The 98990-nt window shown below is 60.8% G+C and carries 93 protein-coding genes and 4 tRNA genes (1 of these 97 only partly in view); 70 read left to right on the forward strand and 27 right to left on the reverse strand.

What is annotated here, in order from left to right:
* The 12 genes from rffC to ACOWVD_RS19930 form a co-directional block, all read left to right on the forward strand.
* Positions 1 to 446: the 3' portion of a dTDP-4-amino-4,6-dideoxy-D-galactose acyltransferase gene (gene rffC, locus ACOWVD_RS19875; protein WP_049242630.1), read on the forward strand. It extends 286 nt beyond the left edge of the window; only the last 446 of its 732 coding nucleotides appear in the window; its start codon lies beyond the left edge, outside the window; it ends in the stop codon at positions 444 to 446.
* A complete protein-coding gene (gene rffA / locus ACOWVD_RS19880) occupies positions 433 to 1563 on the forward strand; it encodes a dTDP-4-amino-4,6-dideoxygalactose transaminase (RefSeq protein WP_049242612.1) in 1131 nt (376 codons plus the stop codon). The genes rffC and rffA overlap by 14 nt, the downstream gene beginning before the upstream one ends.
* Position 1564: 1 nt before the next feature.
* Positions 1565 to 2815, forward strand: a complete 1251-nt coding sequence (gene wzxE / locus ACOWVD_RS19885) for a lipid III flippase WzxE (protein ID WP_049242614.1) — start codon at positions 1565 to 1567, stop codon at positions 2813 to 2815.
* A complete protein-coding gene (locus tag ACOWVD_RS19890; RefSeq protein ID WP_049242618.1) occupies positions 2812 to 3897 on the forward strand; it encodes a TDP-N-acetylfucosamine:lipid II N-acetylfucosaminyltransferase in 1086 nt (361 codons plus the stop codon). The genes wzxE and ACOWVD_RS19890 overlap by 4 nt, the downstream gene beginning before the upstream one ends.
* Complete coding sequence (gene wzyE / locus ACOWVD_RS19895; RefSeq protein ID WP_049242620.1) at positions 3894 to 5261, forward strand: ECA oligosaccharide polymerase; 1368 nt, start codon at positions 3894 to 3896, stop codon at positions 5259 to 5261. Before ACOWVD_RS19890 ends, wzyE begins: the two co-directional genes overlap by 4 nt.
* Before the next feature lie 14 nt (positions 5262 to 5275).
* Positions 5276 to 6016 (forward strand): lipopolysaccharide N-acetylmannosaminouronosyltransferase, encoded by a 741-nt coding sequence (gene wecG, locus ACOWVD_RS19900; protein WP_004934224.1) that lies wholly within the window; start codon positions 5276 to 5278, stop codon positions 6014 to 6016.
* Between the two features lie 365 nt (positions 6017 to 6381).
* Positions 6382 to 7785: a bifunctional threonine/serine APC transporter ThrP gene (gene thrP / locus ACOWVD_RS19905; RefSeq protein WP_004934226.1), complete on the forward strand. Its 1404-nt coding sequence runs from the start codon at positions 6382 to 6384 to the stop codon at positions 7783 to 7785.
* 135 nt (positions 7786 to 7920) lie between these two features.
* Positions 7921 to 7997, forward strand: a tRNA-Arg gene (locus tag ACOWVD_RS19910).
* 63 nt (positions 7998 to 8060) lie between these two features.
* Positions 8061 to 8136 (forward strand) — tRNA-His (locus tag ACOWVD_RS19915).
* Between the two features lie 41 nt (positions 8137 to 8177).
* Positions 8178 to 8264, forward strand: a tRNA-Leu gene (locus ACOWVD_RS19920).
* A gap of 74 nt (positions 8265 to 8338) precedes the next feature.
* A tRNA-Pro gene (locus tag ACOWVD_RS19925) sits at positions 8339 to 8415 on the forward strand.
* Positions 8416 to 8470: 55 nt separating this feature from the next.
* Positions 8471 to 8707 carry a hypothetical protein gene (locus ACOWVD_RS19930; RefSeq protein ID WP_421079873.1) on the forward strand — a complete coding sequence of 79 codons (237 nt, stop codon included), beginning with the start codon at positions 8471 to 8473 and terminating at the stop codon, positions 8705 to 8707.
* 429 nt (positions 8708 to 9136) lie between these two features.
* On the opposite strand, the gene hemY is transcribed toward ACOWVD_RS19930, so the two are convergent.
* From hemY to hemC, 4 genes are read right to left on the reverse strand one after another with little or no spacing between them, the layout of a single operon-like run.
* The gene (gene hemY, locus ACOWVD_RS19935) at positions 9137 to 10333 is read right to left on the reverse strand and encodes a protoheme IX biogenesis protein HemY (RefSeq protein WP_004934228.1); all 1197 of its coding nucleotides are present in this window, start codon (positions 10331 to 10333) and stop codon (positions 9137 to 9139) included.
* Positions 10334 to 10336: 3 nt separating this feature from the next.
* Positions 10337 to 11461, reverse strand: a complete 1125-nt coding sequence (gene hemX / locus ACOWVD_RS19940; protein ID WP_049241577.1) for a uroporphyrinogen-III C-methyltransferase — start codon at positions 11459 to 11461, stop codon at positions 10337 to 10339.
* Between the two features lie 22 nt (positions 11462 to 11483).
* Complete coding sequence (gene hemD, locus ACOWVD_RS19945) at positions 11484 to 12224, reverse strand: uroporphyrinogen-III synthase (RefSeq protein WP_049241578.1); 741 nt, start codon at positions 12222 to 12224, stop codon at positions 11484 to 11486.
* Positions 12221 to 13162: a hydroxymethylbilane synthase gene (gene hemC / locus ACOWVD_RS19950; protein WP_004934233.1), complete on the reverse strand. Its 942-nt coding sequence runs from the start codon at positions 13160 to 13162 to the stop codon at positions 12221 to 12223. The genes hemD and hemC overlap by 4 nt, the downstream gene beginning before the upstream one ends.
* A gap of 316 nt (positions 13163 to 13478) precedes the next feature.
* Between hemC and ACOWVD_RS19955 the strand changes: the two genes are divergently transcribed.
* Positions 13479 to 16031: a class I adenylate cyclase gene (locus ACOWVD_RS19955; RefSeq protein ID WP_004934235.1), complete on the forward strand. Its 2553-nt coding sequence runs from the start codon at positions 13479 to 13481 to the stop codon at positions 16029 to 16031.
* A gap of 36 nt (positions 16032 to 16067) precedes the next feature.
* Here ACOWVD_RS19955 and cyaY read toward each other — a convergent pair whose 3' ends face one another.
* Positions 16068 to 16388: an iron donor protein CyaY gene (gene cyaY / locus ACOWVD_RS19960; RefSeq protein ID WP_015376263.1), complete on the reverse strand. Its 321-nt coding sequence runs from the start codon at positions 16386 to 16388 to the stop codon at positions 16068 to 16070.
* A 78-nt stretch (positions 16389 to 16466) separates the two neighbouring features.
* On the opposite strand from cyaY, the gene lptM reads away from it, so the two are divergent.
* The 6 genes from lptM (at position 16467) to uvrD (ending at position 22144) form a co-directional block, all read left to right on the forward strand.
* Positions 16467 to 16673 carry an LPS translocon maturation chaperone LptM gene (gene lptM / locus ACOWVD_RS19965; protein ID WP_004934241.1) on the forward strand — a complete coding sequence of 69 codons (207 nt, stop codon included), beginning with the start codon at positions 16467 to 16469 and terminating at the stop codon, positions 16671 to 16673.
* Between the two features lie 71 nt (positions 16674 to 16744).
* The gene (dapF, locus tag ACOWVD_RS19970) at positions 16745 to 17569 is read left to right on the forward strand and encodes a diaminopimelate epimerase (RefSeq protein WP_015376265.1); all 825 of its coding nucleotides are present in this window, start codon (positions 16745 to 16747) and stop codon (positions 17567 to 17569) included.
* Entirely contained in the window at positions 17566 to 18279 is a 714-nt protein-coding gene (locus ACOWVD_RS19975; protein ID WP_004934247.1) for a DUF484 domain-containing protein, read from the forward strand. Before dapF ends, ACOWVD_RS19975 begins: the two co-directional genes overlap by 4 nt.
* On the forward strand, positions 18276 to 19187 hold the full coding sequence (xerC, locus tag ACOWVD_RS19980; RefSeq protein ID WP_033654013.1) for a tyrosine recombinase XerC: 912 nt from the start codon (positions 18276 to 18278) through the stop codon (positions 19185 to 19187). The genes ACOWVD_RS19975 and xerC overlap by 4 nt, the downstream gene beginning before the upstream one ends.
* Positions 19187 to 19903 (forward strand): 5-amino-6-(5-phospho-D-ribitylamino)uracil phosphatase YigB, encoded by a 717-nt coding sequence (gene yigB / locus ACOWVD_RS19985; RefSeq protein WP_015376267.1) that lies wholly within the window; start codon positions 19187 to 19189, stop codon positions 19901 to 19903. The genes xerC and yigB overlap by 1 nt, the downstream gene beginning before the upstream one ends.
* A gap of 78 nt (positions 19904 to 19981) precedes the next feature.
* Complete coding sequence (gene uvrD, locus ACOWVD_RS19990; protein WP_015376268.1) at positions 19982 to 22144, forward strand: DNA helicase II; 2163 nt, start codon at positions 19982 to 19984, stop codon at positions 22142 to 22144.
* A gap of 43 nt (positions 22145 to 22187) precedes the next feature.
* On the opposite strand, the gene ACOWVD_RS19995 is transcribed toward uvrD, so the two are convergent.
* Positions 22188 to 22661: a WbuC family cupin fold metalloprotein gene (locus ACOWVD_RS19995; protein WP_016929492.1), complete on the reverse strand. Its 474-nt coding sequence runs from the start codon at positions 22659 to 22661 to the stop codon at positions 22188 to 22190.
* Between the two features lie 444 nt (positions 22662 to 23105).
* Here ACOWVD_RS19995 and corA point away from each other — a divergent pair, with 444 nt between their 5' ends.
* Complete coding sequence (gene corA, locus ACOWVD_RS20000; RefSeq protein ID WP_004934262.1) at positions 23106 to 24056, forward strand: magnesium/cobalt transporter CorA; 951 nt, start codon at positions 23106 to 23108, stop codon at positions 24054 to 24056.
* 16 nt (positions 24057 to 24072) lie between these two features.
* Here the strand turns inward: corA and rarD are convergent, their stop codons facing one another.
* A complete protein-coding gene (gene rarD, locus ACOWVD_RS20005) occupies positions 24073 to 24960 on the reverse strand; it encodes an EamA family transporter RarD (protein WP_004934265.1) in 888 nt (295 codons plus the stop codon).
* Positions 24961 to 25026: 66 nt separating this feature from the next.
* The gene (locus tag ACOWVD_RS20010; protein ID WP_421105748.1) at positions 25027 to 25497 is read right to left on the reverse strand and encodes a thioesterase family protein; all 471 of its coding nucleotides are present in this window, start codon (positions 25495 to 25497) and stop codon (positions 25027 to 25029) included.
* Between the two features lie 203 nt (positions 25498 to 25700).
* On the opposite strand from ACOWVD_RS20010, the gene pldA reads away from it, so the two are divergent.
* From pldA to rhtC, 3 genes are read left to right on the forward strand one after another with little or no spacing between them, the layout of a single operon-like run.
* Positions 25701 to 26579 (forward strand): phospholipase A, encoded by an 879-nt coding sequence (pldA, locus tag ACOWVD_RS20015; protein ID WP_004934270.1) that lies wholly within the window; start codon positions 25701 to 25703, stop codon positions 26577 to 26579.
* A gap of 43 nt (positions 26580 to 26622) precedes the next feature.
* Positions 26623 to 28455, forward strand: coding sequence for an ATP-dependent DNA helicase RecQ (gene recQ / locus ACOWVD_RS20020; RefSeq protein WP_028127631.1), 1833 nt, complete (start codon positions 26623 to 26625; stop codon positions 28453 to 28455).
* A 12-nt stretch (positions 28456 to 28467) separates the two neighbouring features.
* Positions 28468 to 29088 carry a threonine export protein RhtC gene (gene rhtC / locus ACOWVD_RS20025; RefSeq protein ID WP_004934276.1) on the forward strand — a complete coding sequence of 207 codons (621 nt, stop codon included), beginning with the start codon at positions 28468 to 28470 and terminating at the stop codon, positions 29086 to 29088.
* Between the two features lie 48 nt (positions 29089 to 29136).
* Here the strand turns inward: rhtC and rhtB are convergent, their stop codons facing one another.
* Positions 29137 to 29757: a homoserine/homoserine lactone efflux protein gene (gene rhtB / locus ACOWVD_RS20030; RefSeq protein ID WP_004934282.1), complete on the reverse strand. Its 621-nt coding sequence runs from the start codon at positions 29755 to 29757 to the stop codon at positions 29137 to 29139.
* Between the two features lie 147 nt (positions 29758 to 29904).
* On the opposite strand from rhtB, the gene pldB reads away from it, so the two are divergent.
* Both pldB and yigL read left to right on the forward strand, forming a co-directional pair.
* Positions 29905 to 30948, forward strand: a complete 1044-nt coding sequence (gene pldB / locus ACOWVD_RS20035; protein WP_049241583.1) for a lysophospholipase L2 — start codon at positions 29905 to 29907, stop codon at positions 30946 to 30948.
* Positions 30949 to 30952: 4 nt separating this feature from the next.
* Positions 30953 to 31750: a sugar/pyridoxal phosphate phosphatase YigL gene (gene yigL, locus ACOWVD_RS20040; RefSeq protein WP_004934290.1), complete on the forward strand. Its 798-nt coding sequence runs from the start codon at positions 30953 to 30955 to the stop codon at positions 31748 to 31750.
* Between the two features lie 43 nt (positions 31751 to 31793).
* Here yigL and glpQ read toward each other — a convergent pair whose 3' ends face one another.
* Positions 31794 to 32873 (reverse strand): glycerophosphodiester phosphodiesterase, encoded by a 1080-nt coding sequence (gene glpQ / locus ACOWVD_RS20045; RefSeq protein WP_342135048.1) that lies wholly within the window; start codon positions 32871 to 32873, stop codon positions 31794 to 31796.
* A gap of 81 nt (positions 32874 to 32954) precedes the next feature.
* The gene (gene glpT / locus ACOWVD_RS20050; RefSeq protein WP_049241587.1) at positions 32955 to 34307 is read right to left on the reverse strand and encodes a glycerol-3-phosphate transporter; all 1353 of its coding nucleotides are present in this window, start codon (positions 34305 to 34307) and stop codon (positions 32955 to 32957) included.
* 364 nt (positions 34308 to 34671) lie between these two features.
* Between glpT and glpA the strand changes: the two genes are divergently transcribed.
* The 3 genes from glpA to glpC are packed head-to-tail and all read left to right on the forward strand — an operon-like array spanning position 34672 to position 38775.
* On the forward strand, positions 34672 to 36321 hold the full coding sequence (gene glpA, locus ACOWVD_RS20055; protein ID WP_021504814.1) for an anaerobic glycerol-3-phosphate dehydrogenase subunit A: 1650 nt from the start codon (positions 34672 to 34674) through the stop codon (positions 36319 to 36321).
* On the forward strand, positions 36311 to 37579 hold the full coding sequence (glpB, locus tag ACOWVD_RS20060) for a glycerol-3-phosphate dehydrogenase subunit GlpB (protein WP_049241589.1): 1269 nt from the start codon (positions 36311 to 36313) through the stop codon (positions 37577 to 37579). Before glpA ends, glpB begins: the two co-directional genes overlap by 11 nt.
* Positions 37576 to 38775, forward strand: coding sequence for an anaerobic glycerol-3-phosphate dehydrogenase subunit GlpC (gene glpC, locus ACOWVD_RS20065; RefSeq protein ID WP_421105749.1), 1200 nt, complete (start codon positions 37576 to 37578; stop codon positions 38773 to 38775). Before glpB ends, glpC begins: the two co-directional genes overlap by 4 nt.
* A gap of 34 nt (positions 38776 to 38809) precedes the next feature.
* Here the strand turns inward: glpC and ACOWVD_RS20070 are convergent, their stop codons facing one another.
* The 3 genes from ACOWVD_RS20070 to ACOWVD_RS20080 form a co-directional block, all read right to left on the reverse strand.
* A complete protein-coding gene (locus tag ACOWVD_RS20070; protein ID WP_015376277.1) occupies positions 38810 to 39373 on the reverse strand; it encodes a DcrB family lipoprotein in 564 nt (187 codons plus the stop codon).
* An 80-nt stretch (positions 39374 to 39453) separates the two neighbouring features.
* On the reverse strand, positions 39454 to 39888 hold the full coding sequence (locus ACOWVD_RS20075) for a GNAT family N-acetyltransferase (RefSeq protein ID WP_197763965.1): 435 nt from the start codon (positions 39886 to 39888) through the stop codon (positions 39454 to 39456).
* A gap of 41 nt (positions 39889 to 39929) precedes the next feature.
* Positions 39930 to 40589, reverse strand: coding sequence for a 7-cyano-7-deazaguanine/7-aminomethyl-7-deazaguanine transporter (locus tag ACOWVD_RS20080; RefSeq protein WP_004934310.1), 660 nt, complete (start codon positions 40587 to 40589; stop codon positions 39930 to 39932).
* A 220-nt stretch (positions 40590 to 40809) separates the two neighbouring features.
* On the opposite strand from ACOWVD_RS20080, the gene tusA reads away from it, so the two are divergent.
* A complete protein-coding gene (tusA, locus tag ACOWVD_RS20085) occupies positions 40810 to 41055 on the forward strand; it encodes a sulfurtransferase TusA (RefSeq protein WP_025304890.1) in 246 nt (81 codons plus the stop codon).
* An 80-nt stretch (positions 41056 to 41135) separates the two neighbouring features.
* Here the strand turns inward: tusA and ACOWVD_RS20090 are convergent, their stop codons facing one another.
* Positions 41136 to 43454, reverse strand: coding sequence for a zinc/cadmium/mercury/lead-transporting ATPase (locus ACOWVD_RS20090; RefSeq protein WP_421105750.1), 2319 nt, complete (start codon positions 43452 to 43454; stop codon positions 41136 to 41138).
* A 684-nt stretch (positions 43455 to 44138) separates the two neighbouring features.
* On the opposite strand from ACOWVD_RS20090, the gene ACOWVD_RS20095 reads away from it, so the two are divergent.
* Both ACOWVD_RS20095 and ACOWVD_RS20100 read left to right on the forward strand, forming a co-directional pair.
* Positions 44139 to 45602 carry a serralysin family metalloprotease gene (locus ACOWVD_RS20095; protein ID WP_021504810.1) on the forward strand — a complete coding sequence of 488 codons (1464 nt, stop codon included), beginning with the start codon at positions 44139 to 44141 and terminating at the stop codon, positions 45600 to 45602.
* 55 nt (positions 45603 to 45657) lie between these two features.
* Complete coding sequence (locus ACOWVD_RS20100) at positions 45658 to 46035, forward strand: AprI/Inh family metalloprotease inhibitor (protein WP_004934320.1); 378 nt, start codon at positions 45658 to 45660, stop codon at positions 46033 to 46035.
* 40 nt (positions 46036 to 46075) lie between these two features.
* On the opposite strand, the gene ACOWVD_RS20105 is transcribed toward ACOWVD_RS20100, so the two are convergent.
* Positions 46076 to 46702 (reverse strand): lysoplasmalogenase, encoded by a 627-nt coding sequence (locus ACOWVD_RS20105; protein ID WP_015376282.1) that lies wholly within the window; start codon positions 46700 to 46702, stop codon positions 46076 to 46078.
* Positions 46703 to 46862: 160 nt separating this feature from the next.
* Here ACOWVD_RS20105 and ACOWVD_RS20110 point away from each other — a divergent pair, with 160 nt between their 5' ends.
* The gene (locus ACOWVD_RS20110; protein WP_015376283.1) at positions 46863 to 47219 is read left to right on the forward strand and encodes a DUF2500 domain-containing protein; all 357 of its coding nucleotides are present in this window, start codon (positions 46863 to 46865) and stop codon (positions 47217 to 47219) included.
* Positions 47220 to 47222: 3 nt separating this feature from the next.
* Here the strand turns inward: ACOWVD_RS20110 and ACOWVD_RS20115 are convergent, their stop codons facing one another.
* On the reverse strand, positions 47223 to 47495 hold the full coding sequence (locus tag ACOWVD_RS20115; RefSeq protein ID WP_004934327.1) for a DUF1145 family protein: 273 nt from the start codon (positions 47493 to 47495) through the stop codon (positions 47223 to 47225).
* Positions 47485 to 48105: a 16S rRNA (guanine(966)-N(2))-methyltransferase gene (rsmD, locus tag ACOWVD_RS20120; protein WP_015376284.1), complete on the reverse strand. Its 621-nt coding sequence runs from the start codon at positions 48103 to 48105 to the stop codon at positions 47485 to 47487. Before rsmD ends, ACOWVD_RS20115 begins: the two co-directional genes overlap by 11 nt.
* 242 nt (positions 48106 to 48347) lie before the next feature.
* On the opposite strand from rsmD, the gene ftsY reads away from it, so the two are divergent.
* From ftsY to rpoH, 4 genes are all read left to right on the forward strand, one after another.
* The gene (ftsY, locus tag ACOWVD_RS20125; protein WP_421105751.1) at positions 48348 to 49997 is read left to right on the forward strand and encodes a signal recognition particle-docking protein FtsY; all 1650 of its coding nucleotides are present in this window, start codon (positions 48348 to 48350) and stop codon (positions 49995 to 49997) included.
* A 5-nt stretch (positions 49998 to 50002) separates the two neighbouring features.
* A complete protein-coding gene (gene ftsE / locus ACOWVD_RS20130) occupies positions 50003 to 50674 on the forward strand; it encodes a cell division ATP-binding protein FtsE (protein ID WP_004934337.1) in 672 nt (223 codons plus the stop codon).
* Positions 50664 to 51617, forward strand: coding sequence for a permease-like cell division protein FtsX (ftsX, locus tag ACOWVD_RS20135; RefSeq protein ID WP_004934340.1), 954 nt, complete (start codon positions 50664 to 50666; stop codon positions 51615 to 51617). Before ftsE ends, ftsX begins: the two co-directional genes overlap by 11 nt.
* 317 nt (positions 51618 to 51934) lie before the next feature.
* Entirely contained in the window at positions 51935 to 52792 is an 858-nt protein-coding gene (gene rpoH / locus ACOWVD_RS20140) for an RNA polymerase sigma factor RpoH (RefSeq protein ID WP_004934345.1), read from the forward strand.
* Between the two features lie 64 nt (positions 52793 to 52856).
* Here the strand turns inward: rpoH and ACOWVD_RS20145 are convergent, their stop codons facing one another.
* Genes ACOWVD_RS20145 through panM form a run of 3 tightly spaced genes read right to left on the reverse strand, consistent with a single transcriptional unit; the run spans position 52857 to position 56525 of the window.
* Complete coding sequence (locus ACOWVD_RS20145) at positions 52857 to 54875, reverse strand: hypothetical protein (protein WP_197763975.1); 2019 nt, start codon at positions 54873 to 54875, stop codon at positions 52857 to 52859.
* A gap of 43 nt (positions 54876 to 54918) precedes the next feature.
* Positions 54919 to 56136 carry a DUF3142 domain-containing protein gene (locus ACOWVD_RS20150; protein WP_197843138.1) on the reverse strand — a complete coding sequence of 406 codons (1218 nt, stop codon included), beginning with the start codon at positions 56134 to 56136 and terminating at the stop codon, positions 54919 to 54921.
* Positions 56133 to 56525: an aspartate 1-decarboxylase autocleavage activator PanM gene (gene panM / locus ACOWVD_RS20155; RefSeq protein ID WP_015376288.1), complete on the reverse strand. Its 393-nt coding sequence runs from the start codon at positions 56523 to 56525 to the stop codon at positions 56133 to 56135. Before panM ends, ACOWVD_RS20150 begins: the two co-directional genes overlap by 4 nt.
* A 405-nt stretch (positions 56526 to 56930) precedes the next feature.
* On the opposite strand from panM, the gene ACOWVD_RS20160 reads away from it, so the two are divergent.
* From ACOWVD_RS20160 to ACOWVD_RS20215, 12 genes are all read left to right on the forward strand, one after another.
* Complete coding sequence (locus ACOWVD_RS20160) at positions 56931 to 58046, forward strand: branched-chain amino acid ABC transporter substrate-binding protein (protein WP_004934358.1); 1116 nt, start codon at positions 56931 to 56933, stop codon at positions 58044 to 58046.
* A gap of 117 nt (positions 58047 to 58163) precedes the next feature.
* Positions 58164 to 59090, forward strand: coding sequence for a high-affinity branched-chain amino acid ABC transporter permease LivH (gene livH, locus ACOWVD_RS20165; RefSeq protein ID WP_015376290.1), 927 nt, complete (start codon positions 58164 to 58166; stop codon positions 59088 to 59090).
* The gene (locus tag ACOWVD_RS20170; RefSeq protein WP_164095915.1) at positions 59087 to 60370 is read left to right on the forward strand and encodes a high-affinity branched-chain amino acid ABC transporter permease LivM; all 1284 of its coding nucleotides are present in this window, start codon (positions 59087 to 59089) and stop codon (positions 60368 to 60370) included. Before livH ends, ACOWVD_RS20170 begins: the two co-directional genes overlap by 4 nt.
* Entirely contained in the window at positions 60367 to 61137 is a 771-nt protein-coding gene (gene livG, locus ACOWVD_RS20175; RefSeq protein ID WP_164095916.1) for a high-affinity branched-chain amino acid ABC transporter ATP-binding protein LivG, read from the forward strand. Before ACOWVD_RS20170 ends, livG begins: the two co-directional genes overlap by 4 nt.
* Before the next feature lies 1 nt (position 61138).
* A complete protein-coding gene (livF, locus tag ACOWVD_RS20180) occupies positions 61139 to 61840 on the forward strand; it encodes a high-affinity branched-chain amino acid ABC transporter ATP-binding protein LivF (protein ID WP_004934391.1) in 702 nt (233 codons plus the stop codon).
* Between the two features lie 44 nt (positions 61841 to 61884).
* Positions 61885 to 63072, forward strand: a complete 1188-nt coding sequence (locus ACOWVD_RS20185) for a PLP-dependent aminotransferase family protein (RefSeq protein ID WP_004934394.1) — start codon at positions 61885 to 61887, stop codon at positions 63070 to 63072.
* 187 nt (positions 63073 to 63259) lie between these two features.
* Positions 63260 to 64579, forward strand: coding sequence for a sn-glycerol-3-phosphate ABC transporter substrate-binding protein UgpB (ugpB, locus tag ACOWVD_RS20190; protein WP_004934396.1), 1320 nt, complete (start codon positions 63260 to 63262; stop codon positions 64577 to 64579).
* 78 nt (positions 64580 to 64657) lie between these two features.
* Complete coding sequence (ugpA, locus tag ACOWVD_RS20195) at positions 64658 to 65545, forward strand: sn-glycerol-3-phosphate ABC transporter permease UgpA (protein ID WP_015376293.1); 888 nt, start codon at positions 64658 to 64660, stop codon at positions 65543 to 65545.
* The gene (gene ugpE / locus ACOWVD_RS20200; protein ID WP_004934403.1) at positions 65542 to 66387 is read left to right on the forward strand and encodes a sn-glycerol-3-phosphate ABC transporter permease UgpE; all 846 of its coding nucleotides are present in this window, start codon (positions 65542 to 65544) and stop codon (positions 66385 to 66387) included. Before ugpA ends, ugpE begins: the two co-directional genes overlap by 4 nt.
* A gap of 5 nt (positions 66388 to 66392) precedes the next feature.
* Entirely contained in the window at positions 66393 to 67463 is a 1071-nt protein-coding gene (locus ACOWVD_RS20205) for a sn-glycerol-3-phosphate import ATP-binding protein UgpC (RefSeq protein ID WP_015376294.1), read from the forward strand.
* Positions 67463 to 68200 (forward strand): glycerophosphodiester phosphodiesterase, encoded by a 738-nt coding sequence (gene ugpQ / locus ACOWVD_RS20210; protein ID WP_015376295.1) that lies wholly within the window; start codon positions 67463 to 67465, stop codon positions 68198 to 68200. The genes ACOWVD_RS20205 and ugpQ overlap by 1 nt, the downstream gene beginning before the upstream one ends.
* A 60-nt stretch (positions 68201 to 68260) precedes the next feature.
* Complete coding sequence (locus ACOWVD_RS20215) at positions 68261 to 69217, forward strand: AEC family transporter (protein ID WP_049241604.1); 957 nt, start codon at positions 68261 to 68263, stop codon at positions 69215 to 69217.
* Here ACOWVD_RS20215 and ACOWVD_RS20220 read toward each other — a convergent pair.
* The gene (locus ACOWVD_RS20220) at positions 69198 to 69527 is read right to left on the reverse strand and encodes a hypothetical protein (protein WP_016929457.1); all 330 of its coding nucleotides are present in this window, start codon (positions 69525 to 69527) and stop codon (positions 69198 to 69200) included. The two genes, ACOWVD_RS20215 and ACOWVD_RS20220, sit on opposite strands and share 20 nt — an antisense overlap.
* Before the next feature lie 151 nt (positions 69528 to 69678).
* On the opposite strand from ACOWVD_RS20220, the gene ACOWVD_RS20225 reads away from it, so the two are divergent.
* A complete protein-coding gene (locus ACOWVD_RS20225) occupies positions 69679 to 70539 on the forward strand; it encodes a carboxylate/amino acid/amine transporter (RefSeq protein WP_004934420.1) in 861 nt (286 codons plus the stop codon).
* Positions 70540 to 70555: 16 nt separating this feature from the next.
* On the opposite strand, the gene metR is transcribed toward ACOWVD_RS20225, so the two are convergent.
* On the reverse strand, positions 70556 to 71500 hold the full coding sequence (metR, locus tag ACOWVD_RS20230; protein ID WP_015376299.1) for an HTH-type transcriptional regulator MetR: 945 nt from the start codon (positions 71498 to 71500) through the stop codon (positions 70556 to 70558).
* A 90-nt stretch (positions 71501 to 71590) separates the two neighbouring features.
* Between metR and metE the strand changes: the two genes are divergently transcribed.
* Positions 71591 to 73879 (forward strand): 5-methyltetrahydropteroyltriglutamate--homocysteine S-methyltransferase, encoded by a 2289-nt coding sequence (gene metE / locus ACOWVD_RS20235; protein ID WP_197799051.1) that lies wholly within the window; start codon positions 71591 to 71593, stop codon positions 73877 to 73879.
* An 86-nt stretch (positions 73880 to 73965) separates the two neighbouring features.
* On the opposite strand, the gene ACOWVD_RS20240 is transcribed toward metE, so the two are convergent.
* Positions 73966 to 74793, reverse strand: a complete 828-nt coding sequence (locus ACOWVD_RS20240) for a dienelactone hydrolase family protein (protein ID WP_004934429.1) — start codon at positions 74791 to 74793, stop codon at positions 73966 to 73968.
* A 493-nt stretch (positions 74794 to 75286) separates the two neighbouring features.
* Here ACOWVD_RS20240 and udp point away from each other — a divergent pair, with 493 nt between their 5' ends.
* The 12 genes from udp (at position 75287) to hemB (ending at position 85906) form a co-directional block, all read left to right on the forward strand.
* Positions 75287 to 76048: a uridine phosphorylase gene (udp, locus tag ACOWVD_RS20245; RefSeq protein ID WP_004934432.1), complete on the forward strand. Its 762-nt coding sequence runs from the start codon at positions 75287 to 75289 to the stop codon at positions 76046 to 76048.
* A gap of 129 nt (positions 76049 to 76177) precedes the next feature.
* Complete coding sequence (locus tag ACOWVD_RS20250; RefSeq protein WP_015376302.1) at positions 76178 to 76960, forward strand: tyrosine-protein phosphatase; 783 nt, start codon at positions 76178 to 76180, stop codon at positions 76958 to 76960.
* 79 nt (positions 76961 to 77039) lie between these two features.
* The gene (locus tag ACOWVD_RS20255) at positions 77040 to 77570 is read left to right on the forward strand and encodes a DedA family protein (protein ID WP_004934438.1); all 531 of its coding nucleotides are present in this window, start codon (positions 77040 to 77042) and stop codon (positions 77568 to 77570) included.
* Positions 77571 to 77710: 140 nt separating this feature from the next.
* Positions 77711 to 79258: a DNA recombination protein RmuC gene (gene rmuC, locus ACOWVD_RS20260; RefSeq protein WP_049241614.1), complete on the forward strand. Its 1548-nt coding sequence runs from the start codon at positions 77711 to 77713 to the stop codon at positions 79256 to 79258.
* Between the two features lie 78 nt (positions 79259 to 79336).
* The gene (ubiE, locus tag ACOWVD_RS20265) at positions 79337 to 80092 is read left to right on the forward strand and encodes a bifunctional demethylmenaquinone methyltransferase/2-methoxy-6-polyprenyl-1,4-benzoquinol methylase UbiE (RefSeq protein WP_004934443.1); all 756 of its coding nucleotides are present in this window, start codon (positions 79337 to 79339) and stop codon (positions 80090 to 80092) included.
* A 13-nt stretch (positions 80093 to 80105) separates the two neighbouring features.
* Positions 80106 to 80714, forward strand: a complete 609-nt coding sequence (ubiJ, locus tag ACOWVD_RS20270; RefSeq protein ID WP_015376304.1) for a ubiquinone biosynthesis protein UbiJ — start codon at positions 80106 to 80108, stop codon at positions 80712 to 80714.
* Positions 80711 to 82342 (forward strand): ubiquinone biosynthesis regulatory protein kinase UbiB, encoded by a 1632-nt coding sequence (gene ubiB, locus ACOWVD_RS20275; protein ID WP_004934451.1) that lies wholly within the window; start codon positions 80711 to 80713, stop codon positions 82340 to 82342. The genes ubiJ and ubiB overlap by 4 nt, the downstream gene beginning before the upstream one ends.
* Before the next feature lie 80 nt (positions 82343 to 82422).
* On the forward strand, positions 82423 to 82686 hold the full coding sequence (gene tatA / locus ACOWVD_RS20280) for a Sec-independent protein translocase subunit TatA (RefSeq protein ID WP_004934452.1): 264 nt from the start codon (positions 82423 to 82425) through the stop codon (positions 82684 to 82686).
* A gap of 3 nt (positions 82687 to 82689) precedes the next feature.
* Positions 82690 to 83259, forward strand: a complete 570-nt coding sequence (gene tatB, locus ACOWVD_RS20285; RefSeq protein ID WP_049241616.1) for a Sec-independent protein translocase protein TatB — start codon at positions 82690 to 82692, stop codon at positions 83257 to 83259.
* 3 nt (positions 83260 to 83262) lie between these two features.
* On the forward strand, positions 83263 to 84033 hold the full coding sequence (gene tatC, locus ACOWVD_RS20290) for a Sec-independent protein translocase subunit TatC (RefSeq protein WP_004934456.1): 771 nt from the start codon (positions 83263 to 83265) through the stop codon (positions 84031 to 84033).
* Between the two features lie 53 nt (positions 84034 to 84086).
* Complete coding sequence (gene tatD, locus ACOWVD_RS20295) at positions 84087 to 84869, forward strand: 3'-5' ssDNA/RNA exonuclease TatD (protein WP_421105752.1); 783 nt, start codon at positions 84087 to 84089, stop codon at positions 84867 to 84869.
* A gap of 14 nt (positions 84870 to 84883) precedes the next feature.
* The gene (hemB, locus tag ACOWVD_RS20300; protein ID WP_004934463.1) at positions 84884 to 85906 is read left to right on the forward strand and encodes a porphobilinogen synthase; all 1023 of its coding nucleotides are present in this window, start codon (positions 84884 to 84886) and stop codon (positions 85904 to 85906) included.
* A 45-nt stretch (positions 85907 to 85951) separates the two neighbouring features.
* Here hemB and rfaH read toward each other — a convergent pair whose 3' ends face one another.
* A complete protein-coding gene (gene rfaH / locus ACOWVD_RS20305; RefSeq protein WP_004934466.1) occupies positions 85952 to 86440 on the reverse strand; it encodes a transcription/translation regulatory transformer protein RfaH in 489 nt (162 codons plus the stop codon).
* Between the two features lie 244 nt (positions 86441 to 86684).
* Between rfaH and pepE the strand changes: the two genes are divergently transcribed.
* The 3 genes from pepE to fre all read left to right on the forward strand — a co-directional run bounded on the left by pepE (position 86685) and on the right by fre (position 89745).
* Positions 86685 to 87410 (forward strand): dipeptidase PepE, encoded by a 726-nt coding sequence (pepE, locus tag ACOWVD_RS20310; RefSeq protein ID WP_033631520.1) that lies wholly within the window; start codon positions 86685 to 86687, stop codon positions 87408 to 87410.
* A 62-nt stretch (positions 87411 to 87472) separates the two neighbouring features.
* Complete coding sequence (gene ubiD, locus ACOWVD_RS20315) at positions 87473 to 88993, forward strand: 4-hydroxy-3-polyprenylbenzoate decarboxylase (protein ID WP_015376309.1); 1521 nt, start codon at positions 87473 to 87475, stop codon at positions 88991 to 88993.
* Between the two features lie 50 nt (positions 88994 to 89043).
* On the forward strand, positions 89044 to 89745 hold the full coding sequence (gene fre, locus ACOWVD_RS20320) for an NAD(P)H-flavin reductase (RefSeq protein WP_004934474.1): 702 nt from the start codon (positions 89044 to 89046) through the stop codon (positions 89743 to 89745).
* Positions 89746 to 89917: 172 nt separating this feature from the next.
* Here fre and fadA read toward each other — a convergent pair whose 3' ends face one another.
* Both fadA and fadB read right to left on the reverse strand, forming a co-directional pair.
* Positions 89918 to 91081: an acetyl-CoA C-acyltransferase FadA gene (fadA, locus tag ACOWVD_RS20325; protein WP_049241621.1), complete on the reverse strand. Its 1164-nt coding sequence runs from the start codon at positions 91079 to 91081 to the stop codon at positions 89918 to 89920.
* A 10-nt stretch (positions 91082 to 91091) separates the two neighbouring features.
* Positions 91092 to 93281 carry a fatty acid oxidation complex subunit alpha FadB gene (gene fadB / locus ACOWVD_RS20330; protein WP_075685260.1) on the reverse strand — a complete coding sequence of 730 codons (2190 nt, stop codon included), beginning with the start codon at positions 93279 to 93281 and terminating at the stop codon, positions 91092 to 91094.
* 233 nt (positions 93282 to 93514) lie between these two features.
* Here fadB and ACOWVD_RS20335 point away from each other — a divergent pair, with 233 nt between their 5' ends.
* From ACOWVD_RS20335 to hemG, 5 genes are all read left to right on the forward strand, one after another.
* Complete coding sequence (locus tag ACOWVD_RS20335; RefSeq protein ID WP_197763973.1) at positions 93515 to 94711, forward strand: MFS transporter; 1197 nt, start codon at positions 93515 to 93517, stop codon at positions 94709 to 94711.
* A gap of 112 nt (positions 94712 to 94823) precedes the next feature.
* The gene (gene pepQ, locus ACOWVD_RS20340; protein WP_004934485.1) at positions 94824 to 96155 is read left to right on the forward strand and encodes a Xaa-Pro dipeptidase; all 1332 of its coding nucleotides are present in this window, start codon (positions 94824 to 94826) and stop codon (positions 96153 to 96155) included.
* On the forward strand, positions 96155 to 96769 hold the full coding sequence (locus ACOWVD_RS20345) for an IMPACT family protein (protein WP_004934489.1): 615 nt from the start codon (positions 96155 to 96157) through the stop codon (positions 96767 to 96769). The genes pepQ and ACOWVD_RS20345 overlap by 1 nt, the downstream gene beginning before the upstream one ends.
* A 35-nt stretch (positions 96770 to 96804) precedes the next feature.
* A complete protein-coding gene (trkH, locus tag ACOWVD_RS20350) occupies positions 96805 to 98256 on the forward strand; it encodes a Trk system potassium transporter TrkH (protein WP_004934492.1) in 1452 nt (483 codons plus the stop codon).
* A 21-nt stretch (positions 98257 to 98277) separates the two neighbouring features.
* Positions 98278 to 98811 carry a menaquinone-dependent protoporphyrinogen IX dehydrogenase gene (gene hemG, locus ACOWVD_RS20355; RefSeq protein WP_004934493.1) on the forward strand — a complete coding sequence of 178 codons (534 nt, stop codon included), beginning with the start codon at positions 98278 to 98280 and terminating at the stop codon, positions 98809 to 98811.
* Positions 98812 to 98990 lie beyond the last annotated feature (179 nt).

The raw sequence follows: 98990 nt of genomic DNA on the forward strand, positions 1-98990 counted from the left end.
CCGCGGCCGATATTCCGGCATTGCGCGCCGCAGCGGCGCAAGTTTTCAGCGCCAGCCGATTTCGCGCGCCCTGGTATCAACCTGACGACAGCGGCCGGTTTTATGCCCTGTGGATCGAAAAAGCCGTCTTAGGCACTTTCGACCGCCAGTGTCTATTAGCGCTGGATAGTCAGGGACGCCCTGAAGGCTTCGTCAGCTTGCGCGACATTGGCGAGAGCGAAGCGCGCATCGGCCTGTTGGCGGCGTTTCCCGGCGAGATGGGCAAGGGCACAGGTTCGCGCTTGATGAACGCCGCCAAAGAGGCCTGCCGGCACCAGGGTGTGCAGCGCCTGCGGGTCGCGACCCAGACAGGCAATATCGCCGCATTACGACTCTATCAACGACAGGGTGCCGTGATTGAAAGCACCGCGTACTGGCTATACAGAGGTAGACATGATTCCATTTAACGCTCCACCGGTTGTTGGCACTGAACTGGAATATATGCAGGCTGCCATGGGCAGCGGCAAATTGTGCGGCGACGGCGGTTTCACCCGTCGCTGCCAGCAGTGGATGGAACAGCGTTTCGGCTGCGCGAAAGTGCTGTTGACGCCTTCCTGCACCGCGTCGTTGGAAATGGCCGCCATCCTGCTGGATATCCAGCCGGGTGACGAAGTGATCATGCCGAGCTTTACCTTCGTTTCCACCGCCAACGCCTTTGTGCTGCGCGGTGCCAAAGTGGTGTTCGTCGACCTGCGTCCGGACACCATGAACATCGACGAAACCAAAATCGAAGCGGCGATCACCGATAAAACCCGCGCGATTGTGCCAGTGCACTATGCCGGCGTTGCCTGCGAGATGGATACCATCATGGCGCTGGCGAAGAAATATAACCTGTTCGTAGTGGAAGACGCCGCGCAGGGCGTGATGTCGACCTACAAAGGCAAGGCACTGGGCACCATCGGCCATATCGGCTGCTTCAGCTTCCATGAAACCAAAAACTACACCGCCGGCGGCGAAGGCGGCGCGACGCTGGTGAACGATCCGGCCCTGATCGATCGGGCGGAAGTCATCCGTGAAAAAGGCACCAACCGCAGCCAGTTCTTCCGTGGCCAGGTCGATAAATATACCTGGCGCGACATCGGTTCCAGCTATCTGATGTCTGACCTGCAGGCCGCCTACCTGTGGGGCCAGTTGGAAGTGGCGGAGCGCATCAACCAGCGCCGTTTGGCACAGTGGCAGAAGTACTACGACAGTTTCCTGCCGTTGGCGAAGGCCGGACGCATCGAGCTGCCGAGCTTACCGGCAGATTGTGTGCACAATGCGCACATGTTCTATATCAAGCTGCGCGATATTGACGATCGCACGGCTTTCATCAGTTATCTGAAGGAAGCCGAGATCATGGCGGTGTTCCACTATATCCCGCTGCATGACTGCCCGGCCGGTGAACGCTTTGGCCGCTTTGCCGGTGAAGATCGTTACACCACGCAGGAAAGTGCGCGCCTGGTGCGCTTGCCGCTGTTCTACAATATGTCTGATGTCAATCAGCGTACGGTAATCAATACCATCCTGAGCTTCTTTGCCTGATATGTCGTTGGCAAAAGCATCGATATGGACCGCCGGCTCCACGCTGATCAAAATTGGCGTGGGGCTGTTGGTGGTGAAACTGCTGGCGGTGGCGTTTGGCCCCAGCGGCGTAGGGCAGGCGGGTAACTTTCGCCAGTTGATCACCGTGCTGGGCGTGCTGTCCGGCGCGGGCATTTTTAACGGTATAACCAAATACGTGGCGGAGTACCATCAGGATCCGCAGCGTTTGCGCCTGGCGGTCGGTACCGCATCGAGCATCGTGCTGGGTTTTTCGACCTTGCTGGCGCTAGTGTTTCTGTTCGCCGCCGAACCGATCAGCATCGGGCTGTTCGGGCATGCCGAGTACGTCGGCGTGGTGCGCGCCGTCGCTTTCATTCAGATGGGCATCGCCTACGCCAACCTGTTCATGGCGGTGCTTAAAGGCTATCGCGATGCGATGGGCAATGCGCTGGCGGTGATCGGCGGCAGCCTGATCGGCGTGGTGGCTTATTACCTGTGTTTCAAGCTGGGCGGCTATGAAGGCGCGCTGGCGGGGCTGGCGCTGGTGCCGGCGTTGGTGGTGGTGCCGGCCGGGCTGATGCTGTGGCGGCGCAAAACGTTGCCGCTGCGCTACCTGGCTCCGCGCTGGGACAAAGGGGTGGCCGGCAACCTCGGCAAATTCACCCTCATGGCGTTGATCACCTCGGTGACGCTACCGGTGGCCTACGTGATGATGCGTAACCTGTTGGCCGCGCATTACGGTTGGGATGAAGTGGGGATTTGGCAGGGCGTCAGCAGCATTTCCGATGCTTATCTGCAGTTTATCACCGCCTCGTTTACCGTCTATCTGCTGCCGACGCTGTCGCGGTTGACGGACAAGGGCGCCATCTCGCGGGAGATCGTGCGCTCGCTGAAATTCGTGCTGCCGGCGGTAGCGGCGGCGAGCTTTACGGTGTGGTTGCTGCGTGATTTCGCCATCTGGCTGCTGTTCTCGGACAAATTCGTCGCTATGCGCGATCTGTTTGCCTGGCAGCTGGTGGGCGACGTGCTGAAAGTCGGGGCTTATGTGTTCGGCTATCTGGTGATCGCCAAAGCGTCGCTGCGCTTCTATATCCTGACGGAAGTCAGCCAGTTTCTGCTGCTGACGCTGTTCTCGCACTGGCTGATCCCGCTGCATGGCGCGCTGGGAGCTGCTCAGGCCTATATGGCAACCTACATCGTGTATTTCGCGCTCTGTAGCTGCGTGTTTCTTATTTATCGTAGACGAGTATGACCACACTGATTCACGTTCTGGGATCCGATATCCCGCATCATAACCAGACGGTGCTGCGCTTCTTCAACGACGTGCTGGCGCCGCGTCTGCCGGTTGAGCAGACGCGGCATTTTATGGTGGCGGCCAAGGATGTGGCGGCACTGGGGGATTTCCCCGCCCTGGACATAAAGCCCTACGCGGACAAGAAGAGCCTGGCGGCGGCGGTGATCGCCCGCGCCCAGGCCGATCGCGAGACGCGCTTCTTCCTGCACGGCCAGTTCAATCCGGGGCTGTGGCTGGCGTTGCTGAGCGGCAAGATCAAGGCGCGTCAGGTCAGTTGGCATATTTGGGGCGCCGATTTGTATGAAGACGCCACCAGCTGGAAATTCCGGCTGTTCTATCTGCTGCGCCGCATTGCGCAGGGGCGGGTGGGGAATGTGTTTGCTACTCGCGGCGACGTGATTCACTACCAGCAGCGCCATGCGCGGGTGCCGGCCTCGCTGCTGTACTTCCCGACCCGCATGGATCCGGCGCTGACCGACGTTCACGTCGAGAAAAATCTGGCCGGGCCGATGACGGTTCTGGTGGGCAACTCCGGCGATCGCAGCAATCGGCATATCGAAGCGCTGCAGGCGATTCATCAGCAGTTCGGCGCCAACGTGCGCGTGATCCTGCCGATGGGCTATCCGGCCAATAACGACGCCTACATCGAGCAAGTGCGCGTCGCCGGGTTGCCGCTGTTCGGCGAGAAAAACCTGCAGCTGCTCACGCAGCAGGTGGCGTTTGAGGACTATCTCAATATTTTACGCGCCTGCGATCTGGGCTATTTCATTTTCAATCGCCAGCAGGGGATTGGCACCCTGTGCCTGCTGATTCAGTTCGGCGTGCCTTTTGTGCTCAGCCGGCAAAACCCGTTCTGGCAGGATCTGGCGGAACAGCACCTGCCGGTGCTGTTCTACGGCGATTCGCTGGACGAGGCGGTGGTGCGCGAAGCGCAGCGTCAGCTGGCGGCGGTGGATAAACAGGCGATCGCCTTCTTCAATCCGAACTATGTCGACGGTTGGCAGCAAGCCTTGGCGTTGGCGGCGGGAGAGCACTCATGACGTTGGCGCAATTCGGCGGCTTATTCGTCGTCTATCTGGTCAGCCTGACGTTTATCCTGACGCTGACCTATCAGGAGTTTCGGCGCGTGCGCTTTAACTTCAACGTCTTATTCTCGTTGTTGTATTTGCTGACGTTTTATTTCGGCTTCCCGTTGACCTGTCTGCTGGTGTTTCAGTTTGACGTCGAGGTGGTGCCGGTGGAGTTTCTGTTGTACGCCCTGCTGTCGGCGACGGCGTTTTACGCCATCTATTACGTCACTTACAAGACTCGGCTGCGCAAGCGCCGCACTCAGCCGCGCGCGGCGCTGTTCACCATGAACCGGGTAGAGACTCATATGACCTGGGTGCTGCTGGCGCTGGTGGCGATCGGCACCGTTGGGATCTTCTTCATGCAGAACGGCTTCCTGCTGTTCAAGCTCAATTCCTACAGCCAGATCTTCTCCAGCGATGTGTCCGGCGTGGCGCTCAAGCGTTTCTTCTACTTCTTCATTCCGGCGATGCTGGTGGTCTATTTCCTGCGGCAGGATCTGCGCGCCTGGTTTTTGTTCCTGGTGGCGACGGTGGCGTTCGGTATTCTGACCTACGTGATCGTCGGCGGCACCCGTGCCAATATCATCATCGCTTTCGCGCTGTTCCTGTTTATCGGCATCGTGCGCGGCTGGATCACGCTGTGGATGCTGGCGGCGGCGGGCATATTCGGCGTGGTCGGCATGTTCTGGCTGGCGTTGAAGCGCTATAGCCTGGACGTCAGCGGCGCGGAAGCGTTTTATACCTTCCTCTACCTGACCCGCGATACCTTCTCGCCGTGGGAAAACCTGGCGCTGCTGCTGCAAAATTACGACAAGATCGATTTCCAGGGCCTGGCGCCGATCTTGCGTGATTTCTACGTCTTTATCCCAACCTGGCTATGGCCGGGCCGGCCGGACGTGGTGCTGAACTCGGCCAACTATTTCACCTGGGAAGTGCTGAACAACCACTCCGGGCTGGCGATTTCGCCGACGCTGATCGGTTCGCTGGTGGTGATGGGCGGCGCGCTGTTTATCCCGCTCGGCGCGATTCTGGTGGGCATGATCATCAAGTGGTTCGACTGGCTGTATGAGCTGGGCAAAACAGAGCCGAACCGCTATAAGGCGGCCATTCTGCAGGGGTTCTGCTTCGGCGCGGTGTTCAACATGATCGTGTTGGCGCGTGAAGGGGTGGACTCATTCGTGTCGCGCGTGGTGTTCTTCTGCATTATTTTCGGCGCCTGTCTGGTGCTGGCGAAGTTGCTGTATTGGCTGTTCGATACCGCCGGGCTGATCAAGGCCAGAGTGACGCGTGCCCGCGCGCTGGCGTCTCCGCCTCGGGCCAACGGTCTTTTGTAAGGGTAATGAGAACGATGGAAACAAAGATTTCGGTGCCGCAGTATGAGCTGCGCGGTTTCAGCCTGTGGGGCTTTCGCGATATGGCGCATTGCATGGACTTTCTGTTCGACGGCGGCCGGGTCAAACAGGGCACGCTGGTGGCGATGAATGCGGAAAAGATCCTGAAGGCGGAAGAGGACCCGGCGCTGCATGCGTTGCTGGATGAAGCGGAGTACAAGTACGCCGACGGCATCAGTATGGTGCGCTCAATTCGCCGCAAATACCCGGCGGCGGATGTGTCGCGCGTCGCGGGCGCCGATCTGTGGGAAGCGTTGATGCAGCGCGCCGGCCGCGAAGGCACGCCGGTCTTCTTGGTCGGCGGCAAGCCGGAAGTCTTGGCGGAAACCGAGCAGAAGCTGCGCAGCCAGTGGAATGTCAACCTGGTGGGCAGCCAGGACGGCTATTTCAAACCGGATCAGCGAGAAGCGCTGTTCGAGCGTATTCGTGCCAGCGGCGCCGCTATCGTGACGGTGGCGATGGGATCGCCGAAGCAGGAGATCCTGATGCGCGACTGCCGCAAGGTGCATCCGCAGGCGCTGTATATGGGCGTGGGCGGCACCTACGACGTTTTTACCGGGCATGTGAAGCGTGCGCCCAAGGTGTGGCAGAACCTTGGTCTGGAATGGCTCTACCGCCTGCTCAGCCAACCCAGCCGCATCGGCCGTCAGTTGAAGCTGTTGAAGTTTGTCGGCTACTACTACAGCGGCAAGATGTAACCCCTCATCCGGGGTGGAAAGTGCTGTTCCGCTCCGGACTGCTGTACCAATAATCTGCTTTTGTGCGTTTCTCCCGCATATCTATAACCCTCGGCCCTAAACGCCGCCGCATTTATTCCATAAAGTTTTAAATTGCGGTTTGCTTATAGCGGCGAAATGCGAAACGATACCGCCCGGAAATTATCCCTGGCCGCTGAAGCCTGATGCGACAGCGCTGAACGATGTCCTTCTCACGGTAACTTCGCTCCGACTACCCGTTGATGCCAGTCCGATCGGCAGGGGATGATTTATTCTTTTAATAATGACAATAACGACCGGCAGCGGCCGGCAGGCAAACACAACCCGAGAAAAATTATTGAGGATTTATGGCACACAAAGAGAAACCGCAAGGGCTACACCGGGGTCTTGAGGCCCGGCACATCGAGCTTATCGCTCTGGGGGGCACCATCGGCGTCGGCCTGTTTATGGGCTCGGCCAGTACGCTGAAGTGGGCGGGGCCATCGGTGCTGCTGGCTTACATCATCGCCGGGCTGTTCGTATTCTTCATTATGCGTTCGATGGGAGAAATGCTGTTCCTTGAGCCGGTCGCCGGGTCGTTTGCCGTTTACGCGCATAAGTACATGAATCCCTACTTCGGTTATCTGACCGCCTGGGGCTACTGGTTTATGTGGATTGCCGTCGGCATTTCTGAGATCACCGCCATCGGGGTGTATGTGCAGTTCTGGTTCCCGGAAATACCGCAGTGGGTGCCGGCGCTGATTGCCGTGGCGATGGTGGCGCTGGCCAACCTGGCGGCGGTGCGCCTGTATGGGGAGCTGGAGTTCTGGTTCGCCATGATCAAGGTCACCACTATCATCGTGATGATTCTGGTGGGGCTGGGGGTGATCTTCTTCGGCTTCGGCAACGGCGGTGAACCTATCGGTTTCGCCAATTTGACGGCGCACGGCGGTTTCTTTGCCGGCGGCTGGAAAGGCTTCCTGTTTGCGCTGTGCATCGTGGTGGCGTCCTATCAGGGGGTTGAGCTGGTGGGCATCACCGCCGGGGAAGCCAAGAACCCGCAGGTGACACTGAAACGCGCGATCAACAATATCCTGTGGCGCATCCTGATCTTCTATGTCGGCGCGATCTTCGTCATCGTGACCATCTTCCCGTGGAACGGCATCGGCACCACCGGCAGCCCGTTCGTGCTGACCTTCGCCAAGATCGGCATCGTCGCCGCCGCCGGCATCATCAACTTCGTGGTACTGACCGCCGCGCTTTCCGGCTGCAACAGCGGCATGTACAGCGGCGGCCGCATGCTGTACGCCCTGGCCAAGAATCGCCAACTGCCGGCGGCGCTGACCAAGCTTTCCGCCAGCGGCGTGCCGGTCAACTGCATCGCCGTCACCATTGGCTGCCTGTTGGTGGGCTCCGCGCTGAACTACATCATCCCTAATCCGGAGCAGGTGTTCGTCTATGTCTACAGCGCCAGCGTGTTGCCGGGCATGGTGCCGTGGTTCGTGGTGCTGATCAGCCAGCTCTATTTCCGCCGCGCCCATAAGGAAGCGATCAAAAACCACAGCTTTAAGTCGATCATGTTCCCGTATGTGAACTATCTGACCATCGCTTTTCTGGTTTGCGTACTGGTCGGCATGGGAATCAACCCGGATACGCGAATTTCCCTGCTGGTCGGGGCGATTTTCTTAGCGGGCGTCAGCCTGTGCTACTTCGCTTTCGGCATGCATAAGAAACATCATCCGGCTGAAAATCGGGTAGAAACACGGCAATAAACGGTGAAAAGGGGCTACGGAGTGCGCTTTCCTGCGCAGGAGTGAGCAAAGCGTAATCAAACGCAACATTTCTGCGAAAAAGCACTAGACAGGATTGGCGTAAATCCGTAGTATCCCCTCCCGCAACGGCGCTACGCGCCCGTAGCTCAGCTGGATAGAGCGCTGCCCTCCGGAGGCAGAGGTCTCAGGTTCGAATCCTGTCGGGCGCGCCATTAAGTTTGTGCGCAGGAGCTGCGGTGGTAATATTACCGCGTGAGTAAGAAGAAGTAGTAATGGTGGCTATAGCTCAGTTGGTAGAGCCCTGGATTGTGATTCCAGTTGTCGTGGGTTCGAGTCCCATTAGCCACCCCACTTCCTGATGAAGTGAAGATTTAGCAGTATTTTGTGACAGTGCGAAGGTGGCGGAATTGGTAGACGCGCTAGCTTCAGGTGTTAGTGTTCTTACGGACGTGAGGGTTCAAGTCCCTCTCTTCGCACCACGCAAAATATCTGATAAATATAAGATTTATATGGACAACGGTCTGATAAATCGGGTAGTATGAGCAACACAAATCGGCGAGTAGCGCAGCTTGGTAGCGCAACTGGTTTGGGACCAGTGGGTCGGAGGTTCGAATCCTCTCTCGCCGACCACATTCGAAAAACCTGCTTTTTAAAGCAGGTTTTTTTTCGTCTGCAGTTTATGAGGATGAGTACCTCCGCAGGAGGAGCCTCGCGAAGCGAGACGAGAAGGCAGGCCCGCGCAGCAATGTGCGGGCTTTTTGCATCCATGAGGGCTGGCATCTTGTGCCTGCCTGTGAGCATGTTGGTTTTCAGCGACATGACCATCCAGCGCTGTCGTCAGGTTGAGACAAATAATTTATTGATTTTAAAAGATAAAAATGGATTTGACTTAAGCCGTCGTTTTGAAGCGACATTCTTATAACGGCCGCTGGCATGGAATGCCAGGGAGAGGTATCAGGCAGGAAGGGTGGGGAGGAAGTATAAATTATTTATATTTCAATGCATTGAATTAAATTTCCTATTGGAAATGGGCTCAATCTAAAAGTTGGCACGTCAAATGCATTATCTATAGCGTAGATGCTCATTCCACCTCTTATGTTCGCCTTAGGCTTCATAAACCCTGGGAATGACGCAGAGCCGATTTAGGGTGCCTATCGCCCACGAGAACGATGACTAACCCGTCATCACGCTCAGGGCAAAACGTTGAGTGAGGCACCGCCCCTGTTGTCCTAGACCTGATTGCTTCTTTATACACTTGCCATACGGCAAGTGTTTTTTTTTGCGCCACAGAAAACCCTGGGCAAAAAAAAGCGCGGCATCGGAGCCGCGCTTTTCTCACTTTGGCAGGGCGTTATTCGCCGCCGTTCTGTTTCAGCGTCAACATCAGTCCCTCACGTCGCATCTGCGCCGCTTCATCCGAACGATGCAGTTTTTCCAGCGTATCGGCCAACCAGGCGTAGTCGTAAGCATCCGGGCGCTGTTTCAACGCTTCGCGGAAAGCGTCGGCCGCTTGCTGCCACTCGCCGTGCTTCATCAGCAGTTGCCCCAGCGTGCTGTTCAGCAGCGGCGTCGCGCCGTGTTGCTTCATCTGCTGACGCAGCGCTTTTTCCAACTGCTCGGGGTTGCCGGACTTCAGCCGCGGCAGCAACAGCACCAGGCGCTCGTCATATTGGCGCTTCAGGCTGTCGAGCACAATCTCCTGCGCCAGTTCGTGGTCGTTGCATTCGATCAGGTGCTCCACCATCGCGATTTGCAGCGGCACTTCGTGACGCGTCTTGCGGCTCTGATCTTTCCACCAGCGCTTCAGGCCTTCGCTGCCTTCGTCCGCCATCGCCTGATTCATCAGCCCGATATAAGCCTGTTGCTGCAATGCCTGCAGCTGCTCTTCACTGTGCAGCTCGATTTTACGCATCGACGGCAGCACTTCCAGCAGCGACGCGTAGGCGCCGGTGCGCAGATAGGCTTGTTCCGCCAGGCGCAACACTTCCGGATGGCGCGGCGCCTGGTTCAGCAGGCGATCGACGCCGTGGCGCGCGGCATGGTTCTCGCCCTGCGCCAGCTGGATGCGAACCCGGGTGATATCCACCGGCAGCTGATCGGTATCGGCGGCTTCAGCGGCGCGCTCCAGATATTGGTTGGTACGGAAGTCATCGCCGCGTTGTTGTGCGGCCTCGGCGGCCAGCAGGTAGTTCACCACCGGTTGCTCAGCGTGATCGGCGTTGCGCGTCATCAGCTTTTCAACCTGCTTGTAGTCGCCTTCCGCCAGTTTGATCAGCGCGGCTTTGGTTTGCTGGCGCGCGCGGGTGCGCTTGCGGCCGATAAACCAGCCGCGCGTGCGGGCGCCGGTACGGAAGATACGGCGCAGGATCCATTCGATCGCCAGCAGCACCACGAACAGCAGCACCAGCATGATCACCAGGCCGGTGACGCTGGTTTCAATATTGTAATTATCGGTCTGGATCAGCACATAGCCCTGATGCCCGGCTAACATCGGCCCGAGCACCACGCTGGCGATCACCACCAGGAACAGAAATAGCACGCGTAACATGGCTTAACCCTCCTGGTGAGCGGCAGGGGACTGGGTCATCAGGTTGCGCACCCGGGTCTGCATCACTTTTTCCAGCAGCGGCTGGCTCTTCAGCTGATCCGGCACATCCATCGAGATCGACTGTTGGCTCAGGTTATCCAGCTCTTCAAGGAAGGCCTTGGTCGCCGGGTCGGTGGTGTCGAAATAGGCGCGCACCCAGGTAGAGACGGTTTCCAGCGACTGCTTGTAGGTCTCGTTCTGATGGCGCGGGATGGCCTGTGCGGCCACCAGCAGGCGCGAACGAATGTTCTCGCGCAGGTAGATGTCCTGGTTCGGCGCCAGCAGCGGTTCGGCGCTGGTGTCGCGGCGGCGGATGGTGATGAAGTCGGTCATGAAATTGCGCCAGCTCTTGGCCAGGTTCTGCCGCCATTCGCCGATCGAGCCGGAGAGCTCGCTGCTGTTTTGATCCATCGGCGCTTCGTCGGTGTCGTTGTCCGCCAGGCGCAGGTTATCCACCTGATTGGACAGCTGATTGACCTTGAGGATGATGCCGTCGTAATCGACCTGGGTCAGCGTGGAAAGCGTGCTGATGTCTTCGGTAATGGCGCGGCGCACGTCGAGTAGGCTCGGATCGTTCATATCCGCCAGGCTGGCGTCGGCGCTTTTCAGCAGCGCGGCGGCGCTGGTCACATCCTGATCGCTCCACAGCTTGCGGCCGGCCATTTTCACCAGGAAATCGGCCTGCGCCAGCAGCCAGGTTTTGGCGTCGCTGCCGGAGATGGTCGCCACTTTTTCCTGCAGCTCGCTCAGTTGGCGCGCCAGATTCGCCTGCTCGCGATCGGCGGCGTCCAGGGTTTTACCCTGCTGCTGCAGCAGGCCTTCCAGCGCATTTCTTTCCTGCTGTTGGCTCTGCTTTACGCCTTCAAGCTGCTGTTGCAGCGCCTGATTGGCGGCGATCAGCTGTTGCGCCTGCTTGTGCGTGTGGTAATAGCCGCCCGCGCCGAGGGCGATGACCAGCACGATAGCGATCGCGCCGAGCACCGGGCCGGTGTTCTTGCCTTTGCGGCTGGCAGCGGCTGGCTGCTGGGAGCTCTCAACCGCGGTGGTTGGCTCTTCAACCGGGGCGGATGGGGTATTTTGTTCCGTCATAGTGGCACATCCCATAGTCAGATTATTGTAGCGCGCGGATCAGCGCGTCATTATCGGCGTTGTCAGCTACCCGAATCGTACGCCAGCCCAAGTCCCGGGCGAGGGTAGCCAGGCGTTCGCTCACTACTACCAGGCGGCAACGCAGCAGCCATGAAGAACGATAGTAATCAGGAACTAAAGTATAGAGCTGTTGTAACATTTCACCGCTGGTCACCACCAGCGTATCCACACCGGCGCGCTGCCAGTGGGCGCTTTGCTCGCTGCCGTCATAGTGCACCGGGCTGCGTTGATAGCATTCATAATAGCTGACGTCGGCGCCGCGCTCGCTCAGCGTCGACCCCAACAGTTCGCGGCCGCCGTTGCCGCGCAAAATCAGCGCGCGTTTGCCCGCCAGCTTTTGCAGCGCCGGCAGCAGCAGCAGCGTTTCGCTGATCTCGCGTTCGCGCGGGTACTCCACCGGCAAACTGCTGATGCGGTGCAGCGCCAGCCCGGTGGTGCGGCCGATGGCGTAATAAGCCAGGTGAGCGGGCCAGCTCAGCCCGGCGCGGCCGATAACCGAATCGGCATAACTCACCGAATGCTGCGACAGCACGAACACCAGATCGCCGGCGCTAAGCTGCTGCAACGCCTGCGGCAGCTTCGGCAGATCGCCGCCGGGGGCGAAGTCGATCAGCGGTGCATGATAGGCAACCCGGCCGAGTGCGCGTAGCCGGCTCACTAACAGCTCCCCCGAAGGCGATGGGCGGGTTACCAGGATCGTCATGCCGGCGGATTTCCCTGATAAACCTCGCGCAGGATCTCGCGCGCGCCGCGCGCCAGCAGCTCTTCCGCCAGCTCAACGCCCATCCGTTCGGCTTCGGCGGCCGGGCCGCGGCGTTCGCCGCGCACCATCTGGCTGCCGTCCGGCGCGCCGACCAGGGCGCGCAGCCACAGGCTGTCGCCATCCAGTTCGGCATAACTGCCGATCGGCACCTGGCAGCCGCCTTCCAGGCGGGTATTCATCGCCCGCTCGGCGCGTACGCGGGTTTCGGTGGCCGCATGGTTCAGCGGCGCCAGCAGCGCGCGGGTGACGCTGTCGTCGAGACGGCATTCAATGCCGACCGCACCCTGGCCGACCGCCGGCAGACACTCTTCGGCGCTCAGCGGGCTGCGGATGCGTTGCTCCAGACCTAAACGCTTCAGGCCGGCCACCGCCAGGATAATCGCGTCGTAGTCGCCGTTGTCCAGCTTGGCCAGGCGAGTGCCGACGTTGCCGCGCAGGTCGCGCACGATCAGATCCGGGCGGCGTTCACGCAGCTGGCACTGGCGGCGTAGGCTGGAGGTGCCGACCACGCTGCCCTGCGGCAGCTGATCGAGCGAGGCGAAACGATTGGAAACAAAAGCGTCGCGCGGATCTTCGCGTTCGCAAATGGTGGTCAAACCGAGCCCGGCAGGGAAATCGACCGGCACGTCTTTCATCGAATGCACGGCGATGTCGGCGCGGCCTTCCAGCAGCGCCAGCTCGAGTTCTTTAACAAACAGGCCTTTACCGCCGACTTTCGCCAACGGCGTATCCAGAATAACGTCGCCGCGGGTGACCATCGGCACCAACTCGACCTGCAGGCCGGGATGGCAGGCCATCAGACGTTGCTGCACATAATGTGCTTGCCAAAGAGCAAGCGGGCTTTGTCGGGTGGCAATTCGAATAATTTTGTCTAACATGCTTGTTACCGTTTTTATATTTCGCCATCCATCCTACCACTGAGAGCCAATACTGTCAGTGCAAGAAGCCGGAGGCGGAAAAAGGACAACGGAATCAAAGGGACGTGTGATGTGCTTTGGGGCAGTTAACACTGCGGGTAAATCGTTTAGGGAAGCGCTACAATAATTGTGAAGCGTTACCTCCTTTACGGTCAATCAGCAAGGTGTTAAATTGATCACGTTTCCAGCAATAAGTCGCCAAATATTCTTCTTACACTAACGGCGCTTATGGAATACGGGTTTTTTTCTAAACACCGGGATAATCAGGCGAGACGTCTTGTACCTCTACATCGAGACATTGAAGCAGAGACTGGATGCGATCAATCAGCTACGCGTCGATCGCGCCCTGGCGGCTATGAAGCCCGCGTTTCAACGGGTATACAGTCTGCTGCCCACCTTACTGCACCACCACCACCCGCTGATGCCGGGTTACCTGAACGGTAACGTTCCCCACGGCATTTGCCTCTACACGCCTGATGAAACTCAACAAGAATACCTGAACGATTTAGAAGACAAATGGGGCAGCCCGTTTGACAAACCGGCCAGCGGCGAGCTGCCGATCACCGGCGTCTATTCGATGGGCAGCACCTCGTCTATCGGCCAAAGCTGCAGCTCGGATCTCGACATCTGGGTCTGCCACCAGTCCTGGCTGGACAACGAAGAACGCACCCGCCTGCAGCAAAAATGCAGCCTGCTTGAGAAGTGGGCCGCCTCGATGGGGGTGGAGGTCAGCTTCTTCCTGATCGACGAAAACCGTTTCCGCCATAATGAAAGTGGCAGCCTGGGCGGCGAAGACTGCGGCTCGACGCAGCACATCCTGTTGCTGGACGAGTTCTACCGCACCGCGGTGCGCCTGGCCGGCAAACGCATCCTGTGGAACATGGTGCCGGGCGAAGAAGAAGCGCACTACGATGAATACGTGCTGTCGCTGTACGCGCAGGGCGCGCTGACGCCGAACGAGTGGCTGGATCTCGGCGGCCTGAGTTCGCTGTCGGCGGAAGAGTACTTCGGCGCCAGCCTGTGGCAGCTGTACAAGAGCATCGATTCGCCTTACAAGGCGGTGCTGAAGACCCTGCTGCTGGAAGCCTATTCCTGGGAATACCCCAATACCCAGCTGCTGGCGACGGACATCAAACATCGCCTGCACCAGGGTGAGATCGTCAGCTTCGGGCTCGACGCCTACTGCATGATGCTCGAGCGCGTGACCCGCTACCTGACCGACATCAACGACACCACCCGCCTCGATCTGGCCCGCCGCTGTTTCTACCTGAAAGTGTGTGAAAAGCTGTCGCTGGCCAAGGCCTGCGTCGGCTGGCGGCGCGAGATCCTCAGCCAACTGGTCAGCGAGTGGGGCTGGAGCGAAGAGCGTCTGGCGATGCTGGACAACCGCGCCAACTGGAAGATCGAGCGGGTGCGCGAAGCGCACAACGAACTGCTCGACGCGATGATGCAGAGCTACCGCAACCTGATCCGTTTCGCCCGCCGCAACAACCTCAGCGTCAGCGCCAGCCCGCAGGATATCGGCGTGCTGACCCGCAAACTGTATGCGGCGTTCGAAGCGCTGCCCGGCAAGGTGACGTTGGTGAACCCGCAGATTTCGCCGGACCTGTCGGAAAACGATTTAACCTTTATTCACGTGCCGGTTGGCCGCGCCAACCGCACCGGCTGGTACCTGTACAATCAGGCCCCGGCTATGGATTCGATCGTCAGCCATCAGCCGCTGGAATATAACCGCTACCTGAACAAGCTGGTGGCCTGGGCCTATTTCAACGGCCTGCTGACGCCGCAGACCCGCCTGCACATCAAGAGCGGCAACCTGTGCGATACCGCCAAGCTGCAGGAGCTGGTGGCCGACGTTTCCCATCACTTCCCGCTGCGCCTGCCGGCGCCGACGCCGAAAGCGCTGTACAGCCCGTGCGAAATTCGCCATCTGGCGATCATCGTCAATCTGGAAAACGATCCGACCGCCGCGTTCCGCAATCAGGTGGTGCACTTCGATTTCCGCAAACTGGACGTGTTCAGCTTCGGCCAGCAGCAGCAGTGTCTGGTGGGCAGCATCGATCTGCTGTACCGCAACTCCTGGAACGAGGTGCGCACCCTGCATTTCAGCGGTGAGCAGTCGGTGCTGGAAGCGCTGAAAACCATTCTCGGCAAAATGCATCAGGACGCCGCGCCGCCGGAGTCGGTGGAAGTGTTCTGCTACAGTCAGCACCTGCGCGGCCTGATCCGCACCCGTATTCAGCAGCTGGTATCGGAGTGCATCGAGCTGCGCCTGTCCAGCACCCGGCTGGAACCCGGCCGCTTCAAGGCGGTGCGCGTCGCCGGGCAGACCTGGGGGCTGTTCTTCGAGCGCCTGAGCGTGTCGGTGCAAAAGCTGGAGAATGCGGTGGAGTTTTACGGCGCCATCTCCAACAACAAGCTGCACGGCCTGTCTATCAAGGTGGAAACCGATCAGGTGCATCTGCCGCCGGTGGTGGACGGCTTCGCCAGCGAGGGGATCATCCAGTTCTTCTTCGAAGACACCTCAGACGACAAGGGCTTCAACATCTATATTCTGGATGAGTCGAACCGGGTGGAGGTGTATCACCACTGCGAGGGCAGTAAAGAAGAGCTGGTGCGCGACGTCAGCCGCTTCTACTCTTCATCGCACGATCGTTTCACCTACGGCTCCAGCTTCATCAACTTCAACCTGCCGCAGTTCTATCAAATCGTGCAGCTCGACGGGCGCACGCAGGTGATCCCGTTCCGCAGCAACGTGCTGTCCAGCCTGTGCGTGACGGTGGCCGACGGCGCCGCTCAGCCACTCAAACAGCAGTTCCAGCTGCATTGACGCCGCAAGGGCTCGGTGGCCGAGCCCCGCATTGCCTCAGGAAAAACGCAGTTCCTCACCGGCCTGCGCGCTGGCCGCTTCGCTGAGCAGCTGATAAAACGGCTGCCCGCTGCGATCGCATAACCAGACGCCGTCGCGGTAGTTGAAGTGGTAGCCGCCGGCCTTGGTGGCGAGCCACACCTGGTGCAGCGGCTCCTGGCGGTTGATGACAATTTTGGTGCCGTTTTCGAAGCTCAGCGTCATCACGCCGCCATTGGTTTCGTAATCGATGTCCGCATCGCCGTCAAAATCGTCCAGTGTCTCTTCAATATTCAGCATCAGCTGGTCGGCCAACTGGTGAAACTCGCTGTCGTTCATATTCAATTCCTATTGCTTTTCATGATCCACCTGCGATTATAGAGACCTTGGACGCATGAATTACAGGCATTAATGCAAATGAAAAAACAACTACGCTATGCGCTGATGGCAGTTCTGGTTACCGGCCTCGCCGGCTGTGGTCTGAAAGGCCCGCTTTACTTCCCGCCTGCCGACCCCGCCAGCCAGAAACCGGCCAAGCCGCCGGTGCAAACGGGCGATCAGGTGCAAAAGAACCAGCAGGAGCAGTCTGGCTCTCAGCAAAAACCGTCGATGGTTGACCAGTAACACCCTGTTTGCGGTGGCGAGCGCCGCCGTAAAATCAAGACGGATAGCGCGTCCAGATAGCGGAGTATGATATGCAGTTCTCCAAAATGCACGGTCTGGGCAACGACTTTATGGTGGTCGATGCCGTTACACAGAATGTCTATTTTTCACCTGAGCTGATCCGCCGGCTGGCCGATCGGCACCTGGGCGTCGGCTTTGACCAGATGCTGGTGGTAGAACCGCCTTACGATCCCGAACTGGATTTTCACTACCGAATTTTTAACGCCGACGGCAGCGAAGTGGCGCAGTGCGGCAACGGCGCGCGTTGCTTCGCGCGCTTCGTGCGGCTGAAAGGGCTGACCAACAAACGCGACATCCGCGTCAGCACCCAAACCGGGCGCATGGTGCTCAGCGTCACCGACGACGATCTGGTGTGCGTCAACATGGGTGAGCCGAATTTCGACCCGCAGGCGGTGCCGTTCCGCGCCGCCAAGGCTGAAAAGACCTACATCATGCGCGCGGCGGAACATACCGTGTTGTGCGGCGTGGTGTCGATGGGCAACCCGCATTGTGTTTTGCAGGTGGACGACGTAAACACCGCCAAGGTGGAGCTGCTCGGGCCGGTGCTGGAAGGGCATGAACGCTTCCCGGAACGGGCCAACATCGGCTTTATGCAGGTGGTCAGCCGCGATCACATCAAGCTGCGCGTTTATGAGCGCGGCGCCGGTGAAACGCAGGCCTGCGGCAGCGGCGCCTGTGCGGCGGTGGCGGTGGGGATCCAACAGGAATTGCTGTCAGAAGAAGTGCATGTAGAGCTGCCGGGCGGCAGCCTGCATATTCGCTGGAAAGGGCCGGGCAACCCGCTGTTTATGACCGGTCCGGCAACCCATGTCTATGACGGATTTATTCATCTATGAAAAGCGTAGAAGAACAGAGCGTCGCCGGCCTGGCGCTGGATGACGACACCGTGATGCAGTACCTGCTGCAGAACCCGGATTTCTTTATTCGCAACGCGCGCCAGGTTGAGCAGATGCGCGTGCCGCACCCGGTGCGCGGCACCGTTTCGTTGGTGGAATGGCATCTGGCCCGCCAGCGCAATCACATCGAACGGCTGGAAGAAGAGATCACGCTGCTGATGGAGCAGGCCAGCGCTAACGAAGGGCTGTTCGCCCGGTTGCTGCACCTGCAGGCCGATTTGGCCACCGCCGACAGCTTGCAGGACATGCTCAACCGGCTGCAGCGCTGGGCGCGCGGCTTCGGTTTGGCCGGCGCCACGGTGCGCCTGTTCGCCGAGCGCTGGAATATCGGCGCGCCTTCCGATTTCACCCATCTGGCGCTGACGCGTTCGGCGTTCGAGCCGTTCCGCATCCAGCGGCTGGGCAGCGAACAACACTACCTCGGCGGCCTGAACGGCCCCGAACTGCTGCTGCTGTTGCCGCAGGCCAAACAGATCGGCCAGATTGGTTCGGTGGCGCTGTCGATGCTTGGCGACGACGGCGAGCTGGGCATGGTGATCTTCAGCAGCCGCGATACGCAACACTATCAGCAGGGCATGGGCACGGTGATGCTCAATCAACTGGCGCGCATGCTGCCGGAACTGCTGGAACGCTGGATCGAACGCGCATGACGCCGATTGCGCCCAGCCTGCAGCAGCCGGTGGACGCTTTTCTGCGTTATCTCAAGGTAGAACGGCAACTCAGCCCGCTGACGCAGCTCAGCTATTCGCGCCAGCTGGCGGCGCTGATGCGCCTGGCGCAGGAGATCGGCGTCACCGACTGGACGGCGCTGGATGCCGCCCGGGTGCGCATGCTGGCGGCGCGCAGCAAACGCGCCGGCCTGCAGTCCGCCAGCCTGGCGCTGCGGCTCTCTTCGTTGCGCAGTTTCCTCGACTGGCTGGTCAGCCAAGGCGTGCTGCACGCCAACCCGGCCAAAGGCATCCGCACGCCGCGCAGCGGTCGCCATCTGCCGAAAAACATCGACGTCGATGAAATGAACCAGCTGCTGGAGATCGATCTCAACGATCCGCTGGCGGTGCGGGATCGCGCCATGCTGGAGGTGATGTACGGCGCCGGCCTGCGTCTCTCCGAGCTGGTGGGGCTGGATTGCCGCCATGTCGATATGGCGGCCGGCGAGGTGTGGGTGATGGGGAAAGGCAGCAAAGAGCGTAAACTGCCGATCGGGCGCACCGCCGTCACCTGGCTGGAACACTGGCTGGCGATGCGCGATCTGTTCGGGCCGGAAGATGACGCGATGTTCCTGTCCAATCAGGGGCGGCGCATCTCGACGCGCAACGTGCAAAAGCGCTTCGCCGAATGGGGCGTGAAACAGGGCGTCAACAGCCATATTCACCCGCACAAACTGCGTCACTCCTTCGCGACCCACATGCTGGAGTCGAGCGGCGATCTGCGTGCGGTGCAGGAGCTGCTCGGCCACGCCAACCTGACCACCACGCAAATTTATACCCACCTCGACTTTCAACATCTGGCGAACGTGTACGATGCCGCGCATCCGCGCGCCAAACGGGGGAAATCCTGATGCATTTTTATCGCCCGCTGCGCCCGCTGGCGGCGCTGACTTTCGATCTGGACGACACGCTGTATGACAACCGTCCGGTGATCCGGCAAACCGAGCAGCAGTCGGTGGCCTTCCTGCAGAGCTACCATCCCGGCCTGAACAGCTTCCAGTCGGCGGATTTCCACCGTCTGCGCCAGGAGCTGCGTGAGCAGGATCCGGAGATCTACCACGACGTCACCCAGTGGCGCTGGCGCGCCATTCATCTGGCGCTGAGCCGGCAGGGGCTGCGCGACGCCGAAGCCGCGATCGGAGCCGATGCGGCGATGCAAAACTTCGCGCTGTGGCGCAGCCGCATCGAGGTGCCGGAAGCGACCCACGCCACGCTGAAGGCGCTGGCCGCGCGCTACCCGCTGGTGGCGATCACCAACGGCAACGCCGATCCGGCGCAGTGCGGCCTGGACGGTTACTTCCAGTTCGTGTTGCGATCCGGGCCGGACGGGCGCGCCAAGCCGTATCAGGACATGTATCACCTGGCCGTCGAACGGCTGGGCGTGGCGCCCGGGCAGATCCTGCACGTGGGCGACGATCTGACTACCGACGTCGCCGGCGCGCTGCGCGCGGGGCTGCAGGCCTGTTGGATCAACGATCGGCAACGCTGCCTGATGCAGGCCGCCGACAGCCGCCTGCTGCCGCATATTGAGATTTCGCAGTTGGCATCGCTGACAGCATTGTTATAATCCCTGCCAGAACTCTGTATAAATTTCCAGTGAAAAACCCGTCACCGGCGGGTTTTCCCTTAACCATTAGTGGTGCCTATGGACGTCTCCGATCTGCTCGACAGCCTGAATGAAAAACAACGTGAAGCCGTGGCGGCGCCGCGCAGCAACCTGTTGGTTCTGGCCGGGGCGGGCAGCGGCAAGACGCGGGTGCTGGTGCATCGCATCGCCTGGCTGCTGTCGGTGGAGAACTGCTCGCCGTATTCGATCATGGCGGTGACCTTCACCAACAAGGCGGCGGCGGAAATGCGTCACCGAATCGAACATCTGATCGGCACCAGCCAGGGCGGCATGTGGATCGGCACCTTCCACGGCCTGGCGCATCGTCTGTTGCGCGCCCATCACCTGGAGGCCAACCTGCCGCAGGATTTCCAGATCCTCGACAGCGACGACCAGCTGCGGCTGCTCAAGCGCATCATCAAGGCGCTGAACGTCGACGAGAAGCAGTGGCCGCCGCGTCAGGCGATGTGGTACATCAACGGCAAGAAAGACGAGGGCCTGCGCCCGCAGCACGTCGAAACCTACAACAACCCGGTGGAGGCCACCTGGCTGCGCATCTACCAGGCCTATCAGGAAGCCTGCGATCGCGCGGGGCTGGTGGATTTCGCCGAGCTGCTGCTGCGCGCGCATGAGCTGTGGCTGAACAAGCCGCATATCCTCAATCACTACCGCGAGCGTTTCACCAACGTGCTGGTGGACGAATTCCAGGATACTAACAGCATCCAGTACGCCTGGATCCGCCTGCTGGCGGGCGGCAACAGCAGCGTGATGATCGTCGGCGACGATGACCAGTCAATCTACGGTTGGCGCGGCGCGCAGGTGGAAAACATCCAGCGTTTCCTGAAGGATTTCCCCGGCGCGGAAACCATCCGTCTGGAGCAGAACTACCGTTCCACCAGCAACATCCTGAAAGCGGCCAACACCCTGATCGCCAACAACGACGGGCGCATGGGCAAAAACCTGTGGACCGAAGGCGGTGAAGGCGAGCCGATTTCCCTCTACTGCGCCTTCAACGAACTCGACGAAGCGCGCTTCGTGGTCAACCGCATCAAGACCTGGCAAGACAACGGCGGCGCGCTGAACGATTGCGCCATCCTGTACCGCAGCAACGCCCAGTCGCGGGTGCTGGAAGAGGCGCTGTTGCAGACGGCGATGCCGTACCGCATCTACGGCGGCCAGCGCTTCTTCGAACGCCAGGAAATCAAGGATGCGCTGGCTTACCTGCGCCTCATTTCCAACCGCAACGACGACGCAGCCTTCGAGCGCGTGGTCAATACCCCGACGCGCGGCATCGGCGATCGCACCCTCGACGTGGTGCGCCAGGCGGCGCGCGATCGCCAGCTGACGCTGTGGCAGGCGACGCGCGAGCTGATGCAGGACAAGGTGTTGGCCGGCCGCGCCGCGTCGGCGCTGCAGCGTTTCATCGAACTGGTGGAATCGCTGGCGCATGAAACCGCCGACATGCCGCTGCATGTGCAGACCGACCGGGTGATCCGCGACTCCGGGCTGTTCATCATGTATGAACAGGAGAAGGGCGAGAAGGGGCAGGCGCGTATCGAAAACCTCGAGGAACTGGTGACGGCGACGCGTCAGTTCAGCTATCAGGACGAAGATCAGGATCTGATGCCGCTGCAGGCGTTCCTGTCGCATGCGGCGCTGGAAGCGGGCGAAGGCCAGGCCGACGCCTATCAGGACGCGGTGCAGCTGATGACTCTGCACTCGGCCAAGGGGCTGGAGTTCCCGCTGGTGTTTATCGTCGGCATGGAAGAGGGCATGTTCCCGAGCCAGATGTCGCTGGATGAAGGCGGCCGTCTGGAGGAGGAGCGCCGTCTGGCCTATGTGGGCGTAACGCGCGCCATGCAGAAGCTGACGCTGACCTATGCCGAAACGCGCCGTCTGTACGGCAAAGAGGTTTACCATCGGCCGTCGCGCTTTATCGGCGAACTGCCGGAGGAGTGCGTGGAAGAAGTGCGCCTGCGCGCCAGCGTATCGCGCCCGGTCAATCACCGCCGCATGGGCACGCCGATCAGCGAGAACGATACCGGCTATAAGCTGGGCCAGCGCGTGCGCCATCCCAAGTTTGGCGAAGGCACCATCGTCAATCTGGAGGGCAGCGGCGAGCACAGCCGGCTGCAGATCGCCTTCCCGGGCGAGGGCATCAAATGGCTGGTGGCGGCCTACGCGCGTTTGGAAACGGTCTAACGAGAGAGGCGTTGCAGGGGCAAGCCCCTGCAATCGTTCACCATCAGTGAGGGTAGCGGTCGCCGACCTGTGCGGTGGCGTACCAGCGCATCACCGCTTCGGTGCCTTCGCCGCCTTCCTGCGGCGCCCACGGCATGCAGTCTTCTTCGGTCAGCGCCTGATACGGCCCCCGCTTCACTTCGAACACCACGCCGCCGGCATCGACCGACAGCACCGCATGCCAGGTAAATGCCGGCATCTCCAGCACTTTGGTTTCTTCGCCGAGCAGGGTGCGCTGCGTCACGACGCCGTCATCGTTGAACTGCAGCACGACAAAACGGCCGCGCAGCGGCGTCAGCAGCTCCCAGGTTTGCGGGTGGCGGTGCGGGCGGATATAGGTGCCGGGTTCCATGGCGATCGCCAGGCGTTGCACCGGGTCGCTCAGCTCTTCGTGTAAGGTGCGGTGCGCGCGCAGGCGGGGCACGCTGGCGGCCTGTTCGCTCATCGCGGTCAGTTCATGGGCGGTAATCTGTTTCATCGTTTAAATCCGCATGCTTGTCGTACCATTAGGGTGATGTCATCTTAGCAACATTCTTGGTGGCGGTAAGCGATCGCCGCGACTTTTTCAGTACGGTTTAAGCGCCATTTCTGCCATTGATCATCGTGATGATTTGTTGCGCAATTATCCCGCCTAACGTGTTGACAGGCTTTTTCTTCTCGGCGTAACATGCGCGCACTATTATCATTGAGGACAGACGCCTTGGACACACCCAGTAGATACTGGCTCACTGACCTGCGCCGCAGGTATAACTTCTAAGGCTCTCCGTTTTTGCTGATAGCCTTCGTGGTTGTCGGCGACCCCGCAAAGCGTCGCTATGAGTCAGATCTCTTCATGGTCTGAAACAATCGGTGATACGCATCCCCTCTGTTTCTGTGCTTCAACGCGTTGTCCGCACCCGTTACCTTCACGGAGTTTTGGCACATGCTGAGCGCTTTTAAATTAGATAACCGCCGCTTGTCCCGTCTGGAACTGGACGACTCGGATGATCTCACGTCATCGCTGTGGGTTGATCTGGTCGAGCCGGAAGAGGGCGAGCGTGAGCGCGTGCAGAATGAGCTGGGACAAAGCCTGGCGACGCGTCCCGAACTGGACGACATCGAAGCCTCCGCCCGTTTCTTCGAAGACGAAGACGGTCTGCATATCCACTCCTTCTTCTACTTCGAAGATGCGGAAGATCACGCCGGCAACTCCACGGTGGCCTTCACCATCCGCGACGGCCGCCTGTATACCCTGCGTGAGCGTGAACTACCGGCGTTTCGCCTGTACCGCATGCGCGCCCGCAACCAGACCATGCTCGAAGGCAACGCCTACGAACTGCTGCTGGATCTGTTCGAAACCAAGATTGAACAGCTGGCGGACGAGATAGAGAACATCTACAGCGATCTGGAACAGCTTAGCCGGGTGATCATGGAAGGGCATCAGGGCGACGAATACGACGCCGCGCTGTCGACGCTGGCGGAGCTGGAAGATATCGGCTGGAAGGTGCGTTTGTGTCTGATGGATACCCAGCGCGCGCTCAACTTCCTGGTGCGCAAGGCGCGTTTGCCGACCGGCCAGCTGGAGCAGGCGCGTGAAGTGCTGCGCGATATCGAATCCCTGCTGCCGCACAACGAATCGCTGTTCCAGAAGGTGAACTTCCTGATGCAGGCGGCGATGGGCTTCATCAACATCGAACAGAACCGCATCATCAAGATCTTCTCGGTGGTGTCGGTGGTGTTCCTGCCGCCTACGCTGGTGGCCTCCAGCTACGGCATGAACTTTGAATTCATGCCGGAACTGAAATGGTCGTTCGGCTACCCGGGCGCCATCACCTTGATGATCCTGGCGGGCCTGGCCCCTTACCTGTACTTCAAGCGCAAGAACTGGCTGTAACTCGGCGGCGCCGGGCTCAACGCAGCTTGCGCTGGGTATAGAGCGCGTCGAGGGTGAACAGGATCAGCGCCGCCCAGATAAAGCCGAAGGTCACCAGCTTGTCCTGGCCGACGGTCTCGCCGTAGAAGGTGACCGCCAGCAGGAACATCAGCGTCGGGCCGAGATACTGGAAGAAACCGAGCGTCGACAGGCGCAGCCGGGTAGCCGCCGCGGTGAAGCACAGCAGCGGCACGGTGGTGACGATGCCGGCGGCGACCAGCAGCAGATTCAGCGACCACGGGTTGGCGCTCAGGTGGCTGGTGGGGCTGTCGGCGAACAGGAACAGGTAGCCCGCCGCCACCGGCAGCAGCCACAGCGTTTCAATCAGCATGCCGGTCTGCGCGTCGATGGCGATTTTCTTGCGCAGCAGGCCGTAGAAGGCGAAGCTGAACGCCAGGCCCAGACCGATGATCGGCAATGAGCCGAACTGCCAGAGCTGCACCAGCACCCCGGTGAACGCCAGCGCCACCGCCACCCACTGCATGCGGCGGAAACGTTCGCCGAGAAACAGCATCCCCAACAGCACGTTAACCAGCGGGTTGATGAAGTAGCCCAGGCTGGCTTCCAGCATATGGTGATTGTTCACCGCCCAGATGAACAGCAGCCAGTTGCCGCCGATCAACAGCGCGGTGACCGCCAGCAACAGCAGCCGTTTGCGGTTTTGGCAGGCGGCGCGCACTTTCGGCCAGTTGCGGCCCAGCGTGATCAGCGCCAGCATGAAGAAAAACGACCAGATGATCCGGTGGGTGAGGATCTCGTCCGCGGATACTTGCTGGATCAGTTTGAAATAGGCCGGGGCGATGCCCCACATAAAATAGGCGGCCAGGGCGAAGAAAATGCCCTGACGCGTTTGCTTTGCGTCCATGACGTCACTCTGGTGGGGAACGTAAGATGCGGTGAGTGTACTGAAGTCGCTCACCGCACACAATCATCAGCCGACCAGATAGGTGGCGGTAGCGGTGGCGATATGCAGGCCGTCGTGGTTATGCAGTTCTACGCGCGCGACGGCGACTTTGTTGCCGCTGCGCAGCACGCTGGCGGAGGCGACGAAGTGCTCGCCGCGGCCGGGGCGCAGATAGTCGACGCGCAGATCGATGGTGCCCATGCGCGACAGTCTGGCGGCGATCTCCTCTTCGATCAGCGGTTCCATGCGCGTCAGCACGCCGCCGGCGCAGGCCAGCCCGGCGGCGACGTCGAGCACCGCGGCGATCACGCCGCCATGCAGAATTTCCTGCGCGGCGTTGCCGACCAGCTTGCGCTGGTTGGTGAAGCTCAGCTCGACGTAGTCATCGTCGAAGCGGCGCAGCTCCAGGCCAAGCTCGCGGTTGAACGGCATGTGGTAGACAAAGATTTCGCCGATCTTGCGGCGGGCGGCTTCCAGGGTCAGAGCAGTGGTCGACATAGCGGGGTTCCGTTTTTCTTTTGTGTTTTAAGGGAGCTAACTGGTCAGTCCAGGTTAATGGAATGTTGATTTTATGCTTAACCTTTGTTGCTTTCCAGACTATTCCAATAAAACCGGACCGCGCTGCGGTAAATCCTCCTTTGTGTGTAAAATGGCCTGATTTTTTCCGGGCTTGCCCTTTTTCGTTGGAGTAAGGAGAGGTTATGCGCATTTTGTCAGGGATCGTTTCCGCCACGCTGCTGATGCCGGCGCTGGCATTGGCTGAGGAAGCCAAAGAGCAGCAGATTCACGATAAGCCGGCGGTGCGCGGCAGCATTATCGCCAACCTGCTGCAGGAGCACGATAATCCATTCACGCTGTATCCTTACGATCCCAATTACCTGCTGTACACCGACACCAGCGATATCAACAAAGAAGCCATCAAGACGTACAACTGGGCCGACAAGGCGCGCAAGGACGAGGTGAAATACCAGCTTAGCCTGGCATTTCCGCTGTGGCGGGGCATTGCCGGCGACAACTCGGTGCTCGGCGCGTCTTATACTCAGCGCTCCTGGTGGCAATTGTCCAACCGCGGCGAGTCTTCGCCGTTCCGCGAGACCAACTACGAGCCGCAACTGTTCGTGGGGTGGGCGACCGATTACCGCTTTGCCGGTTGGACGCTGCGCGATGTGGAAATCGGCGTTAACCATCAGTCTAACGGCCGCTCGGATCCGACGTCGCGCAGCTGGAATCGCGGCTATGCGCGGCTGATGGCGCAAAACGGCAATTGGCAGGTGGATCTCAAGCCCTGGTTCCGCTTCTCGGAGAGCTCGAGCAACGACGACAACCCGGACATCACCAAATACATGGGATACTACCGGTTGAAGGTCGGTTACGCCTGGGGCGACAGCGTGTTCAGCGTCGACAGCCACTACAACTGGAACAGCGGCTACGGCGGCGCGGAACTGGGCTGGAGCTACCCGATCACCCGCAACGTGCGATTCTATACCCAGGTGTTCAGCGGCTACGGCGAATCGCTGATCGACTACAACTTCCGGCAGACACGGGTGGGCGTTGGTGTCATGCTGAACGATATTATGTAATCATACCCGGTGGGTGTGTACCGATGAAAAAATGGGGAAGTGTGTGTCAACCGCAGCAGTGATTAACAGAGAGTTGCTGGCCGAGCAGGTATTGCGCGATACCTTCGGCTACCAGCAATTCCGTCCGGGCCAACAAACGATTATCAATGCCGCGATCGGCGGGCAGGATTGCCTGGTGGTGATGCCGACCGGCGGCGGCAAGTCGTTGTGCTACCAAATCCCGGCGCTGGTGATGGACGGCCTGACCCTGGTGGTTTCCCCGCTTATCTCGCTGATGAAGGACCAGGTCGACCAACTGTTGGCCTACGGCGTTTCCGCCGCCTGCTACAACTCGACGCAAACCCGCGAGGAGCAGTTGGACGTCATGGCCGGCTGCCGCAACGGCACCATCAAGATGCTGTACATCGCGCCGGAACGGCTGATGATGGAAAGCTTCCTCAACCTGCTCGATCACTGCCCGCCGGCGATGCTGGCGGTGGATGAGGCGCACTGCATCTCGCAGTGGGGCCATGACTTCCGGCCGGAATATCGCGCGCTGGGTCAGCTGAAACAGCGCTTCCCGGCGATGCCGGTGATCGCGTTGACCGCCACCGCCGACGAAGCCACGCGCGGCGATATCGTGCGCCTGCTGTCGCTGCAGGATCCGCTGGTGCAGGTCAGCAGCTTCGACCGGCCGAACATCCGCTACACGCTGGTGGAAAAATTCAAACCGCTCGATCAGCTGTGGCGCTTCGTGCAGGATCAGCGCGGCAAGAGCGGCATTATCTATTGCAACAGCCGCGCCAAGGTGGAAGACACCGCCGCGCGCCTGCAAAGCCGCGGGCTGAGCGTCGGCGCCTACCACGCCGGGCTGGACAACGAGCGCCGCGCCCAGGTGCAGGAAGCGTTCCAGCGTGACGATCTGCAGGTGGTGGTGGCCACCGTCGCCTTCGGCATGGGCATCAACAAACCCAACGTGCGTTTCGTGGTGCATTTCGACATCCCGCGCAATATCGAATCCTATTATCAGGAGACCGGCCGCGCCGGGCGCGACGGCCTGCCGGCCGAAGCCATCCTGCTGTACGATCCGGCCGATATGGCCTGGCTGCGCCGCTGCCTGGAGGAGAAACCCGCCGGGCAACAGCTGGACATCGAGCGCCACAAGCTGAATGCCATGGGGGCGTTCGCCGAGGCGCAAACCTGCCGCCGCCTGGTGCTGCTCAACTACTTTGGCGAAGGCAAGCACGAGAACTGCGGCAACTGCGATATCTGCCTCGATCCGCCCAAGCGCTACGACGGGCTGGAGGACGCGCGCAAGGCGCTGTCCTGCGTGTATCGCGTCGGCCAGCGCTTTGGCCTCGGGTACATCGTGGAAGTGCTGCGCGGCTCCAACAACCAGCGTATCCGCGAATATGGCCACGACAAGCTGCCGGTGTACGGCATCGGCCGCGATCAGACCACCGAACACTGGACCAGCGTGCTGCGTCAGCTGATCCACCTGGGTTTTATCACCCAGAACATCGCCATGCACTCGGCGCTGCAATTGACCGAGGCGGCGCGCCCGGTATTGCGCGGCGAGGTGGCGCTGCAGCTGGCGGTGCCGCGCATTCAGAGCCTGAAGTCGCGCAGCAGCGCCAACCAGAAATCCTACGGCGGCAATTACGATCGCAAGCTGTTCGCCAAGCTGCGCAAACTGCGCAAGTCGATCGCCGACGAAGAAAACATTCCTCCCTACGTGGTGTTCAACGACGCCACGCTGCTGGAAATGGCCGAACAGATGCCGATCAAGGCCGGCGATCTGCTGAGCGTCAACGGCGTCGGCCAGCGCAAACTGGAGCGTTTCGGCGCGCCCTTTATGGCGATGATCCGCGACCATCTCGACAATGACGAAGACTGAGGGCGATAAATCATGCTAATGCTGTTTCTCACCGTGGCGCTGGTGCATCTGATTGCGCTGATGAGCCCGGGGCCGGACTTCTTTTTTGTGTCGCAAACCGCCGCCAGCCGTTCGCGCCGCGAGGCGATGATGGGCGTGGTCGGCATTTCGCTCGGCATCGTGGTGTGGGCCGGCGTGGCCTTGATGGGGCTGCACCTGATCCTGCAGAAGATGGCCTGGCTGCATCAGATCATCATGGTCGGCGGCGGGATGTACCTGTGCTGGATGGGGTGGCAACTGCTGCGTTCCGCGCGGGCGCAGCAAGCGCAGCCGGCAGCGGAGGCCCAGGTGGCGTTACCGAAGGCCGGGCGCAGCTTTATTCGCGGCTTCCTGACCAATCTGTCCAACCCGAAAGCGGTGATCTATTTCGGCAGCGTGTTCTCGCTGTTCGTCGGCGACAGCGTTGGCGCCGGAGCGCGCTGGGGGCTGTTCTTGCTGATCGTCGCCGAGACCTTCGTCTGGTTCAGCCTGGTGGCGGTGGTGTTTGCGCTGCCGGCGATGCGCCGCGGCTATCAGCGGTTGGCCAAGTGGATCGACGGGGTGGCGGGCGTGCTGTTCACCGGCTTCGGGTTACACCTGATCTTTACCCGCTGATCGGCGGTGACATGCCCAAGGCCGAGCAGCGATGCCCGGCCTTTTTTGTCAGGCTTTGCGGGCAGTCGCCAGCAGCCCCGCCACCAGAATGAACAGCGAACCGAACAGTCGGTTGAGCAACTGCATCTGGCGCGGCGTTCTCAGCCAGCCGGCGATGCGCGTCGCCAAAGTGGCGTAACCGATCATCACCAGAATATCCACCACCACGGTGGTGACGCCGAGCACCAGATACTGCTCGGCCTGCGGCTGATTGGGCAAGATGAACTGCGGGAACAGTGCGGCGAGGAACACGATGCTTTTCGGGTTGGTCAGGTTGACCAGCACCGCGCGGCGGAACAGACGGCGGCGCGGCATGCTGCCCGCCAGCGCATGCAGATCCAGCGCGCCGGCGGCGCGCCACTGCTGGATGCCGAGCCACACCAGGTAGGCGGCGCCCAACCATTTCAACAGTTCGAACGCCAGCAGCGATTGCGATATCAGCGCGCCGAGACCGATGCCCACCAGCACGATGTGCGCGCTCAGCCCGACCTGCAGCCCGGCTATCGAGGCGGCGGCGCCGCGATAGCCGTGGCTGATGCCGGTGCTCATGGTATTGATGGCGCCTGAGCCGGGGGAAAGGCTCAGGATAAGCGTGGTCAGCAGATAGGTTAACCACCAGTCCAAGGTCATGGTGCTTCGGCTCCCTGAAAGTGTCGTTTTGTGCCACAATGCGCCGAGGCGGCGCTGTTTTTGTCAGAATTGAATCACAATACGCTAGTATGATTTCTTGTGCCAGCGGTCACATTTTCCGCCGGCCCCACAGGGAAAACGCTCTCGATGACCTCGTTCACTCTCAGCTCCGATGACTGGTTAACGCGTGAAACGCAGTTCGCTGCCTTCGCCACCGGGCCGCTGCTGGATTTCTGGCGGCAGCGCGAAGAAGGCGAATTCAGCGGCGTGGACGGCGTGCCGATCCGCTTTGTGCGCTTCAGTTCTGCGCGGCATCAGCGAGTGGTGGTGGTCAGCCCCGGCCGCATCGAAAGCTACGTGAAATACCCTGAGGTGGCCTACGATCTGTTCCACTGCGGCTACGACGTGGTGATCGTCGATCATCGCGGCCAGGGGCGTTCCGGGCGTTTACTGGCGGATACGCACCGCGGTCATGTGGTAAACTTCGCCGACTACGTGGACGATTTCGAACAGCTGTGGCTGCGCGAGGTCGAATCGCACGGTTATCGGCAGCGCTTCGCGCTGGCGCATTCGATGGGCGGCGCGATCCTGGCGCAGTTTCTGCAGCGCCGGCCGCAGGCGTTCGACGCGGCGGCGTTTTGCGCGCCGATGTTCGGCATCCGGCTGCCGATGCCGGGTTGGCTGGCCGATCGCATTCTCGACTGGGCGGAGACCCGCCCGGCGATCCGCGACTATTACGCGGTGGGCACCGGCCAGTGGCGTCCGCTGCCCTATGTGGTCAACGTGTTGACCCATAGCCGCGAGCGTTACCGGCGCAGCCTGCGTTATTATGCCGATTACCCCGAGCTGCAGGTGGGCGGGCCGACCTACCATTGGGTGCGGGAGAGCATCCGCGCCGGCCGGCAGATTATCGCGCAGGCCGGGAAGATTGCCACGCCGCTGTTGCTTTTGCAGGCCGGTGAAGAACGGGTAGTCGACAACCGTTCGCACCAGGCTTTTTGTCAGGCTCTGTCAGACGCGGGGCGCCCTTGCGAAGGGGGGCTCCCGTGGGTTATCAACGGCGCACGCCATGAGATCCTGTTCGAGCGGGACGCGCTGCGCGCCGAAGCACTGAACGCAATTCTGCGCTTCTTTGCTCAACACTTAGGCGGCGTGCTGCCGCCGACAACTCCATCAGAGGTTAGAACATAACGCTATGTATCACGTCGTCGCTTCCGATTTAGATGGCACGCTGCTGTCTCCCGACCATACCCTGTCGCCGTACGCTAAAGAAACGCTGAAGTTGCTGACTCAGCGCGGCGTGCATTTCGTGTTCGCCACCGGCCGCCACCATATCGACGTGGCGCAGATCCGCGACAGCCTGGAGATCAGCGCCTTTATGATCACTTCCAACGGCGCACGGGTGCACAACACCGCCGGCGAACTGATTTTCAGCCACAACCTGGACGGGGATATCGCCCGCGATCTGTACGGCATGCTGCACGACGATCCGGATATCACCACCAACGTCTACCGTAACGACGATTGGTTTACCAACCGCGAAAGCCCGGAGCAGGAAGAGTTCTTCCAGGAGTCGGTGTTCAAATATCAGCTGTTTGAGCCGGGCCTGCTGGAAACCGACGGCGTCTGCAAGGTTTACTTCACCTGTGAAGATCACGAGCGGTTGCTGCAGGTGGAAGACGCCATCAACGCGCGCTGGGGCGATCGGGTCAACGTCAGCTTCTCGTTCCCTACCTGCCTGGAAGTGATGGCGGGCGGCGTGTCGAAAGGGCATGCGCTGGAAGAAGTGGCCAAGATCATCGGCTATACGCTGCAAGAGTGCATCGCCTTCGGCGACGGCATGAACGATCTGGAGATGTTGTCGATGGCCGGCAAGGGCTGCATCATGCGCGACGCGCATCAGCGCCTGAAGGACATGCTGCCGGAGCTGGAAGTGATCGGCTCCAACGTCGATAACGCGGTGCCGCACTACCTGCGCAAGATGTTCCTCTGAAATAACCATTAAATAATAAGGGCGCCTCGCGGCGCCCTTGGCATTACTTGTGCTGGCCCTGCTTCTGCAGGAACTGCACGCCCTTGTCCGGGAAGTCGGTGAACACGCCGTCGACGCCGGCCTGGTTGTAAATCACGTCATACAGCTGGTTCACGTCGGTCACGTACTTCGGCAGCGCATCGGCGCGGATGGTGAACGGATGCACCGCCAGCTTGTTGGCGTGCGCTTCTTTCACCATGTCGGTCAGCACGATGTGGCCCGGCTTGGATTTTTCCGCCACCACCAGCATGTGGTAGTCCGGCCCGATGCCGTCGGCATACTGAGCGATTTTCTTCATCGCGCCCGGTTTGAACATCCAGTCGTAGTCGTATTCCACCCACTTGCCGTCGGCTTTCTGCTCATAGGTTTCCTGCCAGTCGTTATAGGCGATCAGCTGTACCAGCTTCAGATCCATGCCCAGCTTCGGCTCCAGCTCGTTCTTGATGCGCTTGAGCTCGTTGGCGTCGAAGCACTGCAGGTAGACGTTGTCGTTCTTGCCGGTGTAGCCGTACTGCTTGAGCACCGCCAGCACTTTGCTGGAGATGTCTTTGCCTTCCTGTTTGTGGAACCACGGCGCCTTGATTTCAGGGTAGATGCCGATGTTCTTGCCGGTCGAATGGTTCAGACCCTGCACGAACTCGATCTCTTCCTGGAAGGTGTGCACGCGGAAGTCGGATTTGCCCATCGGGAAGCGGCCAGGGTAGCCCTGCACCTTCTTGCCGTTTTCGATTTCAAAGCCTTCGGTGAACTTCAGCGATTTGATCTCCGCAAGCGTAAAGTCGATGGCGTAATAACGGCCGTCTTTACGCGCGCGGTCCGGGAAGCGTTCGGCGACGTCGGTGACGCGATCGAGGTAATGGTCGTGCAGCACCACCAGCTCGTTGTCCTTGGTCATCACCAGATCTTGTTCGAGGTAATCGGCGCCCTGCGCGTAGGCCATCGCTTTCGCCGGCAGAGTGTGTTCCGGCAGGTAGCCGCTGGCGCCGCGGTGGGCGATCACCACTTTGTCCGCCGCCTGCGCGGCGCTGACCATCGAGGTGGCGAGAATGATCCCTGTCAGCAGGGCTTTGACTTGAGTCCGCATTCCGTTTTCTCCGTGTTGTTGGGGCAGGGTAGTAAAAAGGCCGCAGGGCGGCCTTTAAATCATGCAAAAGTCGTGTGACGCTTAACCGCGCTTGGCGGCGATTTCCGCGTGGTGTTTCTTTTCGTTCAGCATGGTCAGCAGCAGCAGGATAACCGCCAGCACGCCGCCGCCGATCATCACCATGAAGCCGCCGTCCCAACCGAAGAAGTCCACGGTGTAACCGACGATGGCGCTGGCCGCGACCGAGCCGCCCAGGTAGCCGAACAGGCCGGTGAAGCCCGCGGCGGTGCCGGCGGCTTTCTTCGGCGCCAGCTCCAGCGCGTGCAGGCCGATCAGCATCACCGGGCCGTAGATCAGGAAGCCGATGACCAGCATACAGATCATGTCCACGGTCGGGTTGCCGGCCGGGTTCATCCAGAACACCACGGTGGCGATGGTCACCAGCGTCATGAAGAACACGCCGGTGGCGCCGCGGTTGCCTTTGAACACTTTGTCCGACATCCAGCCGCACAGCAGAGTGCCCGGGATACCGGCGTATTCATACAGGAAGTAGGCCCAGGAAGACTTGTCCAGCGCGAAGTGCTTCACTTCTTTCAGGTAGGTCGGCGACCAGTCCAGAATGCCGTAACGCAGCAGGTAGACGAACACGTTGGCGACCGCGATGTACCAAAGCAGCTTGTTCGGCAGGATGTACTGCATGAAGATCTGCTTGGCGGTCAGCTCTTCTTCGTCTTTTTCGCTGTAGTCGTCCGGATAGTCGTTTTTGTACTCTTCAATCGGCGGCAGGCCGCAGGATTGCGGGGTGTCGCGCATCAGGGCGAAGGCGATCAGGGCCACCAGGATGGCGCCGAAGGCCGGCATGTACAGCGCCGCGTGCCAGTCGTTGAACCAGGCCATGCCCAGCAGGAACAGCAGCGGCGGCAGGCCGCCACCCACGTTGTGGGCGCAGTTCCAGATGGAGACGATGCCGCCGCGTTCTTTCTGCGACCACCAGTGCACCATGGTACGGCCGCACGGCGGCCAACCCATGCCCTGGAACCAGCCGCACAGGAACAGCAGGACGAACATGATGGCGATGCTGGAAGTGGCCCACGGCACGAAGCCCATGAACAACATCACCGCCGCCGCCAGGATCAGGCCGGCAGGCAGGAACACTCGCGGGTTGGAACGGTCGGAGACCGAACCCATGATGAATTTGGAGAAGCCGTAGGCGATGGAGATGCCCGACAGCGCGAAGCCGAGGTCGCCGCGGCTGAAGCCTTGTTCGATCAGGTAAGGCATGGCCAGGGTGAAGTTCTTACGCACCAGATAGTAAGCGGCGTAACCGAAGAAGATCCCCAGGAAAATTTGCCAGCGCAGCTTACGGTAGAGCGGGTCTACCTTATCGCTCGGCACACGGGCGATGTGTGCGGCCGGCTTAAAAATACTCAACATGAGCGCCTCCGATGGCTTTATCTGTTATCACATCAATATGACCTTTTACGTTCATTTGATGATTGAGCGGATATCGAATGTGGTGTTTTTGTGTTCCATAACGAGCGCCATTGTCGACAAATACGCCTGGTGTCGCTGTGACGAATGGCGCAATTGTTACACTTTCATGAAACCACGGCGGATTTTGAGCGATTCGTTAACGTTATGAAATAGAAAAACGTCCAAAAATCGTGATTATGATCACATTGATGGTTTTTTGTGGACATTTTTATTTCGTTTTATGTTCGTTCTTGTTCCTTATCAAACAAAGACCCTAATAACCGTGGCTCAATAGGCTCATAATTACCGATCCTGAGGGAGCGACATGAGCAGCTATTTTGACGGCGGCGAAACGGATGTGATCATCATCGGCGGCGGCGCCACCGGCGCAGGCATTGCCCGCGATTGTGCGCGGCGCGGCTTGCGCTGCATTTTGCTGGAGCGTCACGACATCGCCACCGGCGCCACCGGCCGCAACCACGGCTTGCTGCACAGCGGCGCGCGCTATGCGGTGACCGACGGGGAGTCGGCGCGCGAGTGCATCGAAGAGAACCGCATCCTGAAACGCATCGCGCATCACTGTATCGAGCGCACCGATGGGCTGTTCATCACCCTGCCGCAGGACTCGCTGGAGTATCAGCAACAGTTTATCGCCGCCTGTCGCCAGGCCGACATCGACGCCGAAGCGATCGACCCGCAGCTGGCGCTGCGGCTGGAGCCGGCGGCTAATCCGGCGCTGATTGGCGCGGTGCGGGTGCCGGACGGCACCGTCGATCCTTTCCGGCTGACCGCCGCCAACATGCTGGATGCGCGCGAACACGGCGCGCAGATCCTGACTTACCACCAGGTGGTCGGATTGTTGCGCAGCGGCGACCGGGTGACGGGCGTGCGCGTTTACGACCATCAGAATCAGCGGCGCTATGAGCTGCACGCAGCGGTGGTGGTCAACGCCGCCGGCATCTGGGGCCAGCAGATCGCCGAATACGCCGATTTGCGTATCCGCATGTTCCCGGCCAAGGGAGCGCTGCTGATCCTCGGTCACCGCATCAACAACATGGTGATCAACCGTTGCCGCAAACCGGCGGACGCCGACATCCTGGTGCCGGGCGACACCATCTCGCTGATCGGCACCACCTCGACCCATATCGACTACGACCAAATTGACAACATGCTGGTGACCCCGCAGGAGGTGGACATTCTGATCCGCGAGGGGGCGCTGCTGGCGCCCACCCTGGCGCAGACCCGCATTCTGCGTGCCTATGCCGGGGTGCGGCCGCTGGTGGCCAGCGACGACGATCCCAGCGGGCGCAATGTCAGCCGCGGCATCGTGCTGCTCGATCACGCCGCCCGCGACGGGCTGGAAGGGTTTATCACCATCACCGGCGGCAAGCTGATGACCTACCGCCTGATGGCGGAGTGGGCCACCGACAAGGTATGTGAAAAGCTCGGCGTAAATAGTCCGTGCACCACCGCGCAGGACGCGTTGCCCGGATCCCGTCAGTCGGCGGAGGAAACGGTGCGCAGCGTGGTTTCTCTGCCCGCCAGCATCCGCGGCTCGGCGATTTACCGGCACGGCGATCGCGCCAGCCAGGTGCCGGCGGCCGATCGGCTCGACACCAGCCTGGTGTGCGAGTGCGAGGCGGTGACCGCCGGGGAAGTGCGCTATGCGGTCAATTCGCTGACCGTCAATAACCTGGTGGATCTGCGCCGCCGCACCCGCGTCGGCATGGGCACCTGCCAGGGTGAACTCTGCGCCTGCCGCGCCGCCGGACTGCTGACGCGCTTCAAGGTCAGCACGCCGCAGCAATCCATCGCGCAGCTGTCGCAGTTCCTCAACGAACGCTGGAAAGGCGTGCGGCCGATCGCCTGGGGCGATGCGCTGCGCGAGAGTGAATTTACCAGTTGGGTTTACCAGGGATTATGCGGGCTTGAGGCCCAGGCAGACAAAGAGCAGGAGGCGGATGATGCGATTTGACGTAGTGGTGATTGGCGGCGGCCTGGCGGGCCTGAGCTGCGCCATTGCCGTGGCCGAACAGGGCAAACGCTGTGCGGTGGTCAGTTCCGGCCAGAGCGCGCTCTACTTCTCCTCCGGCTCGCTCGATCTGCTGGCGAGATTGCCGGACGGCACGCCGGTCGAGATGCCACTGGCGGCGCTGCCGCAGCTGGCGCAACAGGCGCCGCAGCATCCGTATTCTCTGATTGGCCCCGGCCGGGTGGCGGCGCTGTCCGCCGCCGCGCAGCGGCTGCTGGAACGCTGCGGGCTGAATCTGCAGGGCGAGGGGGTGAACAACCATCTGCGCATCACGCCGCTCGGCACGCGCCGCGCCACCTGGCTCAGCCCGCAGGCGATCCCGACGCTGCCGCTGACCGGCCAACTGCCCTGGCGGCGCATTGCGGTGATCGGCATCGAAGGGTTCCTCGACTTCCAACCGCAGATGGCCGCCGACGCCTTAAGCCGCGAGCTCGGCGTAGAGGCGGATGTGGCCTATCTGCACATGCCGGCGCTGGACAGATTGCGCAATAACCCCAGCGAGTTCCGCGCGGTGAACATCGCCCGGGTACTGGATTTGATGGAAAGCCTGCCGCCGTTGGCTGAAGAGCTGCGGCGGCTGGCGGGCGAGGCCGAGGCGCTCTTCCTGCCGGCCTGTCTGGGCCTGGAGGACGACGCGTCGCTGGCGGTGTTGCAGGATGCGGTCGGCAAGCCGATCCGACTGCTGCCGACGCTGCCGCCTTCGGTGCCCGGCATGCGCTTGCACCAGGCGTTGCGGCGGCGTTTCCAACAGCTGGGCGGCGTTTTCATGCCGGGCGACAGCGTGCTGCGCGCCGAGTGTGAAGCCGGCCGCGTCACCGGCCTGTATACCCGCAACCACGGCGATATTCCGCTGCGGGCGCAGCAGGTGGTGCTGGCCAGCGGCAGCTTCTTCAGCAACGGGCTGGTGGCGGATTTCGATGAAGTGCGTGAGCCGATCTTCGGGCTGGACGTACACAGCCGGGCGGATCGCGCCGACTGGAGCCGACGCGAGCTGTTCGCGCCGCAGCCTTACCTGCAGTTCGGCGTGCGTACCGACGGCAGGCTACGGGCGATGAAGCAGGGAATGCCGTTCGACAATCTGTATGCCATCGGTGCGGTCGCCGGCGGTTACGATCCGCTGCAGCAGGGCTGCGGCGCCGGCGTGTCATTGATCGGTGCGCTGCACGTTGCGCAGCAGATCGCCGCGGAGGAAAACGCATGAGTCTGCATCAGGATCACAGCTTTGAAAGCTGCATCAAATGCACCGTCTGCACCACCTACTGCCCGGTCGCCAAAGTGAACCCGTTCTACCCGGGGCCGAAACAGGCGGGGCCAGACGGCGAGCGGCTGCGGCTGAAAGACCCGGCGCTGTACGACGAGGCGTTGAAATATTGCACCAACTGCAAGCGTTGTGAAGTGGCCTGCCCGTCCGATGTCAAAATCGGCGACATCATTCAGCGCGCCCGCGCCGACTTTGCCCAGAGCAAGCCGACGCTGCGTGACGCCATCCTCAGCCACACCGATATCATGGGATCGCTGTCGACGCCGTTCGCGCCGATCGTCAACGCCGCCACCGGGCTGAAACCGGTGCGCAAGCTGCTGGACAAGGCGCTGAAGATCGATCACCGTCGTGAACTGCCGAAATACTCGTTCGGCACCTTCCGCCGCTGGTACCGGCAACAGGCGCAGGCGCAGCAGCGTTACGCCGAGCAGGTGGCGTTCTTCCACGGCTGCTTCGTCAACTATAACCACCCGCAGCTGGGCAAGGATTTGGTCCGGGTGTTCAACGCGCTGGATATCGGCGTGCAGCTGCTGAAACGCGAGAAATGCTGCGGCGTGCCGCTGATCGCCAACGGGTTTATCGAGCAGGCCAAAAAGCAGGCCAGGGTCAATGCCGAATCGCTGCATGAAACGGTGCTGGAGCGCGGCATTCCGGTGGTGGCCACTTCGTCGAGCTGCACCTTCACCCTGCGTGACGAATACCCTCATCTGCTGGACGTGGACACCACTGCGGTGCGCGAGCGGGTGGAGCTGGCGACGCGCTATCTCTATCGTCTGATCAATCAGGGGCGCAGCCTGCCGCTCAAGCGCACGCCGCTGCGGGTGGCTTATCACACGCCTTGCCATATGGAGAAGATGGGCTGGACCGCCTACACCCTGGAGCTGCTGCGGCAGATACCGGGGCTGGAGCTGGTGGTGCTGGATTCGCAGTGCTGCGGCATCGCCGGCACCTACGGGTTCAAATCGGAGAACTACGCCACGTCGCAGGGTATCGGCGCACCGCTGTTCCGGCAGATAGAAGAGAGCGGGGTGGATCTGGTGGTGACCGACTGCGAAACCTGCAAATGGCAGATAGAAATGTCCACCAGCAAACGCTGCGAACATCCGATCACCCTGCTGGCGCAGGCGCTGGCATAAAACGAAAGGGCCGGCAAGCCGGCCCTTTGTGGGATTACTGCTTCAGCTTCAGGGTGGAGATGATGCCTTCGGCTTCGGTCTGCGCCTGCTGCTGATTGTCCGCCGGCAGCGTTACCTGAATGGTCAGCATGTTGTTGTTCAGCGAGCCGATCAGGACGGAAGAATAGGCTTTCTCGCCGCCGCTGGTGATGATGCTGTCCAGCTGACGCAGCGGCACACCGTTGACGTCGAGCGCTTTGTTGGTGATCACCTGCAGGTTGGCGTCACGCGCGCGTTGGGTATTCTCCAGGCGCTTGGCCAGGGTCTCCAGGCTGTCGGCGGTCTTGTCACCCAGGATCACAATCACCGCGCGCTGGCCGGTGCTGTCTGCGTAAACATGCATGTTGTTGGCCTGGTTGCCCAGCTTGCCGCTCTGATCCGCCATGCCGACAGGCAGGGTGAACGCCAGTTTACCGTCCAGCAGGCTCACCTGCTGCCCGGCCGGCGCGCTGGCCGCCGCGCCGTCCGTTGCCGCCTTGGTGTCTTTGGTTTCGCCGTCGCAGGCCGCGAGGCCAAGCGCCAGCAGGCTGATACCCATCAATTTCGCTACTTTACGCATCGGGCTTCCTTCTTCCTTTCCGGTAGGGATTCACTGTCGTATCGCAACCTATTCCAGGTTGAAATGCAAGGCAGATGTTGTCACAAGTTTTTTTCCAGTAATAGCCGATAATCAGCCACTTCGCCTTTCTTTTCCAGCTGAACAATCTGATAGTGGTGGGCGATCAGCATCGTCAGCATGGCGCGGAACCGGTTACGGGTTTTGACCGTCAGTTGGCGATAGCCCTGCGCCCGCGCCCAGCGTTCCTGTTCAGCCAACAAGGCCTGCGCCACGCCGTGGCGACGAAATGCCGGCAGCACGCCGCCCAGCCAGCTGTAAAACACCGTTTCCTGCCGTTGATAACCGAGTTTGAAACCGGCCGGTTGCCCGGCTATCTCGGCGATCAACAGGCTGGCGGGGGCGGCGCCGATGCGCCGCTGCAGATCGGCCAGGCTATGCAGGCCGCCGAATTCGGGGATGCTTTGGTAAAGGCGGTGGATGTCTTCAAGCGTGGCGGTGCGGACGATTGGGGTCATGAGCGGCCTCCAAAGGATAGGGCCGCCCAGAATAGCACGACTCAGCCCGGCTGCAGGCCGCCGCTGCGCGCCGCGATGCGTTTGAGCAGCATGTTCAGCAACACGCCGTACATCGGCAGGAAGAACAGCAGGCAGATCATCACCTTGAAGCTGTAATCCACCAGCGCGATCTCCACCCAGTTGTTGGCCATGAAGGGATCGCTGCTCTTATAAAAGGCGATGAAGAAGAACGCCAGCGTATCGCTGATGTTGCCGAGGAACATCGCCGCCGCCGGCGCCACCCACCAGGCGCTGCGTTGACGCAGGCGGTTGAAGACGTGTACGTCGAGGATCTGGCCGAGCACATAGGCCATAAAGCTGGCGACGGCGATGCGCGCCACGAACAGGTTAAAACTGTTCAGCGCCGCAAAGCCCTGCCATTCTCCCTGATAGGTGACGGTGGAGATCACATAAGAGATGAACAGCGCCGGCACCATCACCGCCAGGATGATGCGCCGCGCCAGCGGCGCGCCGAAGATGCGCACGGTCAGATCGGTCGCCAGGAAGATAAACGGGAAAGTAAAGGCGCCCCAGGTGGTATGGAAGCCGAAAACGGTGATCGGCAGCTGCACCAGGTAGTTGCTGGAGGTAATGATGGCGATATGAAACAGCGAAAGCCAGACCAACGCGGTGAAGCGCTGCTGTGCGGTAAACGAATACATGTTGTAGCCTTTTTAGCAGTGGGGTGAGGGAACCCAGTGTGTCTTGTCAAAACAGCAAAAAACGCTGCGCGGCGGCATGATACGCGTTTGCGCAACCAATGCAATGGTTAAATTTAACGCAAACGTTAACGCATCTTGCGCAGAAAAACTACCGGCGTAAACTAGGCGCTAATGAGATGCGGCGAGCGTTCGCCGATCGTTTTTGAACGAGAAAAATTGCATGACTGACTTATTTGCCCAGGCAGACCAGACGCTCGACGCGCTGGGGCTGCGCTGTCCGGAACCGGTGATGATGGTGCGTAAAACCGTGCGCCATATGGACAACGGCGAAACGCTGCTGATTATCGCCGACGATCCGGCCACCACCCGCGATATCCCGGGGTTCTGCCGCTTTATGGAGCACACGCTGGTGGCGCAGGAGACCGAACAGGCGCCATACCGTTATCTGTTACGTAAAGGCGTCTAACGGCGGCGCGGCCGAGTTAAAAGTTTCCTCCCCCAAATGACAACGGGCGCGGTATGCCGCGCCCGTGTTTGTTTCAGAGCTTAGCTGCGTTTTCTCAATAGCCGCAGCGCGTTGGCGGTGACCAGCGCGGTGGCGCCGGAGTCAGCCAGTACCGCCAGCCACAAACCGGTCAGCCCCAGCAGGCTGGTGATCAGGAAGACCCCCTTCAACCCCAATGCGATGGTGATGTTTTGCCGGATATTGGCGTGGGTGGCGCGCGAGATGCGGATCATCTCCGCGACGCCCACCAGCCGATTGTGGGTCAGGGCGGCGTCGGCGGTTTCCAGCGCCACGTCGGTGCCGCTGCCCATGGCGATGCCGATGCTGGAGGCTTTCATCGCCGGGGCGTCGTTGATGCCGTCGCCGATCATCGCCGTCGGGCGCAGTTCGCTCAGCTCGGTGACTGCGCTGACCTTATCTTCCGGCAGCAGACCGGCGCGATAGTCGAGGCCCAGCTCGCCGGCGATCGCGGCGGCGGCGCGCGGGTTGTCGCCGGTCAGCATCACACCGCGAATGCCCAGCGCGTTCAGTTCGGCTATCGCCTGCTTGGCGTCGCCGCGCAGCGTATCGCGCAGCGCCAGCAAGCCGATGGGCGCGCCGTCTTCCAGCACCACCACCGCCGTTTTGCCGGCGTTTTCCAGCTTGTCTACCTGGCTCTGCCATTGGGTGGCGAGCAGGCCAGGCGCCAGCTTGCCCGGCGCGCTGATCAGCACGGTCTTGCCGTCCACGATCCCTTCCACGCCGACGCCGGCCAGCGCGCGGCGCGCCTGCGCCAGCGGCAACTCAGCCCCGCTTGCGGCGGCGCGGTTGATGATCGCCTGCGCCAGCGGGTGATGTGAACCGGCTTCCACCGCGGCGGCAAGCTGCAGTAGCCGCTGTTCGGTGAGCGCGCCGATCGGCAGCACGTCGGTGACCGTCGGCTTGCCTTCGGTCAGGGTGCCGGTTTTATCGAAGGCGATGGTTTGGATCTGGCCCAGTTGCTCCAGCGCCGCGCCGCCTTTAATCAGCGCGCCGCGCCGCGTGGCGGCCGCCAGTCCGGATGTGATGGCCGCCGGCGTTGAGATCACCAGCGCACATGGGCAGCCGATCAGCAGCAGCGTCAGGCCGCGATAGATCCAGGTATCCCACGGCTGCGAGAACAGCAACGGTGGCACCAGGATCACCGCGACGGCCAGCAGCATAATGGCCGGGGTGTAATAGCGGCTGAAGCGATCGAGGAAGCGTTCGATCGGCGCGCGGCGCTCCTCGGCCTCTTCAATCAGCTGCAGGATGCGGTCGATGGCGTTTTTGCCGGGCTCGGATATCACCTTCATCTGCGCCGCCTGATCGACGGACAGGCTGCCGGCGGCCACTTTCTCCCCCTGTTGGCGCTCGACCGGCACCGATTCGCCGGTCAGGGCGCTTTCATCGAAGCTGGCGAACGGATTGAGCAGCTCGGCGTCGGCCGGCAGGCGCCCACCGGGCGCGATTTCAATCACGTCGCCGGGGCGCAGGTTGGCGACCGGCACGCGTTTGCGTTCCGTGCCTTGCAGCAGCAGCGCATCTTCCGGCACCAGCTCCATCAGCGCCTTCACCCCGCGCCGTGCGCGGTTGGCGGCGTAGGATTCCAGCAGTTCGCCGACCATAAACAGCAGCAGCACCATCGCCGCTTCGGCGGTGGCGCCGATGAACAGCGCGCCGATGGCCGCCACGCTCATCAGCGTTTCGATGGCAAACGGCGTGCCGGAACGAATCAAACGCAGCGCCTTGGCGGCGACCGGCGCCAACCCGACCAGCGTGGTGGCGATAAAGGCGATGCGGCCCAGCTCCGGGTTAACCCGATCCAGCACCCAACTGACCACCATCAGGGTGGTTAACAGCAGCAGCGGCGCGAATTCGCCGAAGCGTGAGGTTTTCGGCGCGGCGGCTTTGGCGGTCTGAGCGCCGAGCAGGGTAAAGCCGGCCTGGGCGACCGCATCCTGGATCCGCAGGCTGAGGTCGGACTGCGCGTCGACCACCAGTTTCTCGGTGGCGAACAACACGCGCGCGCTGTCGACGCCGGGGAGTGCGGTGACGGCATTTTCGATTTTCTTGGCGCAGCTGGGGCAGTCCATGCCGGTGACTTTCCAGCTGAAACGTTGGCTGCCGGAAGGGGGAGCGGCGGCCAGCCTGTCGCTTTCCTCGTCCGGATCGTCGGGCGCGGCGGTGCAGCAGCCGCTATCGCCATGATCGTGATGATGGTGGGCGTGTTCGGCCTGTGCGGCGGCGTTTTTCGGTTCGCTGCTGCAGCCGTGCTGAGTTTTGCTGTGGCTGTGGTTGCAGCCGCATCCGCCTTCGGCGTGGTGATGTTCCTGATGATTATGGTTTTGCTGATTGTGCATAACGTCCCCCTGCGGGCTGTTAAACGGGTTTGCTCAACTGACTCTACACCCTGGAGTCCACTCCAGAGTCAAGCGCCGGATGAGAATTATTGCTAACGGCGTTCAAGCGTAGAAAGGGGGGGTATTCATTCAATAATGAATAATGCGGATTTTAATCTATCGGCTTTTCTTATCCCCTATTGGGGCGAAAAGGCTCGCTGCCGTTAGTTTAAATAAGAAAATAATATTCCTATAGAAACTAAAAAATCGCCCGACCTAATAATAAAGAGTTATTAATCTATAACGCTTTAGCGAAATTTACCTTTTCCCCTAAGTAAAGCCAGCATGATTCGCTTGAGTCTGCAGGCCGCATTGCTATTGAAGTTTGGTGCCAACTTATCCCCATCAAGTTTCATTTGCTTTGTAAAGAAGCCTAAAAAGCAGCATAACCAACTTTCGTTGCGATAATAAATGGTTGATTATTTTATGTGCAGTTTTGCGACCCTGCCTATAATTGGAATCGATTACCATTTTTAATGGTGATCTTATTTGCTGATATATATGCATTAATTCTACCTAACACACTGCCGGTAACGGCGCATAAGCCCCTTCCAGCAAGCTTAAGGTTTATTAACCGTGGCTTACGGGGAGGTTATGTCTATCTGTCTGATTGATATCAATCAGGTAATGAGTGGAATCGAACCAATGCAATCTACTAAAAAGGCAATTGAAATTACTGAATCTAGCCTTGCGGCCGCGGCAACCGGCTACGATGCTGTAGATGACCTGCTGCATTATCATGAGCGGGGTAACGGGATTCAGATTAATGGCAAGGATTCATTTTCTAACGAGCAAGCTGGGCTGTTTATTACCCGCGAGAACCAAACCTGGAACGGTTACAAGGTATTTGGCCAGCCGGTCAAATTAACCTTCTCCTTCCCGGACTATAAGTTCTCTTCCACCAACGTCGCCGGCGATACCGGGCTGAGCAAGTTCAGCGCGGAACAGCAGCAGCAGGCTAAGCTGTCGCTGCAGTCCTGGGCTGACGTCGCCAATATCACCTTCACCGAAGTGGCGGCCGGTCAAAAGGCCAATATCACCTTCGGCAATTACAGCCAGGATCGTCCCGGCCACTATGATTATGGTACCCAGGCCTACGCCTTCCTGCCGAACACCATTTGGCAGGGCCAGGATTTGGGCGGCCAGACCTGGTACAACGTCAACCAATCCAACGTGAAGCATCCGGCGACCGAAGACTACGGCCGCCAGACGTTCACCCATGAGATTGGCCATGCGCTGGGCCTGAGCCACCCGGGCGACTACAACGCCGGTGAGGGCAACCCGACCTATAACGACGTCACCTATGCGGAAGATACCCGCCAGTTCAGCCTGATGAGCTACTGGAGTGAAACCAATACCGGTGGCGACAACGGCGGTCACTATGCCGCGGCTCCGCTGCTGGATGACATTGCCGCCATTCAGCATCTGTATGGCGCCAACCTGTCGACCCGCACCGGCGACACCGTGTACGGCTTTAACTCCAATACCGGTCGTGACTTCCTCAGCACCACCAGCAATTCGCAGAAAGTGATCTTTGCGGCCTGGGATGCGGGTGGCAACGATACCTTCGACTTCTCCGGTTATACCGCTAACCAGCGCATCAACCTGAATGAGAAATCGTTCTCCGACGTGGGCGGCCTGAAGGGCAACGTCTCGATCGCCGCCGGTGTGACCATTGAGAACGCCATTGGCGGTTCCGGCAACGACGTGATCGTCGGCAACGCGGCCAACAACGTGCTGAAAGGCGGCGCGGGTAACGACGTGCTGTTCGGCGGCGGCGGGGCGGATGAACTGTGGGGCGGTGCCGGCAAAGACATCTTTGTGTTCTCTGCCGCCAGCGATTCCGCACCGGGTGCTTCCGACTGGATCCGCGACTTCCAAAAAGGGATCGACAAGATCGACCTGTCGTTCTTCAATAAAGAAGCGAATAGCAGTGATTTCATCCACTTCGTCGATCACTTCAGCGGCACGGCCGGTGAGGCGCTGCTGAGCTACAACGCGTCCAGCAACGTGACCGATTTGTCGGTGAACATCGGCGGGCATCAGGCGCCGGACTTCCTGGTGAAAATCGTCGGCCAGGTAGACGTCGCCACGGACTTTATCGTGTAACACAGCAACGGAACGCCCGGCGCAGTCTCGGCCGGGCGTGACGCGGGAGCCCGGTATGAAAGGTACTTTAGCGCGCACCGCTTTGGCGGCGGGTGGCATGATGGTGACGAGTGCGGTGATGGCCGGCAGTTTGGCATTGCCGACCGCGCAGTCGCTGGCGGGACAATGGCAGGTGGCCGACAGCGAACGGCAATGCCAAATCGAGTTTCTGGCGCATGAACAAAGTGAGACCAACGGCTATCAGCTGGTGGATCGGCAACAGTGTTTGCAGAGCGTGTTTGCGGCGGAAGTCGTGGGCTGGCGCCCGGCTCCGGACGGCATCGCCCTGCTGCGGGCGGATGGCAGCACGCTGGCGTTCTTCTCGCGCGACGGCGATCTGTACCGCAATCAGCTGGGTGCGGATGATGCTTTGACGTTGAAAGCGCTGGCTTGATGAAGAAACGGGTTCGGCGCGCCGAACCCGCGGTAGGTCTCTACAGGTAGAGCGAACGCACGATCAGGAAGTGGCCGGAGAAATAACAGAAAGCCACGATGGCGTCCGCCGCGCGGAAGGTGAAGCGGTAGCGGTTGAGCAGCCAAACCACGTTGGCCAGCAGCAGCAGCGAGGTGCCGGTCAGCAGCGAGAAGCCGAAATCGGTGCTGCGCAGGAAATATTGTTCGCCCGCCAGCCAGACCATCAGCAGCGTCATCGCCACGTAGGTAACGATCGGCCAGCGCATCTCTTCCAGCCGGGTCCAGACGGTGGCCAGCAGCAGTGCGCCGATCGCCAGCAGCGCCAGCGGCAGCGGCCAGAACAGGCTGAACGTCATCTGGCTGGCGAAACTCAGGGTGTACAGCAGGTGGGACAGGAAAAAGGCGCCGATGGCATACAGCACCCGTTCGCGCGGCAACAGGAGCAATGCGTCGCCGATCAGCGTCGCCAGCAGGCCGAGTACGATCAGATAACCCGCAGCGCTGAGCACCGGCGCCTGCCAGGCCAACAGCAACAGCAGCAGCAGCGTGACGGGTTTGAACACCCAGCGCTGCCAGCGCGGCCCACGGTAAGAGGCGTCGACGAACAGCCAACCGGAAAAGAATACGGCAAGGAACGGCCAACTCATTTATGTCTTCCTTATGTATGAGGGAGCCGCAACAACCGGCTCCAAACTGTCACCCATGTCACTTCTTCATTTCAGTGTAGGTAGCCTGCCGGCGATCGACAATGCTTTCTTGAGAATGCTATGTTTACGCTGATTTAGCCGCGAAGGAAATGGGAAACCGATGAGTAAGCCACCGTTATTTTTTGTCGCCGTGATTGCGCTGATCGCCGTGCTGGCCACGCAACGCTACTTCAAGCAGCGGCAGCAGGAGGCGGAAAACGATCGCGCGCCGATGCGCAGTCTGCAGGTGACGGTGAGCGACAAACGCGCGGTGCCGGTCACCAAGACCCGCGCGCCGCAGCGCGAGCCGTTGGTCAATGAACCGATGAATTACGAGGTGGTGTTCAGCCCGGTACAGGGAGGTGAAGATATCCAGCTGCGGCTGAAGCAATGGCAGTACAACCCGATAGAAAAGGGCGCGCAGGGCACGTTGAACATGCAGGGCACGCGCTTCGTCTCGTTCACCGCTCAGCCGTAGCGGTCACTTCTTCTTGATGGGCGGCTGTTTTTTTTGCCAGGCCAGCAGCTCGAACACGCCAAAGATAAAGATCTTGGCCTCTTGCCAGTAGCTGATCGGCTGATCCTTCGGCTGGGTAGATTTCAACAGCACCAGCTGCAGGCCGTGCATCACCACCATAAAGAACAGCGCCACGTCGATGAAATACTTCAGCGGCTTGGGAAACGGATGGAACAGGTTAGAGAGCAGGAAGCCCCACACGCACAGCATCAGCAGGCGGCCCAGATTAATCAACATGGTCGGTTTTCTCTTGCGAACGAATATAAAGGCGATAGGCCACCTGGCCGGCGACCTTCTCCCGGTGCAGCTGCCAGCTGGCAGGCACGTCCGCCGCGGCGCTTTCCGCCTCGGCTTCTACATAGATCCAGGCCTCGTCGGCCAGCCAGCCGCGTTGCTCCAGCAACAGGGCGGTCTCCGCCAGCAGGCCTTTGCGAAACGGCGGGTCGAGGAACACCACGTCGAACGGTTGGCCATCGCCCGCCAGCCAGCTCAGCGCGTTGGTGTTGATAACCACCCCTTTGCCCTGCAGCAGCGCCAGATTTTTTTCCAGCTGCTGCGCCACCGGCCGTTCGAATTCGAGCAGCGTGGCGCTGCCGGCATAGCGCGACAGCGCTTCCAGCCCCAATGCGCCGCTGCCGGCGAAACAGTCGAGGCAGCGCGCGCCCTGAATCACCGGCGCCAGCCAGTTGAACAGGGTTTCGCGTACCCGATCGGTGGTGGGGCGCAGCCCCGGGCTGTTCGGCACCGGGAGTTTGCGACCGCGCCATTGGCCGCCGATGATGCGGATCTGTCCGGCTGCGGCCTGGGGCGGTTTTTTGGCCGCCGCCCGTGGCGAGAGTCTTGTCATAAGCGTTGTTTGGTTTCTTTCGCGGCGCGGGGCCGCCGAGGTTAACGAAAAGTTGTCCCTATTCTACCGGTGACGGGCGTCGGGGGGAACGGTAAAACGTTGTTGTCTGATTTCACGCCGGAAAGCATGCCGGATGCGTGTTGCTGGGCGAGGGAAAGTGATAGACTCGGCGGATTATTGTCAGCATATATCCTTCAGGTATGGAGGGTAAGCGAGCCTTCGGTACGGAGTAGAGTCATAACATGGCAAAAGATAAGAAACGTGGGTTTTTCTCCTGGCTGGGGTTTGGCCAGAAGGAGAAGGAAGAAGAGCAACAGCAACCTGAGCCGTCGGTAGAGCAGGCGGAACCTCAGGCCGCGGAGACGCCGGCTGCACCGGTCACCGCCAAGCTGGATGACAAGCTCCCCGCCCAGGAATCTGAACCTGCCGCCTCCGTCGACACCCCGGGAGAGTGGGATAACGGTCAGGCCGGCGAGCAAATCGCGGAAAATCTGCCTGCGGCGGCCGAGCATCCGGCGGCGCAAGCGCTGGCCGAAGAGATCGTCAGCGTCACCGAACAGGTGGCGGCGCAGCAGCAACCTGTCACCGAACCCGAGCCGGTCGTCGAACCCGAGCCGGTCGTCGAACCCGAGCCGGTCATCGAACCTGAGCCGGTCGTCGAACCCGAGCCGGTCGTTGAACCCGAGCCGGTCGTTGAACCTGAGCCGGTCGTTGAGCCTGAGCTGGTCGTCGAACCCGAACCGGTCGTCGAACCTGAGCCGGTCGTCGAACCCGAACCGGTCGTCGAACCTGAGCCGGTCGTCGAACCCGAGCCGGTCGTCGAACCTGAGCYGGTCGTCGAACCCGAGCCGGTCGTCGAACCCGAGCCGGTCGTCGAACCCGAGCCGGCCGTTGAGCCAGAGCCGGAAGCGGAAGAAGAGTCGCTGGAACCCGTCGTGCCGGTCGCTGCGCAAGAGCAGGAGCGCCCGACCAAAGAGGGCTTCTTCGCGCGCCTGAAGCGCAGCCTGCTGAAGACCAAGCAGAACCTCGGCTCCGGCTTTATGGGGCTGTTCCGTGGTAAAAAGATCGACGACGACCTGTTCGATGAGCTGGAAGAACAGCTGCTGATCGCCGACGTTGGCGTGGACACCACGCGCAAGATCATCACCTCCCTGACCCAGCACGCCAGCCGCAAGCAGCTGAAAGACGCCGAAGCGCTGTACGGCAAGCTGAAGGAGGAAATGTCCGAAATTCTGGCCAAGGTCGATCAGCCGCTGGATGTCAGCGGAAAAACCCCGTATGTCATCCTGATGGTCGGCGTGAACGGCGTGGGTAAAACCACCACCATCGGCAAGCTGGCGCGTCAATTCCAGGCGGAAGGCAAGTCGGTGATGCTGGCGGCGGGGGACACCTTCCGCGCCGCGGCGGTGGAACAGCTGCAGGTGTGGGGCGAACGCAACCGCATTCCGGTGGTGGCGCAGCATACCGGCGCGGATTCCGCTTCGGTGATCTTCGATGCGGTGCAGGCCGCCAAGGCGCGCGGCATCGATGTGTTGATCGCCGATACCGCCGGCCGTCTGCAGAACAAATCGCACCTGATGGAAGAGCTGAAGAAGATCGTCCGCGTCATGAAAAAACTGGACGACCAGGCCCCCCATGAGGTTATGCTGACGCTCGATGCCAGCACCGGCCAGAATGCCGTCAGTCAGGCGAAATTATTTAATGAGGCCGTGGGCTTAACCGGCATCACGCTGACTAAACTGGACGGTACCGCCAAGGGCGGGGTGATCTTCGCCATCGCCGATCAGTTCGGTATCCCGATCCGCTATATCGGCGTCGGGGAAGGCATCGAAGATTTGCGGCCGTTTAAGGCTGACGATTTTATTGAGGCACTTTTTGCCCGAGAGGATTAATACGGATGATTCGCTTTGAACAGGTCAGTAAAGCTTATCTGGGCGGACGGCAAGCGCTGCAGGGGGTTGATTTCCATCTGCGCCCGGCGGAGATGGCGTTTCTGACCGGCCATTCCGGCGCGGGGAAAAGTACCCTGCTGAAACTGATTTGCGGTATCGAACGGCCCAGCGCCGGCCACATCTGGTTTGGCGGCCACGACATCAGCCGTTTGAAAAACCGCGAGGTGCCGTTCCTGCGCCGGCAGATCGGCATGATCTTCCAGGATCACCACCTGCTGCTGGATCGCACGGTGTATGACAACGTGGCGATGCCGCTGATCATCGCCGGCGCCAGCACCGAAGATATCCGCCGCCGCGTTTCCGCCGCGCTGGACAAGGTCGGTTTGCTGGATAAAGCGAAAAACTTCCCGATTCAGCTGTCCGGCGGTGAGCAGCAGCGTGTGGGCATCGCCCGTGCGGTGGTGAACAAGCCGGCGGTGCTGCTGGCGGATGAACCGACCGGTAACCTGGACGATGCGCTGTCGGAAGGCATTTTGCGCCTGTTTGAAGAATTCAACCGCGTCGGCGTGACCGTTCTGATGGCGACGCACGACACCGGGCTTATCGCCCGCCGCAATTACCGCATCCTGACGCTGAGCCAGGGCCGCATGCAAGGGGGCGCTCACCATGGCCAATAACGCAAAAACCGCCAAGAGCAAGGCGCTGCGCGGCGGCTGGCGCGAACAGTGGCGTTACGCCTGGATGAACGCCATCAAAGACATGCTGCGTCAGCCGTTGGCGACGCTGCTGACGGTGATGGTGATCGCCATTTCCCTGACGCTGCCGAGCGTGTGCTACATCGTGTGGAAAAACGTCAGCACCGCGGCCAGCCAGTGGTATCCGACGCCGCAGCTGACCGTCTATCTGGATAAATCGCTCGATGACGACGCGGCGCTGAAAGTGCTCGACGCCATCAAGGCGGAAGCCGGCGTGGAGAAGGTGAACTACCTGTCGCGTGAAGAAGCGCGCGGCGAGTTCCGCAACTGGTCGGGCTTTGGCGGCGCGCTGGACATGCTGGAAGAGAACCCGCTGCCGGCGGTGGCGATCGTCACGCCGAAGCTGAGCTTCCAGAGTTCGGATACCCTCAACACCCTGCGCGATCGCGTAGCGGCGGTGCAGGGCGTGGAAGAAGTGCGTATGGATGACAGCTGGTTTGCCCGCCTGGCGGCGCTGACCGGGCTGGCGGGTCAGATTGCGGCGATCATCGGCGTGCTGATGATCGTGGCGGTGTTCCTGGTGATCGGCAACAGCGTGCGTCTGAGCATCTTCAGCCGCCGCGACACCATCAACGTGATGAAGCTGATCGGCGCCACCGACGGTTTTATCCTGCGGCCGTTCCTCAACGGCGGGGCGATGCTGGGCTTTGCCGGCGCGCTGCTGTCGCTGGTGCTGTCCGGCGCGCTGGTGTGGCAGCTGGAGTCGGTGGTCGCCGGGGTAGCCAAGGTATTCGGCACCACCTTCACCCTGCACGGGCTGGGCTGGGATGAGGCGCTGCTGCTGCTGATCATCTCCGCGATGATCGGCTGGATCGCCGCCTGGCTGGCGACGGTGCAACATTTACGCCGATTTACACCACAGTAAGATTTTTTTGGTATACTCTTCTCCTGCTGCTTTTGATCGCGTTGCGGGAGAAGAGTGACCTCAAGCGAAGTCAGCACCATCCCTCTCTTCTTAGCGCACAAATTCCCTATCGGCCTGCACCTTCGTCACGTATTGTCAGCAACAATGCTTGCAAAAAAGGGTGAACTTCTGGGGCGGAATACGGTCAAAAATTGCAGCAAATGTTAAGGTGCCCGGCGTGTGGAACCGCTTTTGCTTCAGCAACTGCCGTAGAATCAATCATTTCCCCGCTGTAATAATCACCTGCATGATTTTGTATTCTCATAGAGAGGGTTTGAATGACCAAAGAAATGCAAACTTTAGCCTTAGTACCCCAAGGTAGCTTGGAAGCCTATATCCGGGCAGCCAACGCCTATCCGATGCTGACGGCAGAGGAAGAGCGGGAGCTGGCTGAACGGCTGCATTATCAGGGCGATCTGGATGCCGCTAAGCAGCTCATCCTGTCTCACCTGCGCTTTGTCGCTCATATTGCCCGCAACTATTCAGGCTATGGTCTGCCGCAGGCGGATCTGATTCAGGAAGGCAATATCGGCCTGATGAAAGCCGTTCGCCGCTTCAACCCTGAAGTCGGCGTGCGTCTGGTTTCCTTTGCGGTGCATTGGATTAAGGCGGAAATCCACGAGTACGTATTGCGCAACTGGCGCATCGTGAAAGTGGCGACCACCAAAGCGCAGCGCAAGCTGTTCTTTAACCTGCGCAAAACCAAACAGCGTTTGGGTTGGTTCAACCAGGATGAAGTGGAACTGGTGGCCCGTGAGCTGGGCGTAACCAGCAAAGACGTGCGCGAGATGGAATCGCGCATGGCGGCGCAGGACATGACGTTCGATCCGACTCCGGACGACGAGGCCCGCGACGGCCAGTCGATGGCGCCGGTGCTGTACCTGCAGGACAAGAGCTCGGACTTCGCCGAAGGCATCGAGGAAGATAACTGGGAAAGCAACGCCGCAGACAAACTGGCCTATGCGTTGGAAGGTCTGGACGAGCGCAGCCAGCATATCATCCGCGCCCGTTGGCTGGACGACGACAACAAGTCGACACTGCAGGAGCTGGCCGATCAGTATGGCGTTTCCGCCGAACGCGTGCGCCAGCTGGAAAAGAACGCCATGAAGAAACTGAAAATGGCGATCGAAGCCTGAGTCGATGCGAGATTCGATAAAAAAAGCCCGGCAAGCCGGGCTTTTTAGTGCCTGAAATTCGGCGCTATGGCGCCACGGCGGCAAAGTCTGGCGCCGGGCAGTCGTAGCCGAATTTCGCCGCCCACGGGTAGCGGGTGCCGGTGTTGATGTAGCGCTGATAAAGCGCCCGGCCGGTTTTGGCGTCGCGCTTGATAACCCAGCTGGCGGCGTTACACAGCACGGCGGCATAGGCCTGGCTCTTCGGCGGCAGCAGATCGGCCGCCTGCTGCGCCAGCCCAACCGCCTGCCAGCGATAGTGCAGGAAACGGTTGTCTTCCGCCGGTAGCGCCGCCTTGGCGCGTACCGCTTCCGCGCTGTCGATCCAACTTTTGTGCTTCAGCTCGCGGGTATCGAACGCATCCCCCAGATAGGAATAGCCGGCGCCATAGATGGCGTAGTCCGGCGTCATCTCATAGCCGGTAAATTCCAGCCCCTGGGCGCGCAGCAGGTTGGCGGCGCGATAGTAAGCCTGCGCACGCGCCAGCGGTGCGGCGGATTTGTCCTTGGCGGCCTTCAGCTCGTCGGCGTACTGCTGCGCCGCCTGCCGGTAGTTGGGGATATCGAAGTAGGCCAGCGCCTCCGGCGCTCTTCCGACGCGCATCAGCCGCCGCGCCAGCAGTTCGCGCAGCTGCACTTCCGGCGTGATCTGCTGGCCGCCGTAGTCGTCCGGGTTAACCGGCTTGAGCGGCGTCGTCGGCGCCGGGGCGTGCTTATCGACAAAGCCTTTCAACTCATCGACGGTCAGCACTCGCTCCGCCACGTCGGCCACGTCGGCCCAATAGAGCGCCTTGCCGCGATACAGCAGGTCCATCGCCTGCAGATAGTCGCCGCGGTTCAGCGCCAGGATGGCCTGTTCGCCGGCCACCCGGCATTCGGGCACGATGGTTTCCGCAACGAAGTCGGCGTTGCGTTGCTCGCCCCAGCTTTCGTCGGCGGGGAACGCGCTTGCCGCCTTGGCGTAGGCGGCGGTGGCGGCTTTCACATCGCCGTCGCGCAGCGCCATTTTGGCGCGCAGCCACCACGCCAGGCCGCTGTCGCCGGCGCTTTTCAGCAGGCTCGCCGCCATCGGGTACTGCCCCGAACGGTAAGCCAGCGCCGCCAGCCGATCGCTGCCGGCGAAGCCGCTTTTCACTGAGCCGTCCAGCAGCGTCAGGATCTGGCTGATGATTTGTGCGGAGCGGCCGTTGCCGTCGGTATCCGCCATTTGCAGGTTGCCGCTGCGAGCGAACAGCTCAATGGTCACCAGCTGCTGGATCAACGGATCGCCGATAATCTGTTTCAGCGTGTCCAAATGGTCGGGGTTGACCAGGAAGCTGGAGACGTACTGCAGCGACTGCCCGCCGCTCGGATCGCCCTGCGCCGCCTGCTGTGCGTACAGGTGGGCGGCGGGGGCGACCTCACCCAGCCATAGGTGGATGCGCGCCTGCTGCCCAAGGCTGCTCAGCGCCAGCTGATCGGGATCGGCGGCGCCGTTTTTCACCCGATCGATCACCTGCTGGAATGCAGCCAGCGCCTGTTCAAGCGCGGCTTTTGGCGGGTGCTCGGCGGCGGGGGCCGCTTCACCGGATTCGTTCACCGGCGTCCCGTGGTCCGCCATCAGTACCCGCCCCAGCGAATACTGCGCCCGCAGCCCCCAATCGCCCTGCTCGGCGGCCGATAGCTTCAGCACCTGCTGGAAATAGTCTGCGGCGCGCGGATCGTGGCTGGCGAAAGCCACGGCGCCCAGTTGATAGAGACGCGCAGCGTTGGACAACCCCTGCGTATTGACGGCGTCAGCCTCTTCCACCGTTTTGGCGGCGCGCATTTTGCCGATCGCTATCGTTTCCGGCGATTGCGGCATCGGTTTCGGCGGCATCGGCGGCGGCGGGGCCTGCCAGTGCGGCAACTGACTGTCCGCCGGCACCAGCCGGCCGGCTTCGAAGGCGAAATTGCCCTCCGGCATATACAGCAGGGTGCCGTTGCGGTCGATCAGCAGCCGGTTAGGAAAATCCGGGCCGCAGGCATAGCCGTTCAGCGGCAGCGCCAGCGCGGCGCCGATCAGCATGGCCAGCGGAAGAAGGCGGCGGGTGTTCCGTGCCGCGCGCGAATCAAGGTGTGACAAGGGTGCCTCCTGGCGTCAGTTGTTGGCAGCGCAGCCAACCCAGCGGCCGGGATTGCCCGGCGCGCAGCTGGTCGCCGCTGATGCGAATAAAGCGTTGCCGTTGCAGTGCGGATTCCAGCCGGTAGTTGCCGACCGCGTCCGCCGCCAGGCAGTCGTCGGCGCGGATGATGACTTCTTGCGGCAGCGGGGCGTCCACCGGCCCGTTGTTATGAATTATCAGATCATACAGCCCGTTTTGCTGTGGCTGAGGCCTAAATTTTACCTGCCAGTCGACATTCAGCGGCCGCCGTTCGATCACCGCTCGCAGCGTGGCGAGCGACCAGGCGCGCCGATCGTCCGCCAGCGGCAAGCGGAACCAGATAATGCCGCGCAGCCGGGGCGGCGTTTGCTGCGCCAGCGTTTGCAGAAAATCGGCGATCTGCTGCGGCGCGACCGTCAGTTCGCGGCCGTTGCCGGCCACGCGCAGCGAGGATTCGCTCTCCACCTGCGCGCCCTGCGCATCAAAACCCAGCAGTGCCATGCCATAAGCCGGCAGCGCGACGCGAAACGGCTTCGGTGTGACGGCGGCGTACTGCCGCACCCAGCGTAGCGCCAAGGAGCCGTCAAACAGCCCCTGCTGCGGCGAGAGCACCGCATGCACCTGCAGGACGGAACTGTCGGCCTGTTGCAGTACGCCGGGCAGGCCGGGTGAACCGATCCAGGCGGGCAGGGCGGTGATGCCGAGTTGCAAAGCGGCGGGCAGGCGTTGGCGCAGCCGCTGCAGAAAGCGTTGGTAGTCCGGCAGGCGGGCGGTGGCGGCGTCATGATCGATCTCGACGCCGGTGACGGGCAGCCCGGCCGCCTGCCAGCGTTGGGCGAGCGCCAGCAGCCGCTGGATAATGGCTTCCTGGTCCAGCTGCGGCAGTTGGCCGTCGAGGCGCGCCACCAGCCAGAGCGGGCGGCCATCCTGTTGCAATAAGCGCAGGTCGGCCGGGATTTCCCGCCAGCCCTCGCGTGGATGCACCTGCAGCGCCAGCACCCGCAGCCCGGCGAACAGATCGCGGCTGTGCGCCAGCGCATCGGCGTGCTGCGGCGTCCAGACCCGCTGCCAGACATAAACCTGCTGATCCCAGTCTGAGGCCAGGCGCAGCGCCTGCTGGCGCCCGAGGAACGCGGCCGCCAGCCCCAGCGCAATCAAGACCAGCGCCGCCAACCGGCGTTTCATTTTTGCCAGAGATCGCCCTGCGGTGCGAAGCCGCAGGCGCGCATGAAGTTCTCGACTTCCCCGCGTTCGCGCGGCGCCAGGCCGGCGGTCGACAGCTGCCAGTGAGCGACCTGCGGCAGCTGACGCTGCGCATCCTGTACCAGGTAAAGACCGACGCCGCGGCGGCGCGTCACTTCGCGCACCAGCAAGTCCTGCAGCTCGGCGCGGTCATCCTGCAGCGCAATTTTCACTGCGCCCAGCAGACGCTCGTTGAAGCGGGCGGCGAACAGCGCCTTGCCGCCGCTCAACCAGCTCTGCCACTGTTCCGGCTGCTGATGCGGCCAAATTTTACCGAGATCGATAAGGTCTTGCGGGGACAGCGCGGTCAGGCGCTCGATGGTCAGTTTCATGCAGAATTTCCGCGCAGCTAAATGATGCCGACAGTGTAATAGATCTTGTGCAGAGCGTTGTGTAAGTTTTTCTGTACGATTACTGTGCAATATGTTTTTTGCACGGGGCATTTTCCGAGTAAATAGTTAGTAAAGGGATTGTTAACCAGCACAACGCGCTACGCCTCAAGGTAAACGGCGCAGATTTAATTCGAATTTTATCCTGTTTACACCGCTTGTTTCTGCCTGATGAAGTTGATTTGCAGCAGAAAATTCCTGTTTAATGGCATGAAAAATAAAGTCTTATTAGAAAATAATGCCGACAAAGCGCCTAAATCATTATTACTTATAACAAAAGCGGTCAATAACGATCGGGCGCAGGCAAACACAACAGGTACGTTCACAACGACAGATGGGGATTTGCGGATGAAATTAACAACAGGTAAGGCACTGCTGGCGGGTTGCATTGCGATGGCCATGAGCCAGGCGGCTATGGCGAAAGACATCAAGGTGGCGATCGTCGGGGCGATGTCCGGCCCGGTCGCGCAGTATGGCGACATGGAGTTTACCGGCGCGCGCCAGGCGATTGCCGACATCAACGCCAAGGGCGGCATCAAGGGCGACAAGCTGGTCGGCGTGGAATACGACGACGCCTGCGATCCGAAACAGGCGGTTGCGGTCGCCAACAAGGTGATCAACGACGGCATTCGCTACGTGATTGGCCACCTGTGTTCCTCTTCCACCCAGCCGGCGTCCGATATCTATGAAGACGAAGGCGTGATCATGATTACCCCGGCGGCCACCAACGCCGATCTGACCACTCGCGGCTACAAGATGATCCTGCGCACCACCGGTCTGGATTCGGATCAGGGCCCGACCGCCGCCAAATACATCCTCAGCGACATCAAGCCGAAGCGCATCGCCGTGGTGCACGATAAGCAGCAATACGGTGAAGGCCTGGCGCGCTCGGTGCGCGACAGCCTGAAAAAACAGGGTACCGAAGTGGCGATGTTCGAAGGCATCACCGCCGGCGACAAAGACTTCTCCACCCTGGTGGCGCGCCTGAAGAAAGAGAATATCGATTTCGTGTATTTCGGCGGTTACTACCCGGAAATGGGCCAGATCCTGCGTCAGGCCAAACAGGCCGGGTTGACCACCCGCTTCATGGGGCCGGAAGGCGTGGGCAACTCCTCGCTGTCCAACATCGCCGGCGCCGCCTCGGAAGGCATGCTGGTGACGCTGCCGAAACGCTACGATCAGGTGCCCGCCAACCAGCCGATCGTCGATGCGCTGAAGGCCAAGAAGCTGGATCCGACCGGCCCGTTCGTCTGGACCACCTATGCCGCGCTGCAGTCGCTGACCACCGGGATGGAGCGCAGCGGCAGCCAGGAGCCGGCGGACATCGTCAAGGATCTGAAAACCGGCAAGCCGGTGGACACCGTGATGGGGCCGCTGACCTGGGATGACAAGGGCGATCTGAAAGGCTTCGAGTTCGGCGTGTTCGAATGGCATGCCAACGGCACGTCCACACCGATCAAATAAGCCATAATGATTAGGGTGGGGCGCAGCCCGCTGCGCCCGGCGGGTCGGCTTGCCGGCCCCGTCTCCCTTTACCCGCCGGTTCTCCGTCGGCGGGTTTCGCAGCCAAGGGTTCAGAGTATGTCAGAGCAGCTCCTCTATTTTCTGCAGCAGATGTTCAACGGCTTAACGTTGGGCAGCACCTATGCATTGATCGCCATCGGTTACACCATGGTTTACGGCATCATCGGCATGATCAACTTCGCCCACGGCGAGGTGTACATGATCGGCAGCTATGTCTCCTTTATCGTTATCGCCGCCCTGATGATGCTCGGCATCGACGTCGGCTGGTTGCTGATCGGCGCCGCGTTCCTGGTCTCGATCGTCATCGCCAGCGCCTACGGCTGGAGCATCGAGCGGGTAGCCTACAAACCGGTGCGCAACTCCAAGCGCCTGATTGCGCTGATCTCGGCCATCGGCATGTCGATATTCCTGCAAAACTACGTCAGCCTGACGCAGGGTTCGCGCGATCTGGCGCTGCCCAGCCTGGTGACCGGCCAGTGGGTGCTGGGGGAAAGCAACGGCTTCGCCGCCACCATCAGCACCATGCAGCTGACCATCTGGCTCGTGACCTTCCTGGCGATGCTGGCGCTGACGCTGTTTATCCGCTATTCACGCATGGGCCGCGCCTGCCGCGCCTGCGCGGAAGATCTGAAGATGGCCAGCCTGCTGGGCATCAACACCGACCGGGTGATCTCGCTGACCTTCGTCATCGGTGCGGTGATGGCGGCGGTGGCCGGGGTGTTGCTCGGCCAGTTCTACGGCGTCATCAACCCTTACATCGGCTTTATGGCCGGTATGAAAGCCTTTACCGCTGCGGTCCTGGGCGGCATCGGCAGCATTCCCGGCGCGATGATCGGTGGCCTGGTGCTGGGCGTGGCGGAAGCGCTGACCTCCGCTTATTTGAGCACCGAATACAAAGACGTGGTGTCGTTCGCGTTGCTGATCGTGGTGCTGCTGATCATGCCGACCGGCATTCTTGGGCGTCCGGAGGTTGAGAAAGTATGAAACTCAATCTGCTTAATGCGCTGATCGCCACGGCGGTGCTGTTCGTGATGGCTTCGTTCCTGATGGGCATGCAGCTCAGCCTGGACGGCACCAAACTGGTGGTGCACGGCGCGGCGGAAGTGCGCTGGATGTGGATCGGCATCGGCTGCGTCATCGTCTTTTTCTTCCAGCTGTTGCGCCCGCTGCTGCAGCAGGGCTTGAAAAAGGTCTCCGGCCCGGCGTTCGTGCTGCCGAGCTTCGACGGCACCACGCCGCGGCAAAAGCTGCTGGCGGCTCTGCTCATCGTCGCGGCGGTCGCCTGGCCGTTCCTGGTGTCGCGCGGCACGGTGGATATCGCCACCCTGACGCTGATCTACGTGATGCTGGGCCTCGGCCTCAACGTGGTGGTGGGTTTGTCCGGTCTGCTGGTGCTGGGCTACGGCGGTTTCTACGCCATCGGCGCCTACACCTACGCGCTGCTGAATCATTATTACGGTTTCGGATTTTGGGAGAGCCTGCCGCTGGCGGGTATCGTCACCGCCGCCTTCGGCTTCCTGCTCGGTTTCCCGGTGCTGCGGCTGCGCGGCGACTATCTGGCGATCGTGACGCTCGGCTTCGGCGAGATCGTGCGCATCCTGCTGCTGAACAATACCGAGATCACCGGCGGGCCGAATGGCATCAGCCAGATCCCGAAACCGACCTTTTTCGGCCTGGAATTTAACCGCAGCGTGCGCGACGGCGGTTGGGATACCTTCCATAACTTCTTCGGCCTGAAATACGATCCGAGCGATCGCATCGTGTTCCTGTACCTGGTGGCGCTGCTGGTGGTGGTGCTGACGCTGTTCGTCATCAACCGCCTGCTGCGCATGCCGCTCGGGCGCGCCTGGGAAGCGCTGCGTGAAGACGAGATCGCCTGCCGCTCGCTGGGCCTCAGCCCGACGCGCATCAAGCTGACCGCCTTTACCATCAGCGCCGCCTTCGCCGGGTTTGCCGGCACGCTGTTCGCCGCGCGCCAGGGGTTCGTCAGCCCGGAATCCTTCACCTTCGTCGAATCGGCCTTCGTGTTGGCGATCGTGGTGTTGGGGGGCATGGGGTCGCAGTTCGCGGTCATTCTGGCGGCGATCCTGCTGGTGGTGTCGCGCGAGCTGATGCGCGATCTGAATGAATACAGCATGTTGCTGCTGGGTGCGCTGATGGTGCTGATGATGATTTGGCGGCCGCAGGGGCTGTTGCCGATGAAACGGCCGCAGCTGAAGCTGCAGGCGGCGGATATTCACGCGGGTAAGGGGGAGCAGGCATGAGCGTTCAACCTTTACTGCAGGTGGAAGGCCTGTCGATGCGTTTCGGCGGGCTGCTGGCGGTCAACAATGTGGCGTTGACGCTGAACGAAGGCGAAATCGTATCGCTGATCGGCCCCAACGGCGCCGGCAAGACGACGGTGTTCAACTGCCTGACCGGTTTTTACCGCCCGAGCGGCGGCACCATCAAATTGCGCGATCGCCATCTGGAAGGGCTGGCGGGGCAGGCCATCGCCCGTATGGGCGTGGTGCGCACCTTCCAGCACGTGCGGTTGTTCCGTGAAATGACGGTGATCGAGAACCTGCTGGTGGCGCAGCATCAGCATCTGAAAAGCGGCGTGTTCGCCGGGCTGCTGAAAACCCCGGCCTTCCGCCGCGCCGAAGCCGAGGCGCTGACGCGCGCGGCGGAGTGGCTGGAGCGCGTCGGCCTGCTATCGATGGCCAACCGTTCGGCGGGCAACCTGGCCTACGGGCAGCAGCGGCGGCTGGAGATCGCCCGCTGCATGGTGACCCGGCCGGAGCTGCTGATGCTGGACGAACCGGCCGCCGGCCTCAACCCGAAAGAGACCGACGAGCTGGATCATCTGATCGTCGAGCTGCGCGATCGGCATAAGGTCTCGGTGCTGCTGATCGAGCACGACATGAAGCTGGTGATGGGCATTTCCGATCGCATTTACGTGGTGAATCAGGGCACGCCGCTGGCGCAGGGCACACCGGCGGAGATCCGCAACAACCCGGACGTGATCCGGGCTTATTTGGGCGAAGAATAATATGTTGTCATTCAATCAGGTATCCGCCCATTACGGCAAAATTCAGGCGCTGCATCAGGTCAGTCTCACGATAAGTCAGGGCGAAATCGTGACGTTAATCGGCGCCAACGGCGCCGGTAAAACCACGCTGCTCGGCACCCTGTGCGGCGAACCGCGCGCCAGCGAAGGCAGCATCGTCTTTCAGGGCCAGGACATCACCCAGTGGCAAACCTCGCGCATCATGCGTGAAGCGGTGGCGATCGTACCGGAAGGGCGGCGCGTCTTCTCGCGCATGACGGTGGAAGAAAACCTGGCGATGGGCGGCTTCTTCGCCGATCGCCAGCAGTATCAACAGCGCATCGAACGGGTGTTCACGCTGTTCCCGCGCCTGCTGGAGCGCCGAAGCCAGCGCGCCGGCACCATGTCCGGCGGCGAGCAGCAAATGTTGGCCATCGGCCGCGCGCTGATGAGCCAGCCGAAGCTGCTGCTGCTCGACGAACCTTCGCTTGGGCTGGCGCCGATCATCATCCAGCAGATTTTCGACATCATTCAGCAGCTGCGGGAAGAGGGCATGACTATCTTCCTGGTGGAGCAAAACGCCAATCAGGCGCTGAAATTGGCGGACCGCGGTTATGTGCTGGAAAACGGCCGCGTGGTGTTGGAAGATACGGGGGCTGCATTGTTAGCCAACGAAGCAGTGAGGTCGGCGTATCTGGGCGGTTAATCCGCCCCCCTACGAATTAAAATAATCAGGTACGAGAAGAAGAAATGAAGACAGAAGGGTTACTCGCGCAGCGCATCGTTAACGTAAAAAGTTCGGCCATCCGTGAATTGCTTAAGCACAGCAAGATGGAACACGTCATTTCGCTGGCGGGCGGCATCCCCTCTGATGCGCTGTTCGATTTCGAAGGATTGAGCATTGCCACCCAGCAGGCGATCACCGAACAGCCGAAAAGCGCGTTCCAGTATGGCCTGACCGAGGGCAGCCCGCTGTTGCGTGAGCGCATCTGCGCGCTGTGCGCCGAGCGCGGCGTCACCGCGCGCGCGGAAGAGGTGATGGTCACCGCCGGCTCTCAGCAGGCATTGGATTTGGTGATGCGCGCCATCGTCAACCCGGGCGACGTGTTCGTGGTGGAGCGCCCGACCTACCTGGCGGCGCTGCAAACGCTGGAACTGGCGGAAGCCAACATCATGTCGGTCTCGTCCGACAGCGACGGCATGGTGGTGGAAGAGCTGGCCGAGCTGCTGAAAACCCAGCGTATCAAGGGCGTGTACGTGGTGCCGAACTTCGGCAACCCGAGCGGCATCACCCTGAGCGCCGCGCGCCGCGAACTGCTGGTGAAGCTGGCCGCCGAACATAACTTCCTGATCATCGAAGACGATCCGTACGGCGAGCTGCGTTTCACCGAAGAGCGCCACCCGACGCTGCATCAGGTGTCGCAGCGGGTGCTGGGCAATACCGACCACATTATCTATACCTCGACCTTCTCCAAGATCCTGGCGCCGGGCCTGCGCCTGGGATGGGCGATCCTGCCGCCGTTCCTGCTGCATAAAGTGGCGATCATCAAACAGGCGGCGGATCTGCACGCCAGCGCCCTGTCGCAGAGCATCGTCGAATGCTACCTCGGCCTGGATCGCCTGCCGGCCCAGATCGACAAGATCCGCGCCGCCTACAAACAGAAGGGTGAGATCCTGGCCGGTTTGGTGGAGCAGGAGCTGGGCGACTACATCACCTTCGATAAACCGAAGGGTGGCATGTTCCTGTGGGCGCGTTTCCGCCAGCCGTTCAACGCCACCGAATGGCTGAACACCACGCTGCAGCAGGGCGTAGTGTTCGTGCCGGGGGAATACTTCTTCTCCGACAACCCGGATCGTTCGACCTTCCGCCTGTCGTTCGCCACCGCCACCGAGCAGCAGATGCAAGAAGCGGTCGCGCGCCTGCGCCGTTCGCTGTAGTCCTCGCGGCGGCGGAGCCGATGCCCGCCGCCGACATCAAACCGCCATCTTCACTTCACCTTGCCGTCATGTGGCTGTCATCTAACGGTTATTTTTCTGTCATCCGCGCATGGCATGTTAGCTTCCGAACAAAAAACTGATTCTTTTCGCTCACGCGCTTTTACACCAGCTTTTTCAGGAGTTAGGCATGCTCACCTACGCTATTCGCAAAACCACGCTGTGCGTCGCATTGACCCTGGCCGTCAGCGCCCAGGCGCTGGCGGCGACAGAAATCCCGTTCTGGCATTCGATGGAAGGCGAACTGGGTAAAGAAGTGGACTCTCTGGCGGATCGCTTCAACCAGTCGCACAGCGACGTCAAGATTGTGCCGGTTTATAAAGGCAACTACGAACAGAGCCTGGCGGCGGGTATCGCCGCTTACCGCTCCGGCAAGGCGCCGGCGATCTTGCAGGTTTACGAAGTGGGCACCGCCACCATGATGGCCAGCAAAGCCATCAAGCCGGTCTACGAAGTGTTTAAAGAGGCCGGTATCAACTTCGACGAATCGGTGTTCGTGCCGACGGTGGCCGGCTATTACACCGACAACAAGAGCGGGCATCTGCTGTCGCAGCCGTTCAACAGCTCCACGCCGGTGCTGTACTACAACAAAGACGCCTTCAAAAAGGCCGGCCTGAACCCGGATCAGCCGCCGAAAACCTGGCAGGAACTGGCGGCGGATACCGCCAAGCTGCGCGAAGCTGGCATGAAGTGCGGTTACGCCAGCGGCTGGCAGGGTTGGATCCAACTGGAGAACTTCAGCGCCTGGCACGGCGTGCCGTTCGCCAGTGAAAACAACGGTTTCGGCGGCACCAGTGCCAAGCTGGAGTTCAACCAACCGCTGCAGGTCAAGCATATCGCGCTGCTCGAAGCGATGAACAAGAAGGGTGATTTCACCTACTTCGGCCGCAAAGACGAATCTACCGAGAAGTTCTACAACGGCGATTGCGCCATCACCACCGCCTCATCCGGTTCGCTGGCGGACATCAAGCACTATGCCAAATTCAACTACGGCGTCGGCATGATGCCGTACGACGCTGACGCGAAAAATGCGCCGCAGAACGCCATCATTGGCGGGGCCAGCCTGTGGGTGATGAACGGCAAAGACGCCGCCACCTACAAGGGCGTGGCCGAATTCCTGCAGTACCTGGCGCAGCCGGAAATCGCCGCCGAATGGCACCAGAAGACCGGCTATCTGCCGATCACCACCGCGGCTTACGATCTGACCAAGCAGCAGGGCTTCTACGACAAGAACCCGGGCGCCGACGTCGCCACTCGCCAGATGCTGAACAAGCCGCCGTTGCCGTTCACCAAGGGCCTGCGTCTGGGCAACATGCCGCAGATCCGCAGCGTGGTGGATGAGGAGCTGGAAGGCGTGTGGACCGGCAAGAAAACGCCTCAGCAGGCGTTGGACGCCGCCGTGCAGCGCGGTGACGTACTGCTGCGTCGCTTCGAAGCATCAACCAAATAACCCTGCGTCGCGGGCCCGGCGGACCGGGCTCGCGTCTTCACGCCGATCCTTCCGTGCCCGATTAATGGTTTAACTGCTATGTCATCTTCCCGTCCCGGTTTCGGCTGCAGCTGGTTGCCCTATGCATTGGTGCTGCCGCAGCTGCTGATTACCGCCGTCTTCTTTTTATGGCCCGCCGGCGAGGCGCTGTGGTATTCGGTGCAGAGTCTCGATCCGTTCGGCCTGTCCAGCCAGTTTGTCGGGCTGGATAACTTTAAGCAGCTGTTCCAGGATCCTTACTACCTCGACTCGTTCTACACCACGCTGATCTTCAGCTTCCTGGTGGCGGGCATCGGGCTGGCGGTCTCGCTGTTCTTCGCTGCGCTGGTGGACTACGTGCTGCGCGGCAGCCGCCTCTATCGCACGCTGATGATCCTGCCCTACGCGGTGGCGCCGGCGGTGGCGGCGGTGCTGTGGATCTTTCTGTTCAACCCCGGTCTCGGGTTGATCACCCACTTCCTCAATGGGTTGGGCTATAACTGGAACCATGCGCAAAACAGCGGCCAGGCGATGTTCCTGGTGGTGCTGGCCTCGGTATGGCAGCAGATAAGCTATAACTTCCTGTTTTTCCTCGCGGCGCTGCAGTCGATCCCGCGTTCGCTGGTGGAGGCGGCGGCCATCGACGGCGCCGGCCCGGTACGCCGCTTCTTCCATCTGGTGCTGCCGCTGATCGCGCCGGTGAGCTTCTTCCTGCTGGTGGTCAATCTGGTGTACGCCTTCTTCGATACCTTCCCGGTGATCGACGCCGCCACCGGCGGCGGGCCGGTGCAGTCCACCACCACGTTGATCTACAAGATCTACCGCGAAGGCTTCGCCGGATTGGATCTCTCCAGCTCCGCCGCGCAGTCGGTGATCCTGATGCTGCTGGTGATCGGCCTGACGGTGATCCAGTTCCGCTTCGTTGAACGTAAGGTGCGCTACCAATGATTGAGAATCGACGCGGGCTGGACATCTTCAGCCATGTGATGCTGATTATCGGCGTGCTGGTGGTGCTGTTCCCGCTGTACGTGGCCTTTGTCGCCGCCACGCTGGACGACAAACAGGTGTTTCAGGTGCCGATGACGCTGGTGCCCGGCGGCCACCTGTGGGAGAACATCCGCAATATCTGGCAGGGCGGCGTGGGCAACCTCAAAGTGCCGTTCTCGCTGCTGCTGCTGAACAGCGTGATCATGGCGCTGGCGATCACCTGCGGCAAGATCGCGGTGTCGGTGCTGTCGGCTTACGCCATCGTATATTTCCGTTTCCCGCTGCGCAGCCTGTTCTTCTGGCTGATTTTCCTCACCCTGATGCTGCCGGTGGAGGTGCGCATTTTCCCGACGGTGGAGGTGATCTCCAACCTCAACCTGCTGGACAGTTACACCGGCCTGACGCTGCCGCTGATGGCCTCGGCCACCGCCACCTTCCTGCTGCGCCAGTTCTTCATGACGCTGCCGGATGAGCTGCTGGAGGCGGCGCGCATCGACGGCGCCGGGCCGATGCGTTTCTTCTGGGACATCGTGCTGCCGCTGTCGAAAACCAATCTGGCGGCGCTGTTCGTCATCACCTTTATCTACGGCTGGAACCAATATCTGTGGCCGATCCTGATCACCAGCGACGCCTCGATGGGCACCGCGGTAGCGGGCATCAAGAGCATGATCTCCACTTCCGGCGCGCCGACCCAGTGGAACCAGGTGATGGCGGCGATGATTCTGACTTTATTGCCACCGCTGGCGGTGGTGCTTCTGATGCAGCGCTGGTTTGTGCGCGGTCTGGTTGATAGCGAGAAATAACGACGATGGCAGGATTAAAACTACAGGCGGTCACCAAGTCTTACGACGGTAAAACGCCGGTGATCAAACAGATAGACCTCGACGTGGCGGACGGCGAATTCATCGTGATGGTCGGCCCGTCCGGCTGCGGCAAATCCACGCTGCTGCGGATGGTGGCCGGGCTGGAACGCACCACCAGCGGCGATATTTATATCGATACCCGGCGCGTGACCGATCTGGAGCCCAAGGATCGCGGCATCGCGATGGTGTTCCAGAACTACGCGCTCTATCCGCACATGAGCGTGTACGACAACATGGCTTACGGCCTCAAGATCCGCGGTTTCGGCAAGGAGCATATCCGCCAGCGGGTGGAGGAAGCGGCGCGCATCCTGGAGCTGGAGCCGCTGCTCAAGCGCAAACCGCGCGAACTTTCCGGCGGCCAGCGCCAGCGGGTGGCGATGGGGCGCGCCATCGTGCGCGAACCGGCGGTGTTCCTGTTCGATGAGCCGCTGTCCAACCTGGACGCCAAGCTGCGGGTGCAGATGCGCCTGGAGCTGCAACAGCTGCACCGACGCCTGAAAACCACCAGCCTGTACGTGACCCACGATCAGGTGGAGGCGATGACGCTGGCGCAGAGGGTGATCGTGATGAATAAGGGCGTGGCGGAGCAGATCGGCACGCCGAGCGAAGTATACCAACGGCCGGCTTCGCTGTTCGTCGCCGGCTTTATCGGCTCGCCGGCGATGAATTTGCTGCCCGGCACCCTGAGCGCCGACGGTAGCCAGCTGCTGCTGGCGGACGGCATGGCGCTGCCGTTGCCGGCGGCCAAGCCGCAGTGGGCGGGGCGGCCGTTGACGCTGGGCATTCGGCCGGAGCATATTCAACTGGTGGCGCAAGGCCAGGGCGTGCCGCTGCAGCTGCAGACGCTGGAACTGCTGGGGGCCGACAATTTGGCGCACGGCCAGTGGGGCGGCCACGGAGTGATAGCGCGGCTGTCGCATGAAACCTTGCCGACGGCGGGCAGTACGCTATATTTGCAGCTGCCTGCTCAGGCGCTGCACTTTTTTGACACCCACAGCGGATTACGGATGGATTGATGACGAGACCCTGGCCTTACCCTCATATTGTCGCCCACCGCGGCGGCGGTTCTCTGGCGCCGGAAAACACCCTGGCGGCGATCGACGTCGGCGCGCGCCACGGCCACAAGATGATCGAGTTCGACGCCAAGCTGGCGCAGGACGGGCAAATTTTCCTGCTGCACGACGACACGCTGGATCGCACCAGCAACGGTTGGGGCGTGGCGGGTGAGCTGCCGTGGGACAAACTGGTGCAGCTGGACGCCGGCAACTGGTACAGCTCGGCCTTCAAGGGCGAGCGGCTGCCGCTGCTGTCGGAGGTGGCGGAACGCTGCCGGGAACACGGCCTGATGGCCAATATCGAGATCAAACCGACCACCGGCAGCGACGATGAAACTGGCCGGGTGGTGGCGCTGGCGGCGCGGTTGCTGTGGCAAGGGCAGACCGACCCGCTGCTCTCCTCCTTCTCGGTGGAAGCGCTGGCGGCGGCGCAACGCACCGTGCCGGATTTGCCGCGCGGTTTGCTGCTGGAGGACTGGGACGACAACTGGCGCGAGCTGACCGAACGTCTGGACTGCGTCTCGCTGCATATCGACCACAAGGCGTTGACTGCCGAGCGGGTGAAAGCGTTGAAAGACGCCGGTCTGCGCATTCTGGTGTATACCGTTAACCAGCCGGATCGCGCGCGCCTGCTGCTCGACTGGGGCGTTGACTGCATTTGCACCGACCGGATAGATTTGATTGGCCCGGAGTTCTAATCCGGCGCCGATGAATCCTGCGACGACAAGCCTTGCCGCCGCACCACCGGAAGGAATGCGATGCCTGGCTTTATCCTGTCACTGTGGCACCAGATGGTGCTGTCATTACCGCTGTTCGTCCTGATCGCGTTGGGTTATGGGCTGATTCGCTGGGGGAAATGGCCCACCAGCATCACCGATGGCCTGACGCGCTTTGTGTTTTCCCTCGCCTTGCCCGCCATGCTGTTTCGCATGATGTGCGACTTCTCGCAGCGCCCGGCGGTCGACGCCCGGCTGCTGATCGCGTTCTTCGGCAGTTGCCTGATCGTGTTCGTGCTCGGCCGTCTCGTCGCCCGGCACCTTTTCCGGCTGGATGGCGTCGCCGGGTCGGTGTTTGCGCTGGGTGGTATTTTCTCCAATAACGTGATGCTCGGTTTACCGATCGCCAGCGTGATGCTGGGGGAGGCGGCGATCCCGTCGGTGGCGCTGGTGCTGGTGTTCAACGGCCTGATCCTGTGGACGCTGGTCACGGTGTCGATCGAATGGGCGCGCAACGGCTCGCCGACGCTGGGGGGCTTTGCTAAAACCGCGCGCAGCGTGCTGACCAACCCGCTGATCGTCGGCATTTTGTCCGGCACGCTGTTTAGCCTGACCGGCCTGCCGCTGCCGGACTTCGTCGATCGGCCGGTCAGCATGCTCGGCCAGGTGGCGGCGCCGCTGTCGCTGGTGGTGCTTGGCATGGGGCTCGCCGAGTACCGCATCAGCGAAGGCTGGCAACTGAGCAGCGCCATCTGCGTGCTGAAGTTGCTGGTACAGCCGTTGGTGATTTGGCTGCTGGCCTGGATGATGGATCTGCCGCCGATGGAGACCCGCGTGGTGGTGCTGCTGGGCTCAATGGCGGTGGGGGTGAATGTCTACCTGATGTCGCGCCAGTTCAATACGCTCACCGGCCCGGCCGCCACCAGCCTGGTGATGTCCACCGTGCTGGCGGCGATCACCACGCCGCTGATCCTCACCGTTATGGGCGTGCGGGCGTAGCCGGCAGCGGGGCCTGCGGCACCGCCGGCGCGGTGCGGTTGAACGGATCGCGCGGCTGGTTGCCGTTAGGCAGCAGCTGGCCGCCGTTCGGCGTGGTTTGCAACAGCTGTTGCCGTTGATTGTCGAACTGGCGCTGCTGTTGCAGGCGGCGTTGATCCATCTGCCGGTTGTTCAACAAGCGCTGTTGCTGCGCCTGTTGGCTGTTTTGGTTGAGAAGCTGCTGCTGTGAACGCAGATCGGTTACGCCGTTGGCCGCTGCAGCCAGGCCGGGCAGCAACAGCAGAGCGAACAGGATGTGAGACGTTTTCATGATGGTTACCTCGCTTTTTTATTAAGCCTAACCCAGCGGTGAAATTTTGCTGGTAGTTTGTATTTTGTTCAAATGTAAACCGCCTTTTCGCCAACGCGGTGCCCATCTTCCGTTACAATCGCCCTTTCGGTCTTTTTAGGGTGAACCCATCGTGCTGCTTTTGGTTATAACCACCATTCTGTGGGCGTTTTCTTTCAGCCTGATCGGCGAGTATTTGGCGGGTCAGGTCGACAGCGGGTTTTCGGCGCTGGTGCGCATCGGGCTGGCGGCGCTGGTGTTCCTGCCGTTCCTGCGTTGGCGCAATATCAAGCCCAGGGTGATCCTGCTGTATATGCTGGTGGGCGCCTTCCAACTGGGGATCATGTATCTGTTCAGCTTCCGCGCCTATCTCTACCTGACGGTACCCGAATTCCTGCTGTTCACCGTGTTGACGCCGCTGTACATCACGCTGATCTACGACTTACTGAGCGGCCGACGTTTACGCTGGGGCTATGTGTTCAGCGCGCTGCTGGCGGTGCTGGGCGCGGCGATCATTCGCTATCACCAACTGAGCGAACACTTCTGGTGGGGGCTGCTGTTGGTGCAGGCGGCGAACATCAGCTTCGCCATCGGCATGGTCGGCTATAAGCGCCTGATGGAAGTGCACCCCTTGCCGCAACACACCGCTTTTTCCTGGTTCTACCTGGGGGCGGCGGCGGTGGCGGTGGTGGCCTGGTTCCTGTGGGGCAATCCGCAGCAGCTGCCGACGACCAATCTGCAGTGGGGCGTGCTGATCTGGCTGGGCGTGGTGGCGTCGGGGCTGGGCTATTTCATGTGGAACTACGGCGCGACGCAGGTGGATGCCGGCACACTCGGCATCATGAACAACATGCATGTGCCGGCCGGCTTGCTGGTCAACCTGGCCATCTGGCAGCAACAGCCGCACTGGCCGAGCTTTATCATCGGCGGGGCGGTGATCGTCGCTTCGCTGTGGGTGCACCGCCGCTGGGTGGCGCCGAAACAGCTCGGCTAAACGGGAGGGCGACAGTTTATACGCCGGCCGCCAACGCTTTGGCGCCGGTCGCGCCGGGGCGTGCCGCGTCGCGCACGAACGGCAGATGATCGCAGGCGTGCTGGCGGGCCGAGCGGATAAAGGCTTCGGTCACCGCCTGGCGCTGTTCGCCGTCGCGCACGGCGGCGTACAGGCGGCTCCACAGGCCGTCACCCAGGGTTTTGGTCACCACCAGCCCCTGCCGTTCGAAACTCTCCACCACCCAATGCGGCAGCGCCGCAATCCCCATCCGCGCCGAGACCATCTGGATCAGCAGCAGCGTGTTATCGACGTTCTTCAACGCCGGGTTGACGCCCGCCGGCTGCAGGAAATGCCGCCAGATATCCAGCCGCTGGCGCTGCACCGGGTAAATCAACAGCGTTTCATCGCTCAAGTCTGCCGGCTCGATGTGCGGCTTGCCGGCCAGCGGATGATCCGGCGCCAGCACCAGACGCACCTCGAAATCGAACATCGGCGAATAGTGCAGGCCGCTGCGCGGCAGAATATCCGACGTCATCACCAGATCCAGCTCGCCCTGTTGCAGGGCCGGCTGCGGATCGAAAGTCACGCCGGAGGTGAAGTCCATCACCACCTGCGGGAAACGCTGGCGGAAATTGTCCAGCGCCGGCGTCAGCCACTGAATGCAGCTGTGGCATTCGATGGCGATGCGCAGCGTGGTCTGGTGCGGCTCGTGGCAGGCCTGCAGCGCCTGTGAGATTTGCGGCAGCACCTGTTCCGCCAGCTGCAGCAAGATCTCGCCCTGGGCGGTGAAGCGCAGCGGCTGGCTCTTGCGCACGAACAGCTTGAAGCCCAGACGTTGCTCAAGATCGCTGAACTGGTGCGACAGGGCAGACTGCGTCTGATGAAGTTGGGCCGCCGCCCCCGCCAGCGAACCGCTGCTGCGCAGGGCCTGCAGCGTCCGTAAATGTTTCAGTTCGATCATGAGAGTCCTTCACATTGACAGTGAATAAATTGCGCTTGTGGTTAATACAGTACCTGCTGATTATGGATGTGTAAACATCTGGACGGCTAAATGGGGAATATGACGATGGCAATTTTGAATCACACACTGGGTTTTCCTCGCGTTGGGCTACGACGTGAGCTGAAAAAAGCTCAGGAAAGCTACTGGGCCGGCAACTCAACGCAGGAAGAGCTGTTGGCGGTTGGCCGCGAGCTGCGCGCTCGCCATTGGCAACAGCAACAGCAGGCCGGGGTGGATTTGGTGCCGGTCGGCGATTTCGCCTGGTACGATCATGTGTTGACCACCAGCCTGCTGCTGGGTAACGTGCCGGCGCGCCATCAGAATGCGGATGGCTCGATCGATCTGGACACGCTGTTCCGCATCGGCCGTGGCCGCGCACCGACCGGCGAGCCGGCGGCCGCGGCAGAAATGACCAAATGGTTCAACACCAACTACCACTACATGGTGCCCGAGTTCCAACAAGGCCAGCAGTTCAAGCTGGGCTGGACCCAACTGCTGGATGAAGTGGACGAAGCGCTGGCGCTTGGTCACCGCATCAAACCGGTGCTGCTGGGCCCGGTGACCTATCTGTGGCTGGGTAAAGTGAAGGGCGAGCCGTTCGATCGCCTGTCGCTGCTGAAAGACATTCTGCCGGTTTACCAGCAGGTGCTGGCCGAGCTGGCGAAACGCGGCGTCGAGTGGGTGCAAATTGACGAGCCTGCGCTGGTGCTGGAGCTGCCGCAGGCCTGGCTGGACGCCTTTAAACCAGCTTACGACGCGCTGCAGGGGCAGGTTAAGCTGTTGTTGACCACGTATTTCGACAGCGTCGGCCACAACCTCGATACGGTTCGCACGCTGCCGGTGCAGGGGCTGCACGTCGATCTGGTCGCCGGTCACGACGATATCGCCGCGCTGAGCGCCGCATTGCCGCAAGACTGGCTGCTGTCGCTGGGCGTGATCAACGGCCGCAACGTTTGGCGCGCCGATCTGAGCCGCTGGTTCGAACGTCTTCAGCCGCTGGTGGGCACCCGCCCGTTGTGGATTGGCTCCTCCTGTTCACTGCTGCACAGCCCGATCGACCTGAGCGTGGAAAGCCGTCTGGATGAAGAAGTGAAAAGCTGGTTCGCCTTCGCTCTACAAAAATGCGCCGAGTTGGCGCTGCTGGCTGCGGCGCTGAACGCGCCTGACGCGGCGAAGCAAGCCGAACTGGACGCCTACAGCGCACCGATCCGCGCCCGCCGCCAGTCGAGCCGTGTACACAATGCGCAGGTTGAGCGCCGTCTGGCCGCGATCACTGCGCAGGACAGCGAGCGCCACAGCGCTTACGCCGAGCGCGCCAGGGCGCAGCGCGAACGTTTCAACCTGCCGGCCTGGCCGACCACCACCATCGGTTCGTTCCCGCAAACCACCGAGATCCGCGGCCTGCGCCTGGATTTCAAACAGGGCCGTTTGGACGGCAACAACTACCGCACCAGCATTGGAGAGCACATCAAACAGGCGATCGTTGAGCAGGAGCGCCTCGGGCTGGACGTGCTGGTGCACGGTGAAGCCGAGCGCAACGACATGGTGGAATATTTCGGCGAGAACCTCGACGGCTTCGTGTTTACCCAGAACGGCTGGGTGCAGAGCTACGGCTCCCGCTGCGTGAAGCCGCCGGTGATCATCGGTGACGTCAGCCGCCCGGAAGCCATTACCGTCGAATGGGCCAAATTCGCCCAGTCGTTGACCGACAAGCCGGTGAAAGGCATGTTGACCGGGCCGGTGACCATCCTGTGCTGGTCGTTCCCGCGTGAAGACGTGACCCGCGAAGTGATCGCCAAGCAGATTGCGCTGGCGCTGCGCGACGAGGTGGAAGATTTGGAAAAAGCCGGCATCGGCATCATTCAGATCGACGAACCCGCCCTGCGCGAGGGGCTGCCGCTGCGCCAATCCGACTGGGCCGCCTACCTGAACTGGGCGGTGGACGCCTTCAAATTGAACGCCGCCGTGGCGCGGGATGACACCCAGATCCACACCCACATGTGTTACTGCGAGTTCAACGACATCATGGACTCCATCGCCGCGCTGGACGCCGACGTGATCACCATCGAGACCTCGCGTTCCGATATGGATCTGCTGGAAGCCTTCAAAGAGTTCGAATACCCGAACGAAATCGGGCCGGGCGTCTACGATATCCACTCGCCGAACGTGCCGAGCGTGGAATGGATCGAAGCGCTGCTGCGTAAAGCGGCGCAGAACATCCCGGCGGAACGCCTGTGGGTTAACCCGGACTGCGGCCTGAAAACCCGCGGCTGGCCGGAAACCCGGCAGTCGCTGGCCAACATGGTATTGGCGGCGCAGCGCCTGCGCGAGCAGGCGTGATGGCGTGCGGCGGATGAGCTCCGCCGCTTACAGATTGACTGGTGTGATGATTGGGCGCTTCGGCGCCCTTTTTTATGCGGGGGAGGTTACTTGACGCCGTGCTGGGCGAACCACGCCAGCATGCGTTGCCAGCCGTCTTGCGCCGCTTCGGCGTTGTAGCTGGGACGATAATCGGCGTTGAACGCATGCCCGACCTCGGGGTACACCACGATTTCGGCCTCGGCGTTGGCGGCGCGTATCGCCTGGCGCATGGTTTCCACCGTCTCCAGCGGAATGCCGCTGTCCTGCCCGCCATACAGCCCCAGTACCGGCGCCGACAGGTGGGTGGCGACATCGACCGGATGCTTCGGTGAATTCAGCGTTTTCTCACCGACCAGTTTGCCGTACCAAGCGACCGCGGCCTTCAACTGCGGGTTGTGCGCCGCGTACAGCCAGGTAATGCGGCCGCCCCAGCAGAAGCCGGTGATCGCCAGCTTGCCGGCGTCGCCGCCGTGGCGGATAGCCCAGTGCGCGGCGTGATCCAGATCCGACAGCACCTGACGATCCGGCACCCTGGTCACCAACTGCTGGAACAGCTCGCCGATATCGCTGTAGTCGTTGGCATCGCCCTGGCGAAAATAGAGCTCAGGCGCGATCGCCAGATAGCCCTGCTTGGCCAGGCGACGGCACAGATCCTGAATGTGCTCATGGACGCCGAAGATTTCCTGCACCACCAGCACGATGGGGAAGGGGCCGCTCTGATCGGCGGGTTTGGCGACGTAGGCCGGCAGCGCGTCGCCCTGAGAAGGGATGGTCGTTTGCCCGGCATGAATGCCCTGTTCGTCGGTGATAATCGCGGAGGCGGCCAACGGCGCGGCGGCCGGGGCGAATCCCCCCTGAGCCTGTTCTAATGTCATCACATGTTCGGTTTTCATTGCGGTCTCCGTGCAATAGAAAAAAGCGCTGAGATTAACTATAGGAAAGATTACCCATTATTGGCGCTGCGTGGCGCACTTTCGGACAAGTCGATAAAAAACGGCTAATTATCTGGCTTTGCGGCATTTTTAAGCGCTTTTTATCATGTTATTACGCGTTTTGGCCCGCGTAAGTGCCATAAGGTGCGTTAGAGGGCTTTTTTGCCCCTAAGCAACCGATAAGATGGAGTTATTTCGGATTGATGAGCTAAATAGTTTCAGCCGGCAACCAACGGGCAGGGAGCTGCAAGGTTTGTCGGCTAGACTGAGGTTTAGCGGTGCATTCTGGATGCCTTATAGTGATAGTGATTTTTTGTGATAAAAATCACAAAAAATATGTAGCATGTAATTTGTTTCTCTTTTCATAGTGACTGTCGTCACGAAATTAAGCGGCGATTTTCAGTAGAGTGCTTTTTTGTTCCTCCCAATAAACATGATCCATGAGGAGTCTCGTATGTCTCAGTCTGACGTTTTTCATCTCGGCCTCACCAAGAACGATTTACAAGGGGCCCAGCTTGCCATCGTGCCGGGCGATCCGCAGCGCGTAGAGAAGATTGCCAAGCTGATGGAAAATCCGGTGCATCTGGCCTCCCATCGTGAATTCACCACCTGGCGCGCAGAGCTGGACGGCAAGGCGGTGATCGTCTGCTCCACCGGTATTGGCGGCCCGTCTACCTCTATCGCGGTGGAAGAGCTGGCGCAGCTGGGCATTCGCACCTTCCTGCGCATCGGCACCACCGGCGCCATTCAGGCCAATATCAACGTCGGTGACGTGCTGGTGACTACGGCGGCGGTACGCCTCGACGGCGCCAGCCTGCACTTTGCGCCGATGGAGTTCCCGGCGGTTGCGGACTTCGCCTGCACCACCGCGCTGGTGGAAGCGGCCAAAGCCAGCGGCGCGACCACCCACATTGGCGTAACCGCCTCTTCCGATACTTTCTACCCGGGCCAGGAACGTTACGACACCTACTCCGGCCGCGTGGTCAGCCGTTTTAAAGGCTCGATGGAAGAGTGGCAGGCGATGGGCGTGATGAACTATGAAATGGAGTCCGCCACGCTGCTGACCATGTGCGCCAGCCAGGGCCTGCGTGCCGGCATGGTGGCTGGGGTGATCGTTAACCGCACCCAGCAAGAGATCCCGAACGCCGAGACCATGAAAAACACCGAAAGCAAAGCGGTGCAGATCGTGGTGGATGCCGCCCGCCGGCTGCTGTAATCGCCTCCCCTGAACGGGCCGCCGCCGCGGCCCGTTTTTCCATTCGCGACTAATCTGTTACGGTGATACTCCTCAGCGCTGCGCCGATGGCCGCCGCGCGTTGTCATAACAAAAACAACGAGGACGTTTATGACCGCCCAGATCCTGCTTCATCCTTCGCTTGCGCCGCTCGACGGCGGCATTAATTTCCGTGACTTCGGCGGCAACGGCGTGGCCGACGGGCGCCGCATCAAGCGCGGCCTGCTGTTTCGTTCCGGTTCCCTCGAGCGGCTGACGGAAAACGACTGCGCCTTTCTCGCCGGCGTGCCGGTGCGTTCGGTGCTGGACTACCGCGATGCCGACGAAGTGCAGGCCAAACCGGATATTCTGTGGAATGGCGCCGACTATCATCACGTGCCGGCCAACCCGCTGAGCAGCGAAGTCAACGCCAACCTGGAGAAGCTCACCAACGAAACGCTGGCCGCTTTCGACGCCCGCGCGTTCATGCTGGAACTGTATCGCCGCCTGCCGTTCGGCAATGTGGCCTATCAGCGGTTGGCGCAGCTGCTGAGCAACCCCGGCGGCGGCGCGATCGTGCAGCACTGCGCAGTCGGCAAGGATCGCACCGGGGTCGGTTCGGCACTGGTGCTGTTCGCGCTGGGGGCCGACGAAGCGACGGTGCTGGAAGACTATCTGCTGACTGAAACCACGCTGGCCACTTTCCGCGAGCAGATGCTGGATCAGCTCTCTATCAAGCTGAATGCGGCGGCACTGGAGCAATTCGCCTACGTGCTCAGCGCGCGCGAGGAGTTCCTGATGACGGCGCTGGGCTGCATCCGTCAGCAATACGGCTCCACCGACCGCTGGCTGGAAGCGGAATACGGTCTGGGCGCGGCCCAGCGCGAAGCGCTGCAGGCGTTCTACCTCGAGTAAATCGCCGCGTGTTTAACCGGGGTTTAACTCGCCCCGGCTTATCCTAGGCGGCGAACCATCGCGTATCAGGAGCCCCGTATTGAGCCTCAATGACGTTATCAACTGGGTCAGCGACGTCGTGCGTCAGCACGAAGGCTGGGCCATTCCCATCATCTTCTTCCTGGCGTTCGGCGAGTCGCTGGCGTTTTTGTCGCTGCTGCTGCCGGCCACGGTGATCCTGCTGGCGCTGGGCGCGCTGATCGGCGAAAGCGGCATCGCCTTTTGGCCGATTTGGGCCGCCGCCGCCGCCGGGGCGTTTTTCGGCGACTGGCTCTCTTACTGGATCGGCTATCACTATCAGGATCGCGTGGCCCATATGTGGCCGCTGTCGCGCAATCCGCAGCTGCTGGCGCGCGGCCACGCCTTCTTTGAACGCTGGGGCGTGCTGGGCATTTTCATCGGCCGCTTCTTCGGCCCGCTGCGCGCCGTGGTGCCGTTGGTGGGCGGCATTTGCGGCATGCCGCAGCGCTATTTCCAACTGGCCAACGTCACGTCGGCGATGATCTGGGCGTTCGGCATTCTGGCGCCGGGGGCGTTCGGCATCAAGTGGCTCAGCCAGTGGCTGGGTTGATTTCTCGCTAAATTGCGCAGCGCCGCGCAATATTGTGCGCGGCCGGCAAAATCAGGCTGGACATCCATACAGCCTCCCCTTAACGTGACGGGCAATGGGCGTGCAAAACGCCGCAACGGCAAGGTGCAACAGGAGGCAGGGTGGATACCAGTCTGATTTATGGGATTGGCGGCGTAGCGATCGGCATGCTGTTGGGGTGGCTGATCGCCAGTCTGCGGGTGCAGCAGACGCATGCGCAACATGAAACCGAGCTGCGGTTGCTGGAGCAAGCGTTGCAGCAGGCGCAGCAGGAAACGGCGGCGCGACAGGAAACGCTGCAGCGCCACGAGCAGCAGTTGCGCCAGAGCGAGCTGGAGCTGCGCAATCTGCACAGCCAACTGGCGGCCGGACATGAGAAGCTGCAACAGCTCAACCATTGGCGCAACGAATGCGAGCTGCTCAATCAGGAGCTGCGCGCCCAGCGCGAGGTTAACAGCGCGCAGGAAGCCGAACTGCGCGAAGTCACCATCCGTCTGGAAGAGACGCGTATGGCGGCGGAGGAGAAGCAGCGCCTGCTTATCAACAGCGAACAGCGGCTCACCACCCAGTTTGAAAATCTCGCCAACCGCATTTTTGAACACAGCGGCCGCAAGGTTGACGAGCAAAATAAGCAAAGTTTGGATCGTTTACTGCTGCCGCTGCGCGAACAGCTGGACGGTTTCCGCCGGCAGGTGCAGGACAGCTTTGGCCAGGAGGCGCGGGAGCGCCATACGCTGACGCACGAGATACGCAATCTGCAGCAGTTGAACGCGCAGATGGCGCGCGAGGCGATCAACCTCACCAAGGCGCTGAAAGGCGACAACAAAACGCAGGGCAACTGGGGCGAGGTGGTGCTGAGCCGGGTGCTGGAGGCTTCCGGCCTGCGCGAAGGGCATGAGTATGAAACGCAGGTCAACGTGCGGGTGGATCATCAGAGCCGCATGCAGCCCGATGTGATCGTGCGCCTGCCGCAGGGTAAGGATGTGGTGATTGACGCCAAGATGTCGCTGATCGCCTACGAGCGCTATTTCAACGGCGAGGATGAGGCGGAGCGCGAAGCGGCGCTGAGCGAACATATCGCCTCGCTGCGCGGCCACATCCGCATGCTGGGCCGCAAGGACTATCAGCAGCTGCCGGGGCTGCGTTCGCTGGATTATGTGCTGATGTTCATTCCGGTCGAGCCCGCCTTCCTGCTGGCTATCGATCGCGAGCCGGAGCTGATCAGCGAAGCGCTTAAGCACAACATCATGCTGGTCAGCCCGACCACGTTGCTGGTGGCGCTGCGTACCATCACCAACCTGTGGCGCTATGAGCATCAGAGCCAGAACGCCCAGCGCATCGCCGATCGCGCGGCGAAACTGTATGACAAGATGCGGCTGTTCGTGGACGATATGTCCGCTCTGGGGCAGAGCCTGGACAAGGCGCAGGGCAGTTATCGTCAGGCGATGAACAAACTGAGCGAAGGCCGTGGTAATCTTATCGGCCAAATTGAAGGTTTCCGCGCGTTGGGGGTTGAGGTCAAACGGCCGATAAACCCGCTGCTGGCGCAGCAAGCCGGCGCGCAACACGATGAAGCGGAAGAGGCGAACGACGATGATGTCGCCGCGCTGCCGCAGACGAACGACGATGACGATACCGCCGGGGAACCGGGCTTCGTTTCGCACGGCTGAGGCCGTGGCGAGGTGGGGTATTCACCGGGCTTCTGGTACACTCATCCACACAAAATTGACTGAATAGCAGGCAGGACAATGGCAGATCAATCGCAGGAAACCACCGATTTCGGTTTTCGCACCGTCGCTAGAGACGAAAAACAGGCCATGGTGGCGGACGTTTTCCATTCGGTAGCGGCAAAGTATGACGTGATGAACGACCTGATGTCGTTCGGTATTCACCGTATCTGGAAGCGTTTCACCATTGACTGCAGCGGCGTGCGCCGCGGGCAGCGCGTGCTGGATCTGGCCGGCGGTACCGGCGACCTGGCCGCCAAGTTCTCCCGCATGGTGGGCGAGCAGGGGCAGGTGGTGCTGGCGGACATCAACGATTCGATGCTCAAGATGGGGCGCGAGAAGCTGCGCGATCGCGGCATCGTCGGCAACATCAATTACGTGCAGGCCAACGCCGAAGCGCTGCCGTTCCCGGACAATTACTTCGATTGCATCACCATCTCCTTTGGCCTGCGTAACGTCACCGACAAAGACAAAGCGCTGCGCTCGATGTTCCGCGTGCTGAAGCCGGGCGGCCGTCTGCTGGTGCTGGAATTCTCCAAGCCGCTGCTGGCGCCGCTGAGCAAAGCCTATGACGCCTACTCTTTCCACGTGCTGCCGAAGATCGGCGAGCTGGTGGTGAAAGATCCGGACAGCTACCGCTACCTGGCGGAATCGATCCGCATGCACCCCGATCAGGAAACCCTGAAGGGCATGATGGGCAACGCCGGTTTTGAAAACGTCACCTATTTCAACCTGACCGGTGGGATTGTCGCCCTGCATCGCGGCTTCAAGTTCTGAGAGGGAGATGCCGATGCTGTTTACCCCTCTGCTGACCGGCGCGCTGGAAACCTCGCTGAATAACCTGCTGTTTCGCGATCGCAGCATGAAAGCCGCCCGCCAACGCCTGGCGGGCAAGGTGCTGCGCATCGAACTGGAAGAGTTGGCTTCGCCGCTGGTGCTGGTGTTCAGCGAACTGCGCGTGGATGTGCTGGGGCAGTCTGAAGACAGCGCCGATTGCACCGTGCGTAGCCGCATTCCCTCCTTGCTGAAGCTGCGCGATCGCCAGCAGTTGCCGGTGCTGATGCGCAGCGGCGAATTGACGGTGGAAGGCGATATTCAGGTGGTGCAACAGCTGGTTGGCCTGCTCGATCTGGCGGAGTGGGATCCGGCGGAGTGGCTGGCGCCCTACATCGGCGATATCGCCGCCCAAGGCATTACACAGGCGCTGGGAAAAGGCGCCTCGCTGCTGAAAGCCGGCTTTATGCGCCGGCAGCAAGACATGGCTGAGGCGTTGACAGAAGAGTGGCGCCTGGCGCCGGGGCCGCTGGAAGTGGTGTGGTTCAACGAAGAAGTTGACGCACTCGCCCGCAGCGCGGAAGCGCTGATTGCCCGTATGGACAAGTTGGAGGGCAAGCGATGACCCCAGGCGAACTGCGCCGTTTGTATTTTATCGTCCGCGTTTTTCTCAGCTATGGGCTGGATGAGCTGATCCCTAAAATGCGGTTGACGCTGCCGCTGCGCTTTGGCCGTCGGCTGTTGTTCTGGATGCCGAATCGGCATAAGGACAAACCGTTGGGTGAACGTCTGCGGCTGGCGCTGCAGGAATTGGGGCCGGTTTGGATCAAGTTTGGCCAAATGATGTCGACCCGTCGCGATCTGTTTCCGCCGCACATTGCCGATCAGCTGACGCTGCTGCAGGATCGGGTGGCGCCTTTCGATGGCGCGTTGGCGCGTAAGCATATCGAGCTGGCGATGGGCGGCCCGCTGGAGACCTGGTTCGATGACTTCGATCAGCAGCCGCTGGCCTCTGCCTCGATCGCGCAGGTGCATACCGCGCGGTTGAAAACCACCGGCCAGGAAGTGGTGCTGAAGGTGATCCGGCCGGATATCGGGCCGATTATCAAGGCCGACGTGCGCTTGATGTACCGGTTGGCAGGCTGGGTGCCGAAGCTGTTGCCGGACGGCCGCCGTCTGCGCCCGCGCGAAGTGGTACGCGAGTATGAGAAAACTCTGCTGGACGAATTGAACCTGCTGCGCGAAGCGGCTAACGCCATTCAGCTGCGCCGCAATTTCGACGGCAGCCCAATGCTGTACGTACCGGAAGTTTATTCCGACTACTGCCGCGAAAGCGTATTGGTGATGGAGCGCATTTACGGCATTCCGGTCTCGGACATCGCCACGCTGGAACAGCAGGGCACCAACATGAAACTGTTGGCGGAACGTGGCGTCCAGGTGTTCTTTACCCAGGTCTTCCGCGACAGCTTCTTCCATGCGGACATGCATCCCGGTAATATTTTCGTCAGCTACGAACATCCGGAAGATCCTTGCTACATTGGCATCGACTGCGGCATCGTCGGTTCGCTGAACAAGGATGATAAACGCTACCTGGCGGAAAACTTCATCGCCTTCTTCAACCGCGATTACCGCAAGGTGGCGGAACTGCACGTCGACTCCGGGTGGGTGCCGCGCGACACCAACGTGGAAGACTTCGAATTCGCCATCCGCACCGTGTGCGAGCCGATTTTCGAGAAGCCGCTGGCGGAGATTTCCTTCGGCAACGTGCTGCTGAACCTGTTCAACACCGCGCGACGCTTCAATATGGAAGTGCAGCCGCAGCTGGTGTTATTGCAGAAGACCTTGCTGTATGTTGAAGGACTGGGGCGTCAGCTCTATCCGCAGCTGGATCTGTGGACCACCGCCAAGCCGTTCCTCGAGAGCTGGCTGCGCGATCAGGTCGGCATTCCCGCCGTGGTGCGTGCGCTGAAAGAGAAAGCGCCGTTCTGGGCGGAGAAGCTGCCGGAACTGCCCGAGCTGTTTTACGACAGCTTGCAGCAGCATAAACTGTTGCAACAAAGCGTTGATAAGCTGACCAACCAGATGCAGGCTCAGCGGGTTCGTCAGGGGCAGTCACGTTATTTGTTCGGCGTTGGCGCTACACTGTTGGTAAGCGGCACGCTGTTGCTGCTGGGGCAAATCGAGGTGTTTCCCGCCTGGATGATGGCCGCCGGCATCGTATGCTGGGTGATTGGCTGGAAGCGAACCACCTGATTTAATTCGTTACTCTGGTAAAGTCGGCTCTATAATGCGGGCTGGCTTTAAAAGACCCTTTAAAATTAGAGGTAATTAAAATGGGCGGTATTAGTATTACGCAATTGTTGATCATCGCAGTGATCGTGGTGCTGTTGTTCGGTACCAAAAAACTGCGCACGCTGGGCTCCGATCTCGGCGCCTCGATCAAGGGCTTCAAGAAGGCGATCGGCGACGATACGCCGTCGACCCCCAACACGGCTGAGAAAAGCAGCCTGGATGACGCTGACTTCTCGGCCAAGCCTATTACCGATAAGCAGCCGGAAGTGAAACCGGAAGAGTCGAAGAACAAAGAGCAGGTATAAACCGTGTTTGACATTGGGTTTAGTGAGCTGCTGCTGGTGCTGGTGATCGGCCTGGTTGTTCTGGGGCCGGAACGCTTGCCGGTCGCGGTCAGAACGGTATCGGGCTGGATCCGCGCGCTGCGCTCGCTGGCGGCCTCGGTGCAGCACGAACTGTCTCAGGAGCTGAAGCTGCAGGAGCTGCAGGACAGCCTGAAAAAAGCGGAACAGGCCGGCCTGCAGAACCTGACGCCGGAACTGAAGGCGTCGATGGATGAGCTGAAAGACGCGGCGGAATCATTGAAACGCACCTACCAGGGCGAGAAAGAAGAGCTGGCGAACACCATTCATAACCCGCAGATCACCGATCCGGAAGCCTTGCACGACGGCGTGACGCCGGCGGAAGCGGCAACCCGCGCCAGTGCGCCCGCCGCCGCGCCAAAACCGGCAGCGGAATCTGAAGCCGTCGCGCCCGTGTCACCAGCACCGCCGGTGGCGGCGCAACCGGCTAAGGCGCCGGCGGAAACCGCGCCGGCACCTGTCGAACCTGTTGCGGATAAAACCCCAGCGTCTCACCAACCTAGTGGCGATCGTTAATACATGGCTGTTGAAGATACCCAACCCCTTATCAGTCATCTGATAGAGCTGCGCAAGCGGCTGCTTAACTCGATTATTTGCGTGCTGGCGGTGTTCGTGGTGCTGGTGTTTTTCGCCAACGACATCTACCAGTTGGTCTCTGCGCCGCTGCTCAAGCAGCTGCCGGCCGGGGCGAGCATGATCGCTACCGACGTGGCGTCACCGTTCTTTACGCCGATCAAATTGACCATGATCGTCTCGGTGTTCGTCTCCGCACCGATGATTTTGTATCAGGTGTGGGCATTCATCGCGCCGGCGCTGTACAAGCATGAACGCCGCTTGATGATGCCGCTGCTGGTGTCCAGCAGCCTGCTGTTCTACCTCGGCATGGCTTTCGCCTACTTCATCGTGTTCCCGCTGGCCTTCGGCTTCTTTGCCAAGACCGCGCCGATGGGGGTGACCATTGCCACCGACATCAAAAACTACCTCGATTTCGTCATGGCGCTGTTTATGGCGTTCGGCGTTGCTTTCGAAGTGCCGGTCGCCATCATTCTGCTGTGCTGGAGTGGCGTCACCTCGCCGGAAGATCTGAAGAAGAAACGGCCGTATGTGTTGGTTGGCGCGTTTGTGGTCGGCATGCTGTTGACGCCGCCGGACGTGTTCTCGCAAACCCTGTTGGCAATACCGATGTATCTGCTGTTTGAAGTGGGGGTGTTCTTCGCCCGCTTCTATACCGGCAAACGTCGTCCGCAGGCGGAAGAAGAAGACGAGGGTGACGAACCGCCAGCTCCCTGATCCATCTTGATTGCGAAGCCGCCCATTGGGCGGCTTTTGCTTTGGAAAAAATCATGTTTGATATCGGCGTTAATCTCACCAGCAGCCAATTCGCCAAAGACCGCCAGGCGGTGGTGGAACGCGCCCGTGCCGCGGGCGTTACCGGGATGTTGATTACCGGCACCGATCTGCCGGAGAGCCGCGAAGCGGCGGAATTGGCGCAGCAACATGCGGGCTACGGTTGGTCTACCGCCGGTGTGCATCCGCATTACGCCAGCGGTTGGGATGAACACACTGCCGAGCAGATTTATGCGTTAGCCGCACGCCCTGAAGTGGCGGCGATCGGCGAATGCGGCCTGGATTTTAATCGCAACTTCTCGACGCCCGTACAGCAGGAAGCGGCGTTCACCGCGCAGCTGGCGCTGGCGGCGGAGTTGGCGCTGCCGGTGTTTCTTCATTGCCGCGACGCACACGCACGTTTTGCCGAGCTACTGACGCCGTGGTTGGATAAACTGCCCGCGGCCGTGGTGCACTGCTTCACCGGCACCGCCGAAGAATTAACAAGCTGCCTGTCGTTGGGCCTGTCGATCGGGATTACCGGTTGGGTCTGCGACGAGCGGCGCGGCCTGGAATTGCGTGCCCTGTTGCCGCAGATCCCGGCCGAGCGTCTGCTGCTGGAAACGGACGCCCCTTATCTGTTGCCCCGGGATTTACAGCCTAAACCCGCATCTCGCCGCAACGAACCCTGTTTCCTGCCCCATATCTTGCATCAGGTCGCCGTCTGGCGGCAGGAAGAGCCGCAATGGCTGGGGCAAAAAACCGATGAGAACGCCCGCCGGCTATTCCGGCTGGTTTGAGCTAGGAGAAAACTATGAGCTATGCATTTCCGGGCACCTTCCCTGGTCGCCGTATGCGCCGCGTGCGCCGTCACGACTTCAGCCGCCGCCTGGTGGCCGAGAATCAACTGACGGTCAACGACCTGATTTATCCGGTGTTTGTCATGGAAGGCAGCAACCGCCAGGAAGAAGTGGCCTCGATGCCGGGCGTATCGCGCATGACGATCGATCTGCTGGTGAAGGAAGCGGAAACCATCGCCAAACTTGGCGTGCCGGTGATTTCCCTGTTCCCGGTGATCGAACCGAGCCTGAAATCGCTGCATGCGGAAGAAGCCTATAACCCGGAAGGGTTGGTACAGCGCACGGTGCGCGCGCTGAAAGACGCGGTGCCTGAACTGGGCATTCTGACCGACGTGGCGCTCGATCCCTACACCACGCATGGGCAGGACGGGGTGATCGATGAGCAGGGTTATGTGATTAACGACGTGACCAAAGACATTCTGGTGCGTCAGGCGCTGTCCCATGCCGAAGCGGGCGCGGAAATCGTGGCACCGAGCGACATGATGGACGGCCGCATCGGGGCGATCCGCGATCGTCTGGAATTGCAGGGCCTGGTGAATACCCAAATCATGGCCTACTCCGCCAAGTATGCTTCCTGCTACTACGGCCCGTTCCGCGATGCGTTGGGCTCCAGCGGCAACCTGAAGGGCGGCAACAAGAAGACCTATCAGATGGATCCCGCCAACAGCGACGAAGCGCTGCAGGAGATTGCGCAGGATCTGCAGGAAGGTGCGGACATGGTGATGGTGAAACCGGGCATGCCGTACCTCGACGTCGTGCGCCGCGTGAAGGATACCTTCGGTGTGCCAACCTTCGCTTATCAGGTGTCCGGCGAGTACGCCATGCATATGGCGGCGATTCAGAACGGCTGGCTGCAGGAGCAACCTGCGGTGATGGAATCGTTGATGTGCTTCAAACGCGCCGGCGCCGACGGCGTGCTGACCTACTTCGCCAAGCGTGTCGCGCAGTGGCTGCACGACGATGCGATGCGTCGCTAAGCGCAAAATGAGCCAACAAAAAGGCGCCTGAGGGCGCCTTTTGCATTACATCTTCTGGAACTGTCGGTTGTCGATGCTTTGACTGACCTGCTTGTTGATCAGGTTCAGCAACAACATGGAACGCGCCTCGCCGTCCGGTTCGGTGTAGATCGCCTGCAGCCCTTCGAACACGCCGTCGACGATCAGAACGGTATCCCCTGGCTGTGGGGTTTCCGGATCGACATAGGTTTCGCTGGCGTGCGTGCGCAGCTCATCGATCACCTTGCTCGGGATGACGCTCGGCAACGCGCCGAAACGCACGAAGTGGCTGACGCCACGGGTGGCGCTGATGGTGGTGGTGTGAATGCGCTCCGGATCGAACTCCACAAACAGATAGTTGGGAAACAGGGGTTCGCTGACCGCGATACGCTTACCACGCACGATCTTTTCCAGCGTGATGATCGGGCTGAGGCAGTTTACCTGCTGCCGCTCCAGATGTTCCTGCGCCCGCAACAGCTGACCGCGTTTGCAATAAAGTAGATACCAGGATTCCATAATTTCACATGCCTTTCTGCCAGCCGGTAAGCATATCAAAAGCTATTCCGGATACATAGTGATGCAAGTTTCAGTGTGTAACATCACCTATCTCTATGAATCTGCGGCTATTAGCGAGGGGTCACACACTTATCGATACGGTGCTGGTATAACAGAGGGCTAAAAATTTGTTACCGTCACAGTATGGCAGGCGCTGCGCCGCCGGCTGTGACGCTATTCATCGTTTTGACCGAGAGGGAAAGAAATGGAGCTGTTTCTGTTGAGCAACGGCAAGCTGTCTGGCGAAGCCGAGCTGCTGGGGTACGCCAAAAGCCAATTGCTGGCGATGATTGCGCGTCGCGGCATCAAATCCGCCGTCTTTATCCCTTACGCCCTGATCCGTTACGACTACGACCAGCGTGCGCAGGAGCTGGCGCAAACGCTGGGCATTGAAGTCACCAGCATCCATCACGCGGCTTCGCCGGCGGCGGCGATCGCGCAGGCGGAGTGCATTTTGGTCAGCGGCGGCAATACCTGGTTGCTGAACCAAATGCTGCACGAACAAGGCCTGATCGTGCCCATCCAGCGCGCGGTGCGCGAGCGTGAAGTGCCTTACGTCGGCTGGAGCGCCGGTTGCAACGTGGCCACGCCGAGCATTCGCACCACCAATGACATGCCGGTGCGCTGCAGCGTGGTGCTGCCGGCGCTGGGGCTGTTCCCGGTGCAGATCAACCCGCACTACATCGACGCACATATCAGCGGCCACATGGGCGAAACCCGTGACGAGCGCCTGGCGGAGTTCTGCGCGGTCAATCCAAGCGAGTCGGTGGTGGCGCTGCGTGAAGGTAGCCTGCTGCACGTTGAAGGCAATGCGCTGCGTTACTTCAGCGCTAACGGGCAGGGCTTCAAGGTGTTCCGCCACGGTGAGGAGACGCGTGAATATCAGGATACGCGCGCGCTGGCTGCGCTGGTGCCGTTCAACTGCGGCTGAGGGCCACCCGGCGGCGGGCGGCGTTAACAAAATTGCAGCAACAACCGTGAAGAGGGCTTATAATGCCCTCCCCACTGGCCGTTATAATGATCAGCATGAAATACCGTGACTTACGCGATTTCCTCTCGTTGCTGGAGAAGAGAGGGGAACTAAAACGCATCAGCCAGCCGATCGATCCTTACCTGGAAATGACGGAGATTGCCGATCGCACCCTGCGAGCGGGCGGTCCTGCACTGCTGTTTGAAAACCCGAAAGGGTATGACATGCCGGTGCTCTGTAACCTGTTCGGCACCGCCAATCGCGTGGCGATGGGCATGGGGCAGGAAGACATCAGCGCGCTGCGCGAAGTCGGCAAACTGCTGGCGTTCCTCAAAGAACCGGAGCCGCCGAAAGGCTTCCGCGATCTGTTCGACAAAATGCCAAAGTTCAAGCAGGTGCTGAACATGCCGACCAAGGTGCTGGGATCCGCGCCTTGTCAGGAGCAGGTATGGCAGGGTGACGATGTCGATCTCAGCCGTATTCCGGTGATGCACTGCTGGCCGGAAGACGCTGCGCCGCTGATCACCTGGGGGCTGACGGTGACCCGCGGCCCGCATAAGGAACGGCAAAACCTCGGCATCTATCGCCAGCAGGTGCTGGGCAAGAACAAAGTGATCATGCGCTGGCTGTCGCATCGCGGCGGCGCGCTGGATTATCAGGAGTGGTGCCAGGCGCACCCGGGCGAGCGTTTCCCGGTCGCGGTGGCGCTGGGCGCCGATCCCGCTACCATCCTCGGTGCGGTCACGCCGGTGCCGGATACCCTGTCTGAATACGCCTTTGCCGGGCTGCTGCGCGGCAACAAAACCGAAGTGGTCAAGTGCCTTTCCAACGATCTGGAAGTGCCCGCCAGCGCCGAAATCGTGCTTGAAGGCTATATCGAGCCGGGTGAAATGGCGCCGGAAGGCCCCTACGGCGACCACACCGGTTACTACAATGAAATCGACCAGTTCCCGGTGTTCACCGTTACCCACATCACCCAGCGCCGCAACGCGATCTACCACTCGACCTACACCGGCCGCCCGCCGGATGAGCCGGCGATCCTGGGCGTGGCGCTGAATGAAGTGTTCGTGCCGATCCTGCAAAAGCAGTTCCCGGAAATCGTCGATTTCTATCTGCCGCCGGAAGGGTGCTCGTACCGCCTGGCGGTAGTGACCATGAAAAAACAGTACGCCGGCCACGCTAAACGCGTGATGATGGGCGTCTGGTCGTTCCTGCGGCAGTTTATGTACACCAAATTTGTTATCGTCTGTGATGATGACGTCAATGCGCGCGACTGGAACGACGTGATTTGGGCGATCACCACACGAATGGATCCGGCAAGGGATACCGTTCTGGTGGAGAATACGCCGATCGACTATCTGGACTTCGCCTCGCCGGTTTCCGGCCTGGGTTCGAAGATGGGGCTGGACGCCACCAATAAATGGCCGGGTGAAACCGATCGCGAATGGGGCCGTCCGATTCAGATGGATGAAAAGGTACGTGCGCGCGTCGACGAAATCTGGGATGAGCTCGCAATCTTCAGTGACAGGGAACCGACGTTATAGTGTCAGGCCCTGTTCTCAGCTTTGCATTGATGACCCGACAGAGGGAACGCATGACAATATTGAGCTGTAAAGTGACCTCGGTAGAGGCCATTACCGATACGGTTTATCGGGTACGTCTGGTGCCCGAACAGCCGTTTTCTTTCAAGGCAGGGCAATATCTGATGGTGGTGATGGATGAGCGCGACAAGCGCCCGTTCTCACTGGCATCAACCCCGACGCAGCAAGATTACATCGAGCTGCATATCGGCGCTTCTGAGCTGAATCTGTACGCCATGGCGGTGATGGATCGCATCCTGAAAGAGCAGGCGATCACCGTTGACGTGCCGCATGGCGACGCCTGGCTGCGGGAAGAGGGCAGCCGTCCGCTGGTGCTGATCGCCGGCGGCACCGGTTTCTCTTACGCGCGTTCAATCCTGTTGACCGCGCTGGAGCAGCAACCCGATCGCGACATTTCAATCTACTGGGGCGGGCGTGAGCTGAAGCACCTGTACGATTTGAGTGAGCTGGAAGCGCTGTCGTTGCAGCATCCGAATCTGAAGGTGATCCCGGTGGTCGAGCAGCCGGAGGCTGAATGGCGTGGCCGCAGCGGCACCGTGCTTAGCGCGGTGCTGCAGGATTTCGGCACGCTGGCGGAGCATGACATTTACATCGCCGGGCGTTTCGAGATGGCGAAAATCGCCCGCGAGCGTTTCTGCGCCGAGCGCGGCGCGCTGGAAGCGCATATGTTTGGCGACGCGTTTTCGTTTATCTGACCGATGTGATGCGCGGTGAACGGGGTGGCCGAGGGTCGCCCCGTTTTTATTTGGGCGTCGGCAAACTTCAGGCATAAAAAACCCGCCCCTGACAGGCGGGAAGAACGGCAACTAAACTTGGCGGGATGCCGCGATTTGAAGTGGTAACGCGGTCATCCCAAGATAGACACAGCTAAACGCGTTCAAAGACGGTGGCGATGCCCTGGCCCAGGCCGATGCACATGGTCGCCAGGCCGAACTGCGCGTCGCGACGTTCCATGTTGTTCAACAGGGTGGTCGAGATGCGGGAGCCTGAACACCCCAGCGGGTGGCCGAGCGCGATGGCGCCGCCGTTCAGGTTGATCTTGTCGTCGAGGCTGTCCATCAGCCCCAGATCCTTGATGCACGGCAGCGACTGGGCGGCGAACGCTTCGTTCAGCTCGAACAGATCGATGTCCTGCACGCTCAGACCGGCACGTTTCAGCGCCAGCTTGCTGGCCGGCACCGGGCCGTAGCCCATGATGGACGGATCGCAGCCGACGACCGCCATCGAGCGGATGCGGGCGCGGGCCTTCAAACCGAGCGCTTTGGCGCGCGATTCGCTCATCAGCAGCATGGCGGAAGCGCCGTCCGACAGGGCGGAGGAGCTGCCGGCGGTGACGGTGCCGTTGACCGGATCGAACGCCGGGCGCAGGGCCGACAGGCTTTCGACGGTGGTCTCCGGGCGAATGACTTCATCGAAATCGTAACGGGTCAGCACGCCGTCGGCGTCGTGGCCGTTGGTCGGTATGATCTCGTTTTTAAAGTAACCGGCCAGCGTCGCCGCATGCGCGCGCTGGTGGGAGCGCGCGGCGAACTCATCCTGCATCTGGCGACTGATGTTGTGCATCTTGGCCAGCATTTCGGCGGTCAGCCCCATCATCCCGGCGGCTTTGGCCACGCTGCGGCTCAGGCCCGGATGGAAATCCACGCCGTGATTCATCGGCACATGGCCCATGTGTTCCACGCCGCCGATCAGGCTGACGTGCGCGTCGCCCACCATGATGGCGCGCGCCGCGTCGTGCAGCGCCTGCATCGAAGAACCGCACAGGCGGTTGACGGTCACCGCCGGCACGCGGTGCGGGATCTCGGCCAGCAGCGCGGCGTTGCGGGCGATGTTGAAGCCTTGTTCCAGCGTCTGCTGCACGCAGCCCCAGTAAATGTCATCAATCTCGGCGGCGTCCAGCGCCGGGTTGCGGCTCAGCACTTCACGCATCAGGTGAGCGGAGAGATCTTCGGCGCGTACCTGGCGGAAGGCACCGCCCTTGGAGCGGCCCATCGGCGTGCGTACGGCATCAACAATAACTACGTTTTCCATCTTTATGACCTCATGCCGGTTGGCGGGTAGCGACGTCGGACAGCGGTGTCGCCACCGGGTAGTAGCTTTCATTGCGTTCGGCCTTGGCGCGCAGACCGGCCGGCACCTGGTACAGGGCGCCGAGGTGTGCGTAACGCTGGGCCAGCTCAACGTAGTTGGCGGTGCCGAGCGTATCCAGGTAGCGGAACGCGCCGCCGTGGAACGGAGGGAAACCGATGCCGTAGACCAACGCCATATCGGCTTCGGCCGGGCTGGCGACGATATTTTCTTCCAGGCAACGCACCACTTCGTTGATCATCGGGATCATCATGCGCGCGATGATTTCTTCGTCGCTGATGGTCTGGCGCGGTTGGCTCACTTCGGCCAGCAGCGCATCGGTCTGCTCATCGTTGTCCTTGCGCGGTTTGCCTTTGCTGTCCTGGCTGTAGCGGTAGAAGCCCAGTTGATTTTTCTGACCGAAGCGCTGGTTGTCGAACATCACGTCAATGGCGTCGCGGTAGTCTTTGCTCATGCGATCCGGGAAGCCGGCGGCCATCACGGCCTGCGCGTGGTGCGCGGTGTCGATGCCCACGACGTCGAGCAGGTAGGCCGGGCCCATCGGCCAGCCGAACTGTTTTTCCATCACTTTATCGATTTGACGGAAGTCGGCGCCGTCGCGCAGCAGCAGGCTGAAGCCGGCGAAGTACGGGAACAGCACGCGGTTGACGAAGAAGCCCGGGCAATCGTTCACCACGATCGGCGTTTTGCCCATGCGGCTGGCGTAGGCCACCACTTTGGCGATGGTGTCATCGCTGGTCTGTTCGCCGCGGATGATTTCAACCAGCGGCATGCGGTGCACCGGGTTAAAGAAGTGCATGCCGCAGAAGTTTTGCGGGCGCTTCAGCGATTTTGCCAGGTGATTAATCGGAATGGTCGAGGTGTTCGACGCCAGAACGGTGTCTTCACCGATCAGGCCTTCCACTTCCGACAGCACGGCGGCTTTCACCTTCGGATTCTCGACGACCGCCTCAACGATCACCTGCGCGCGCTCGATGCCGGCATAGTCCAGCGTCGGCTGAATGGTCGACAGCACCTGCGCCATTTTCAGGCCATCCAGCTTGCCGCGCTCCAGCTGCTTGTTGAGCAGCTTGGCCGCTTCGCTCATGCCCAGCGTCAGCGACTTGTCGCTGATGTCCTTCATGATCACCGGTACGCCTTTCAGCGCCGATTGGTAAGCGATACCGCCGCCCATGATGCCGGCGCCCAGCACCGCCGCCTGTTTTGGCGCATCCACATTCTTGGCCAGCTTTTTCGCCTGGCCCTTCACGAACTGATCGTTAAGGAAGATGCCGACCAGCGCGCGCGCTTCGTTGGAGCGGGCCAACGGCACGAAGCTGGCGGTTTCCAGTTTCAGCGCTTCATCGCGGCCCAGCTTGGCGGCGGCTTCAATGGTCTTCACCGCGGTCATCGGCGCCGGGTAATGTTTACCGGCGGTCTGCAGTACCATGCCTTTGGCGGTGGTGAAGCTCATCGCCGCTTCAATCGGGCTGAGTTTCAGCGGCTCCAGCTTAGGTTGACGCGCGGCGCGCCAGTCCAGCTTGCCGTCTATCGCCTGTTGCAGCATGTTGAGCGCCGCTTCGGCCAGTTTTTCCGGCGCCACTACCGCATCGACCAGGCCGACTTTCAACGCGTCTTTGGCGCTGACGTCTTTGCCGGCGGCGATGATTTCCAGCGCGCTGTCGTTACCCAGCAGGCGTGGCAGACGGACGGAACCGCCGAAGCCCGGCATGATGCCCAATTTGGTTTCCGGCAGGCCGATGCGCGCGTCCGGCGAGGCGACGCGGAAATCGGTCGCCAGAATGCATTCGCAACCGCCGCCGAGCGCATAGCCGTTAATGGCCGAAATGGTCGGTACCGGCAAATCTTCCAGCCGGTTAAAGACGTTGTTGGCGAATACCAGCCACTCGTGCAGCTTTTCAGCCGGTGCGGCAAACAGAGAAAGGAATTCGGTGATATCGGCGCCGACGATAAATGCGGCTTTGGTGGAGCGCAGCAGCAGCCCCTTGAGCTCAGGCTGGTTTTCCAGCACGGTGAGCGCCTCGCCCAGGCTGGCGACGGTGCGGGTGTCCAGCTTGTTGACCGAGCCTGATGCGTTGAACACCAGCTCGGCAATGCCGTTATCGAGCCAGTGCAGTTGTAATGTTTCGCCTTGGTAGAGCATGTCTATCTCCTGAATCAGCGTATGATCTGGTATGACCAGATGAAGAGGAGTGTGGTTTTTATGTTAAAAATATGCAAATGAGAGATTGCATATTTGCTGGTCTGATCACATCTCACCAAGTTAGTGTTTTGATTTAAAACGGAGTTATATTTTATGTGCTATCGGCATTTGCTGGAGTTTGTCGGCCCTCATACACTTGCTCGCAGCGATTGATCATTCAGACGAGGTAAGGCATGACTAAGGCGGCTTGTGCCAAACGCAGCGGCTTATGGAGCATTCCCGCCAGAACCATGACGCTGGCGTGTCTGTTGGTGTTTATGGCGCAGATGGCGACGACCGTGTATCTGCCTTCGCTGCCGACGGTGATGCGCGAGCTGGCGATGAGCCGGCGCGCCACCGAGCTGTCCATTTCGATCTTTGTCATCGGCGCTGCCTTGCCGGTGTTGTTCTGGGGCGCGGCCGCCGATCGCTTTGGCCGCCGAGCGCCGCTGACGCTTTCCCTGCTGCTTTTCATTGGCAGCAGCGGACTGTTGGCGCTGTGCAGCAACGGTACCCAATTACTGGCGCTGCGTGCGCTGCAAGGTGTGGGTGCCGGTGGTGCGGCGATCATTGCGCGTATCATCGTGCGGGATAACTGGAGCGGTGATGAGCTGGCGCGCCGTCTGTCGGTGCTCTCCATCGCTTTCATCACCGCGCTGGGCGGGGGGCAGTTTATCGGCGGCCTGCTCAGCCAATATTCGCACTGGCAGATGGGCTTCGTCCTGATGGGCGCCACCGGTTTGATCATTCTGGCGCTGATGGCGACGCTGCCGCTGGAGGCGGGACGGGCAGGGGGCGTGCGCCCGGCGATGGCGGCAACCTACTTTGCCATCCTGCGGCGGCCGGGGTTCTTCTGGCCGGCCTGCGTCGGCGGATTGGGCTTCGCCACCACGGTGACATTGCAGGAGGTGAGTCCGTTCGTCATGCAGCAGGGTTTTGGTCTCAACGTCACGGCGTTCGGTGCCCTGGGGCTGGTGATCGGCGTCGCCTACTTCAGCGGGGCGCTGACAGTGAACCGCACGGTGGCGCGTGTCGGCGGGAAAAAACTGATGCAAACCGGCAGCGGTATCGTGGCTCTGGCGACGGCGGCGATCCTGCTGTTGTGGTGGAGCGGCATTCTGGCCGGCCTTTCCGGTATGGCGCTGTTCATCGCGCTGTATTGCCTGACCATTTTTGGCCAGGCGGTGCTGTTTCCCAACAGCATGGCGATGGCCGTCAGCGATGCCAAAGAGTACGGCGCTTATGCGATGGCGCTGTGTGGCTTTCTGCAGCAGTGTCTGGCGGGCGTCGCCGCGGCTGGCGCGGTGTTGTTGGAACACCATGGCCTGTGGGCGCTGGCGATAGCGCTGCTCGGTTTGGGCGGCTGGTTAATGGTTAAGCTGCGGATGTAACGGCATTTGCAGGGAATTGCGAGCTGCTCCGCATGCCCAACGCGATGAGGTTGGTGCGCCGGAGCGCTGTGTTAAGATGACTTCTTTCGTGCTAAGGCATAAGGGTACTGTGATGGAAACGCTGGCTTCTTTGTATAACGACCACCTGGCAGAGCTGCAAAAACGCGCGCGCGAAGTGCTGGAGCGCAACAAGTTGGATGCGCTGCTGATTCACTCCGGTGAGCTGCAAAAGGTATTTTTGGACGACCATAGCTATCCGTTCAAAGTGAACGCGCATTTCAAAGCCTGGGTGCCGGTGACGTCGGTGCCGAACTGCTGGTTGTGGATCGACGGTGTCAATAAGCCGAAGCTGTGGTTCTACTCCCCGGTCGACTACTGGCACAGCGTAGAGCCGCTGCCGGACAGTTTCTGGACCAAATCCCTTGAATTGATGCCGTTGGCCAACGCCGACGCCATCGCCCAGCAGCTTCCGCCGCAGCGCGAGCGCGTGGGCTATATCGGTTATGCGCAACAGCGCGCACGCGATCTCGGCATTTCTTCTGAAAACATCAACCCGAAAGCGGTGTTGAACTACCTGGATTTCCACCGTTCTATCAAAACCGGCTACGAGCTGGCCTGCATGCGCGAAGCGCAGAAGACGGCGGTAACCGGCCATCGTGCGGCGCATGAGGCGTTCCTCTCCGGCATGAGCGAGTTCGACATCAACCTGGCCTACCTGACGGCGACAGGCCACCGCGATACCGACGTGCCTTACGACAACATCGTAGCGCTGAACGAACACGCTTCGGTACTGCACTACACCAAGCTGGATCATCAGCCGCCGGCCGAACCCCTGAGTTTCCTTATCGACGCCGGCGCGGAATATAACGGCTATGCCGCCGATCTGACCCGCACCTACGCGGCGCAAAGCGGCAGCGAGTTCGCCCACCTGGTGAAAGATCTCAATGGTGAACAGCTGGCGCTGATCGACACCATCAAGCCCGGCGTGCGCTATACCGACTACCATGTGCAAATGCATCAGCGCATCGCCAAGTTGCTCAAGAATCACAAGTTGGTGAACGGCCTCAGCGAAGAGGCGATGGTTGAAACGGGTATTACCACGCCGTTCCTGCCGCACGGGCTGGGCCATCCGCTGGGCCTGCAGGTGCACGACGCCGCCGGCTTTATGCAGGACGAGCAAGGCACCCATCTGCCGGCGCCGTCCAAGTATCCATTCCTGCGTTGCACCCGCGTGTTGCAACCGGGCATGGTGTTGACCATCGAGCCAGGTCTGTACTTCATCGAATCTCTGTTGGCGCCGTGGCGCAGCGGTGAATTCAAGCAGCACTTCGCCTGGGATCGCATCGATGCGCTGAAGCCGTATGGCGGCATCCGTATCGAAGACAACATCGTGATCCACGAAAAGCGCATCGAGAACATGACGCGCGATCTGAACCTGGCCTGATGCGGCCTTACCCGATACCGGCGGAAGCCACCTGCTTTACCGAAGAAATAAAGAAGAGCCGTTTTATCACCCTGCTGGCGCCGACCAGCGGGGTAGAAGCGGCAAAGGCGTTTATTCAGCAGGTGCGGGATGAGCATCCGGCGGCGCGACACCATTGTTGGGCTTTCGTCGCCGGCAGCCCCGATGATTCGCAGCAACTGGGGTTCTCAGACGACGGAGAGCCGTCGGGCACCGCCGGCAAACCGATCCTCGCGCAGCTGATGGGGAGCGGCATCGGTGAAGTGACCGCCGTGGTCGTTCGTTACTATGGCGGCGTCAAGCTGGGCACCGGCGGGCTGGTGAAAGCCTATGGCAACGGTGTTCAGCAGGCGTTGAAGCAGTTGGCGTTGGCACAAAAGGTGCCGGAAGCCGAATATATCTTGCAGTGCGACTATGCGCAGTTGGCGTTGGTGGAGAACTTGCTGCAGCAAACCGCAGGTCGGATCCTGCAGGGCGAATACGGCGCCGCCGTCGTGCTGCATCTGGCGTTGCCGGCCACCGAGGTCGAACTGTTTGGGAATAAATTGCGTGATCTCAGTCGCGGTAATTTGCAATTAACCCCCATTTCGCAATAATTCCTCCCAATTGAATTGCTAAGGATCGTGCTGAAATGCATTTTCGCGCCATAACCCGTATCGTTGGTCTGCTGGTCATCCTGTTCTCCGGGACGATGTTTATTCCCGGCCTGGTGGCATTGATTTACCGCGATGGGGCGGGGCGCGCGTTCAGCCAAACCTTCTTCGTGGCGCTGACCATCGGTCTGATGCTGTGGTGGCCGAACCGCAAACAGAAACACGAGCTGAAGCCCCGTGAAGGCTTCCTGATTGTCGTGCTGTTCTGGACCGTGCTGGGCAGCGTGGGGGCATTGCCGTTCCTGTTTTCGGAACGGCCCAACTTGTCGCTGACCGACGCCTTCTTTGAATCCTTCTCGGGATTGACGACTACTGGCGCAACGACGCTGGTGGGGCTGGACTCGTTGCCGAAGGCCATCCTGTTCTATCGCCAAATGCTGCAATGGATGGGCGGGATGGGGATCATCGTGTTGGCGGTGGCGATACTGCCGATACTTGGCGTCGGCGGCATGCAGCTGTATCGAGCGGAAATGCCCGGGCCGCTGAAAGATAACAAGATGCGTCCACGCATCGCCGAAACCGCCAAAACCCTGTGGCTAATCTATGTGTTGCTGACCGTCGCCTGTGCGCTGGCGCTCTGGGGAGCCGGGATGTCGGTGTTCGACGCGATCGGCCACAGTTTCTCGACCATCGCCATTGGCGGGTTTTCTACCCACGACGCCAGTATCGGTTATTACGCCAGTCCGACTATCAACACCATCATCGCCGTGTTCCTGCTGATTTCCGGCTGTAACTACGGCCTGCACTTCGCTTTGCTAAGCGGCCGTAGTCTGAAGGTGTACGGGCGCGATCCTGAATTCCGCATGTTCATCTTCGTTCAGTTGACGCTGGTGGTGGTATGCACGTTGGTGCTCTGGGGACATGGCGTCTATAAGAGCGGTATGGAAACGCTCAATCAGGCGTTCTTCCAGGTGGTATCGATGGCGACCACGGCCGGTTTTACGACCGACAGCATCGCCAAGTGGCCGCTGTTCCTGCCGATGTTGTTGCTGTGCTCAGCGTTCATCGGCGGCTGCGCCGGCTCGACCGGCGGCGGCCTGAAGGTGATCCGTATTCTGCTTCTGTACCTGCAGGGCTCGCGCGAGTTGAAGAGGCTGGTGCACCCCAACGCGGTCTATACCATCAAACTGGGCAACCGCGCGCTGCCGGAACGCATTCTGGAAGCTGTATGGGGATTCTTCTCCGCCTATGCGCTGGTGTTTATCGTCAGTATGCTGGCGATCATTGCCACCGGCGTTGACGATTTTTCCGCGTTCGCCGCAGTGACGGCAACACTCAATAATCTTGGCCCCGGCTTGGGCGTGGTGGCGGATAACTTCACCACGATGCCGGCGGCGGCCAAGTGGATCCTGGTGGTGACGATGCTGTTCGGGCGCCTGGAAGTGTTTACATTGCTGGTGCTGTTCACGCCAACTTTTTGGCGTGAGTGAGCCTGATATAAGGAGTACGCCATGAAGGCATTGATACTTTATTCGAGCCGTGACGGGCAAACACGTGCTATCGCTTCTTATATAGCAAGCAAGTTGCAGGACACGCTGCGTTGTGAGGTGATTGATCTGCTGCAGGCGGAACAGGTCGACCTTAGTCAGTACCAGCAGGTGATGATCGGTGCTTCTATCCGTTACGGGCACTTTAATCCGGTACTGGATAAATTCGTTAAGCGCCATGCCGAACAGCTGAATAGGATGCCGAGCGCCTTCTTCGCCGTGAACCTGACCGCGCGTAAACCGGAAAAGCGCTCGCCGCAAACCAACGCTTATACCCGCAAGTTCCTGCTGGCCTCGCCGTGGCAGCCAAAACAGTGTGCGGTGTTTGCCGGCGCATTGCGGTATCCGCGCTATCGCTGGTTCGACCGCATCATGATTCAATTTATTATGCGTATGACGGGCGGTGAAACGGATACCAGTAAGGAAGTGGAGTACACAGATTGGCAGCAGGTCGATCGTTTCGCCCAGGAATTTAGCCAGATCCAGTACGAAAAGTGACAAAAACGCGGGTTTGGCCAGCGTTTTGCCGAAAAAATCCGCGCTTGAAAAGTTTTTTGCAATTAGGGGTTGCGGCCTGCCGAGAACTCCCTATAATGCGCCTCCACTGACCGGGAACAACGACTGACAAGCCGCCGGGTCAGCGAGAAGAAAGCGAAATAAACGCTTGACTCTCCGGG

This window comes from Serratia sp. SA088 (genome assembly GCF_049065515.1).
Classification (GTDB): domain Bacteria; phylum Pseudomonadota; class Gammaproteobacteria; order Enterobacterales; family Enterobacteriaceae; genus Serratia; species Serratia nematodiphila.

Bases quoted from the DNA above. Each gene is read 5' to 3' on its own strand.
- ACOWVD_RS20205 (WP_015376294.1), top strand. From the start codon at position 66,393: ATGGCAGGATTAAAACTACAGGCGGTCACCAAGTCTTACGACGGTAAA.
- ACOWVD_RS19975 (WP_004934247.1), top strand. From the start codon at position 17,566: ATGAAAAGCGTAGAAGAACAGAGCGTCGCCGGCCTGGCGCTGGATGAC.
- ugpA (WP_015376293.1), top strand. From the start codon at position 64,658: ATGTCATCTTCCCGTCCCGGTTTCGGCTGCAGCTGGTTGCCCTATGCA.
- ACOWVD_RS20095 (WP_021504810.1), top strand. From the start codon at position 44,139: ATGCAATCTACTAAAAAGGCAATTGAAATTACTGAATCTAGCCTTGCG.
- ACOWVD_RS20150 (WP_197843138.1), bottom strand. From the start codon at position 56,136: ATGAAACGCCGGTTGGCGGCGCTGGTCTTGATTGCGCTGGGGCTGGCG.
- tatA (WP_004934452.1), top strand. From the start codon at position 82,423: ATGGGCGGTATTAGTATTACGCAATTGTTGATCATCGCAGTGATCGTG.
- rfaH (WP_004934466.1), bottom strand. From the start codon at position 86,440: ATGGAATCCTGGTATCTACTTTATTGCAAACGCGGTCAGCTGTTGCGG.
- rffA (WP_049242612.1), top strand. From the start codon at position 433: ATGATTCCATTTAACGCTCCACCGGTTGTTGGCACTGAACTGGAATAT.
- livF (WP_004934391.1), top strand. From the start codon at position 61,139: ATGTTGTCATTCAATCAGGTATCCGCCCATTACGGCAAAATTCAGGCG.
- wzxE (WP_049242614.1), top strand. From the start codon at position 1,565: ATGTCGTTGGCAAAAGCATCGATATGGACCGCCGGCTCCACGCTGATC.
- ACOWVD_RS20170 (WP_164095915.1), top strand. From the start codon at position 59,087: ATGAAACTCAATCTGCTTAATGCGCTGATCGCCACGGCGGTGCTGTTC.
- fadA (WP_049241621.1), bottom strand. From the start codon at position 91,081: ATGGAAAACGTAGTTATTGTTGATGCCGTACGCACGCCGATGGGCCGC.
- ACOWVD_RS19995 (WP_016929492.1), bottom strand. From the start codon at position 22,661: ATGAAACAGATTACCGCCCATGAACTGACCGCGATGAGCGAACAGGCC.
- ugpB (WP_004934396.1), top strand. From the start codon at position 63,260: ATGCTCACCTACGCTATTCGCAAAACCACGCTGTGCGTCGCATTGACC.
- panM (WP_015376288.1), bottom strand. From the start codon at position 56,525: ATGAAACTGACCATCGAGCGCCTGACCGCGCTGTCCCCGCAAGACCTT.
- cyaY (WP_015376263.1), bottom strand. From the start codon at position 16,388: ATGAACGACAGCGAGTTTCACCAGTTGGCCGACCAGCTGATGCTGAAT.
- rhtC (WP_004934276.1), top strand. From the start codon at position 28,468: ATGCTAATGCTGTTTCTCACCGTGGCGCTGGTGCATCTGATTGCGCTG.
- hemY (WP_004934228.1), bottom strand. From the start codon at position 10,333: ATGTTACGCGTGCTATTTCTGTTCCTGGTGGTGATCGCCAGCGTGGTG.
- ubiJ (WP_015376304.1), top strand. From the start codon at position 80,106: ATGCTGTTTACCCCTCTGCTGACCGGCGCGCTGGAAACCTCGCTGAAT.
- lptM (WP_004934241.1), top strand. From the start codon at position 16,467: ATGAAAAAACAACTACGCTATGCGCTGATGGCAGTTCTGGTTACCGGC.
- hemX (WP_049241577.1), bottom strand. From the start codon at position 11,461: ATGACGGAACAAAATACCCCATCCGCCCCGGTTGAAGAGCCAACCACC.
- hemG (WP_004934493.1), top strand. From the start codon at position 98,278: ATGAAGGCATTGATACTTTATTCGAGCCGTGACGGGCAAACACGTGCT.
- livH (WP_015376290.1), top strand. From the start codon at position 58,164: ATGTCAGAGCAGCTCCTCTATTTTCTGCAGCAGATGTTCAACGGCTTA.
- ACOWVD_RS20105 (WP_015376282.1), bottom strand. From the start codon at position 46,702: ATGAGTTGGCCGTTCCTTGCCGTATTCTTTTCCGGTTGGCTGTTCGTC.
- metR (WP_015376299.1), bottom strand. From the start codon at position 71,500: ATGATCGAACTGAAACATTTACGGACGCTGCAGGCCCTGCGCAGCAGC.
- yigL (WP_004934290.1), top strand. From the start codon at position 30,953: ATGTATCACGTCGTCGCTTCCGATTTAGATGGCACGCTGCTGTCTCCC.
- hemD (WP_049241578.1), bottom strand. From the start codon at position 12,224: ATGACGATCCTGGTAACCCGCCCATCGCCTTCGGGGGAGCTGTTAGTG.
- ACOWVD_RS20115 (WP_004934327.1), bottom strand. From the start codon at position 47,495: ATGTTGATTAATCTGGGCCGCCTGCTGATGCTGTGCGTGTGGGGCTTC.
- ftsE (WP_004934337.1), top strand. From the start codon at position 50,003: ATGATTCGCTTTGAACAGGTCAGTAAAGCTTATCTGGGCGGACGGCAA.
- rpoH (WP_004934345.1), top strand. From the start codon at position 51,935: ATGACCAAAGAAATGCAAACTTTAGCCTTAGTACCCCAAGGTAGCTTG.
- ACOWVD_RS20110 (WP_015376283.1), top strand. From the start codon at position 46,863: ATGAGTAAGCCACCGTTATTTTTTGTCGCCGTGATTGCGCTGATCGCC.
- ACOWVD_RS20100 (WP_004934320.1), top strand. From the start codon at position 45,658: ATGAAAGGTACTTTAGCGCGCACCGCTTTGGCGGCGGGTGGCATGATG.
- ACOWVD_RS20070 (WP_015376277.1), bottom strand. From the start codon at position 39,373: ATGCGTAAAGTAGCGAAATTGATGGGTATCAGCCTGCTGGCGCTTGGC.
- udp (WP_004934432.1), top strand. From the start codon at position 75,287: ATGTCTCAGTCTGACGTTTTTCATCTCGGCCTCACCAAGAACGATTTA.
- hemB (WP_004934463.1), top strand. From the start codon at position 84,884: ATGAGCTATGCATTTCCGGGCACCTTCCCTGGTCGCCGTATGCGCCGC.
- livG (WP_164095916.1), top strand. From the start codon at position 60,367: ATGAGCGTTCAACCTTTACTGCAGGTGGAAGGCCTGTCGATGCGTTTC.
- uvrD (WP_015376268.1), top strand. From the start codon at position 19,982: ATGGACGTCTCCGATCTGCTCGACAGCCTGAATGAAAAACAACGTGAA.
- ACOWVD_RS20145 (WP_197763975.1), bottom strand. From the start codon at position 54,875: ATGCTGATCGGCGCCGCGCTGGCGCTGCCGCTGAACGGCTATGCCTGC.
- trkH (WP_004934492.1), top strand. From the start codon at position 96,805: ATGCATTTTCGCGCCATAACCCGTATCGTTGGTCTGCTGGTCATCCTG.
- fadB (WP_075685260.1), bottom strand. From the start codon at position 93,281: ATGCTCTACCAAGGCGAAACATTACAACTGCACTGGCTCGATAACGGC.
- ACOWVD_RS20185 (WP_004934394.1), top strand. From the start codon at position 61,885: ATGAAGACAGAAGGGTTACTCGCGCAGCGCATCGTTAACGTAAAAAGT.
- ubiD (WP_015376309.1), top strand. From the start codon at position 87,473: ATGCCCTCCCCACTGGCCGTTATAATGATCAGCATGAAATACCGTGAC.
- tatD (WP_421105752.1), top strand. From the start codon at position 84,087: ATGTTTGATATCGGCGTTAATCTCACCAGCAGCCAATTCGCCAAAGAC.
- dapF (WP_015376265.1), top strand. From the start codon at position 16,745: ATGCAGTTCTCCAAAATGCACGGTCTGGGCAACGACTTTATGGTGGTC.
- glpA (WP_021504814.1), top strand. From the start codon at position 34,672: ATGAGCAGCTATTTTGACGGCGGCGAAACGGATGTGATCATCATCGGC.
- ACOWVD_RS20215 (WP_049241604.1), top strand. From the start codon at position 68,261: ATGCCTGGCTTTATCCTGTCACTGTGGCACCAGATGGTGCTGTCATTA.
- ubiB (WP_004934451.1), top strand. From the start codon at position 80,711: ATGACCCCAGGCGAACTGCGCCGTTTGTATTTTATCGTCCGCGTTTTT.
- metE (WP_197799051.1), top strand. From the start codon at position 71,591: ATGGGGAATATGACGATGGCAATTTTGAATCACACACTGGGTTTTCCT.
- ACOWVD_RS20090 (WP_421105750.1), bottom strand. From the start codon at position 43,454: ATGCACAATCAGCAAAACCATAATCATCAGGAACATCACCACGCCGAA.
- hemC (WP_004934233.1), bottom strand. From the start codon at position 13,162: ATGTTAGACAAAATTATTCGAATTGCCACCCGACAAAGCCCGCTTGCT.
- glpQ (WP_342135048.1), bottom strand. From the start codon at position 32,873: ATGCGGACTCAAGTCAAAGCCCTGCTGACAGGGATCATTCTCGCCACC.
- wecG (WP_004934224.1), top strand. From the start codon at position 5,276: ATGGAAACAAAGATTTCGGTGCCGCAGTATGAGCTGCGCGGTTTCAGC.
- ACOWVD_RS20010 (WP_421105748.1), bottom strand. From the start codon at position 25,497: ATGTCGACCACTGCTCTGACCCTGGAAGCCGCCCGCCGCAAGATCGGC.
- xerC (WP_033654013.1), top strand. From the start codon at position 18,276: ATGACGCCGATTGCGCCCAGCCTGCAGCAGCCGGTGGACGCTTTTCTG.
- tatC (WP_004934456.1), top strand. From the start codon at position 83,263: ATGGCTGTTGAAGATACCCAACCCCTTATCAGTCATCTGATAGAGCTG.
- ACOWVD_RS20075 (WP_197763965.1), bottom strand. From the start codon at position 39,888: ATGACCCCAATCGTCCGCACCGCCACGCTTGAAGACATCCACCGCCTT.
- pepE (WP_033631520.1), top strand. From the start codon at position 86,685: ATGGAGCTGTTTCTGTTGAGCAACGGCAAGCTGTCTGGCGAAGCCGAG.
- pldB (WP_049241583.1), top strand. From the start codon at position 29,905: ATGACCTCGTTCACTCTCAGCTCCGATGACTGGTTAACGCGTGAAACG.
- pldA (WP_004934270.1), top strand. From the start codon at position 25,701: ATGCGCATTTTGTCAGGGATCGTTTCCGCCACGCTGCTGATGCCGGCG.
- rhtB (WP_004934282.1), bottom strand. From the start codon at position 29,757: ATGACCTTGGACTGGTGGTTAACCTATCTGCTGACCACGCTTATCCTG.
- thrP (WP_004934226.1), top strand. From the start codon at position 6,382: ATGGCACACAAAGAGAAACCGCAAGGGCTACACCGGGGTCTTGAGGCC.
- ACOWVD_RS20240 (WP_004934429.1), bottom strand. From the start codon at position 74,793: ATGAAAACCGAACATGTGATGACATTAGAACAGGCTCAGGGGGGATTC.
- ugpQ (WP_015376295.1), top strand. From the start codon at position 67,463: ATGACGAGACCCTGGCCTTACCCTCATATTGTCGCCCACCGCGGCGGC.
- tusA (WP_025304890.1), top strand. From the start codon at position 40,810: ATGACTGACTTATTTGCCCAGGCAGACCAGACGCTCGACGCGCTGGGG.
- glpB (WP_049241589.1), top strand. From the start codon at position 36,311: ATGCGATTTGACGTAGTGGTGATTGGCGGCGGCCTGGCGGGCCTGAGC.
- yigB (WP_015376267.1), top strand. From the start codon at position 19,187: ATGCATTTTTATCGCCCGCTGCGCCCGCTGGCGGCGCTGACTTTCGAT.
- glpC (WP_421105749.1), top strand. From the start codon at position 37,576: ATGAGTCTGCATCAGGATCACAGCTTTGAAAGCTGCATCAAATGCACC.
- ftsX (WP_004934340.1), top strand. From the start codon at position 50,664: ATGGCCAATAACGCAAAAACCGCCAAGAGCAAGGCGCTGCGCGGCGGC.
- rsmD (WP_015376284.1), bottom strand. From the start codon at position 48,105: ATGACAAGACTCTCGCCACGGGCGGCGGCCAAAAAACCGCCCCAGGCC.
- ACOWVD_RS19930 (WP_421079873.1), top strand. From the start codon at position 8,471: ATGAGTACCTCCGCAGGAGGAGCCTCGCGAAGCGAGACGAGAAGGCAG.
- ACOWVD_RS20220 (WP_016929457.1), bottom strand. From the start codon at position 69,527: ATGAAAACGTCTCACATCCTGTTCGCTCTGCTGTTGCTGCCCGGCCTG.
- rarD (WP_004934265.1), bottom strand. From the start codon at position 24,960: ATGGACGCAAAGCAAACGCGTCAGGGCATTTTCTTCGCCCTGGCCGCC.
- ACOWVD_RS20250 (WP_015376302.1), top strand. From the start codon at position 76,178: ATGACCGCCCAGATCCTGCTTCATCCTTCGCTTGCGCCGCTCGACGGC.
- ACOWVD_RS20335 (WP_197763973.1), top strand. From the start codon at position 93,515: ATGACTAAGGCGGCTTGTGCCAAACGCAGCGGCTTATGGAGCATTCCC.
- ACOWVD_RS19890 (WP_049242618.1), top strand. From the start codon at position 2,812: ATGACCACACTGATTCACGTTCTGGGATCCGATATCCCGCATCATAAC.
- ACOWVD_RS20160 (WP_004934358.1), top strand. From the start codon at position 56,931: ATGAAATTAACAACAGGTAAGGCACTGCTGGCGGGTTGCATTGCGATG.
- corA (WP_004934262.1), top strand. From the start codon at position 23,106: ATGCTGAGCGCTTTTAAATTAGATAACCGCCGCTTGTCCCGTCTGGAA.
- glpT (WP_049241587.1), bottom strand. From the start codon at position 34,307: ATGTTGAGTATTTTTAAGCCGGCCGCACACATCGCCCGTGTGCCGAGC.
- ugpE (WP_004934403.1), top strand. From the start codon at position 65,542: ATGATTGAGAATCGACGCGGGCTGGACATCTTCAGCCATGTGATGCTG.
- wzyE (WP_049242620.1), top strand. From the start codon at position 3,894: ATGACGTTGGCGCAATTCGGCGGCTTATTCGTCGTCTATCTGGTCAGC.
- fre (WP_004934474.1), top strand. From the start codon at position 89,044: ATGACAATATTGAGCTGTAAAGTGACCTCGGTAGAGGCCATTACCGAT.
- ACOWVD_RS20345 (WP_004934489.1), top strand. From the start codon at position 96,155: ATGCGGCCTTACCCGATACCGGCGGAAGCCACCTGCTTTACCGAAGAA.
- ACOWVD_RS20080 (WP_004934310.1), bottom strand. From the start codon at position 40,589: ATGTATTCGTTTACCGCACAGCAGCGCTTCACCGCGTTGGTCTGGCTT.
- ubiE (WP_004934443.1), top strand. From the start codon at position 79,337: ATGGCAGATCAATCGCAGGAAACCACCGATTTCGGTTTTCGCACCGTC.
- pepQ (WP_004934485.1), top strand. From the start codon at position 94,824: ATGGAAACGCTGGCTTCTTTGTATAACGACCACCTGGCAGAGCTGCAA.